General features: G+C 67.8%; 104 protein-coding genes, 1 tRNA gene and 2 pseudogenes. 45 read left to right on the forward strand and 62 right to left on the reverse strand.

Going from position 1 to position 108,935, the window contains the following annotated elements; all coding sequences use genetic code 11:
* Positions 1-836 precede the first annotated feature (836 nt).
* Together AB0L97_RS28985 and AB0L97_RS28990 are read left to right on the forward strand one after the other, a co-directional pair.
* The gene (locus tag AB0L97_RS28985; RefSeq protein ID WP_364435571.1) at positions 837-1,310 is read left to right on the forward strand and encodes a hypothetical protein; all 474 of its coding nucleotides are present in this window, start codon (positions 837-839) and stop codon (positions 1,308-1,310) included.
* Between the two features lie 112 nt (positions 1,311-1,422).
* A complete protein-coding gene (locus tag AB0L97_RS28990) occupies positions 1,423-1,548 on the forward strand; it encodes a hypothetical protein (protein WP_364435574.1) in 126 nt (41 codons plus the stop codon).
* 116 nt (positions 1,549-1,664) lie between these two features.
* Here AB0L97_RS28990 and AB0L97_RS28995 read toward each other — a convergent pair whose 3' ends face one another.
* The gene (locus AB0L97_RS28995) at positions 1,665-2,639 is read right to left on the reverse strand and encodes a WYL domain-containing protein (RefSeq protein ID WP_364435577.1); all 975 of its coding nucleotides are present in this window, start codon (positions 2,637-2,639) and stop codon (positions 1,665-1,667) included.
* A gap of 176 nt (positions 2,640-2,815) precedes the next feature.
* Here AB0L97_RS28995 and AB0L97_RS29000 point away from each other — a divergent pair, with 176 nt between their 5' ends.
* The gene (locus AB0L97_RS29000) at positions 2,816-3,169 is read left to right on the forward strand and encodes a RidA family protein (protein WP_364435821.1); all 354 of its coding nucleotides are present in this window, start codon (positions 2,816-2,818) and stop codon (positions 3,167-3,169) included.
* A 57-nt stretch (positions 3,170-3,226) separates the two neighbouring features.
* Here the strand turns inward: AB0L97_RS29000 and AB0L97_RS29005 are convergent, their stop codons facing one another.
* Positions 3,227-4,219 carry an NAD-dependent epimerase/dehydratase family protein gene (locus AB0L97_RS29005; RefSeq protein ID WP_364435580.1) on the reverse strand — a complete coding sequence of 331 codons (993 nt, stop codon included), beginning with the start codon at positions 4,217-4,219 and terminating at the stop codon, positions 3,227-3,229.
* A gap of 230 nt (positions 4,220-4,449) precedes the next feature.
* Here AB0L97_RS29005 and AB0L97_RS29010 point away from each other — a divergent pair, with 230 nt between their 5' ends.
* Positions 4,450-5,046, forward strand: coding sequence for a helix-turn-helix domain-containing protein (locus tag AB0L97_RS29010; RefSeq protein ID WP_364435583.1), 597 nt, complete (start codon positions 4,450-4,452; stop codon positions 5,044-5,046).
* A gap of 62 nt (positions 5,047-5,108) precedes the next feature.
* Positions 5,109-5,507, forward strand: coding sequence for an NUDIX domain-containing protein (locus tag AB0L97_RS29015; protein ID WP_364435586.1), 399 nt, complete (start codon positions 5,109-5,111; stop codon positions 5,505-5,507).
* 57 nt (positions 5,508-5,564) lie between these two features.
* On the opposite strand, the gene AB0L97_RS29020 is transcribed toward AB0L97_RS29015, so the two are convergent.
* Positions 5,565-6,440, reverse strand: a complete 876-nt coding sequence (locus AB0L97_RS29020) for a hypothetical protein (protein ID WP_355076511.1) — start codon at positions 6,438-6,440, stop codon at positions 5,565-5,567.
* Positions 6,441-6,805: 365 nt separating this feature from the next.
* Between AB0L97_RS29020 and AB0L97_RS29025 the strand changes: the two genes are divergently transcribed.
* A complete protein-coding gene (locus AB0L97_RS29025; protein ID WP_355076512.1) occupies positions 6,806-7,327 on the forward strand; it encodes an OmpA family protein in 522 nt (173 codons plus the stop codon).
* A gap of 42 nt (positions 7,328-7,369) precedes the next feature.
* Here the strand turns inward: AB0L97_RS29025 and AB0L97_RS29030 are convergent, their stop codons facing one another.
* From AB0L97_RS29030 to AB0L97_RS29045, 4 genes are all read right to left on the reverse strand, one after another.
* Positions 7,370-8,638 (reverse strand): cytochrome P450, encoded by a 1,269-nt coding sequence (locus tag AB0L97_RS29030; protein ID WP_364435591.1) that lies wholly within the window; start codon positions 8,636-8,638, stop codon positions 7,370-7,372.
* Between the two features lie 63 nt (positions 8,639-8,701).
* Entirely contained in the window at positions 8,702-10,102 is a 1,401-nt protein-coding gene (locus AB0L97_RS29035; RefSeq protein ID WP_364435594.1) for an FAD-dependent oxidoreductase, read from the reverse strand.
* Positions 10,099-11,322: a cytochrome P450 gene (locus tag AB0L97_RS29040; protein ID WP_364435597.1), complete on the reverse strand. Its 1,224-nt coding sequence runs from the start codon at positions 11,320-11,322 to the stop codon at positions 10,099-10,101. Before AB0L97_RS29040 ends, AB0L97_RS29035 begins: the two co-directional genes overlap by 4 nt.
* On the reverse strand, positions 11,319-12,557 hold the full coding sequence (locus AB0L97_RS29045; protein WP_364435600.1) for a cytochrome P450: 1,239 nt from the start codon (positions 12,555-12,557) through the stop codon (positions 11,319-11,321). The genes AB0L97_RS29040 and AB0L97_RS29045 overlap by 4 nt, the downstream gene beginning before the upstream one ends.
* Before the next feature lie 270 nt (positions 12,558-12,827).
* Here AB0L97_RS29045 and AB0L97_RS29050 point away from each other — a divergent pair, with 270 nt between their 5' ends.
* From AB0L97_RS29050 to AB0L97_RS29075, 6 genes are read left to right on the forward strand one after another with little or no spacing between them, the layout of a single operon-like run.
* A complete protein-coding gene (locus tag AB0L97_RS29050; RefSeq protein WP_364435603.1) occupies positions 12,828-14,486 on the forward strand; it encodes a fatty acyl-AMP ligase in 1,659 nt (552 codons plus the stop codon).
* A 23-nt stretch (positions 14,487-14,509) separates the two neighbouring features.
* A complete protein-coding gene (locus AB0L97_RS29055) occupies positions 14,510-15,298 on the forward strand; it encodes a ferritin-like domain-containing protein (RefSeq protein ID WP_364435606.1) in 789 nt (262 codons plus the stop codon).
* A 4-nt stretch (positions 15,299-15,302) separates the two neighbouring features.
* Complete coding sequence (locus AB0L97_RS29060) at positions 15,303-15,869, forward strand: PaaI family thioesterase (RefSeq protein ID WP_364435613.1); 567 nt, start codon at positions 15,303-15,305, stop codon at positions 15,867-15,869.
* Entirely contained in the window at positions 15,866-16,132 is a 267-nt protein-coding gene (locus tag AB0L97_RS29065; protein ID WP_355076528.1) for an acyl carrier protein, read from the forward strand. The genes AB0L97_RS29060 and AB0L97_RS29065 overlap by 4 nt, the downstream gene beginning before the upstream one ends.
* Positions 16,129-16,977, forward strand: a complete 849-nt coding sequence (locus AB0L97_RS29070; protein WP_364435617.1) for a class I SAM-dependent methyltransferase — start codon at positions 16,129-16,131, stop codon at positions 16,975-16,977. Before AB0L97_RS29065 ends, AB0L97_RS29070 begins: the two co-directional genes overlap by 4 nt.
* A 16-nt stretch (positions 16,978-16,993) precedes the next feature.
* The gene (locus AB0L97_RS29075; RefSeq protein ID WP_364435620.1) at positions 16,994-17,836 is read left to right on the forward strand and encodes an acyl-ACP desaturase; all 843 of its coding nucleotides are present in this window, start codon (positions 16,994-16,996) and stop codon (positions 17,834-17,836) included.
* 61 nt (positions 17,837-17,897) lie between these two features.
* Here the strand turns inward: AB0L97_RS29075 and AB0L97_RS29080 are convergent, their stop codons facing one another.
* Positions 17,898-18,365 carry a PaaI family thioesterase gene (locus AB0L97_RS29080; RefSeq protein WP_364435623.1) on the reverse strand — a complete coding sequence of 156 codons (468 nt, stop codon included), beginning with the start codon at positions 18,363-18,365 and terminating at the stop codon, positions 17,898-17,900.
* Between the two features lie 176 nt (positions 18,366-18,541).
* Here AB0L97_RS29080 and AB0L97_RS29085 point away from each other — a divergent pair, with 176 nt between their 5' ends.
* The gene (locus tag AB0L97_RS29085; RefSeq protein ID WP_364435626.1) at positions 18,542-19,573 is read left to right on the forward strand and encodes a DUF2293 domain-containing protein; all 1,032 of its coding nucleotides are present in this window, start codon (positions 18,542-18,544) and stop codon (positions 19,571-19,573) included.
* Between the two features lie 30 nt (positions 19,574-19,603).
* On the opposite strand, the gene AB0L97_RS29090 is transcribed toward AB0L97_RS29085, so the two are convergent.
* Positions 19,604-20,008, reverse strand: a complete 405-nt coding sequence (locus AB0L97_RS29090) for a hypothetical protein (RefSeq protein WP_355076538.1) — start codon at positions 20,006-20,008, stop codon at positions 19,604-19,606.
* Between the two features lie 483 nt (positions 20,009-20,491).
* Here AB0L97_RS29090 and AB0L97_RS29095 point away from each other — a divergent pair, with 483 nt between their 5' ends.
* From AB0L97_RS29095 to AB0L97_RS29110, 4 genes are all read left to right on the forward strand, one after another.
* A complete protein-coding gene (locus AB0L97_RS29095) occupies positions 20,492-21,652 on the forward strand; it encodes a lipase family protein (protein WP_355076540.1) in 1,161 nt (386 codons plus the stop codon).
* A 135-nt stretch (positions 21,653-21,787) separates the two neighbouring features.
* Positions 21,788-22,114, forward strand: a complete 327-nt coding sequence (locus tag AB0L97_RS29100) for a plasmid stabilization protein (RefSeq protein WP_355076542.1) — start codon at positions 21,788-21,790, stop codon at positions 22,112-22,114.
* Between the two features lie 42 nt (positions 22,115-22,156).
* Positions 22,157-22,399 carry a hypothetical protein gene (locus tag AB0L97_RS29105; RefSeq protein WP_355076543.1) on the forward strand — a complete coding sequence of 81 codons (243 nt, stop codon included), beginning with the start codon at positions 22,157-22,159 and terminating at the stop codon, positions 22,397-22,399.
* Between the two features lie 240 nt (positions 22,400-22,639).
* On the forward strand, positions 22,640-23,701 hold the full coding sequence (locus AB0L97_RS29110) for an NAD-dependent epimerase/dehydratase family protein (RefSeq protein ID WP_355076545.1): 1,062 nt from the start codon (positions 22,640-22,642) through the stop codon (positions 23,699-23,701).
* On the opposite strand, the gene AB0L97_RS29115 is transcribed toward AB0L97_RS29110, so the two are convergent.
* The gene (locus AB0L97_RS29115) at positions 23,702-24,310 is read right to left on the reverse strand and encodes a TetR/AcrR family transcriptional regulator (RefSeq protein ID WP_364435633.1); all 609 of its coding nucleotides are present in this window, start codon (positions 24,308-24,310) and stop codon (positions 23,702-23,704) included. It lies immediately after the preceding gene.
* 64 nt (positions 24,311-24,374) lie between these two features.
* Between AB0L97_RS29115 and AB0L97_RS29120 the strand changes: the two genes are divergently transcribed.
* Entirely contained in the window at positions 24,375-25,244 is an 870-nt protein-coding gene (locus AB0L97_RS29120; protein ID WP_364435636.1) for an alpha/beta hydrolase, read from the forward strand.
* A 10-nt stretch (positions 25,245-25,254) separates the two neighbouring features.
* Here the strand turns inward: AB0L97_RS29120 and AB0L97_RS29125 are convergent, their stop codons facing one another.
* Positions 25,255-26,382 (reverse strand): acyl-CoA dehydrogenase family protein, encoded by a 1,128-nt coding sequence (locus AB0L97_RS29125; protein ID WP_355076551.1) that lies wholly within the window; start codon positions 26,380-26,382, stop codon positions 25,255-25,257.
* A gap of 137 nt (positions 26,383-26,519) precedes the next feature.
* Here AB0L97_RS29125 and AB0L97_RS29130 point away from each other — a divergent pair, with 137 nt between their 5' ends.
* Both AB0L97_RS29130 and AB0L97_RS29135 read left to right on the forward strand, forming a co-directional pair.
* Positions 26,520-26,894 (forward strand): MerR family transcriptional regulator, encoded by a 375-nt coding sequence (locus AB0L97_RS29130; protein WP_355076553.1) that lies wholly within the window; start codon positions 26,520-26,522, stop codon positions 26,892-26,894.
* A complete protein-coding gene (locus AB0L97_RS29135) occupies positions 26,891-27,754 on the forward strand; it encodes a TIGR03619 family F420-dependent LLM class oxidoreductase (RefSeq protein WP_364435640.1) in 864 nt (287 codons plus the stop codon). Before AB0L97_RS29130 ends, AB0L97_RS29135 begins: the two co-directional genes overlap by 4 nt.
* 32 nt (positions 27,755-27,786) lie before the next feature.
* Here the strand turns inward: AB0L97_RS29135 and AB0L97_RS29140 are convergent, their stop codons facing one another.
* Complete coding sequence (locus AB0L97_RS29140) at positions 27,787-28,287, reverse strand: flavin reductase family protein (protein ID WP_355076557.1); 501 nt, start codon at positions 28,285-28,287, stop codon at positions 27,787-27,789.
* A gap of 360 nt (positions 28,288-28,647) precedes the next feature.
* Complete coding sequence (locus AB0L97_RS29145) at positions 28,648-29,976, reverse strand: MFS transporter (RefSeq protein ID WP_364435645.1); 1,329 nt, start codon at positions 29,974-29,976, stop codon at positions 28,648-28,650.
* Positions 29,977-30,036: 60 nt separating this feature from the next.
* Between AB0L97_RS29145 and AB0L97_RS29150 the strand changes: the two genes are divergently transcribed.
* Complete coding sequence (locus AB0L97_RS29150) at positions 30,037-30,984, forward strand: hypothetical protein (RefSeq protein ID WP_364435648.1); 948 nt, start codon at positions 30,037-30,039, stop codon at positions 30,982-30,984.
* 39 nt (positions 30,985-31,023) lie between these two features.
* On the opposite strand, the gene AB0L97_RS29155 is transcribed toward AB0L97_RS29150, so the two are convergent.
* From AB0L97_RS29155 to AB0L97_RS29195, 9 genes are all read right to left on the reverse strand, one after another.
* Positions 31,024-32,250, reverse strand: a complete 1,227-nt coding sequence (locus tag AB0L97_RS29155) for a cytochrome P450 (RefSeq protein ID WP_364435651.1) — start codon at positions 32,248-32,250, stop codon at positions 31,024-31,026.
* 10 nt (positions 32,251-32,260) lie between these two features.
* Complete coding sequence (locus tag AB0L97_RS29160; protein ID WP_364435654.1) at positions 32,261-33,430, reverse strand: cytochrome P450; 1,170 nt, start codon at positions 33,428-33,430, stop codon at positions 32,261-32,263.
* A gap of 296 nt (positions 33,431-33,726) precedes the next feature.
* Positions 33,727-35,019, reverse strand: a complete 1,293-nt coding sequence (locus AB0L97_RS29165) for a cytochrome P450 (RefSeq protein ID WP_364435657.1) — start codon at positions 35,017-35,019, stop codon at positions 33,727-33,729.
* Positions 35,020-35,317: 298 nt separating this feature from the next.
* Positions 35,318-36,547 (reverse strand): cytochrome P450, encoded by a 1,230-nt coding sequence (locus tag AB0L97_RS29170; RefSeq protein WP_364435660.1) that lies wholly within the window; start codon positions 36,545-36,547, stop codon positions 35,318-35,320.
* A 13-nt stretch (positions 36,548-36,560) separates the two neighbouring features.
* Entirely contained in the window at positions 36,561-37,832 is a 1,272-nt protein-coding gene (locus AB0L97_RS29175; protein ID WP_356965394.1) for a cytochrome P450, read from the reverse strand.
* On the reverse strand, positions 37,829-38,434 hold the full coding sequence (locus AB0L97_RS29180) for an ATP/GTP-binding protein (protein WP_355076568.1): 606 nt from the start codon (positions 38,432-38,434) through the stop codon (positions 37,829-37,831). Before AB0L97_RS29180 ends, AB0L97_RS29175 begins: the two co-directional genes overlap by 4 nt.
* Entirely contained in the window at positions 38,409-38,759 is a 351-nt protein-coding gene (locus AB0L97_RS29185) for a DUF742 domain-containing protein (RefSeq protein WP_039805398.1), read from the reverse strand. The genes AB0L97_RS29180 and AB0L97_RS29185 overlap by 26 nt, the downstream gene beginning before the upstream one ends.
* 73 nt (positions 38,760-38,832) lie before the next feature.
* A complete protein-coding gene (locus AB0L97_RS29190) occupies positions 38,833-39,258 on the reverse strand; it encodes a roadblock/LC7 domain-containing protein (protein ID WP_355076570.1) in 426 nt (141 codons plus the stop codon).
* Positions 39,258-40,628, reverse strand: a complete 1,371-nt coding sequence (locus AB0L97_RS29195) for a sensor histidine kinase (protein ID WP_364435667.1) — start codon at positions 40,626-40,628, stop codon at positions 39,258-39,260. Before AB0L97_RS29195 ends, AB0L97_RS29190 begins: the two co-directional genes overlap by 1 nt.
* A 630-nt stretch (positions 40,629-41,258) precedes the next feature.
* Here AB0L97_RS29195 and AB0L97_RS29200 point away from each other — a divergent pair.
* On the forward strand, positions 41,259-41,690 hold the full coding sequence (locus tag AB0L97_RS29200; protein WP_364435670.1) for an SRPBCC family protein: 432 nt from the start codon (positions 41,259-41,261) through the stop codon (positions 41,688-41,690).
* A gap of 9 nt (positions 41,691-41,699) precedes the next feature.
* Here the strand turns inward: AB0L97_RS29200 and AB0L97_RS29205 are convergent, their stop codons facing one another.
* On the reverse strand, positions 41,700-42,416 hold the full coding sequence (locus tag AB0L97_RS29205) for an SDR family NAD(P)-dependent oxidoreductase (RefSeq protein WP_364435674.1): 717 nt from the start codon (positions 42,414-42,416) through the stop codon (positions 41,700-41,702).
* 85 nt (positions 42,417-42,501) lie between these two features.
* Here AB0L97_RS29205 and AB0L97_RS29210 point away from each other — a divergent pair, with 85 nt between their 5' ends.
* The gene (locus AB0L97_RS29210; protein ID WP_364435677.1) at positions 42,502-43,056 is read left to right on the forward strand and encodes a helix-turn-helix domain-containing protein; all 555 of its coding nucleotides are present in this window, start codon (positions 42,502-42,504) and stop codon (positions 43,054-43,056) included.
* A gap of 19 nt (positions 43,057-43,075) precedes the next feature.
* Positions 43,076-43,894 carry an alpha/beta fold hydrolase gene (locus AB0L97_RS29215; RefSeq protein WP_364435680.1) on the forward strand — a complete coding sequence of 273 codons (819 nt, stop codon included), beginning with the start codon at positions 43,076-43,078 and terminating at the stop codon, positions 43,892-43,894.
* Between the two features lie 75 nt (positions 43,895-43,969).
* Here AB0L97_RS29215 and AB0L97_RS29220 read toward each other — a convergent pair whose 3' ends face one another.
* Both AB0L97_RS29220 and dapA read right to left on the reverse strand, forming a co-directional pair.
* On the reverse strand, positions 43,970-45,508 hold the full coding sequence (locus AB0L97_RS29220) for a DHA2 family efflux MFS transporter permease subunit (protein ID WP_355076580.1): 1,539 nt from the start codon (positions 45,506-45,508) through the stop codon (positions 43,970-43,972).
* Positions 45,505-46,440, reverse strand: a complete 936-nt coding sequence (dapA, locus tag AB0L97_RS29225; RefSeq protein WP_364435684.1) for a 4-hydroxy-tetrahydrodipicolinate synthase — start codon at positions 46,438-46,440, stop codon at positions 45,505-45,507. Before dapA ends, AB0L97_RS29220 begins: the two co-directional genes overlap by 4 nt.
* Before the next feature lie 71 nt (positions 46,441-46,511).
* Here dapA and AB0L97_RS29230 point away from each other — a divergent pair, with 71 nt between their 5' ends.
* The gene (locus AB0L97_RS29230; protein WP_364435687.1) at positions 46,512-47,387 is read left to right on the forward strand and encodes a LysR substrate-binding domain-containing protein; all 876 of its coding nucleotides are present in this window, start codon (positions 46,512-46,514) and stop codon (positions 47,385-47,387) included.
* A gap of 5 nt (positions 47,388-47,392) precedes the next feature.
* On the opposite strand, the gene AB0L97_RS29235 is transcribed toward AB0L97_RS29230, so the two are convergent.
* Positions 47,393-48,049, reverse strand: coding sequence for an EthD domain-containing protein (locus AB0L97_RS29235; protein WP_364435690.1), 657 nt, complete (start codon positions 48,047-48,049; stop codon positions 47,393-47,395).
* 113 nt (positions 48,050-48,162) lie between these two features.
* Between AB0L97_RS29235 and AB0L97_RS29240 the strand changes: the two genes are divergently transcribed.
* Entirely contained in the window at positions 48,163-49,638 is a 1,476-nt protein-coding gene (locus tag AB0L97_RS29240; RefSeq protein WP_355076587.1) for an MFS transporter, read from the forward strand.
* Positions 49,639-50,105: 467 nt separating this feature from the next.
* On the opposite strand, the gene AB0L97_RS29245 is transcribed toward AB0L97_RS29240, so the two are convergent.
* A complete protein-coding gene (locus AB0L97_RS29245) occupies positions 50,106-50,264 on the reverse strand; it encodes a hypothetical protein (protein ID WP_355076589.1) in 159 nt (52 codons plus the stop codon).
* 747 nt (positions 50,265-51,011) lie between these two features.
* Here AB0L97_RS29245 and AB0L97_RS29250 point away from each other — a divergent pair.
* The gene (locus AB0L97_RS29250) at positions 51,012-52,088 is read left to right on the forward strand and encodes a hypothetical protein (protein ID WP_364435695.1); all 1,077 of its coding nucleotides are present in this window, start codon (positions 51,012-51,014) and stop codon (positions 52,086-52,088) included.
* A gap of 9 nt (positions 52,089-52,097) precedes the next feature.
* On the opposite strand, the gene AB0L97_RS29255 is transcribed toward AB0L97_RS29250, so the two are convergent.
* From AB0L97_RS29255 to AB0L97_RS29330, 16 genes are all read right to left on the reverse strand, one after another.
* Entirely contained in the window at positions 52,098-52,784 is a 687-nt protein-coding gene (locus AB0L97_RS29255) for a PAS and ANTAR domain-containing protein (protein ID WP_355076592.1), read from the reverse strand.
* A 210-nt stretch (positions 52,785-52,994) separates the two neighbouring features.
* Positions 52,995-53,246: a S1 RNA-binding domain-containing protein gene (locus AB0L97_RS29260; protein ID WP_355076594.1), complete on the reverse strand. Its 252-nt coding sequence runs from the start codon at positions 53,244-53,246 to the stop codon at positions 52,995-52,997.
* A 230-nt stretch (positions 53,247-53,476) separates the two neighbouring features.
* Entirely contained in the window at positions 53,477-55,084 is a 1,608-nt protein-coding gene (locus AB0L97_RS29265; protein ID WP_364435699.1) for a carboxylesterase family protein, read from the reverse strand.
* Between the two features lie 430 nt (positions 55,085-55,514).
* Entirely contained in the window at positions 55,515-59,801 is a 4,287-nt protein-coding gene (locus AB0L97_RS29270; protein ID WP_364435703.1) for an aminotransferase class I/II-fold pyridoxal phosphate-dependent enzyme, read from the reverse strand.
* Positions 59,798-60,064, reverse strand: coding sequence for an acyl carrier protein (locus AB0L97_RS29275; protein WP_356965404.1), 267 nt, complete (start codon positions 60,062-60,064; stop codon positions 59,798-59,800). Before AB0L97_RS29275 ends, AB0L97_RS29270 begins: the two co-directional genes overlap by 4 nt.
* Positions 60,065-60,094: 30 nt before the next feature.
* Positions 60,095-61,738 carry a fatty acyl-AMP ligase gene (locus AB0L97_RS29280; protein WP_364435708.1) on the reverse strand — a complete coding sequence of 548 codons (1,644 nt, stop codon included), beginning with the start codon at positions 61,736-61,738 and terminating at the stop codon, positions 60,095-60,097.
* Between the two features lie 493 nt (positions 61,739-62,231).
* Positions 62,232-62,582 carry a hypothetical protein gene (locus tag AB0L97_RS29285; protein WP_355076603.1) on the reverse strand — a complete coding sequence of 117 codons (351 nt, stop codon included), beginning with the start codon at positions 62,580-62,582 and terminating at the stop codon, positions 62,232-62,234.
* A gap of 89 nt (positions 62,583-62,671) precedes the next feature.
* Positions 62,672-63,079, reverse strand: a complete 408-nt coding sequence (locus AB0L97_RS29290) for an NYN domain-containing protein (protein WP_364435712.1) — start codon at positions 63,077-63,079, stop codon at positions 62,672-62,674.
* Positions 63,080-63,083: 4 nt separating this feature from the next.
* A complete protein-coding gene (locus tag AB0L97_RS29295; protein WP_364435715.1) occupies positions 63,084-64,760 on the reverse strand; it encodes a S8 family serine peptidase in 1,677 nt (558 codons plus the stop codon).
* Positions 64,761-64,980: 220 nt separating this feature from the next.
* Entirely contained in the window at positions 64,981-65,922 is a 942-nt protein-coding gene (locus AB0L97_RS29300; protein WP_355076609.1) for a helix-turn-helix domain-containing protein, read from the reverse strand.
* 9 nt (positions 65,923-65,931) lie between these two features.
* A complete protein-coding gene (locus AB0L97_RS29305; RefSeq protein WP_364435719.1) occupies positions 65,932-67,728 on the reverse strand; it encodes an NAD(P)/FAD-dependent oxidoreductase in 1,797 nt (598 codons plus the stop codon).
* Between the two features lie 27 nt (positions 67,729-67,755).
* Complete coding sequence (locus AB0L97_RS29310) at positions 67,756-68,559, reverse strand: TauD/TfdA family dioxygenase (protein ID WP_364435722.1); 804 nt, start codon at positions 68,557-68,559, stop codon at positions 67,756-67,758.
* 14 nt (positions 68,560-68,573) lie between these two features.
* Positions 68,574-69,602 (reverse strand): isocyanide synthase family protein, encoded by a 1,029-nt coding sequence (locus AB0L97_RS29315; protein ID WP_364435725.1) that lies wholly within the window; start codon positions 69,600-69,602, stop codon positions 68,574-68,576.
* A 382-nt stretch (positions 69,603-69,984) separates the two neighbouring features.
* Entirely contained in the window at positions 69,985-71,130 is a 1,146-nt protein-coding gene (locus AB0L97_RS29320) for an acyltransferase (protein ID WP_356965413.1), read from the reverse strand.
* A 5-nt stretch (positions 71,131-71,135) separates the two neighbouring features.
* Complete coding sequence (locus AB0L97_RS29325) at positions 71,136-72,362, reverse strand: acyl-CoA dehydrogenase family protein (RefSeq protein ID WP_364435729.1); 1,227 nt, start codon at positions 72,360-72,362, stop codon at positions 71,136-71,138.
* On the reverse strand, positions 72,325-73,140 hold the full coding sequence (locus AB0L97_RS29330) for an SDR family oxidoreductase (RefSeq protein ID WP_364435732.1): 816 nt from the start codon (positions 73,138-73,140) through the stop codon (positions 72,325-72,327). The genes AB0L97_RS29325 and AB0L97_RS29330 overlap by 38 nt, the downstream gene beginning before the upstream one ends.
* A 306-nt stretch (positions 73,141-73,446) precedes the next feature.
* Between AB0L97_RS29330 and AB0L97_RS29335 the strand changes: the two genes are divergently transcribed.
* Both AB0L97_RS29335 and AB0L97_RS29340 read left to right on the forward strand, forming a co-directional pair.
* Positions 73,447-74,718 carry a cation:proton antiporter gene (locus AB0L97_RS29335; RefSeq protein WP_355076621.1) on the forward strand — a complete coding sequence of 424 codons (1,272 nt, stop codon included), beginning with the start codon at positions 73,447-73,449 and terminating at the stop codon, positions 74,716-74,718.
* A complete protein-coding gene (locus AB0L97_RS29340; RefSeq protein ID WP_364435737.1) occupies positions 74,715-75,413 on the forward strand; it encodes an HAD-IB family hydrolase in 699 nt (232 codons plus the stop codon). Before AB0L97_RS29335 ends, AB0L97_RS29340 begins: the two co-directional genes overlap by 4 nt.
* Here the strand turns inward: AB0L97_RS29340 and AB0L97_RS29345 are convergent.
* Positions 75,410-76,378, reverse strand: coding sequence for a helix-turn-helix domain-containing protein (locus AB0L97_RS29345; protein WP_364435740.1), 969 nt, complete (start codon positions 76,376-76,378; stop codon positions 75,410-75,412). The genes AB0L97_RS29340 and AB0L97_RS29345 overlap by 4 nt on opposite strands.
* 106 nt (positions 76,379-76,484) lie before the next feature.
* Between AB0L97_RS29345 and AB0L97_RS29350 the strand changes: the two genes are divergently transcribed.
* The gene (locus AB0L97_RS29350; protein WP_355076626.1) at positions 76,485-77,744 is read left to right on the forward strand and encodes a KasA/KasB family beta-ketoacyl-ACP synthase; all 1,260 of its coding nucleotides are present in this window, start codon (positions 76,485-76,487) and stop codon (positions 77,742-77,744) included.
* Between the two features lie 28 nt (positions 77,745-77,772).
* Here the strand turns inward: AB0L97_RS29350 and AB0L97_RS29355 are convergent, their stop codons facing one another.
* The 3 genes from AB0L97_RS29355 to AB0L97_RS29365 form a co-directional block, all read right to left on the reverse strand.
* Positions 77,773-78,174 carry a metalloregulator ArsR/SmtB family transcription factor gene (locus tag AB0L97_RS29355; protein ID WP_364435744.1) on the reverse strand — a complete coding sequence of 134 codons (402 nt, stop codon included), beginning with the start codon at positions 78,172-78,174 and terminating at the stop codon, positions 77,773-77,775.
* Positions 78,174-78,830: an SRPBCC family protein gene (locus AB0L97_RS29360; RefSeq protein ID WP_364435747.1), complete on the reverse strand. Its 657-nt coding sequence runs from the start codon at positions 78,828-78,830 to the stop codon at positions 78,174-78,176. Before AB0L97_RS29360 ends, AB0L97_RS29355 begins: the two co-directional genes overlap by 1 nt.
* Before the next feature lie 101 nt (positions 78,831-78,931).
* Positions 78,932-79,471 (reverse strand): helix-turn-helix domain-containing protein, encoded by a 540-nt coding sequence (locus tag AB0L97_RS29365; RefSeq protein ID WP_364435750.1) that lies wholly within the window; start codon positions 79,469-79,471, stop codon positions 78,932-78,934.
* A 169-nt stretch (positions 79,472-79,640) separates the two neighbouring features.
* Here AB0L97_RS29365 and AB0L97_RS29370 point away from each other — a divergent pair, with 169 nt between their 5' ends.
* Both AB0L97_RS29370 and AB0L97_RS29375 read left to right on the forward strand, forming a co-directional pair.
* Positions 79,641-80,963, forward strand: coding sequence for a lipase family protein (locus AB0L97_RS29370; protein ID WP_364435753.1), 1,323 nt, complete (start codon positions 79,641-79,643; stop codon positions 80,961-80,963).
* Positions 80,964-81,700: 737 nt separating this feature from the next.
* Entirely contained in the window at positions 81,701-82,948 is a 1,248-nt protein-coding gene (locus AB0L97_RS29375; RefSeq protein WP_355076635.1) for an alkane 1-monooxygenase, read from the forward strand.
* Positions 82,949-82,981: 33 nt separating this feature from the next.
* Here the strand turns inward: AB0L97_RS29375 and AB0L97_RS29380 are convergent, their stop codons facing one another.
* From AB0L97_RS29380 to AB0L97_RS29395, 4 genes are all read right to left on the reverse strand, one after another.
* Positions 82,982-83,887, reverse strand: coding sequence for a class I SAM-dependent methyltransferase (locus AB0L97_RS29380; protein ID WP_364435757.1), 906 nt, complete (start codon positions 83,885-83,887; stop codon positions 82,982-82,984).
* A 360-nt stretch (positions 83,888-84,247) separates the two neighbouring features.
* Positions 84,248-85,966 (reverse strand): bifunctional 3-(3-hydroxy-phenyl)propionate/3-hydroxycinnamic acid hydroxylase, encoded by a 1,719-nt coding sequence (locus tag AB0L97_RS29385; protein WP_364435760.1) that lies wholly within the window; start codon positions 85,964-85,966, stop codon positions 84,248-84,250.
* Positions 85,963-86,991 carry a VOC family protein gene (locus tag AB0L97_RS29390; RefSeq protein WP_364435763.1) on the reverse strand — a complete coding sequence of 343 codons (1,029 nt, stop codon included), beginning with the start codon at positions 86,989-86,991 and terminating at the stop codon, positions 85,963-85,965. Before AB0L97_RS29390 ends, AB0L97_RS29385 begins: the two co-directional genes overlap by 4 nt.
* The gene (locus tag AB0L97_RS29395; protein WP_364435824.1) at positions 86,991-87,821 is read right to left on the reverse strand and encodes an alpha/beta fold hydrolase; all 831 of its coding nucleotides are present in this window, start codon (positions 87,819-87,821) and stop codon (positions 86,991-86,993) included. The genes AB0L97_RS29390 and AB0L97_RS29395 overlap by 1 nt, the downstream gene beginning before the upstream one ends.
* 206 nt (positions 87,822-88,027) lie before the next feature.
* On the opposite strand from AB0L97_RS29395, the gene AB0L97_RS29400 reads away from it, so the two are divergent.
* Complete coding sequence (locus AB0L97_RS29400) at positions 88,028-89,059, forward strand: amidohydrolase family protein (protein WP_364435767.1); 1,032 nt, start codon at positions 88,028-88,030, stop codon at positions 89,057-89,059.
* 78 nt (positions 89,060-89,137) lie between these two features.
* On the opposite strand, the gene AB0L97_RS29405 is transcribed toward AB0L97_RS29400, so the two are convergent.
* The 3 genes from AB0L97_RS29405 to AB0L97_RS29415 all read right to left on the reverse strand — a co-directional run bounded on the left by AB0L97_RS29405 (position 89,138) and on the right by AB0L97_RS29415 (position 91,560).
* The gene (locus tag AB0L97_RS29405) at positions 89,138-89,962 is read right to left on the reverse strand and encodes an MBL fold metallo-hydrolase (RefSeq protein WP_364435770.1); all 825 of its coding nucleotides are present in this window, start codon (positions 89,960-89,962) and stop codon (positions 89,138-89,140) included.
* A 159-nt stretch (positions 89,963-90,121) separates the two neighbouring features.
* Positions 90,122-90,910, reverse strand: coding sequence for an oxidoreductase (locus tag AB0L97_RS29410; RefSeq protein ID WP_364435773.1), 789 nt, complete (start codon positions 90,908-90,910; stop codon positions 90,122-90,124).
* Positions 90,911-90,984: 74 nt separating this feature from the next.
* Positions 90,985-91,560 (reverse strand): TetR/AcrR family transcriptional regulator, encoded by a 576-nt coding sequence (locus AB0L97_RS29415; RefSeq protein WP_355076651.1) that lies wholly within the window; start codon positions 91,558-91,560, stop codon positions 90,985-90,987.
* Positions 91,561-91,766: 206 nt separating this feature from the next.
* On the opposite strand from AB0L97_RS29415, the gene AB0L97_RS29420 reads away from it, so the two are divergent.
* The 6 genes from AB0L97_RS29420 (at position 91,767) to AB0L97_RS29445 (ending at position 97,500) form a co-directional block, all read left to right on the forward strand.
* Entirely contained in the window at positions 91,767-93,203 is a 1,437-nt protein-coding gene (locus AB0L97_RS29420) for an MFS transporter (protein WP_364435777.1), read from the forward strand.
* A gap of 117 nt (positions 93,204-93,320) precedes the next feature.
* Positions 93,321-94,058: a GNAT family N-acetyltransferase gene (locus AB0L97_RS29425; RefSeq protein WP_355076654.1), complete on the forward strand. Its 738-nt coding sequence runs from the start codon at positions 93,321-93,323 to the stop codon at positions 94,056-94,058.
* 533 nt (positions 94,059-94,591) lie between these two features.
* A complete protein-coding gene (locus tag AB0L97_RS29430) occupies positions 94,592-95,776 on the forward strand; it encodes a cytochrome P450 (protein WP_364435781.1) in 1,185 nt (394 codons plus the stop codon).
* A gap of 101 nt (positions 95,777-95,877) precedes the next feature.
* Complete coding sequence (locus AB0L97_RS29435; protein ID WP_364435784.1) at positions 95,878-96,498, forward strand: TetR family transcriptional regulator; 621 nt, start codon at positions 95,878-95,880, stop codon at positions 96,496-96,498.
* Positions 96,495-97,298 (forward strand): NAD(P)H-binding protein, encoded by an 804-nt coding sequence (locus tag AB0L97_RS29440; RefSeq protein WP_364435787.1) that lies wholly within the window; start codon positions 96,495-96,497, stop codon positions 97,296-97,298. The genes AB0L97_RS29435 and AB0L97_RS29440 overlap by 4 nt, the downstream gene beginning before the upstream one ends.
* A 128-nt stretch (positions 97,299-97,426) precedes the next feature.
* Positions 97,427-97,500 (forward strand) — tRNA-Pro (locus tag AB0L97_RS29445).
* A gap of 320 nt (positions 97,501-97,820) precedes the next feature.
* Here the strand turns inward: AB0L97_RS29445 and AB0L97_RS29450 are convergent.
* The 4 genes and pseudogenes from AB0L97_RS29450 to AB0L97_RS29465 form a co-directional block, all read right to left on the reverse strand.
* A pseudogene (locus AB0L97_RS29450) lies at positions 97,821-98,015 on the reverse strand (helix-turn-helix transcriptional regulator); the annotation flags it as partial.
* A gap of 218 nt (positions 98,016-98,233) precedes the next feature.
* Positions 98,234-98,887: a 3-oxoacid CoA-transferase subunit B gene (locus tag AB0L97_RS29455; RefSeq protein ID WP_364435790.1), complete on the reverse strand. Its 654-nt coding sequence runs from the start codon at positions 98,885-98,887 to the stop codon at positions 98,234-98,236.
* The gene (locus tag AB0L97_RS29460; protein ID WP_364435793.1) at positions 98,884-99,540 is read right to left on the reverse strand and encodes a 3-oxoacid CoA-transferase subunit A; all 657 of its coding nucleotides are present in this window, start codon (positions 99,538-99,540) and stop codon (positions 98,884-98,886) included. The genes AB0L97_RS29455 and AB0L97_RS29460 overlap by 4 nt, the downstream gene beginning before the upstream one ends.
* A complete protein-coding gene (locus AB0L97_RS29465) occupies positions 99,540-100,730 on the reverse strand; it encodes a thiolase family protein (protein ID WP_364435796.1) in 1,191 nt (396 codons plus the stop codon). Before AB0L97_RS29465 ends, AB0L97_RS29460 begins: the two co-directional genes overlap by 1 nt.
* Positions 100,731-100,812: 82 nt before the next feature.
* Here AB0L97_RS29465 and AB0L97_RS29470 point away from each other — a divergent pair, with 82 nt between their 5' ends.
* Complete coding sequence (locus AB0L97_RS29470; RefSeq protein WP_364435798.1) at positions 100,813-101,757, forward strand: LysR substrate-binding domain-containing protein; 945 nt, start codon at positions 100,813-100,815, stop codon at positions 101,755-101,757.
* 125 nt (positions 101,758-101,882) lie between these two features.
* Here AB0L97_RS29470 and AB0L97_RS29475 read toward each other — a convergent pair whose 3' ends face one another.
* Positions 101,883-102,299, reverse strand: coding sequence for an OB-fold domain-containing protein (locus AB0L97_RS29475; protein WP_364435801.1), 417 nt, complete (start codon positions 102,297-102,299; stop codon positions 101,883-101,885).
* A 620-nt stretch (positions 102,300-102,919) separates the two neighbouring features.
* Positions 102,920-103,108 (reverse strand): annotated as a pseudogene (locus AB0L97_RS29480) (alcohol dehydrogenase); the annotation flags it as partial.
* 924 nt (positions 103,109-104,032) lie between these two features.
* On the opposite strand from AB0L97_RS29480, the gene AB0L97_RS29485 reads away from it, so the two are divergent.
* From AB0L97_RS29485 to AB0L97_RS29500, 4 genes are all read left to right on the forward strand, one after another.
* Complete coding sequence (locus AB0L97_RS29485; RefSeq protein WP_364435804.1) at positions 104,033-104,344, forward strand: hypothetical protein; 312 nt, start codon at positions 104,033-104,035, stop codon at positions 104,342-104,344.
* Between the two features lie 848 nt (positions 104,345-105,192).
* Positions 105,193-106,056 (forward strand): class I SAM-dependent methyltransferase, encoded by an 864-nt coding sequence (locus AB0L97_RS29490; protein WP_364435807.1) that lies wholly within the window; start codon positions 105,193-105,195, stop codon positions 106,054-106,056.
* Between the two features lie 72 nt (positions 106,057-106,128).
* On the forward strand, positions 106,129-106,515 hold the full coding sequence (locus AB0L97_RS29495; protein ID WP_355076674.1) for a hypothetical protein: 387 nt from the start codon (positions 106,129-106,131) through the stop codon (positions 106,513-106,515).
* A gap of 2 nt (positions 106,516-106,517) precedes the next feature.
* Complete coding sequence (locus AB0L97_RS29500) at positions 106,518-106,853, forward strand: helix-turn-helix domain-containing protein (RefSeq protein ID WP_355076676.1); 336 nt, start codon at positions 106,518-106,520, stop codon at positions 106,851-106,853.
* Between the two features lie 9 nt (positions 106,854-106,862).
* On the opposite strand, the gene AB0L97_RS29505 is transcribed toward AB0L97_RS29500, so the two are convergent.
* Together AB0L97_RS29505 and AB0L97_RS29510 are read right to left on the reverse strand one after the other, a co-directional pair.
* The gene (locus AB0L97_RS29505) at positions 106,863-107,372 is read right to left on the reverse strand and encodes an SRPBCC family protein (RefSeq protein ID WP_364435812.1); all 510 of its coding nucleotides are present in this window, start codon (positions 107,370-107,372) and stop codon (positions 106,863-106,865) included.
* Positions 107,369-108,154, reverse strand: a complete 786-nt coding sequence (locus tag AB0L97_RS29510) for an SDR family oxidoreductase (protein WP_364435815.1) — start codon at positions 108,152-108,154, stop codon at positions 107,369-107,371. Before AB0L97_RS29510 ends, AB0L97_RS29505 begins: the two co-directional genes overlap by 4 nt.
* Positions 108,155-108,232: 78 nt before the next feature.
* Here AB0L97_RS29510 and AB0L97_RS29515 point away from each other — a divergent pair, with 78 nt between their 5' ends.
* Positions 108,233-108,808, forward strand: coding sequence for a TetR/AcrR family transcriptional regulator (locus AB0L97_RS29515; RefSeq protein ID WP_364435818.1), 576 nt, complete (start codon positions 108,233-108,235; stop codon positions 108,806-108,808).
* Positions 108,809-108,935: the final 127 nt, after the last annotated feature.

The raw sequence follows: 108,935 nt of genomic DNA on the forward strand, positions 1-108,935 counted from the left end.
TGGGATAAGCCCTCTCATTCATCTACTTGGACGTGGCCGTTCCAGACGCCGTTCCATTATGGGATATACATCACATGCCATCGGCCGTGGCGTCGCCAGAAGAGGGTGTCGCGGCCAGCAACGGTCGTAGCCGGTGGGTCCACACTGGGCTGGTTCGGCGTCGATATCGACCTCGATCGCACCGAAGAGGTCAATGTTGTCCGAGTGGGCCGGTGAGATATGGGCAGGCTATTGATTTGCGCGATTTTACCGGCCCTCGTATTCAACTGCGCCCCAAGTGATGTGATCTCATCCAGATCGGTCTTCAGCGGCTCGACCCATCGGGATTTTCTCCATTGCCAGCACCGAATCCCCGCTACAGCAGGCGCGAACGCATCACTCCGGAGGCGGCGGGGTTGCGGCCCGGCCTGCCCCATCGACGGGTGCCGGGGTTGCGGCGCGAGGAGTTGGCGTGGGCGGCGGGGGGGGACATGTCGGTTACACACTCCTCAAATGCCCGCATATGGGGAGGGAGACGACGATGTGACCTCTCCCTACAGCAGCCCCTAACGGCATTGACAGCGCTTGAGATTTCGCCCGACGTGGACTGGGGCGCTACGGGGTTGACACACCCGTTCGCACGGGCCCATGCCGGTGATGACGCATCCGCGTTCGCAGCGTGATGCGCCCCAGGTGCGGCGGATGGACTTCGGCAGGCAGGTCGCACACTCGCCGATAGAAATCGAGTTCTGTGAACCGACCACCACGGAATAGCGGCTTGACCTCAGCGAATGTCGCACTGACACCCGCGCCGGATCTCGAAGGCATCACGGGAAGACCTCGCCGGTTGGGGACTGATGTTGCAACGTGTCTCCACAGCGGCGATACGTGACAACCGGCCTGGCGAGGCAGAAGACGCGCTCGCGTTCGCCCGCGTAGCCGGGATGGCGATCCGTCACGGTGAACACGACTCCAAAGACGGCCTGCTGCACGCATTCGGCCCGGTCACCGTGCAGATGTTGGCGGCAGAGAACGCGATGGTCGTCGACAAACCGCAAGTGGCGCTGGCGATCGGTGCGCAACTGGCGGGGACGAAGTACCCCCTGCCGTGGCCGTGGCAGCGTCATCGGCTCGACATTGCAGCAGCACACGCGGCTATGCGGCAGTACCCGGAAGCGCTCGCGGTGCTTCAGCAGATCCGGCGGGAGCTGCCGGAATGGCTTGTGAAACAACGGTTTGCGCGTGACATCCTCGCAGGAATGATCGAGAAGCGGAGGACGCTGACGGCAGAGGTCCGCGAACTGGCGGACTTCGTGCAGGTCCCATACTGAAGCGGTTGGTGAGTCCCGGGTACATCGAGACCCTGATGTACCACGACAGCGTCAGCCCCGACGCGCCGCCGCCGCGCTCGCCGAAGTGGCGAGCGGCGGTTGGGCATCGCCGATGACCAAGGAAGAGGACGCCGACGACTTCGACGTCTCCCGCCCGACGGCCAACCGGCACTTGGCTTTCAGCTACGGCCCGCACATCTGTCCCGGCGCGCCCAGCTGTGCGACTCCGCACCCGTAGGGCCGGATCACGCCGAAGGACGCCGGTCTGCCGACAGTGGGCCTGCGGCGGTCGCCCGGCCTGCGGGGAGCGGAGGTCGCGATACTCACCGGGGTGACGTCAGCAGGCGACGACTCTCAGGATGACTCCCCGTAATAGGTGGCGATCGCGGCGGCGCGGTAGCGAAGGGAAGTGCGCAACGACTGCGGGGCCAGTGCTTCCACGTCTGTGGTGAGCTGCCACAGCGCCCATTCGGCGTGTCGCGAGTCTTGGAAGATCAGCTCCAGCCGCAGCCAGCCGTCGGTGTCGGTTTCCTCGGTGCGGACGGCCAGCGCGGTGCTCACGAGTTCCTCTCGCCGGGCTGGGTTCACCCGTACCAGCACGGCGATTCGGTCGCCGCCGGTCCGGAACCGCGTGCTGCGTTCCTGCCACGCCCGGTCCAGATCGACCCAGCCCGGTCGCTGTGCCGGTTCGGAGAGTTCCTTCGCAGCCAGCACCCGCGACAGCCGGTAGGTGCGGTCCGCGCCGGATCTCGTGGCCAGCAGGTAACCCTGGTCGCGAACGATGACCAGGCCGATCGGGTCCACCGTGCGCCACTTCGGGGTTTGGTCCACGGCCGCGTAGTGGATGCGCAGCTTGTGTCCGGCGAACACCGCGCGCCGGATCTCCGCCGATATGGTGTCGGGCACTTCCTCAGCGATCAGCCGACGCGACAGCAGATCGGTCTGCGGGTCGACGAGCAATCGCTCGGCCACGTCAGCCGCGGTGTCCCGATAGCTTTCGGGTAGCGCGTCGATCACCTTGAGCATCGCCGAAGCAAGCGCCGAGCCGAGGCCGAATGCCTGCGCGCCGCGCCGTGATCCGGCGATCAGCAGGGCAAGCGCCTCGTCGTGGTTCAGCCCGGTGAGCTCGGTCCGAAACCCGGGTAACAAAGCGTAACCGCCGTGTCGGCCGCGTTCGGCGTAGACCGGGACACCGGCCGCGGACAGCGCCTCGATGTCGCGCAACACGGTGCGGGTGGACACCTCCAGCTCGTCGGCCAGCTCGGTCGCAGTCAGCCGACCGCGCTGGCGCAGCAGTAGCACCAGCGAGACCAACCGGTCGGCGCGCATACGAAAACTCTAACGAATACACGACACAGGATGTCGTGATTCGCTGGGAGGCTCAGCACCACGGCGTCATGGACAGCGGCTACCGGGCCGACAGGACGTACGTACTTCGAAATCGAATGGGAGCTGATGTGGTAGTCGAACGAACGGCAGTCAACCCGGTGACGTGGTCGGTGGAGATGGGATTCAACCAGGGCGAGCTCGTCTGCGGCCACACCCGGACCCTGTACTGCTCCGGGCAGACCGCGATGAGCGGCGACGGCAAGCCCCAGCATGACGGTGACATGGCGGGGCAGTTGGCGCTGAGCCTGGACAACCTGGAGGTCGTGCTGGGCGAGGCCGACATGTCTCTCGCGAACCTCGTCCGGCTCAACGTCTACACCACCGACGTCGATCTGCTTTTCCAGCACTACGGTGTACTGGCGTCGAGATTGGGTGCTTCCGGGGTGGCACCGGCCACCACGATGCTCGGGGTCACACGGCTGGCGATACCGGGCCAGTTGGTCGAGCTCGAGGGAACCGCCGTCGCGTGATGCCGCCTCCGGCGTGCACTTGACCGCCGGGAACTGGTCCGACCGGCCCGTGCCGCATCAGGTGTGGGAATCGGTTTCGCGGCGCACGGATTCGATGATGGCGTCCCGGATGGGCCGCCAGCGCAGGTCGAGATCGGCCAGCGTGCGGGAGTCGTCGGTCGGCGTGGCGGTGGTCAGCAACCACGCCGCCTCGTAGCTGAGGCCCGCGCTGATCGGGAGGAATCGGGCGGCGGCGTCGGTGAGCCGTCCGATTCCCAGCAGGGCGGCCTTCGGCACCGGGATCCGGCGGATCCGTTGCCCGGCAGCGCTTTCCAAAATATCGACGATCTCGTCGAAGGCCACCAGGTGACCGCCGCACAGATAACGCCTCGGTCCGAGACCGGGGCGCATGACGGCGGCGTGCACGGCGGCTACGTCCCGGACGTCGATCATCTGCATCCCGCCCCGGATTCGCGGAGCGACGCGGGCTCGCAGGATGGCGCCCCAACCGTCGGAGGTGATCCCGGCCTGCGCCCCGAGACCGGGGCCGACGACGCTGGACGGATAGGTGATCACCACCGGAGCGCCGGTGACCTGCAACGCCCGCGCGATCCGATCGGCGGCCGACTTGGTACGGCCGTAGGCGCTGCGACCCGGCGCGGTGGGGCTGTCCGGCGTGATGACCGGATCGGGGCTGGGAAACAGTGCGCTGTAGCTGGCCACGTGCACGATCGGGTCCAGCCCGAGCGCCGTCGCTCGGGCGAGCACCATCGCAGTGGCGTCCGCGTTGACTTCCCACATCAACTGCTCGCGCCGGTTGTCGGTGCCGACCACGCCTGCCGCGTGCAGAACGGCGTCGCATCCGACGAGCAACTTCTCCACGGTCTGCGGGTCCCTGATGTCACCGGGCAGCACGGAGAGCATGTCCGGCCTGGCGTCGAACATGCCGACCACCGCGGCGAGGGACTCACTCGGATGGACCAGCAGAACGACCTGATGCCCGTCCCGCAATAGTGCGGAAACGGTGTGCGCACCGAGATAGCCGGTGCCGCCGGTGACCGCGATTCGCATACCGGCTACCCCTCGTCACTTCCGGTCGTACACGCGCTCGCCGCTCGGGCCGCCGAGCCGGTATCAGCCGGTATGTCTTTCGGTCCGCCCATCTCATTCCTTCGTCACCACGGGTTCCGCCGTCCGGTCCACCGCCGCCGCGCCCACGGCGCACGCGACAATGGCCGCACATCGGAAGCATCGGTACAAATTCGATGCCAGCGGCATCGTAATGGAGGTCAGGGAGCGGCATGGGCGAAACGGCGCAGGACCCGCAGTCGGCGACCCGGAGCGCGGGCCGGCCCCGGGACGAGTCGGTCGAGCAGCGCGTGCTGGCGACCGTGCGGGAGATGCTGGTCGAGGTGGGTTGGGACGAGTTGAGCGTGCGGGCGGTGGCGGCACGCGCGGGGGTCGGCCGGGCGTCCATCGGTCGCCGCTGGCAATCGAAGGCCGAACTGGTGCTGCACGCCGTCCTCGGTGAGACGCCGGATCTGGGCCCGTTCGAGGGAACCGATCGGAAGGGATGGATCGAGTGGGTGCTGCGCGGCAGCCGGGAACTGTTCGCGCGGGACGATGTTCGCGCGGCCGTGCCCGGCCTGCTGACCGCGCTCGATCGCGATCGGCAATTGCGCGACCGGCTGTGGGCCGGATTCAGCACCCCCGCGGCCGCGCTGTTCGCCGCGGGCGACACCGAATCGCGTGCGCGATCCGAACTGGATGCCAGGGCCGTCATCGCGCTGGCGGCCGGTGCGGCGCTGTTCCTGGAGTTCGTCGCCGACGGTGACGACACCGCGCTGATCCACCGGCGCATCGGCGAGCTCCTGCACCGCGCCGTGCTCGAGCACTGAGCGGCCCGAACCGCCGGAAATCCGGTTGACGTCGCGTTCGGTCCGCTCAGTACAGTGGGCCGGTGATTCGCACCGCCGCGCTGGCCCATGTCCGGGATCGCCGCCTGCTGCAGGCTCGCTCGGCCGGCAAGGACGTCTTCTACATGGCCGGCGGCAAGATCGACCCGGGCGAGACGCCCGAGGCGGCATTGCACCGCGAGGTGCGCGAAGAACTCGGCGTCGGCGTCGTCGCCTACGACGAACTCGGCGTGTTCCGGGCCGAGGCGTACGGGCACTCCCCTGGCACCCAGCTGCACATGACGTGTTTCACCGCGGAACTCGACGGGGAGCCGCGACCCACCAGCGAGATCGCCGAGCTGCGCTACTTCACCGTGCGCGAGTACGCCGCCATGGACCACGTCGCGCCCGGCTCGATGCTGGTCTTCCGCAGGCTGCACGAACTCGGCGAGGTCGACTGGTAGTTCACCGAGAAGGCCTGATACACAGAGGTTTTCGAGAAGAGCGAGCTCCCTGCCGCGTCACGCGCCGTTCTGCTGCGGACCGCGCAGAAAACGACCGACAGCGGTCTCGTCCAGAGCGAGCGCCTTGACGACCGCCGCCGCGCCCACGATCACCATCGACAGGACGAAAAGCCAACTGACCGTGGTGAAGGCCAGGCCGAGCGGACCGAAGTGCGCTTCGGCGTTCGCCGTGGTTCGCGGCAGCACCACCCGCCCCACCGCGTGCATCGCGGTCAGACCGGCCGCAGTGAGCACTCCGGACACCCACAACGGCCGCCCGGTCAGCGCTCCCTTCGTGAGCAGGAAAGGCGCGACCGTCCAGACGCAAGCCCAGACGACCAGCTCACCCGCCAGGGCGAGCGGTCCACCCGCGTACCGGATTCGCGTGAGCTCCCTGGTCTGCCCCACCAGCGCCACCGCGATCGCGACGGCGAGCAGCGCGGCGAGCCAGCGCCACGCATCGCGGGGGCCAAGGGTCGGCACCTTCCATACCGCCGCGTAGACGCGAGCGAGCGCGCGCGCGAACGAGGTCCCGCCGAGCACGACCATGAGCAGTCCGACCACGCCGAACGCCGCCAGCGTCGGATCGTCCGAACTAGCGCCGGTTTCGGCGCCCAGCGAGCCGGAATCGAACCCGAACTGGTCGTTGATCGTCTCCGCCGCCGCATGCCACCCGCTGAAGACGGACGCGGCGATGATCACCGGCAGCACCGAGGTGAAGATCTGCGCGGCGAGCACCATCGACCGATCGACGATCTGGACCTCCGCCAAGCCATCGATCATCCGGCGCACGGTGCGGCCCTGGGGCGTTCCGCGCAGCCATCCGGTCGCTGCCCGGCTCCGTGCCAGCGAGACTTCCCGGGCCAATGCCACGGACAACTTCACCGACCGCACCGCGGTTCACTTCCTCTGCTCATCCGGCCGCGAAGGGCCGATTCGCGCGACTGGTCTGCTTCGTCTCGACGTCCGGCCCCTCCCGAACCGGTCGTCGCCCGGCCGGGAGAACTCCCGCATTTCGCCGAATCGACGCTACGCCGCGCTCATGGCGACTCGCGCACATTCCGGCAACAATTGCGCCGCTCGTGACCGGGAAATGCGGCGACCCGCGAAACGGCACTCCGTGGCCGCGTGCCTGTGCAAGGATCGAGTGCACCGACAGCATTGGACAGACGTATGCGTGCGGGCCTGTTCCCGGGCAATTCCACGCATCGCACCGAATGGCGCATACGGGATTTCTCCACCGAAACAGGAGTAGGCAGATGATTTCCAAGAAAAGCGTCAGTGGAATCGCCGCTGTGGCCGTCGCGCTGCTCGTGACCGCGGCGTGCGGGTCCGACGACGGCTCGAATTCTTCGGCGACGACGACCGAGCAGACCCACCCCCTGCGCAGCAGCCTGGCCGCGACCGCGTCCTCGGCAGTGCGTTCGGGCCTGAACACCGCGCAGCAGGTGATCCAGGACGCGATCAACGCGGCGCTGGCCGCCGCGCCGATCACCTTCGACAGCGGCAGCTCCGACCTCAGCGGGACGGACGTCGCCACCATCAAAGTGGTGGCGGTCCCGTTGAAAGGCAACGACGCCAAGGTGGAGATCACGACCTACGCCGAGGACGAGAACCCCGCCACCGCCAAATCCGTCGCCAAGGCCAGGGGCGACAACATCGCGGCAGAACTCGAGTCCGCGGGCGTCGAGAAGTCGCGCATCACCGTGAAACCCCAGGGCAACCCGACCGACCAGAACATCAAGGTCGACGAAGCGAAGATCGAGGTGGTCGGCAGCTGACCGTGTTGCCATCGGGCCGGGTCCGGCCCGATGGCGCCGGACTCACACGGCGGTGAAACGAGTCGGCAGCGCCGCCAACCCGCGGATCACGACATTCGGCTTGTACGGCGGCGTGTCCGACAGCACCTCGATGTCGCGAACCTTCCGCAACAGCACCTCCAGCAGCACTTCCATCTCCAGCAGCGCCAGCGGGGCGCCGAGGCAGTAGTGGATGCCCAGGCTGAAGCCGAGATGCTTTTTGGCCGGGTTCATCGGGTCCGCGTACCGGGCGACGTCGATGCGATCGGCGTCGGCGTAGGCCGCGTCGTCGCGATTGGCCGAATTGATCAGCACCACCACGCCTTCGCCCGGCTCGAAGTCGTGCCCGGCCAGCGTGATCGGGCGGGTCGCGGCACGCGTGGTGATCTGGACCGACGGTTCCAGGCGCAAGAGTTCGTCGGGCGCCGAGGCGACCAGTTCCGGTCGCTTGCGCAGCGTATCGATCGCCTCTGGGTTGCGCATCAGCTGCAACGAACCGGCGCCGATCAGGTTGGCCGTGGTCTCGTGCCCGGCCACGAACGTGGTGATGCAGGTGGCGAGCAGCTCCTGTTCGGTGAGCACGTCCCCGCGATCCTCCACCTGGGACAGCGCGCTGAGCAGGTCGTCCTTCGGGTCGCGGCGGCGCTGGTTCAGCAACTCGCGGAAGTAGCCCATGAATCCGCGCGAGGCCGCGCTGCGCGCCTTCAGCGCCTCCTCCGGCAGCGTGTGATCGTGGTCGAAGCCACGCGCCAAATCCTGCGACCACTGGTGGACCTGGTCGTAGGCCTCCGGCGGCACCCCGATCAGCTCGCACGCGATGATCAGCGGCAGCGGGTAGGCGATCATCTCGACGAGGTCGAATTCGCCTGCCTCCATGGCCTTGTCGACCAGTTGCTCGGTGAGTTCCTGGATTCGCGGACGCAGCCTGGTCACCATGCGCGGGGTGAAGCCCTTGGTCACGAGGTTGCGCAGCCGGGTGTGGTCCGGCGGCTCCATCCACAGGAACGAGGTGGGCAACTCCTCGGGCGCGTCCTCCGGCGACACCGTCGGATGCATCATCGCCGCCTCCTCCGCGTGGCTCCACGCGGTGGTCGACAGGACGGCGGCGCAGTCCTCGTAGCGGGTGAGCACGTAGTGGCCCAAGGGAGTCTGGTGCAGGCGGCCCGCCTCGCGCAGCACCCGGGCCGGGCGGTAGGGATCCGGTCTGCCTTCGGGGCCGAAGAGCTGGATCAGGGCGGTCTGGACGGCGGAATCCTGTTCCGCGACAGCCGTACCAGCGGTTGACGAGTCCATGTCGAGTGGTTCCTCCTGTGCGGAGCACCGACGCCGGTCGATGCTGCCGGTAGTCGAAATGGGTCAGCGATCGGAAGGGATGGACGGCCGCGTGTCCGGCGACGGACCCGATGCGCGAAGGGGTCCGGGACCGGTGGGACGGATGTTCGGTGCGGCCGCGCGGGTGCCGCCGCGCAGCAGTACTCGTCCCGCCATCGCGGGGTGCAGCAGTGCCGTCGGCGGTTCGACCAGGTTCGCCACTCGCAGAAAGGTCCTGGACACATGCGGGTCGACGTGGGCTGCGCGATGCACGCGGGCCACATAGGCGTTGGTGAGCCGCGTGCGCACCGTGCGCGGCCCCACCACCCCCGGATACGCCAGATCCGCGCCGGCCGATAGTTGCCAGGCGACGTCGAGCGCCTTGTCCGCCGCCGCGTAGAACCTCGCGGGGAGATCGGGCGTGGGTCCGCCGGAGCGCAGGCACGCGCGCAGTGCCGCGGCCTGCTGGGCGGCGACCGCCATGCCCTGGGCGTAGAGCGGGTTGAAGCTGCACAGCGCGTCGCCGAGCAGTAGGAAGCCATGGGGCACCGCGGCACGGCGCCGGTAGGCCCTGCGCACCGGAGCGCGGAAGCGGTGCGGCACCGCGTCGCCGACCGGTTCGGAGCGGGTGATCATATCGAGGATGTCCGGCGCGGCGAGGGAGGCGGCGAACCGGGTGAAGCCGTCGGGGTCGGTGGGCGGGTGGTCACCGAGTATCCCGGCCAGCGTGACGTGCCAGCGGTCGTCTTCCACCCGCACCGCGCCGCCGCCGCGGCCGTTGGCCCCGGTCGAGATGATCACCGAGGCGTGCCCGTCGAGCTGGCCTTCGAGGCGGCGGTAGAACCGCGAGGAGTAGCCCAGATCCACCTCCAGCCGCTGCTCTGCGGGCGGCTCGGCGCCGAGCGCGGTGAGCCACACCGGCGCTCGCGTGCCGCGTCCGGTCGCGTCGACCACGAGGTCGATGGCATGCGTCTCGACGCCGGAATCACCCGACACCGACACGGCGCGCACGCCGTGCCGGTCACCGATCAGGCCGCGCGCGGTTCCCGCCACGAGCCGCACCTGAGAAAGCCGCGATATCCGTTCCCGCAATAGCGATTCCAGCAGAGGCCGGGTCGCGATCAGCGAGGTGAGCCCGGTGGCGGCCGGCGCGGCCCGCAGGCCGCCCACGTACCACCTGGTCGCGACCAGGGCCTCGGCGCGGGTCGCGCCGCGCGCGGTCATCTCGTCGGTGAATCCGGGCAGCAGTTCCTCGATGACGGTGCGGCCGCCATCCAGCAGGCCGTGCAGGTGCCGTGCCTGCGGAACGCCTTTGCGCATGCCCTCGACGTCGAAGCCGTCGCGCTCGAACACCGTGACCCGCGCGAAGTGGTCGGCCAGCACCCGCGCCGCCAGCAGCCCGGCGACGCCCGCGCCGAGCACGACCGCGTGCCGTGCCCCGTTCACAACGTCACCGGCAGCGACACGATGCCGCGGTGGATCAAGCTCGGCCGGTACTCGATCTCGTCGGTCGCGGGCGCCAGTTTCGGAGCCCGCGCGAGCAGCGCGCCGACCGCGGCTTCGGCCTCGATCCGCGCCAGCGGCGCGCCCACGCAGTAGTGGATGCCGAGGCTGAAGCCGAGATGCTTGCGCGCGGGATGGTTTCCGGCGTAGCGGGTGACATCGAAGCGGTCGGCGTCCGGATAGACCCGGTCGTCCCGGCTGGCCGACGCCGTGAGCACCACGACTCCGTCGCCCCTGCGGAACCGGTGTCCGCCGACCACGGTGTCGGCCAGCGCTACGCGAATGGTGAACTGGGTGGGCGCGTCGTAGCGGAGCATCTCGTCCAGCGCGGGCGCGATGAGGTCGGGCTGGTCGCGCAGCAGGGCGAGCTGGTCCGGGCTGCGCAGCAGCGCGAGCATGCCGTTGCCGATGAGGTTGATCGAGGTCTCCATCCCCGCCACCAGCGTGAGCAGGGCAATGCCGATCACCTCCGGCTCGGTGAGCTGGTCGCTGTCCGCGCTCGCGGCGACCAGCGCGCTCAGCAGGTCCGGCGTCGGATTCTCCTTCTTGCGCTGGACCAGCCGGGCGAAGTAGCCCATGCACTCCACTGCCGCGGCGGTGCGGGCCGCCACATCCTGCGGCCCGAGCAGCGAATCGGGGTCGCTGCCGCGCGCGATGGCCAGCTGCCACTCCCGGAACTTCGCGGCGTCGGCCGGGTCGGCGCCGAGCAACCGGACCGGCACCATCGCCACCGCCAGCGGCACCGCCAGGCCGTCGAGGACGTCGAGTTCGCCGCGGACGAGCGCCGCGTCCACGATCTCCCGCACGACCTGCCCGGCGACCGGGGCCATCTCGGCCATCAGCCGCGGGGTGAACGCCTTCGCGACGAGCTTGCGGTAGCGGCCGTGCTCGGGCGGATCCATCCGGACGAAGGAACCGGGAATCGCCGCCGTGGTGTCCCGGAACGGACTGATGCCCGCCGCGTAGCCGTGCCCCCAGTCCGCGCCGGTCAGAATCGCGGCGCACTCCTCGTAACGGGTGACCAGCGTGACCGGCACATCGCCGAACGCGAACGGGAAGAGCGCCGCCGCGTCCCGCACCCGCCGGTAGGCCGGATACGGGTCGGCGCGCTCGCTCGGATCGAAGGCGTCGAAGGTGACTTCGGCGGGCGTAACGGCGTTCATCGGGCCTCCATCCGGACACGCAGTTGCGACATGCCGCGCACGACCACGTTCGGCCGGTACAGCGGTTCCTCGAGCAGGGACATGGACGCGACCCGGTCGGCGATCGCCCGTAGCACCACGCTCATCTCCAGCCGCGCCAGCGGCGCGCCGAGGCAGTAGTGCAGGCCGAGCCCGAAGGACAAGTGCCGCTCGGCCTTTCGACCGCGCGCATACCGCGCGATGTCGAACTCGTCGGCCCGCGGGAACGCCGCCGGATCGCGGTTGGCCGACGCCAGCAGCACGATCACCGCATCGCCCGGCGCGAAAGTCCTTCCCGAGACGGTGATCTCGTCGTGCGCGGTGCGTGTGGTCAGATGCACCGGGGCGTCGTAGCGCAACACCTCGTCCACCGCGGGCTCGGACAGCTCGGGGAAGCCGCGCAACCGCTCGAACTGCTCCGGATTGCGGATGAGCGCCAGCACGCCGTTGCCGATCAGGTTGACCGTGGTCTCGTGCCCGGCGACGACGAGGATCAGCAGCGTGCCGAGCAATTCGGTGCGCGTCAGGCGCGCGCCCGCGTCGTCGGCCTGCACCAGCGCGGTGATCAAGTCGGCGCGCGGAGTGCGGCGGCGCTGCTCGACCAGGTCGCCGAAGAATTCGAGAAAGGCGTGCACGGCGGCGGTGCGCGCGTCCAGCTCCGGTTTCGACAGCAGCACGTCGGGGTCGAGGCCGCGCGCGATGCCCGCCGAGATCTCCCGCACGTGCTCGTGCGCCTCGGGCGGCACGCCGAGCAGTTCGCACACCATGGTCAGCGGCAGCGGATAGGCCAGCGCCTCGAGCAGGTCGACGTCGCGCTCGGCGAGCATCTTCGCCATCAGGTCCTCGACCAAACGCTCCGCGCGCTCGCGCATACCGCTGACGGTGCGCGCGGTGAACGCCTTGCTCACCAGTCCGCGCAGGCGGGTGTGCTCCGGCGGTTCCATCCAGAGGAACGAGCCGGGCAGTTCGACCTCGCTGTCACCGTGCAGCAGTTCCGGTTCCTCGGCGTGGCTCCAGCGCGGGTCCTGCATGATCGCCTGCGCCTCGTGGTGGCGGGTCACCAGGTGGGTGTCGTGCGGGCCCGGCACGAACGGGGCCGCCGCGCGCAGCACGTCGTAACTGCCGTACGGGTTGTGCCGCATGTGCGCGGCGACGCTCTCGACGACCGCCAGCTGAACCGGGGTCGATTCCTCGACCGCGGATTGGTCGGAATTCACCGGCGACTCCTGGGTAGAAATGGACGCGGCACGGAAAAGGCCATAGCATCCGCCGGATCGCTGCGGACAATTCCGGGACGCGGGAGAGAATTTCTCGTCCATCGTGGTGCGCGGCACCGGCGCGGTGTGGCGGCGATTACCCATTCCTATCGAGCCATAGCCGAAATACTTTATCGCGCAGTGCGATCGGATGATCGGCCTTGTTTATCGCCGACGTCAATTCACAACGAGTTCAATGCGCCGTCACAATTCGCTGTTTCCGTGGCGGACATGAATTCCGCGGATTCGGCCGGGACCCTGCACGGTCGCCTCGCCGAGATCGCCGCCGCCCATCCCGCGGTGGCCGCCACGTTCTGGTCGCTGCCGGAAACGGTGGACTACGCCGAGCTGCACCGGCGGTCGCTGGTCGCGGCGGCGGCGCTGCTGCGGCGCGAGGTGCGGCGCGGCGAACCGGTGGGCATCCTTAGTCCGAATGCTCCCGAGTTCCTCACCTGCCTGTTCGGTGTGACGGCGGCGGGCGGCGCCGCGACTCCCCTTCCGCTGCCCGCAGGCGCCCGCGCGGCGAGCGGCTACCCGCAGAAGCTCGCCGCCATCGTCGCGGCGGCGGGCATGCGCACAATTTTGGTGTCGCATCGCTTCGCCGACTTGGCGACACTGCTCGGCGACCCGCTGGATGTCGAATTGATCGACACCGCAGCGCTTCTCGCGGATGACACTGCGACGGCCGACGCCCTTCCCGAGCTGTCGAGCGACGATCCGGCCGTCATCCAGTTCACCTCCGGCAGCACCGCGACACCCAAAGGCGTTCGCCTGACCCACCACAACGTCCTCAGCGGCCTGGCATCGATCCGCACCGGCATCGATCTGAGCCTGGACGATCAGGGCGGGTTCTGGCTTCCGCTGTTCCACGACATGGGTCTGTTCGGCACGCTCTCGGCGATTCTGCGCGGCATCCCCGCCCACGTGTGGTCCCCGCTGTCGTTCGTCAAGGACCCGGCCCGCTGGCTCGCCGACTTCGCCGCCAGCGGAACCACCATCACCGCGATGCCCAATTTCGGCTACGAGGCGCTGCTGGCCGCCGTGCCCGCCGAGCGGGTGCGCGACTACGACTTGAGCCGCTGGCGGATCGCGTTCAACGGATCGGAACCGATCTCCCGAGATGTCGTCGTCGCGTTCTGCGAACGCTTCGCCCCCGCCGGATTCCGACCGGCGACGATGTTCGGCGTCTACGGCATGGCCGAAGCGACCCTCGCGGTCACCTTCCCGCCGCTGGGCCGCGCGCCCGTCTTCGAGTGGGTGGATCGCGCCGCACTGTCGGATGACGCGATCGCACAGCGTGTTCCACCGGACGCCTCGGGTGCTCGGCCGGTGGCCGGAGTGGGCTCGCCGGTACCGCGTATGCGGGTGCGGGTGGTCGACCCCGACCGGGACCGTGACCTGCCCGACGGCAAGGTGGGCGAGATCCTCATCCAGGGCGACGCGGTCACCGGCGGATATCTCACCGCCGACCCCGCGCGCGTGTCCGGTCTGTTCGCCGACGGCTGGCTGCGCACCGGCGACCTCGGCTACCTGAGGGACGGCGAGCTTTTCGTCACCGGCCGGTGCAAGGACATGATCACGGTGCGCGGCGTGAACTACTACGCCCAGGACGTCGAGGCGGCGGTACGCGACCTCGACGGCGTGTACAAGGGCCGGTGCACGGCGGCGATCGACCCGCACGGCGCGGACGTGATCGCGCTGATCGCCGAATCCGAGCGCACCGGAGCCGACGCCGACGCGCTGACCGAGGCGATCCGCGCCCGGGTCTCCGCCGAACTCGGCCTGGCCGCGGTCCAGGTCCACCTGGTCGCGCCGCGCAGCATTCCCCGTACCAGCAGCGGCAAGCTCCAGCGGCTCGCCGCCCGCGATCTCATCACCCACCGCAGGTAATCCCGACCGAACCGGAGCCTTTCGTGCACAGCTATGACGTCTTCCGCCACTACGAGCGCCTGCATTGGAAGCTGGCCGACCTCGATCTCGACGCCGTCGACGCGACCCTGGTCCGTCCCGAGTACATCACCCTGGCCAAGAGCGCGACGATGGGCGAGTCCAACGTCATCGCCGCGGTGCACGGATTCCTGAACGAGTTCGTCGACGACTACGACTTCTCCACGTTCGCGGTGGTGTGGGGCTACCAGGAAGTGCAGCACCACTACGCGTTCCGCTCCTGGCTGAACGCGCTCGGCGAGCGCGTGGACGACAAGGCCGTCGACTTGATGCGCGAGCCGTACGCGCCGGGCACCACTCCGTCGGCGACCCTGGCCACCAACATCATCTCCGAGCTCACCGTCAACCACATCTACCGGGCGGTGGCGAACTGGGTGGAGGAGCCCGTGCTGAAGGGGTTGCTGCTCAACGCCAGTCGCGATGAGGCGGGCCACGCGCGCGAGTTCATCCACTACGCCACCGAGCGGCTGCGGCGGCGGCCCGAGGAGCTGCCGTCGGTGCTGGAGACCCTCTACGTGTACAGCTCCGAAGCCAAGATCAAGCACCCGGTCAGCACGTTCAAGGCCGGGATCAGCGAACTCGGCGACCACGAGACCATCGACACCGGCTTCGACCTGTTCCTCGAGCAGGTCGCCGCCGAGGGCGAGCTGGATGTCCTGCACGACAAGGTCCGGCGCACCTTCGCAAGCATGACCGGACTCGACCTGTCCAGCAACGCCAAGGTTCGCCGGGCCCTGGCCGACGCGATCGCCTAGCGCCATGGACCGCGACAGCGCTTTCGACGACACCGGCCACGGCGGAGTGGACACCGTCCGGGTGCCCTGGTCGGTGATCCCGGACTACCGCTGCTTCGGCTGCTCGCCGCACAACACGACCGGCCTTCGCCTGCGGTTCACCCCGCATCCGGACGGGTTGCAGGCCCGGTTCCGGCTCGGGCGCGAGTTCGAGTCCTACCCGGGCGTCGTGCACGGCGGGTTGATCGGCGTGATCTGCGACGAGGTGATGGGCAATCTCATCGTCCTGGCGCGCCACCACCCGGCGTTCACCGTCACCCAGCGCACCCGGTTCCTCACCCCGCTGCTCGTCGGACGCGAATACCACTGCGTCGCAACGCTGCCCGGCGACGAAGCAGACCGCCCGATCCGGGCGTCCGCGGAGATCCGCGACGCCGACGGCCTCGTGTGCGCCGGCTCCACCGCGGCCTACCAGCCGTTCGCGCTCGACGACGTGCGCCATCAGCTCACCCTCGGCGACGACGAGGTCGCCGCGCTCTCCCACGCCCTGTCCACCGGCACCGCCCTCGCCCCGAACGGAGTCGAGTCATGACCACCACCCACACCGCCGACGACATCCTGCGCACGGTCACCGGCATCGCCACCGCCGAGACCGGCATCCCCGAGACCGAGCTGCGCCCCGACCTGGACCTGCGCGGCATTGCCGGCGTCGACTCGGTGCGCGTGCTGCGCATGGTCGCCAAGATCGAGCGCACCTACGACATCGAACTCGAGGACCAGGACGTGTTCGGCCTGTCCTCGTTGAACGACGTCGTCACCGTGGTCGGCAAGGCGCTGCGCGAGGCGGCGGCGTGACCGTCACCGACCAGCCGGTCACCGCCGACACCAACCAGCACTACGACCTCGACCCCGACATCTTCGGCCAATTCCTCGACCCGCTGCGCAAATACAGCTCGGCGCTCTACGAATCCGAGTCCGACACCCTCGAGCAGGCGCAGCGGCGCAAACTGCGGTTCGTGGCCGACCGGCTCGGGCTGACCGGCGGCGAACGCCTCCTCGATGTGGGCTGCGGCTGGGGCTCGCTGATCCTGTTCATGGCGGCGGAATTCGGCTGCGAGACAACGGGTGTCAGCCCGGCGCCACGCCAGCACGAGTACATCGCCGAGCAGGCCCGCGCCCGCGGTCTCGCGGATCGGGTGCACACCCGGGTCGGCCACTTCGAGCGGATGGAACTGCCGCCGCGCGGTTTCGACGCCGTGACGCTGCTCGGCTCGATCGTGCACATGCCCGATCTCGGCGCGGTCTTCCGCCGAGGCCGCGGGGTGCTGCGGCGCGGCGGCACGCTGTACGTGTCGGAGAGCTGCTTCCGCAACGCGTCCGCGCGCACGGCGTTCGACGCCAAGGCCGGAACCGAGTTCGTGCGCGCGGACATCTTCGGGTGGGGCGATCTGCGTCCGCTCTCCGACCTGGTCACCGCCGCCGAGGACGCGGGTTTGTCCGTCATCGCGGTGGACGACCTCACCGAGCACTACCGCCGCACCATCGACGACTGGATCGCGAACGTCGACGCCGCAGCCGAACGCATCGACGCGCACGGGCCCGGCTTGGCCGCGAAGCTGCGGCACTACCTGGAGATCGCGAACGCCGGATGGGGTTACACCACCAAGCATTACGCGCTGACCTGCCGTAACGCCCGCTGAGCCGCAGGAGCGACAGATGAACATCGAATCGGCGCTGATTCCCGTCGACGAAGTGGTCGCGGCCGTCGACGGTTTCCTCGCGGCCTCGCCCGCCACGCGCGCCTGGGACGTGGAGACCGCCTTCGACTGGTTCCGCGCCGACGCGGGCCGCCTCACCGAAGGCCAGCGGTCCGCGGTCCAGTTCGTCACCCTCATCGAGGACCATCTGCCCGGCTACTTCGACGTCTACCACCGCTATTTCCCGGTGGACGACACCGTCGACCGGGACGCGTTCGTGCACAACCGCGAGCTCTACCACTTCACGGTCCGCTGGGCGCTGGAGGAGGACACCCACGCACGCGCGCTGAGCCGCTATCAGGTGGCGTCCGGGATGGCCGAGCGCGGCGCCCTGCGCGCCGAGCTGGCGATCGAGGGGCAGAAACCGTTCGACCTGCCCTACCGGCATCCGGTGCAGTTCTTCGCCTACGCGCTGGTGCAGGAGAAGGCGACCCAGATGTACTACCAGCACCTGCGCGAGGTGGTGAACGATCCGGTGCTCGGGGCGGTGCTGGCGCGGCTGTCGCGCGACGAGGCGCGGCATTTCAGTTTCATGGCCGACGTGGTCGGCCGCTACCTGCGGGTGCACGGCGACGCCGCCGTGGAGCCGATCCGGGAGGTGATCGCCACCTTCCGCATGCCCTTGGCCGACACCATGCGCGGCTACTGGCGGTGGGCGCTGAAGATCGCCGACGTGGCCTCCTACGACCACACCGAGGCCTACGAGCACCTGGTGAAGGTGATCGACCGCGCGGTGGACGCCCGCAGCGACCGCCTCGACGAATTGGTGCGCTTCATCGACGAATGCCGATCACTGGCCTGAGTTTCGACACCGGACGGCCCGGCTCCCGATCGTGTTCCGGGAGCCGGGCCGTCCGCTGTGCTCAGTGTTCGGGCGGCAAGACCAGGATCGTGGTCGAACCGTGCGCGATCAGCTTGCCGTTCGCGTCGGTGATCCGGCCCTCCGCCGTCGCGGTGCGCCGCCCGACGTGCACGGCGTTGGCCTCGCAGGTCAGCCGGGAACCGTCCAGCGTCACCGACCGGATGAAGTTCACCTTCAACTCCAATGTCGTGTAGGCCACGCCGTCACCGAGTTCGGTGAAGACGGCGCTGCCCATCGCCGTGTCCATCAACGTGGCCAGCACACCGCCGTGCACGGTGAACATCGCGTTGATCGTGGCCGGGTTCGGGTCGAGGTAGTACCGGGTGTAGCCGTCGCCCGCGGTTTCCAGTCGAATGCCCAGAGATGCGCCGACGCCTAGGTTTTCGCGAAGTCCCCGCTCGAAAACCGTGGTCAGTTCGGTGACACGGGACGCGACGGTTCCGTTGGCGTGAGTGTCGATGCTGGTCATGGCTCTTCCTCCCTGCGAACGTTGCCCCGCTATTCGACCAGTGCCCGATGAACGCCACCCGACGGCATCCGCTTGCATACCGACATTCGATCGGGTGATAGGACACTTTTTCGCAGCGAATCCGCCGCATCGGCACCGTCCTGCGCCCATCGCGGCGTGCGCTAGGGTTCGAACTCGTGTCCAAGCTGCGGCGACGGGTGGTCGAGGCTGCGGAAGCGGCGCTGGCCCAACGCAAATACGTGTCGGCGGTCGATGTGTTCGCCGTTCTGGGGTGGGTGCGGTCCGGCCAGGTCGATCGCTGGCGACAGGGGCAGGCGCCGTCGCTGGAGCAGGTCACGGCGGTGGACGGGCGACGAATGCTCGAAGCGGCGGATCTGCTGGGCGAGTGGGCCCGCGAGCACGGGCTGAACGCGAGCACAGCGGCGTATCTGTCGAGCGGCCGCGACCGCGAGGCGTTGCGGTTCGTCGACGACGGCGACGACACGGTGTTCCGGGTGCACTGGCTCTCGGCGGAACTCAGCCCGGCGCGGCGCGAGCAGGTCGTCCAGCGCCAGAACCGGGCCCCGGATCTGACGGTGGTCGAGGCCGCCGAACCTTGGACGTGCGCGGAATGCGCCGAGAGCGGCTCGTATCTGATCACCTCCGCGGCCGGGCCGCTGTGCCTCACCTGTTCGGACCTGGATCATCTGGAGTTCCTGCCGGCCGGGAACGCGGCGTTGAGCCGGCGCGCCAAGAAGGAGAGCACCCTCGCCGCCGTGGTCGTCCGCTTCAACCGGCGGCGCAAACGCTACGAACGGCTGGGCATCCTCGTCGAGGAAGCCGCCCTCACCCGCGCCGAACAGCAATGCCTGGCCGACGAAGAGGCCCGTTCCCGCCGCCGCGACCGCGACCGTGTGCGCCGCGCCGCCGAGGACGTCGAATACCGCGCCCGAATGTCCGACGAGATCCGGCGGCTGTTCCCCCGCTGCCCCGCCGACCGCGCCACCGAGATCGCCGAACACGCCGCCGCCCGCGGCAGCGGCCGCGTAGGCCGCACCGCCGCCGCCAAACTCCTGTCCGCCGAAGCGCTCACCCTCGCCGTGATAGCTTCCATCCGCCACCGCGACACCGACTACGACCATCTCCTCATGACAGGTATCCCCCGCTCGGAGGCCAGGGCTCGTATCCGACCCACCGTCGACCGCGTCCTCGAAAGCTGGCGCGGTTGAGGCGGCGCTAGGTGGCATCGCGTGGTCAGGTCATTTTTCGGCCCCGTCTCCCGCAGGCACCGGCGAACGACGGGCATGCTCGGCCACCCAGACGCCGACGCCGATCGCTCCGGCGACCGGCCACGAGACCAGTCCGGTGACCGCCGCCGCCCCGAGCCCGCCGAAATAGAGCAACGACTCCCGGTCCGGTACTCGATTGAGCACCGCCGTGGTCGCCGAGGAAACACCGGTCGCCACGCTGCGCGGCCCGGGCGGCAGCGGAACTCGCGCCATCCGCATCCCGAGCGTCGGAACCGGGACACGCACCCCGCCGCGCTCTGCGGTCGCGGTGTCGGAGCCGGTCGGCGCTTCGGTCTCGGTGGGCGGCGCGGAACGTGCCTTCTCCGGTGATTCGGAACCGGACTCGCGGACCTTCTCGGTTGCTGTCTTGGCCATGACCGCTCCTTCCTGCGCCCTGCACCTCGTCGCTGTGTATGTGATCCAGCCAAGCCGTGCTCGCCCCGCATCGCAACCCCTCGTCGGGATGCGTTCGGTCGCGAAGTGACAAACGAACGGACACCGCCGGACGTTCGCGGCCATGGCCGACGGCGGATCGGATGCCCAGCGCGGATGTGCGGTCTCCGCTTCGGACCCTGGGATTCCCCCAGTAGTGGCTGTTCAGTTGCTATGCATCACGATACCCACAATGAAGCGCCCCAAAATCGCCAGTTATCTTCGAGGCCAGTGGATTTTTCGCGCATTCACGAACTCACCACTTCAGGTTGCTGATAGTTTGCCGACGATGCACTCTTATGCCCGCCACTGTTCGGCGAATGCGGCGAACTACCCCTGGAGGTCAAGGTCGTGACTCGTCCGTTTCTTCGTTTGCTCGGCAGTAAACGCATCGGTTCCGCCCGTGCCATCGGCGCGTGCTGCGGAATGGCAGTCACTCTTCTGCTCGGGACGGCGGCAACCGCGGACCCGCTCTATCCGCAGCCCGATCCGGACCCGTTCTACGCCGCGCCCGCCGATCTGGCGGCGCACCGTCCCGGTGACATACTCGACGCGCGCGTCTTGCCACCGCTTCCGCTGTTCCCCGGCGCCACCGTCCGGTTGGTCGAGTTCCGGTCCACGAATTCGCGGGGCGCGCCGATCTCGGCGACGACAACGATCCTCACCCCCCTCGGCCAGCGGCCCGGCATGCCGCTGCTGTCGTACCAGCACTTCATCAACTCGCTCGGCACGCACTGCGCGGTGTCGCACCTGCTCTACCACAACGATCCGAACCTGTCGCTGACGACGCCGATGTTGAACGTCATGCTGGCGCAGGGCTGGACGGTAGCGCTGCCGGACCATCTCGGTCCGCAGTTCGCGCTCGGCGCCGGGCGTTTGGGCGGCCAGATCACGTTGGACGGTATCCGCGCGGCCAAACAGCTACCCGAACTCGGCTTGCAGAGCAGTCCGACCGCGCTGGCCGGTTACTCCGGCGGCGGTCTCGCCACGGCATGGGCGGCCGAGCTGCAACCGACCTACGCGCCCGACCTGCGGCTCGCGGGCGCGGCCATCGGCGGTGCCCCGATGAACCTGGTGACGATGGCCAAAGCGTTGGGTTTCGAACCGCATCCGGCGTTCGGCCTGGCCATGGCGACGGCGATCGGCCTGGAACGGGAGTACCCGGACCGTGTGCCGACCAGCCAATCACTCAACGAGCGCGGTCTGGCGCTTCGCGACCAGATGGCCAACAGCTGCACCAACGACATCCTCGCCGCGGGCGTGAACGGCAGCGCGCGCGACTATGTGACCTCCACGTCGGTCTTCGACACTCCGGCCGCATGGTCGGTGGTCGAGGAGAACAGTGTGGAGCTCTACCCGAGCGCCCCGGAAATCCCCATTTTCGAATGGCATTCACCTAGCGATGGGCTGATTCCGATCGATGCCATCGACAACACCAATCGCCATTGGTGCTCGGCCGGGGTGCCCGTGCAGACACTGCGCGTGGCCGACGTGGAGCATCTGACCGCAGCGGTCCTCGGCGCCCCCTCGGTGCTGCCGTGGCTCCAAGGCCGGGTTCGCGGCGAGCCCGCGCCCAGCACCTGCTGACGTCAGCTCACCACCTCCCGGAGTAGCGGTCGCGCTCTCGGAAGCTTCGGATGGCCGGGCCCGGCGGACGATTCGGACCCGATCCGGATTGCGCGGAGATTCCCGGGGTAGACCGCAGATACAGGAGGTGATGACATGCCGAAGGCTTGGACCGACAAGCAGGAACGCCAGTACGAGCACATCGCGGACTCGGCGAAATCCCGGGGCGCGAGCACCGGGCGCGCGAAGGAGATCGCAGCTCGCACGGTCAACAAGAACCGTGCCCAGTCCGGACAATCCAAGACCGCGAGCAAGACGTCGACCGACGACAAGTCCCCGCAGCAGCGCGGTGGTCAGCGTTCGCACAGCGGCGCCCAAGGGCCGACCCGTGACCAGCTGTACAACGAGGCCAAGAAGCGCAATGTCGAAGGTCGCTCGAAGATGACGAAGAAGGAGCTGGCGCACGCGCTCGGACGGGACTGACGCGACGCGCGGCTCGGCGACGAAGAAGCGAAAGGAGTGGAGATGACCAAGCAGCAGGAAACGGGCACCATCACCGGCACCAGGGACAAGGACTACAACCTGATCTGGTTCGTCGAGGCGTCCCTCGAGAACGCACTGCGTCTGGACACGTTCATCCAGGACGCGGAACGCGCCGGAGACACCGAGCTGGTGGAGTTCTTCCGCAAGGCGCAGGCCGACAGCCGCAAGGGCGGCCGGATGGGTAAGGAACTGCTTGCCAACCGTCTCGCCCAATCGAATATGTGACGTTTAGCAGACGAGCGGCGGACGGGAGCCCGAGTGGGTTCCCGTCCGCCGCTGGTTCGCAGGTCGTCCGGATGCGCACCGGCCCGTCGTGACGCGGTCCTGGCCGCGCCTTCGGGCTACCGCACCCGGCGGTCGCCGGGCCCGGCCGGGAAGAATCCGATTCACCGGTCTACCGCGGTGTCGTCGCCGACATCCTGGGTAAGTCGCTCTCGAACCTCGTCACCGAGCCAAGGAGCAGATATGCGCGTCGTCGTGGTCGGTGCCACCGGAAACGTCGGAACGAGCGTGCTGGAGACACTGTCGGCCGAAGCGGGAGTCAGTTCGATCGTGGGGATCGCGCGGCGCGTGCCGGGCATCCCTCGCCCGGGTGTGGAGTGGGTGCGCGCGGATGTGCGAACCGACGACCTGGAGTCCCATTTCCACGGAGCCGACGTGGTCGTGCATCTGGCATGGCTGTTCCAGCCCACCCATCAGCCCATGGTCACGTGGCGCGCCAATGTCGGCGGCACGGAACGCGTGCTGCGCGCCGTCGCCGCGGCGCAGGTCCCCGCGTTGGTCTACGCCTCCTCCGTCGGCGCCTACTCCCCGTGCCAGAGCGACGAGCCGGTGCCGGAGAGCTGGCCGACCGACGGCTGGCCACCCGCCGCTTACATGCGGGAGAAGGCTTACGTCGAAAGGCTGCTCGATCGGTTCGAGGCCGAGAATCCGGATCGCCGCGTGGTTCGCATGCGTCCGGCGTTCATCTTCCGCAGGCACACCGCCAGTCAGCAACGGCGTCTGTTCGCCGGTCCGCTGTTGCCGAACCGCCTGATGCGGCCGGGCCTCCCGCCGATCCTGCCGATTCCGCGCGGACTGCGGTTCCAGGCGGTGCACAGCGCCGACGTCGGACGCGCGTACGCGCTCGCGATCGCGACCGATGCCCGTGGCCCGTTCAACCTGGCCGCGGAGCCGGTGATCGATCGCTCCTGGCTGGCCGCGGTCTTCGATGCCCGGGTGGTGTCCGTTCCGCCCTCGGTGATCCGCGCCGCACTCGCGATGGGCTGGCACGCGCGGACACTGCCCGCTACGCCGGACCTGTTGGACGGGGTGATGCACCTGCCGATCATGGACACCGGCCGCGCGCGGGCGGAGCTGGGCTGGACTCCTCGGTTCACCGCCGTCGACGCACTCCGGCACCTGATCTCCGGGTTGCGGGCGGGCGCGGGGGAAGACACCCCGCCGCTGGCCAGCGACGCGGGCGGGCCATGGCGCTGGAAGGAGTTCACCTCGGGAGTCGGTGGCCGCGAAATCGGCGTCGGCTAGTCACTCGGCCGAGTGCGCGGCGCGCTGACCGCGCGCCCCGGTCAGTACCTGTTCGATACGGGCACTCGTGGACCGGCCGGCCGCGTGCAATGGTTCCGTCGAGCGCAGCGTGCGGCTGAGGACGAAAGCGCCCTCGAGGCTCGTGAGAACGGCGAGGATGAGATCGCGAGCGTCCGCCGTGGACAGGCCGCGGCGGACGAAGTAGTCGGTGCCCTCGTCGATCCAGGAGGCGATGACTTCGGCGGCGACGTCGCGCAGCGCGGGTTCGCTGTCGGCGATCTCACCCGCGACGGTGCCGACCGGGCACATGTTGATCCAGCCGGTCTGCTCGATCTGTTCGGCGGCCGCCGCGAAGGCGGCGGGTATCGCTTCGCGCAAGTCGTCGTGTGCGTCGAGCAGCAGCGGGAGCAACTGGATGTACGCGGCCCCGGACGTGCGCAGCGCCGCGGCGGCGATCTGCGGTTTGCCCTCGGGAAAGTGGTGATAGAGCGACCCCATCGGAGCCTGAGCGGCGACGGTGAGTTGCTTGACGCTGGTACCCGCATAGCCCTGCGTGCGCATCAACTCGGCCATGGCGGTGACGAGGCGCTCCCGGGTGCTGGTTGACATTTTCTCGGTCACCCTTCCAGACTAGAGCAAACACTCTAGAGTGATCGCTCGAATGGAGTCGGACATGCCTGTGATCGAACTGCCCGCGGGACGGGTGCACTACGTCGAGCGCGGCGAGGGACCTCCGGTCGTCCTGCTGCACGGCCTCCTGATGAACCACACGGTCTGGGACCAGGTGATCGACGCCCTCCCCGAAGGCTTCCGGTACCTGTTGCCGGACCTGCCGCTCGGCGCCCATCCCCTGCCGCTGCGCCCCGGCGTCGACCTGAGTTTGCGCGGCCTGAACCACCTGATCGCCGACTTCCTCGCCGCACTCGACCTGCGCGAGGTCACGCTCGTACACAGCGATTGGGGCGGTGCGCTGTTCCTCACCGCCTACGGGTTGGACGAACGCGTCGGCAGGCTGATCGTGCTGCCGTGCGAGGCGTTCGACAACTTCCCGCCCGGCCTGCCGGGCAAGATGGCCACCGTCGCCACTCACCTCCCGGGCGGCATCTCGCTGGCGCTGCGGCAGTTGCGCGTTCGGTGGCTGCGCCGCTCGCCGTTGCTGTTCGGCTGGATGGCGCGGCGCCCATTGCCCGATGCGCTGGTGCGCGGCTGGACCGAGCCGGGGCTGCGCGACGCACGGATCCGGCGGGACCTGCTCGCCTACACCAAGTCGGCGTTCCCGAAACGAGAATTGATCGCCCATACCGAAGCGCTGCGCGACTTCCGTGGAGACGCCCTGATCCTGTGGTCTTCGGCGGGCAAGGTGATGCCGCGCGAGCACGGCCCCCGGCTCGCGGAACTCATTCCCGCGGCCCGGCTGGTCGAAATCGATGACGCGTACGTACTGTCCATGCTCGACCAGCCCGCCGCCGTAGCCGAGGCGATGTCGGCGTTCCTGCTCGACAACCACACCGCACCGGGGCGCGACAAGCGCTCGCCGCGCTAGCGCCCGCGAGTCACGCTTCGTCCGGCACGCCGAGGACACCCCGCCCGATCACCCCGGCGATCACCTCCGTCGAATACGCCATGAGCTGGCCGGCCTGGGCATCGCGCAGATGACGTTGGATCGGCGACCGCTTCAGATACCCCGAGCCGCCGCCGACCCGAACGCCGAGCTGCGCCACGTCGACCGCCACCTTGTTCGCGAGGTACTTGGCTCGGGACAGGTTGTCGAAGAACAGCGCGATCCCATGGTCGGCCTGCCACAATGCCTGTTCGTAGAGCGCGTGCGCGGCGGCGAGCCGGGTTTGCGCGTCCGCGACCTCGTACTGCACCCACTGCTGGTGCGCCAAGGGCTTGCCGAGAATTTCCCTGGTGCGCGCGTGTTCCACCAGCGCGTCCAGCGCGGCATCGGCGATGCCGAGCGAAATCGCGGGAAGCCCGGCCGGGATCACCGCGAAATCTCCCGGACGCGGCGCGCGGCCGCGGTACTCGGCACGCAGCACAGTGTCGTCGAACGCGAGCAGCTGGCTGCGGGTGGCGCGCAGGCCGAGAGTGTCCCAGATCGGGACGATCGATACCGTTTCGTCGGGGACCACGCCGAAGAAAGCGGGTTCCCCCGCCACGAGCGCGTTGACCAGCAGATAATCGGCGATCTCGCTGCCGGAGACGAACCGCTTCGCCCCGCTCAGCAACCACCCGCCCGCGGTCGGCTCGGCGACGTGCTGCGGCTGGAGGAAGCGGTTTCCGCTCGCCGGTTCGGACAACGCGTTCGCGAAGCGCTTACCCGCCCGCAGCTCGTCGGCGAAGAACGATCCCGAACTCTCGCCGGTGAATTCCGCGAGGGCGACGCCCGCCCCCGCGTGCATGGTCCAGATCGTCGCGGTGGACGGATCGGCTCGAGCCAGGATTCTGACGAGACGACCGAGGCCAAGGTAGCTCAGGCCCGCGCCACCGGACGATTCGGGCAGCACCGCGTCATCCGCGCCGGCCTCGTGCAACGCGTCCAGATGCTCGACGGCGAGCTCGGCGCGCTCGTCGTAGTCGGCCGCCACGGCCGCGAATCCGGTCGCCAAGTCGGCGACCCGGTCGAGCAATTCCCGCTCGCCGTCGCGGACCGGAACGATGAAATGCGCATTCGTCACGAAATGCTCTCTGGTCGAGGGGAATCGGCGAGCGAAGCTCGCCGGCTGATCTCCCCCGAGGGTACGCAGCCCGCGCCGACTTGCCTTGACGTCGACGAGAAGGTTTAGCGTGGCGGTAGCGGAGACAAGGAGGACGGATGCGCATCGGCGAACTGGCGGAGCGGGCGGGCACCAGCACGCGCGCCTTGCGTTACTACGAGGAGCACGGTTTGGTGCGGCCGCACCGCGCCGCCAACGGTTACCGCTCGTACGACGACGCGGAGGTGCTGATCGTGGCGCAGATCCGCGAACTGCTGGGCGCGGGCTTCGATCTCGACGACATCCGTCCGTTCGTCGCCTGCCTGCGGGCGGGCAACGGCTCCGGAGACGTCTGCCCGGACTCGGTGTCCACCTTGCGGCGCAAGCTGTCCGAGGTCGATTCGTACCTGGCGCGGCTGGAGCGAGTACGGGGTCAGCTGCACGAGCGGCTCGCGGCGGCCTGCGAGTTCGACCGGATCGAGGAGCCGCGGTGAGGTTCGCGGTCAGCTACAGCACTCCCTTCTTCGGCGTCGACCCGGACCGGTTGATCGCCTACGCCCAGCACGCCGAGCGCTGCGGATTCGAAGCGATCTACCTGCCCGAGCACGTCGCGCTGTACCCGGGCGCCGCGGTCGGACCGATGGAGATCACGCCCTCGGTGCCGTTCGCCGACCCCCTCGACGCGCTGAGCTTCGTGGCCGCAGCGACCGAGCGGATCCTGCTCGGCACCGCGGTGCTGTTATTGCCCTACCACCATCCGGTGGTGCTGGCCAAACGCCTCGCGACGATCGACGTGCTGTCCAAGGGACGGATGCGCCTGCTCACCGTGGGGGTGGGAACCCTGCCCGGGGAGGCACAGGCCGTCGGCGTCGATTTCGCCTCCCGAGGCCGCCGCGCCGACGAGGCCATCGATGTGCTGCGATTGCTGTGGTCCGGCGGCGCGGACGGGGTGAGCTTCGAAGGCGAGTTCTTCCGGTTCGAGAACCTGTGCAGTTATCCGAAACCCCTCGGCGGCGACCTGCCGATCCATGTCGGTGGATCGAGCCGCGCCGCGGCGCGGCGCGCCGGTTCCCGCGGCGACGGTTACTTCCCGGGCGGGGTGCTCGGGCCCACCGAACGCGCCGCCCAGCTGGAGATCGCCCATACCGCGGCCGCTGCGGCGGGCCGGGATCCCGGCGCGTTCGAGTACACGCGCTGGGGATCTATCGACATGCCGGTCGAGCGGGTCGAGGGACTGGCCGAACAGGGTGTCACGCGCATCGTGGTGAGCGCGAGCACAGGGGACCCTGAGCAAGCCAGAGACGAGTTGTCCGCCTTCGCCGAACGATTCGAACTTGCGAACGCACTGAAATAGCTTTCGCGCCCGGGCGGCGGTCCCGAACCAACTCAGACGGTATGGCCCGCAACCAGATCCGCTACCGAGTGGTAATGCAGCGTCTCCGCGGTGGGCCGCAGCACGGCGCCGTCCTCGGGTTCCAGCAGCATCCCGACGTGATCACCGAGGTCGTAGCGGTCGCGGATACGAGCGACGAACCAGCTGGGCACCGTGCTGAGCACCGGGATGCCGCCCGGACCCGGGCGCCAGTCGCAGTGCACGAACTTGTCGATGTCGTCGCCGGTCTCACCGCCGAAAAGCCGTGCGAGGGAAACTTGTTCGCTGCCGAGCAAATGCACCGCGAGCCGGTCGGCGTGCTGCGCGACCCGATAGGTGTAGTTCTTCTTGGACAGGCCGATCAGGAACCGGCGCGGCTCGATGCTGACCTGCGTCGCGAAGCCGACGAGACAACCGGCGCGCCGGCCGTCCGCCTGCACGGTGACCAGCAGCACGGGATAGTCCGCCGCCGCGACCACCGCGTCGAACACTGCGGTCCGGTCTTCGGTAGCCATCGGTCCTCCCAGCGTGATGCGGCGTCTTCCCCGGATGCCCGCGCGACCGTCGCGCAAACATGCCGGAACGAGCAGCGCTCACCCTACAACCGCGGCGGCAAGTCGTCTGAGACGCCGACGTCGGCAAGGGTGAGACGCCCGTACGACGGCCCGGTAGATCAGCCCTTTCCGATCTACATTGCCGTGGATGATAGTCCACCACAACGACTTCCGGGCCGACACTGAAAACGCATGGTGGCGGTCGCCACATTGCGAGCGCATCTCTGCATACGGCCTGGCCCTCACCTCGGCGGCCGCGGTTCGGCGGCACGGATCGTGCCATGGACTCGGCGGCGAGCGAGGCCATGGGCAGGCCGAGGATCACAGATCCGCGTTCCGGTCGACGGCAGCGTCGCCGGTTCGCCGCCGCAGCGTCATGACGCCCGCCGCGGCGGCGATCATGCACAATCCCACCACCCAGAGCCCGGCGCGCTGGCTGCCGGTCACGTCCTTCAGCCCACCGGTGACGTACGGCGCGACGAAACCGCTGACGTTGCCGACCGAGTTGATCAACGCGATGCCGCCCGCCGCCGCCGCGCCGGACAGGAAGGTGCCGGGCAGGGCCCAGAACGTCGGCAGCGCCGCGAGCACGCCCACCGCGCACACCGTGACCGCGATCATCGCGGCGAACGGATCGCCGAGATACAGCGCCACCGGGATGGCGAGACCGCCCAGCAGCGCGGGCAGGGCGACGTGCCGAGCCCGCTCACCGGTCCGGTCGCCGTGCCTGCCCCACCACACCATCACCACGGCCCCGACGAGGTAGGGCACCGCATTGATCAGTCCGCGCTGCACCACCGAATAGTGCGTTCCGTATTGCTGCTGGAAGCCGTCGATGATCGTCGGCAGGAAGAATCCCAGCGCATACAGGCCGTAGACGATGCCGCCGTAGACGAAGGCGAGGCCGAGCACCCGCGGATGGGTCAGCGCACGACGCACCGTCCAGTGCTCCGCGCGCCGCAACGTGGCCTGCTCCGCGGCGAGTTCGCGAATCAGCCATTCACGTTCGGCGGAGGCCAGCCAGCCCGCCTGCTCGGGACGGTCGGTCAGATAGAACCAGGTCGCCACCGCCAGCGCGACGGCGGGCAACCCCTCGACCAAGAACATGAAACGCCAACCGCTGAGCCCGAAGACGCCGTCGCCGTATCGAATGATCAAGCTGGACACCGTCGCGCCCAACGCGGTGGACATGGGCACCGCGGTCATGAACAACGCGACGATCCGCGCCCGTTGCGCCTGCGGGTACCAATAGGTCAGATAGAGCAGGATGCCGGGAAAGAAGCCCGCCTCCACCACACCCAGCAGGAACCGCAGGAGATACAGCACGGTGGCGTCGGGTACGAAGGCCATCGCCGTGGCCACCAGCCCCCAGGTGGCCATGATCCGGGCGATCCAGCGCCGGGCGCCGAACCGGTGCAGCGCCAGGTTGCTCGGCACCTCCAGCAGCAGGTATCCGACGAAGAAGATGCCGGAGGCGAATCCGAACGCGGTCTCGGTGAGCCCGAGCTCGGTCTTCATGCCGCTCGGCCCGGCGAACCCGATGTTCACCCGGTCCAGATAGTTGACGAAGTACAGCAGCCCGAGAAAGGGCAGCAGGCGAATCGTGACCTTGCGCAGCGTCGTGTCTGCCGCCTCGGCGGTGGAAACCATCTGCGCACTCTCGGCTCCGGACGGCCGCGTCGTCAAGGGCGGCGCAGTAAAATCCGTCCCATGGCGGTTACCTGGCCGGACGAGGTGGACGACGTTCTCGGCGGCGATCTGACCTGCGCCGCAGCGTATGTGACGCCCGCGGGCGGCGCGGTGGTGTCGGCGGTGTCGCCGATCGGGCTGCGCGACCGGGCCGCGGGCACGGTGGGGTTCACGACTTCACTCGGGTTCGGACGCAAGCTGGAGCGAATGAAGCGGGAACCCAAAGTGGCGCTGGCATATCACGCGCGCGAGCACGGCATCGGAAGCCGGGAAAACTCGCGATTCGTGCTGGTGCAGGGCACCGCGGCGTTCGACCCGACGCCCGACCAGGAGGCGCTGGACCGCCTCGGCGCCCAGGCCACGCCCTACCTGGGCGCACCGCGGCGCGGTGTGTTCTGGGACCGGTGGCTGCGCGCCTACTACGCCGATCGAGTGGTCGTGACCGTGACCGTCGACCGCATCGTCGTATGGCCGGACCTCGACGCGGCGGGCACGCCCGAGATCCTCGGTGCCGCAGCGCCTTCTGTCGAACCAGCGACACAGCAGCCTCCGGCGAAGGGGACGGGCCCCCGGGTGGACGTCGCCCGGACCGCGGCCCAGGCGACGAAGCTGCCGCACCGGCTGCTCGGCTACCGGCAGGCCGACGGCTACCCGGCGGTCGTCCCGGTGCAGGTGACGGGGTCGAGCGCCGACGGTGTGCGGTTGACCGTCCCGGCGGGCCTGCCGCAAGGCGGACGCCGCGCCGGGCTGCTGGCCCACGAGTATCGGTCCCAGTTGATCGGCTTGGAATCGCGGCAGAACACCGGCTGGCTCGAGGTTTCCGGCACCGAGGCGGTGTACGCGCCGCACACCGCGTCCGGGTTCAAAGCGCCGCCGAACAAGACTATTTTGTTGCTGGGCAACGGTTTTCTCGCCCGGCGCGGACTCGCGAAGGCACGCAAGTCCGGCCTGGTCGAAGCATTGCGCTGAACCGCGCCCCCGGCAGCGACCGGAGGCGCGGGCCAGCCCCTAGTCCGCCGCCAGGTACACCGGCAGCCTGGCGTGCCCGTTGGAGATGAAACTGGACACGCTCCCGAGTTCGGCGGGATCGGCCGCCAGGCGCAGGTTCGGGAAGCGCTGGAAGAGCGCGGGCAGGGCGACCTCGGCTTCCAGCCGCGCCAGGGGTGCGCCCAAGCAGTGATGGGCCCCGTAGCCGAATGCCAGATGTTCCTTGCTCGCTCGCCGCACGTCGAACTCGCTCGCGGTGGGGCCGTGCAGTTTCGGATCGCGATTGGCCCCGGCGTAGGAGGCGAGAATCGGTTCGCCCTTGGCGATGCGCAGGCCGTCGATCTCGATGTCGTCGGCGGCGAAGCGCAGCGGCAGGTGCGCCACCGGCGCCTCGTACCGCAGCGCCTCCTCGATCAGATCGGACCAGGCCGCACGCCCCTCGGTCACCTCGGCACGCTGGTCCGGGTGGGTCAGCAGCGCGAAGACGGCCTGATCGAGCAGGTTGACCGTGGTCTCGTGCCCCGCGCTGATGACAAGCAACAACGTGTCGATCAACTCCTGCTCGGTCAGCTGCGAGCCGTCCTCCTCGTCCCGGTGCGAGATCAGCAGGCTGGTCATGTCGTCACCGGGTGTCTCCCGCCGATAGGCGACGAGCTCACCCAGGATCCGGTACATCTCCATGTAGTTCGCCTGGGACTCCTCGGGCCCGAGCGACGTATCGAAGATGCCGTCGACGCATGTGCGCAGACCGGCGTTCAGGTATTCCGGAACGCCCATCAGCGCGCTGATGACCTGGATCGGCAGCGGGTAGGCGAAACCTTCCCTGAGATCGACCGCTTCGCCCGCCGGCGTCGCGGCGAGCGCGCCGAGCAGGTCCGTCGTGATCTGCTCGACCATCGGGCGCATCGCTTGGGTGCGGCGGTGCGTGAAGGCGGGCGCGACGAGTTTGCGCAGCCTGCGGTGGTCGGCACCGTACGCGGTGAACATGTTGTTCACCGCGACCCACGGCAACAACGGCCAGTCCTGGGGTATCTCGCCGTTGATCAACGCGGGCCAGTGCTGCTTGCCGTCCTTCGACACCCGGGGATCGGCCAGCAACCGCTTGAGCACGTCGGCGTCGGTGACCGACCACGCTCGCACGCCGCCCGGCAATTCGACCGGGGTCACCGGCCCGCGCGCACGAATACGGGCGGACTCACCCTGAATGTCGGCACCCAGCGGGTCGAGGACCAGGGGTTGTGTGTCCATCGATGACTCCTTAGAAGACGGTCAGTGGAGGGGATTTCGGAAAGACGACCGGCAGGGACACCAGCGCACGGTGGAACGGTCCCGGCCGCCAGCTCAACTGACCGGGCTGCAGGCCCAACCGCATCTCGGGCAAGGCGTCGAGGATCTGATCGATCGCGTCCTGCACCACCAGGTACGCGGCCGACCGGGCGGGACAGGCGTGCGGGCCCACGCTCCACGCCAGATGGGCACGGCTGTCGGTTCGCTGCCCGACGCCGATCGCCGGGTCGTTGTTGCATCCGGCCATGCTGATCAGCACCGGCTGGTGCGCGGGTAGCCAGACATCATCGATGAGGATCGGCTGGCGCGGGAAGCTGACGCAGTAGTTCGCCATCGGCGGGTCGTTGAACAGCACCTCGTCGAGGGCGTCGCGCGTCGAGAGGCTGCCGCCGAGAAAGTCTCCCGCGAAACGTTCGTCGGTGAGCATCAGCAGCAGGGTATTGACGATGAGGTTCTGCATCGGCTCGATGCCCGCGCCGTAGAGCGTGACCAGCTGGTGGATCATCTCGACGTCGTCCAGCCCGGCCTCATGCTGCAACAGCCTGGACGTGATGTCGTCGCCGGAGTCCTTGCGCTTCATCTGCACGAGTTCGAACAGCGCGTCGGTGAGCATCGCGTTGCCCTTGTCCGCGTTGACGCCTTCGAAGATGGCGGCCATACCGGTCGCGACCTGCTGGCCGATGTCCGCCGGACAGCCGAGCATGGCATTGAGCACCGCGAAGCTGAGCGGGAACGCGTATTGGCTGATGAGATCCGCCGCGCCGTCCTCACAGAAGGCGTTGATCAGCGGGATGGCGATCTGCTCGACGGTTCCGTGCAGCGCGTGCAGGTCCACCCCGGCGATGCTGGCGACGTTCGCCTGGCGGTAGCGCAGATGCTCGAGGCCCGCACTGCGCAGCGCGTTCGGCCGCCACTCCAGCATCGGCAGGACCGGGCACTCGCCCGGAATGTCCTTCTGCCAGATCCGCGGATCGGCCGGGAAATGGTCGGGATCGTTGAGGATGCGCAGCGCGGTGTGGTAGCCGATCACAAGGGTGGCGGGCACGCCCGGCGACAGCTCGATCGGGACGAGCGAACCGAACTGGCGGCGCATTTCGCGGTATGCGTTGTGCGGATCTTCCGCGTATTCCTGCGAATACAACGGGTAACGAGGGCCGCTGGTGTCGATCGGCGATCCGTGCGAGACGGGGCACCCATTCGCGGAAGTGGACGGCGGGAAGTGTGGCGTGGTCAAAGACGAAACTCCAGAGGAACGAACATGCGACGAACGCGATCGACCGGGCGCGTGCGCGCCGCGACGGCGAAGGTCGGCGTGATGCGTGGGGATCGGTGACAGGCCGGCGCACACCCTCATCAGCTGTGTGCACGACGACCTCTGAGCGGCAACCTCCTTCTGGACGGGAACGCGGCGACGGCGGCTTGCCGGACGGAGCACGGCTACTGCGCCGCGCTCCCCTCCGGCTGCGGGACATAGACGGGCAGGGGCGGTGATTCCGGGAAGAGGACCGGCAGGGCGGTCAGCGATCGATGGAACGGACCCGGTCGCCAGGTCAGCTGCTCGGCAGGAACACCCAACCGCATCTCGGGCAGCGCGTCGAGCAGCTGATCGATGGCGTCCTGGGCGATGAGATAGGCCACCGACCGGGCCGGACAGGTGTGCGGCCCGACGCTCCAGGCGAGATGAGCGCGATTGTCGGTGTAGGCGCCCGTGTTGATCGCGGGGTCGTTGTTGCATCCGGCCATGCTGATGACCACCGGCTGGTGCGCGGGTAGCCAGACGCCGTCGATCAGCATCGGCTGTCGCGGGAAGGTGACGCAGTAGTTCGACAGCGGCGGGTCGGTGAACAACACCTCGTCCAGCGCGTCCCTGGTCGACAGGCTGCCGCCGAGGATGCCGCCCGCGAAACGCTGGTCGGTGAGCATCAGGCGCAGGGTGTTGACGATCAGATTCTGCTGCGGCTCGATCCCCGCGCCGTACAGCATCAGCACCTGCTGGACCATCTCCTCGTCGTCGAAATCGACAGGGTGCCGCAGTATCCGGGAAACGATGTCGTCGCCTGGATGGGCTCGCTTGAGCGCCACCAGGTCCGACATCGCCTCGTTGAACATCGCATTGCCCTGCTCGGCGTCCACGCCCTCGAACATGGCGGCCAGTCCCATCGCCGCCCGCTGCCCGATTTCCGGCGGGCAGCCGAGCATCGCGTTGATCACCGCGAACGCGAGCGGGAACGCGTATTGCGAGATCAGATCGGCGGAGCCGTCGCCGCAGAATGTGTTGATCAGTGGGACGGCGATCTGCTCCACCGTGTTGTGCAGCGCGAACTGGTCGATCTCATCGATGCCCGCCACCGTGGCCTGCCGGTACCGGGCGTGCTCCAGGCCGGAGTTGCGGATCGCGGCCGGACGCCACTCGAGCAGCGGCAGGACCGGACAGTCACTGGGCACGGTGTGCTGCCAGGTCCGCGAATCGGCGGGAAAGTGGTCGGGATCGTTCAGGATGCGCACCGCGGTGTGATATCCGATCACCAGCGTCGCGGGCACGCCGGGCGACAGTTCCACCGGCACCAGCGAACCGTATCTCGCGCGCGCTTCTCGATAGACACGGTGTGGATCCGCCGCGAAATCGTCCGAGTACAGAGCGACCCGGGGTCCGTCGGAGCCGACCGGTGAACCGTGCGGGACCGGGCAGCCGGTGGAGAAGGACGATGTCGAGGACTGTGGGTGGGTCAAAACGTGACTCCAAAGTCGGAACGTTCGACGAGCAGGGTGGGCACACGACAAGCGCCCCGGAGCCCGGGAAGCGAATTGCCATGCGAGCGTTGCGAATTCGACACTACGTCGAATTCCGCTGCAGCAGAGCATATCTCGTCTGCCGAAACGGTGCGATCGTGCGTGTTCCCAAGTGCGTACGCCGACGGTGGAACACCTCCGCCCGCGTATCCCCGAGGGACACGCGGGCTGTCGAGTCCCGGCGCGGGACAGCTGAGCGCCCATGCCGGGTGTGATCGAGATGTTCTTCCCGGCCGACCTACTCCGTCGCCTCCAAGAACACCGGCAGTTCGGAATGACCGTTGGAGATGAAGCTGAGCACGGTGCCCAGCTCGGACGGATCGACCGCGAGGCGCATGTCCGGGAAGCGGCGGAAGATGGCCGGAAGGGCGATCTCGGCTTCCATCCGGGCCAGCGGCGCGCCCAGGCAATGATGCGCCCCGTAACCGAAGGCCACATGATCCTTGACCGAGCGCCGCAGGTCGAACTGGTCGGCGTTCGGACCGTGCACCTTCGGATCGCGGTTGGCCGCCACGTAGGAGGCCAGGATCGCCTCCCCCTTGGGAATACGGACGTCGGCGATATCGATGTCCTCGACGGCGTAGCGCAGCGGCAGGTGCGCGACCGGCGCCTCGTAGCGCAGCGACTCCTCCACCACATCCGACCAAGGGATCCGCCCCGCCACCACGTCGGCGCGCTGGTCCGCACGGGTGAGCAACGCGAAGATGGCCTGATCCAGCAGGTTCACCGTCGTCTCGTGCCCGGCGTTGATGACCAGCATCAGGGTGTCGACGAGTTCCTTCTCGGTCAGCTGTGAGCCGTCCTCCTCGTCCCGGCTGGCGATCAGGACGCTCGTGATGTCGTCGCCGGGCGCCTCCCGCCGGTACGCCACCAGTTCGCTGACGAGCCGGTACATCTCCAGGTAGTTGGCCTGGGCCTCCTCCGGACCGAACGAGGTGTCGAAGAATCCGTCGACACATTTCCGCACGCCTGGGCCCAGATGCTCGGGCACACCCATCAGCTCGGTGATGACCTGGATCGGCACCGGATACGCGTAACCCTCACGCAGATCCACGGCCGTGCCGCGCGGGGTCGCGGCCAACTCGTCGAGCAACTCGGCGGTGATCGCTTCGATGCGCGGTCGAAGCGCCACCGTACGACGGTGCGTGAACGCGGGGGCGACCAACTTGCGCAGCCGCCGATGCTCGGCGCCGTAGGCGGTGAACATGTTGTCGACCGCCACCCACGGGTGCAGCGGCCACTCCTCGGTGATCTCGCCGTTCATGAACGCGGCCCAGTGCTGCCTGGGGTCCTTCGAGACGCGCGGGTCGGCCAGAAGACTCTTGAGCACGACGGCATCGGTGATCGACCACGCCGGCACCCCGCCGGGCAGTTCCACCAGGGCCACCGGCCCACGCTCGCGCAGCCGCGCCGCTTCGCCTTGGATATCGGAACCGGTCAGATCCAAGACTATCGGCTCTTGCGACATCGGACGCTTCTCCTTACACCATGTTCAACGGAGGGGACTTGGGGAAGACGACCGGCAGGGCCGCCAACGCCCGGTGGAATGGGCCGGGCCGCCAGACCACTTCGTCCGCGGGCACGGCCAGCTGCATTTCGGGGAGTGCGTCGAGCAGCTGGTCGATGGCTTCTTGCACGACCACGGACGCGACGGACTTCGCGGGGCAGGCGTGCGGGCCGACCGCCCACGCCAGATGCGAGCGATTACCGGTGCGGTCGCCGCCGCGGATCGCCGGATCGTTGTTGCACCCCGCCAGGCTGATCAGCACCGGCTGGTGCGCGGGCAACCAGACGTTGTCGATCAGGATGGGCTGGCGCGGATAGGTGATACAGAAGTTCGCCATGGGGGGGTCGTTGAACAACACCTCGTCCAGCGCGTCACGCGTCGACAGCGCGCCGCCGAGCATGTCGCCACCGAAACGGTCGTCGGTGAGCATCAGCAGCAGGGTGTTGGTGATCAGGTTCTGCTGCGGCTCGATCCCGGCGCCGTAGAGGCTGATCAGGTTCGACAGCATCTCCTCGTCGTTCAGGCGGGCCGGGTGATGCGCCAACCGGGACGTGACGTCGTCGCCCGGCTCCGCGCGGCGCTGGTGGATCAGCTCCATCAGCGCCTCGGAGAGCATCTGCATGCCCTTGGCCGCCTCGACGGTGTCGAAGAGCATCGCCATGCCGGTGGCGACCCGCTGCCCCAGTTCCGTCGAACAGCCGACGATCCGGTTGAGCACTTCGAAGACGAGCGGGAACGCGTACTGGGTCACCAGATCGGCGGACCCCGCCTGGCAGAAGGTATTGATCAGCGGAATCGCGATGCGCTCTACCATCGAGTGCACCTCGTGCAGGTCGATGGCGTCGATGCTCGCGACGTAGGCACCCCGGTAGCGGGCATGCGCCGCGCCGCTGTTGCGCAGCGCGTTCGGGTACCACTCCATCATCGGACGGATGGGCGAGTCCTCGGGGATGTTCTTCTGCCAGATGCGCGGATCGGCGGGGAAGTGCTCGGGATCGTTGAGGATCCGCACGGCTTCCTGATAGCCGATCACCAGCGTGGCGGGCACCCCTGGCGACAGTTCGATCGGGACCAACGAACCGTGGCGCCTGCGCATTTCCCGGTAGATCCCGTGGGGGTCAGCCGCGAATCCCTCAGCATAGAGCGGAATTCTGGGACCGTCGGTGTCGATCGGCGATCCGTGTGCGACCGGGCAGGCGCCGCTGGATAGGTGCCCGGGGTGGGTCGAGGACTGGGACGTGGTCAAATGCGAGACTCCAAACGGTGGAACAAGAATTCGACTAGCGTGATCAGCGAACGCAGGCACGTGCCTCGGTCCCGGGCGTCCAGTGACGTCAGGGGAGTCCCGGGTTCCAGGTCGAGGGCATCGCGCACCTCGTCGAGCGGGTAGGGCCGGGCGCCTTCGAACTGGTTGACGGCGACCGAATACGGGACGCCGCGCTCCTCCAGCACCGAGAGGACCTCGTCGGACTTCTCGATGCGGCGGGTGTCCACCAGCACGAGCGCGCCGAGCGCACCGCGGGCCAGCTCCTCCCACAAGGGGACGAAACGCTGCTGACCCGGAGTGCCGAACAGGTAGAGCGCCAGTTTCGGACTGAGCGTGATGCGGCCGAAGTCCATCGCGACCGTGGTCTGCGACTTGCCGGGCAGCCCCGCCATGTCGTCGACGCCGACACTGGCTTCGGTGATGGTCTCCTCGGTGCGCAGCGGTTTGATCTCCGAGACGCTGCTCACGAACGTGGTCTTGCCGACACCGAAGTTGCCGGCCACCAGCAGTTTCACCGAGCGGGTCACGGTCTCCGGCACGTAATCGACGGTGCGATCAGACGGCGAGAGCACGGAGCCCATTGAGTACCTCCTCCAGCAGAGCGATCTCCGGCAGGGACTCGGCCGGGGTGGGGGTGACCAGGTGCCCGCCGTCCATGAGATCGGACGCGACGATCTTCACGACGGACGGCGGAAGGTCGAGGTACGCAGCGATCTCCGCGATCGACAGCGCACCCCGACGGCTGCACAGGGCCATGACCCGGCGCGCATCGGGCGACGCGCCGGGGAGTGGATCTTTGGCGGTCAGGACCAAAGTAACCAGGTCCAGCTCGCGAGTGGGGCGCGTACGCCCTCCGGTGCGCACATAAGCCCGGACCAGGTCCGGATCGCGCCGCGGCTTGCTCATGACGGCACCTCGCTCTCGCTCGGCTCCGTGCTGCCCAGCGGCGCAGTACCTCTGACTCGCTCGCTGCGCTCGATCATGGCATTTCGCTGCCGTCAACGCGCCTGCGCGGCTGGCTGCCGAGCTCGCGTCCGACCCGGCCTGCCAGCTCGTTCATCCGGTGGGCGACGAGGCCCACGTCGATGTCGTTGGTGGTCGCGACGCCGAGTAGCGCGCCCTCGCCTGCCGCGGTGATGAGGATCATCCCCTGGTCGTACTCGGTGATGTTCTGCCGCACGCCGTTCGTGGCGTCACCGCAGAATTCGCCGAGCGCCTTACCGAGCGAACGCAGGCCGGAGGCCGCGGCGGCGAAGCGTTCCGCCTCGTCGCGGGCGATCCCCGTGGAGTGCGCGATCCGCAGGCCGTCGTCGGACAGCAACACCGAGAACCGCACACCCGTGATGCTGAGATCTTCGAGTAGCCAGCCCAGTTTGTTGCTGCTGTCGGTCACGGGTGTGGCCATCAGGATGTCATCCCTTCCGTGTCATCAGATGCGGCGGCGCGGCCGCTCTTGGAGCCGGTATGCCAAGCTGCGGCGACCTCGGGGCGAGCGAGGCCGGGTTCGGTGCGCGGCCCGACCGGGGCGAGTGCGACCGTCCTGCGTCGCCGCTTGGGTAGCCCGCCGCTGGTGATCTCGCTCACCGACAGCGACGGCTCGTTCTCGCCGGGCTGTTCGCTCGGCGCGTCCTGCGCGGGAACCGTGACCGGCTCCGGTTTTGCCTCGGTCACGGGCGCGACCTCCTGGACGTTCTGCGGGGTGACCAGCAGCGACTCCGGGATGTAGACCATCGCGCGCATGCCGCCGTAGACGTTCGGGCCGTCGATGTAGACGGTGAAGCCGTAACGGCGGGCCAGCGCGGCGATGCCCGGGAAGCCGACCTTCGGCGACGGACCGAGCTGGTGGATGTCGACGGGCCGCTCGTGCGCGAGCACCTGGCGGGCCTCCTCCATCTGCTCGGCGTTCATCCGCACGCCCGCGTCATCGATGATGACGGTGACGCCGTGGTGACCCTCCTGGAAGTTGACGTCCACGTAGGAAGTCGGCGGCGAGTACCGCAACGCGTTGTCCAGCAAGGTCGCCAGTGTGTGCACGAGCGGTTCCACCGCGCGGCTGATCACGACACGGTCGAGCTGGTTGGGCCGCACCCGCAGGTATTCCCGGACACGGCCGATGGCGCCGCCGACCACGTCGGTCAGCGTCTGCGCGGGCCAGCGGCGGCCGGGCAGACCACCGCAGACGATCACGTAGGACTGCGCCTGGCGGATCATCTGCTGCACCGTGTGGTCGATGCGGGTGAGGGTTTCGTACACCTGATCGTCGCGATGCTCACGCAGCGCGGCGCTCACCACCTGGCTGACGTCAGCGCCGAGGCTGACCACGGAAGTGCCGAACGAGCGGACCGCGGCGCTGGTCGCCTGGCGCGATGCGGAGGCGACCTCGTTGCGCGCGGCCTCCTCGGCCGCCTTGATCGCCTGCTGTCCTTCGTTGTTGGTCAGCTCCCTGGTCTCCGAGCGCATCAGGCTCAGATCGTCGGCATACCGCTCGGAGATCCACCGCAGGATCTGCGCGAGCCGCGAATTCTCCATGCCCGCCTGGACTTCGACCGGGGGCACCTGGGACTCGAACCGGCGGATCGACTCGGCCACCGCGGGTAGCGTAGTGGCGGCGAACCGCTCGAGCGTGTCCTCCGTCGCGCGCTGTTCCCTGGCCAGAGCCTCGAGCTTGGCCCGCTGAGCCCTGGCATACTGTACTGCGTACAACGCCCCCGCTACGGCGATCACCAAAGCGACGGCGAGGATCCATGAAAGCACCACGGCGATATCTTGATTCATCAGTTCTTTCGTCGTTGACTGGTCTCGAGGAATCGGCCCACTGCCATCCTGCTTCGCTCGCCTTCCCTCGCCTGCCGACCATGAACGGACCGGTCGGTGGGGTCCGCGTCGGAGTACCGGAAATCCCGCGACGGCACCGGCGCTCACCGAGAGCGCCTACCGCACAGTGCCCGCAGGACAGGCGATTACATGTCAATCGCCGACCGCCCGGATCGTGTCCGAACGGTAACCAGAACCCGACCATTCGCACATTAGCAGCATTCCAACGAACTCTCTGCCGATCCCACAGACACTTTCCGGATTCCCGGAACTGGGACGATAGGTGCCGCGGATCGCGACATAGCTGCGCAATAATGTTGGGCTGCCGTGCAACCCGTGGACCATTTGTCCTGCGTATGGGCCCGCGCGTCGGACCAGCACCGGAAGCGCGGGTGGCGGCGCGGATGCCGCGAACGCCCACGGCGGCCGAGCCGAACAGGCGGAATGGCCGTTCGCTGACGCATCAACGAATGTATTGGCGGGTGCTCGAATTCGATTCCGCGAAGTAGCGTCCACCGCTGTGCGGGGAGTCCGCCCGGACCGGCCGTGCCTCGCACCGACCGGACCGCCGGAGCCGGATACCATGCGCCCATGGCAAAGCTGAAGGTCTCGGTCGACGTTCCGATCTCGCCCGAGGAGGCCTGGACGCACACCTCCAACCTCGCCGAACTCGACAAATGGCTGACCATGCACGAAGCGTGGCGCGGCGAGGTTCCCGCCGAATTGACCGTCGGCACCCAACTGGTCGGCATCGCCTCGGTCAAGGGCCTGCGCAACCGGGTCACCTGGACCGTGCGGGCCGCCGAGCCGCCGCGCCGCCTGCAACTGACCGGCGCGGGCAAAGGCGGCACCAAACTGGGGTTGCAGCTGCTCGTCGCCCCGAAGGGCTCCGGTTCGGAGGTCACCGTCGACATCGAACTCGGCGGCGCGCCGCTGTTCGGCCCCATCGGATCCGGTGTGGCCCGCGCCGCCAAGGGCGATATCGAACGTTCCCTGGACCGCTTCATCGCCCTGTACGGCTGACCTCCGCCGTCATACGCCGATGGCGTCGAAGATCGTTTCGGCGCGGTCGCGGGTGCGATACATGCCCCACGCGGTATCGGCCAAGTCGTCCGGATCGAGAGTGTGGCCGTCCGCGCTGCCGAAGCGCGCCGGGTCGGCGGTGACCATCGCGTGGATGTCCCCGCGCTCGACGAGTCCGCCGATGGTCAGCGTGCCCGCATAGAGACCGCGCTCGGCCAATGCCGCGTTCAAGGTGAGCGCGTAGTTGCGCAGTGCCGCCGCGGCGAGGGCGAGGTGGCCGAGCATGGGCATGGGGCGGACGCTGGAGAGCCCGCCGGCGAAAAGTAATGCGCCTTTCCCGCGATCGAGCATGCCCGGCAACACGTCGCTCACCACGTCGACCGCGGGCCACACCCACTCGAACGCCGATCGCGCCGTGGCCGCGTCGATGTCGGTGATCGGCACGGGCTGCTGCGTGGAACCGGGTCCGTAATAGACCATTCCGATCGGTCCCTCCTTATGGATGTCGCCGAGTACCACGCCGAGCCGCGACCGGTCGGTGACGTCCGCGACGTGAGCGGTGGCGTGTACACCAAGCTCCGCCAGGTCCGCGAGGTACCCGGCGTGCCGTGCATCGCTGCGCGAGATCAGCGCGACGCGGAACCCTTCCCGTCCGAAGCGCCGGGCCATCGATATCCCGAGGCCGGGGCCGACACCGACGATCACTGCTGTTCCCTGATCCGCCATGCGTTCTCCTTAATTTGAGGCCCCCCTCGATTTATCACCGTAGCACAGAATCTGAGGTGGGCCTCAGGTTCTGTAGGATGATCGCGTGACCAAACCGCTGCGCCGGGACGCCGCTCGCAATCGCGACAATCTGCTGCGGGCAGCGGCCGAAGTGCTCACCGAGCAGGGCCTCGACGGCTCGCTGGAGGAGATCGCGCGGCGCGCCCGCGTCAGTATCGGGACGCTGTACAACCACTTCCCCACCCGCGACACCCTGATCGATGCCCTTCTGCCGCCCCGGCTGGCGGCGGTGGACGAGATCGCCGCCCGTGCGGCGGCCGAACCGGACGCGTGGACGGCGTTCACCGGATTCGTGGAAGACCTGCTCAACAGGCTCACCGCCGATCGCGGACTGCTCGAGGCGTTCACCGGGGATCATCCTGCGGCGGCTCAACTGGCGGAGGCCTGTCATCGCGGGATGTCGCACCTGTCGGCGGTGCTCGCGCGCGTCCGGGATGCCGGCGCGCTGCGCGCCGACGCGACCGACGAGGATGTCGTCAACTTGGTGTGGGCGCTGTCGCTGCTCGGCGAGACCACCGGCTCGCCGTCGTGGCGGCGCGGCCTGGAGATCGTCTTCGACGGGCTTCGCGGCGATCGCTGAACGAAAGGATTTCGTAGAGGTGCCCTACGCAACGGCGGCCGACGGAGTTCGCCTCGCCTATCAAGTGGCGGGCACGGGCAGCGCGCTGGTCCTGCTCGCCGGTCAGGCCAACACCCACCACTGGTGGGACGGCATCCGCGCGGACTTCGAGACCGGGCACCGCACCATCACACTCGACTGGCGCGGCACCGGCGACAGCGACAAGCCCGACGAGGTGTACAGCACGCGGGGATTCGCCGACGACGTGGTCGCGGTACTCGACGACCTGGGCGTGCGGCAGGCCGCCGTCTACGGCACGTCCATGGGCGGGCGGGTGGCCCAGTGGCTGGCCGCGCGCCATCCGGACCGGGTGCACTCCCTGGTGCTCGGTTGCACTTCCCCCGGCGGCAAGCACGCATTCGAACGCGGTCCCGAGGTCAGGAGGTCGCTCGCGCAGCGTGACCCGGCCGCCGCGCGACAGGCTCTACTGGAACTGATGTACACCCCGGCCTGGCTGGCGAGCACGTCCGGCCCGTACAACACGCTCGGCGACCCGGCCATGCCGGTTTACGCGAAGCGCAGGCATCTGTACGCGAGCAACAAGCACGATGCGTGGGATGTTTTGCCGGACATACGGGTTCCCACCCTCGTGGTGCACGGCACCGAGGACCGCTTCAATCCCGCCGCGAACGCTCCCCTGCTGGTCGAGCGCATCCCCGACGCGCGACTACATCTGATCGAGGGCGCACGGCACGCGTATTTCGACGAATTCCGCTCGGTGGCGAGCCCGGCCGTCCTGGCGTTCCTCCGCGAGGCGCGGCGGCGGCCCACCGCAGGCCTTGCCCACGGCAAGAAATAGGGGCCGCGGCGGCATCCGCCCGGCCCCTACGGCGGTAGGTCCCGGGATCGGCAGGCGATCCCGGGACGAGTACCGCTAGGCGTGCACCACTGTCGCCGCGTCGGCCCCCTGCGGGTTCTTCGGCTTGGTCCGCGGCAGGAAGGACGCCGGGATCAAGGTGAGCACGATCAGCACCAGCGCCACCACATAGGTGTGGCTGAACGCTTCCGCGGCCTGCTGCAGACCGGTTTCGACGGCGCCCGGCGGAAGCTGGCTCGCCAAGCTGGGATCGAAGTTGGCCGCGATCGCCGGGCGCGCCAGCGGCTGGTTGTTCAGCAGGTTGGTCAGCACCACCGACATCGTCGCCGTGCCGATGGAGCCCGCGGTCTGGTTGACGATGTTCATCAGCGTCGACCCGCGCGCCACCTGCTGGTGGGTGAGGGTCTGGATCGCCGCGGTCATGATCGGCATCATGGTGCAGCCCATGCCGAGGCCCATCACGAACAGCGCGCCGATCATGGGGAGATACGAGCTGTCCGCGTCGAGCTGGACGAAGTAGGCCGTCCCGATCGAGATCAGCGTGATGCCGACCAGCACGATCTTGCCCGGGCCGATCTTGTCCACGAAACGGCCCGCGATCGGCATGCTGAGCATCGCGCCGATGCCCTGCGGCGCGATCAGCAGACCGGCTTGCAGCGCCGACTCACCGCGCACCTGTTGCAAATAGGTCGGCAGCAGCAGACCCGCTCCGAAGAACGCGATGGCGAACAGCACCATCGTGAGCACCGCGAAGGTGAGCGCGCGGTTGCGGAACAGGTGCAGATCGATCAGCGGGTGCTCGGTGCGCAGCGCGTGGAACACGAACGCGACCATCAGCACCGCGCCGATGGCGGCCGGGATCAGCACCCGCGCCGCGAGCACCGTCCCCTGCTCCGGGATGGAGGAGACGCCGAACAGGAACAGCGCAAGGCCGGGCGAGGCCAGCAGCATGCCGATGAAGTCGAACGACTCGGACGGCTCCGGCTTGTCGCTGGGCAGCACGATGAACGCCAGCGTCAAGGCGATCACGCCGATCGGCAGGTTGATCAGGAAGATCCAGTGCCAGCTGAAGTTCTCGATCAGCCAGCCACCCAGGATCGGGCCGCCGATCGGGCCGAGCAGCATCGGCACACCGAGCACCGCCATCACCCGGCCGACCCGCTGCGGACCGGCCGCATGGGTCATGATCGTCATGCCGAGCGGCATCAGCATGCCGCCGCCGAGGCCCTGGATCACGCGGAACGCGATCAGCGATTCGATGTTCCACGCCGTGCTGCACAGCAGTGAGCCGAGCACGAAGAAGGTCAGCGCCATGATGTACAGCCGCTTGGTGCCGAAGCGGTCGGCCGCCCATCCGGTCAGCGGGATCACGGTGGCCAGCGCCAGCGTGTACCCGGTCATCGTCCACGCCGCGATGGCGTAGCTCGTGTCGAACTCGCGCTGGAAGGTCGGGATCGCGACGCTGACGACGGTGATGTCGAGAATCGACATGATCGCGCCGAGCACCACGACGCCGGCGACCTTGAAGACGGCCGCGTCGAGTTTGTCGGTGGCCGGGTCGGGCCCAGCCGCCTGGGTATCCGGAGGTTGTGTCACCGCTTAAGCGTGGCACCTTCACGGCCGCAATACCAGTCATTACGGGTTCCCGTTGCCGGAAATTCCGCCAGTGCGACCAAGGCGGCCCGAGTCGCCGCCTCGCTCGCGGGCAGCAGAGGCAACCGTACCGCAGGGCTCGGTATGCGGCCTTGCGCCGCGAGCACCGCTTTGATCACCGCGGGGTTGGGTTCGGCGAACAACGCGGCCGACAATACCGCGAGCCGGTGACCGAGCGTCCGCGCCACATCGACCGGACCGGAGCGCCACGCGGCGACCATCGCCGCGAACGACGAAGTGTGCACGGCGGCCGAGGCCGCGATCGCGCCGGACGCGCCGAGGGCCAGCAGCGGCGCGGCGAACAGGTCGTCGCCGGCCAGTACGGCGAAGTCGGCGGGCCGGGCGGCCATCAGCGTGACGGTGGCGTCGTCGACGGCGCCGACGGCATGCTTCAGGCCGATGACGTTGGGCAGGTCGGCCAGCGCGAGGAGTGTCGCGGTTCCCAGGGAAAGTCCGGTCCGGTAGGGGATGTGGTAGATGATCAGCGGCGCGGGAGAGGCCGCCGCGAGTTCGCGGAAATGCGCGAGCACGCCCGCCTCGGAAGGGCGCGTGTAATACGGGACCACGGTGAGCGCCGCGGTGGTGCGCGGATCCAGACCGGCGAGGGCTTCGACGGAGGCCGCCGTCGAGTTCGATCCGGCGCCGACGATCAACGGCGCGTCGCGTTCCCGGCACACGCGCGCGCAGACGGCGATCACTTCCGCGCGCTCGGCGGCGGTCAGAGTCGCGGGCTCCCCGGTGGTGCCGAGCGCGACCAGGCCGGTCGCGCCGTCGTCGAGGACTTGGCGGGCGAGCCGCTCCAGCGCGTCCGCGGCGAGTGCGCCGTCGGCCGTGAACGGGGTGACCAGAGGAACGAAAAGACCTGCGAGCGTCATGACGATCAGCCTCGCCGCTGGAATTCATCAGATCCAGTTCACGTTTCTGTCGCAGACCATAAGCTGAACTTATGATCGACGTCCGCAAACTCCGCCTACTGCGGGAACTGTCGCACCGCGAGACCATCGCGGCGGTCGCGGAGGCCCTCGCTTACACCCCTTCGGCGGTCTCCCAGCAACTCGCCGCACTGGAACGGGAAGCGGGCGTGCCACTGTTGACGCGGACGGGCAGGCGAGTGACGCTGACCCCGGCGGCCGTGGCGCTCGTCGGGCACACCGAGCGGATTCTCGCGGTGCTCGAGCAGGCCACCGCCGAACTGGCCACGATCCGCACCGAACTCACCGGAACCTTGCGCATCGGCGCGTTTCCGACCGCGGTGCGGACCATCCTTTCCCCCGCGCTCGTCGCGCTGAGCAGCGCGCATCCCCGGCTGGAATTGCGTGTGACCGAATTGGACCCGGCGCTGGCGCCCGACGCGCTGCGCGCCGAGACGCTGGACGTCGCGCTGATCCAGGAGTACGACTACGCTCCGGTCCCCGCCGATCCCGCGTTGCACAGCGAGCCGTTGTTCGAGGAGATCGTCCATCTCGCCGCGCGCACCGCCGAACCGCTCGCCGATCATCGCGAAAGCGCTTGGATCGCAAGCACTCCCGGCACAATGTGCCACACCATGACGATGCGTGCCTGCGAGGCGGCGGGCTTCACGCCCAGGATCCGGCATCACGCCGACGACTTCGGCACGGTCCTCGCGCTCGTGGCCGCGGGTCAGGGTGTCGCGCTGGTCCCGGAATTCGGTACGCGGGATTGCCCGCCGGGCGTCATCCTCGGCGCGCTGCCGATGCGACGGCGCACGCACCTCGCCTACCGGCGCGGCACGGGCGACCATCCCGCCGTGCGCGCCGCACGCGTCGCGCTGCGCGAATCGGCGGGACGCTCCGGCCGCTGAACCGCTCAGCGCAGCCGATATCGGCTGGTGGGCACGACATCCAAGTTCCGGTCACCGCCGAAGGTCGCGACGCTGGCCATCAGCCGATCGATGCGGCGCGCCAGCTCCGCTCCGTCACCGCCGCTGCCGTAGAAGGCGTGCGGATCGGTGAGCGCCGCGAGCGGGAACAGCTCCTCCACGATCCCGGCGATGTCCGGCGCACCGGCCGTCGCGGGCCCGGTCACGACGTTCTGCACGTAGCCGAAGGTCGCCTGGGTCTCGATGGCGACGGCGGTGTGCTTGTTGCGCCAGCGATCCAGCCACTCGGCATGCGACAGGTCGTCCGGTTTACGCAAGAAGGCGAAGTTCGACAGGCCCGGCGCACGCTCGAGCACCGCGGTGACCGGCGGGGGAATCGGCGTCACCTCCTCGACATGCCAGCCTTCCACCCGCTCGGCCACGGTGCTCAGCACCCGCGCGGCCGCCTCCGCCTGCGGCGCGTCCGCCCACCAGACGCTGACGACGGCTCGCACCGGTTCGTCGAATGACGTGATGCGCAGCATCGCCGTCTCGACCGCCGCGTCGGAGATGTTCGCCTGCACCGCGGCGGCCCCGGTCAGGAGCGGCGCGAAGTCCGCCGCGAGCAGGTCACCGACGCCCCACAGCGCAAAGATGGTCTTCATCGACAGGCCACTTTCTAGAACACGTTTCACTCGTGTTCGAGCCTAACCCACCCGCGCGGTTGGCCGCTCGGGCTCGGGGTATCCGACCCTCAGGCTTGCGAAGGTGGTGATCCGTGCGAACCATATCGACCGACATACCGGCCAGGCTGGATCGCCTGCCCTGGTCTCGGTGGCATTGGATGATCGTGATCGGGCTCGGGTCCGTCTGGATCCTCGACGGGCTCGAAGTGACCGTCGTCGGCAGCGTGGCCGCGCGGCTTTCGGAACCGGGCAGCGGCCTGACCATCACGGCCGCACAGGTTTCCGGCGTCGCGGCGGCGATGTACGTTGCGGGCGCGGGCTCGGGCGCTCTCTTCTTCGGTTGGCTGACCGACAGGTTCGGCCGCAAGAAGCTGTTCCTGATCACGCTCGCGATCTACCTCTTCGCGACCGCCATGACGGCCTTGTCGTTCTCGATGTGGTGGTTCGTCTTGTTCCGCTTCCTCACCGGCTTCGGCATCGGCGGCGAATACGCGGCGATCAACTCCGCGATCGACGAGCTGATCCCCAAGCAGTACCGCGGACGCATCGACATCGTCATCAACGGCACCTATTGGCTCGGCGCGGTCGGCGGCGCGTTGCTGTCCATCGTCGCATTGAACACGAATCTGTTCCCGCCGAATGTGGGCTGGCGCTTGACCTTCGCGCTCGGCGCCGTGTTCGGCCTGATCATCCTGCTGGTGCGCAGACATGTGCCGGAAAGTCCGCGCTGGCAGTTCATCCACGGTCACGAAGACGACGCGGAACGCTCGGTCACCGCGATCGAGGCGCGCGTCCGGGACGACACGGGCGCCTCGCTCGCCGACGTCTCCGATCACCGGATCCGGATTCGGCAGCGGCGCAGCATCTCCTTCCGGGAGATCGCGGCTGTGATGGTGCGGCACTATCCGCGGCGCAGCGTGCTCGGGTTGTCGCTGTTCATCGGTCAGGCGTTCCTCTACAACGCCGTCACGTTCAACTACGCGCTCATCCTGTCCAGATCGTTCGGCATTCCGGACGACCGGGTCGGCTATTACTTCGCGGTCCTCTGCTTCGGCAACTTCCTCGGTCCGTTGCTGCTGGGCAAGTTCTTCGACACGATCGGGCGCAAGCCCATGATCGCGGGCAGCTACCTCGGCTCGGCCGTGCTGCTGCTTGGCACGGCATGGCTTTTCGCGGCGGGCCACCTGAACGCGACCACCCTCACCGCCTGCTGGACCGCGGTGCTGTTCGTCGCGTCGTGCGGCGCCAGCGCGGCGTATCTGACCGTCAGCGAGATCTTCCCGATGGAGACCCGCGCCATGGCCATCGCCTTCTTCTACGCGATCGGTACCGTCGCGGGCGGCGTCGCGGGACCGTTGGTGTTCGCCGGGCTGACCGCGAACGGCGAGCCGGGGAAGACGGCCCTGGCGTTCACCATCGGCGCGCTCGCCATGTTCGCGGCCGGTCTGGTGGAACTGGCGTATGGGGTGCGTGCGGAAGGGCGGTCGCTGGAGGATTTGGCCGAGCCGCTCAGCGCGACGCCCGAGCGGGCGCGCGTCGAGGCCGGCCAGCCGCCGCCGAGCGGATAGGACGACACCGTGGATCGTCGCTCGCGATGGCCCCGCCGCAAACCCATTGCGGCACTTCGCCGCAAACGCCACCGGCGCGGCGGCGGAAACGGCGTGACGACCACACAGAAGGCAGGTCGGACCTGCCCCGGAATTCGCGGGGCGGTCATGGATGGGACGAGTCGCTACATCCTCGCAAGTCGAGCCGAACTCGGAGCGAGTCCTCGATTTCGAACTCCGCGAAATGTGAATGCCATGTAAACGCGCGCGGTTTTCGGTGAACTCGCTCCCGGCCCACTGTTCACGCCACGAACGACATTCCTCATCGCCCTGTGCGCGCGGCGCTTTCGGCTATGTCGCGGAAAACACTTGCACACATTCGGGCGGAAGTCATAGAACAACTCACTGCCCGCAATTGCGCGCCGAGGGCCGGCCCGCGGCGGCCGGCCTTCTGCGCGTCGCGGCGAAACCGACGAGCCCGCGGCTCGTCAGTTGTGCCGCGGGTCGGCGGCCGAGGCGTGTGGCCGGGTGATCCGGCGATGCGCCATGACTTCGGCCCACCAACTGCTCAGCGGGCTCGGGTCGGGCCATACGATCCGATCTCGTTCTTCGTCGTCCGCGACGGGCGCTTCGGGTTTCTCGATCACGATGACGTTCCTCTGCGCTGGTGCACGTAGCCGTACACATACTTGCGGAGAGCCCTCGTGTCCGTGCGCGCCGGTAGTTTCGCGACAGAGCGCGTCGAATCGGCTGAACGTCGAGCAGCGCGGGTTCCTCGCCCCTTTTATCGGATGACCGCGCTGTCGATCCGATACACCCCACATTTACCACAGCCAACGTGAAACAAACCGCTCTTTTCGGTTTACGATCTGGACACCAAGCGGTCGCTTGTTTACATTTTTCGGCGCTGAACAGTGGAAATAGCGGGTTCGACCGGGTTTCTTACACGAAACCGAAAAAGCACCGGGTGGTGAAACACACGCGGCCAACTCGTCGCCTTCATCCACGGCAGTCGCGCTGACAGTGATCGGCCTCGGCCGCGCGTACGCGACTCCGGAACGCGGCGCGGTAGCGGCGGCGGTTGCTCCGGTCGGAGCCGCGGAGCTTTCCCCGCATCGTCACACCCGACCGCGAAGCCGGAAGCTTCGTAAATTCCTCGGCTACAACTCGTGTGGCAGCGCGCTCCCACACGAAGGCGCCGCGCCCGAGCACCTGCGTTCGCTGATTCGGCTCGACACGCCCGGGTACCCGCCGACTGTGGTGCACCGAACCGAAGCCGTCGGCACACACGACGAAGTCACCTGGCGCCGAGCGGCACGGACCGAGTGGTCGCCGGTGGTTTCCGACGACCACCGGCACGGACCTTCGCGGCCAGGGATGCCCAGGTGATACCGATGGCCGACCTCCGCCGCATCATCCATAAGCACGGGCCCTTCGCATCGGTCTGCTTCGACAGTTCCCACGACACCGAGGACGCGGCGCGCGACACCGAGTTGCACTGGCGTTCGATCGACGCCGAACTGGACCGCAGCGGAGCCCGGCCGCGCATCCGCAGGCTGCTCGCCCAGGCGATCGAACTGCACCCGCCTGCGCGGGGGCGATGCGGCAGGCTGCTCATCGCCGACGAGACCGAGGTGCTCGCCGACGAACGTCTACCGAGCCCGCCCGACATCGAGACCGTCCGCGTGTCGCCCCTGCCCTACCTGCTGCCGCTGATCGAGGCGCAGGCGGAGAAAGTACCGCATGTCGTCGCCCTCGTGGGCCGAGTGGGCTCGGAGTTGTACGGACTCGACGGCCACGGCAGCGAAACGAGGCACACCCTCCGCAGCGCCGGCCATCCGGCGCTCGAGCCTCGGCGCGACGACTGGTCGCACCGCACGATCCGGCAGCGAATCGAGGACACGGCGCGACGCGCCGTCCGCGAGTTCGCGGGCGAGCTGGACCGGCTCGCCGATACCGTGCGCGCGGAGGTCGTCGTGCTCGCCGGGGAAGCCTTGGCACGTGCGGAACTTCGGGCGGTGTTCGATGCGAAGGGCAGGGATGTCATCGACGCCGAAACCGGCACGCTGACACCGGGTTCGGACCCCGAGGCGCTCGACGCCGAGGTCCGCGAGATTCTGCACCGGGTGGCGGCGCAGCGGCGCCGCCGGGTCCTCGAGCGCTTCGCCGCCGAGATCGAGCGCCCGGACGGCTTGGCGGTGGCCGGACTGGCCGCGACCACCAGCGCGCTGCGCGCCGCCACCGTGGAGCGGCTACTGCTCGATCGCGGGGTGCTTGGTGACCGATTGGTGCTGGCCGGGTCGGCCCCGAACCCCCTGATCGGCCCGGCCACGAACGGCTCGGCCGGTGAGATGCGCCGCGCCGACGAGGCGCTGCCGGTGGCCGCTCTGGCGATCGGGGCCGAGATCGTCCTGGTCGACGCCGTGGCAGCCCTGCACGACGGGGTCGGCGCCGTGCTGCGCGACCACTAGGACCGCTCCCTACGACTTCGGGATGCGCTCGTGCAAGGTGAGCAGCATGTGGTCGAAGGCGGTCTGCACCCCGGGCGGCGCCGGGGGCAGCCGGTCGATTTCGGCGATGAGCTGGGCGGCGAGGTCGCGCAGCTTGACGTTGGTCTCCTGCGAGCGCCACTGCAAGACGTGAAATGCCTGGTCGGCGTTGATCCGGTAGACCCGCATCAGCACGCCTTTGGCCTGCTCGATCAGCGCGCGCGCTTCGACGAGTCGCGGCAGCGTGTCGTCGAGCAGATCCTGGCGGTCCTCGGCGATGGTGGCCGTCAGGTCGACGTAGTAGCCCGCGGTGCCGACCACGGTGCCGTTCTTGTCGGTCATGGTGTCGCCCAGCACGAGCACATGGTGCGGCACACCCGCGGTGTCGATGATGCGATGACGGCTGCAGAACGGCTCGGCGTTGCGCACCGACTTCTCGATCGCCTCCGCGACGTGATCCCGGTCCTCGGGGTGCTTGTGCGCGAGCAGCAACTCGGTCGTCGGCGTCACCGCGTCGGGTCCGTAGCCGTGCATCGCGGCGACCTCGTCCGACCACTCCCAGTGCTGGTCGGCGAACCAGAACCGGAAGCTTCCCGTGGCTTGCGGGATCCCCGCACCGACTACCCTGGCTACGGTGCCTTCGGCCGTGTCCACGGTTGAGTCGCCCGATTCGTTCATCGCGTAAGTATGCTCCTACCTGCAGCGTCTCACCTGATCCCGGCGATCGAAGCGGACTTCGACCGCACACCGCACGCGGTGACAACATCATCTTATTCCCGGCGGCAGGGCCGGCCGGACGATTCGCCGCGAGCCCGTCACCATGGCCGGGATAGTCTTGGGGTCGTGCCGGGGCAGGTGGAGTCTGCCCCGGCACGCCCGTGCCGAGCCTTATTCAGCGTGCGCCAGAGCGACCCGCTGCCTCTCGGTATCGATATCGAGGATGCGCACCGTCAGAGTGGCACCGACCTGCGGTTCGGTGGACCACTCGGTGCGGTGCAGCAATCCGTGAATTCCTGGAGCGACCTCCAGGAACGCGCCGAACGGCGCGATCTGCACGACAGTGGCCTCCAGCACTCCGCCCCGAGCGTGTGCGGCGACGAAGTCCGGCCATCCGCGCTGCGGTGATTCCGAATGGGACATGTGTTTCACCTCCTTCCGGCGTCCCTGTAGTGACATGGGATTCGCGAAGAAGGCGGCGGGCCCCTGGCCCGCCTGATGATCACAGCGCGGCCGGGTAACCGTTCTGTGTGCGGCGTGTCGCCGACCCGGCAGTCATGGCGACGACCATAACCCAGCGCGAAGCGGCACGGCAAGATCAAGAGCCGGAGAGCAACGAAAAGCACAGTCCATCACGGACTTCGGGCGATGGATCAGCGGTCGATTTCCGCCCAGAACGCGCAGTCGTGCCTGGCGGCGAAATCGTCCGTCATCACGCTGCCGGTCGCCCGCATGAGCAGAGCGGATCCATCGGGGCCGTTTCCCGTCGACGCCGGCCAGGGCTGCCATTCGGGGGAACCCGGCGCGTTCGGGTCACCGGTGTGGGCGAAGGTGGTCCACCATCGCTGCATCTGCGCGGCGAAAGCGGCGGACGCGCCGGTCCAAGGAATCGGCACGCCCATGAATCTGGTCAACAGATAGTAGAGCTCGGCGGAGTGAAAGGCGCCGGGCAGAACCGGATTGGCGGCACCGAGCGGCGCCTGATCGAATTCGTACTGCCACAGTGGATGTCCGGCATCGCGCGCCGTTCGGCTGGTGGACATGGTGGGACAGGCGAGCTCGCTGTCGGTGATCACCGCGACCTGGGCTGCTACCGGTGACGGGAATCGGTCCAGCGGATATCGGGCCAGGACGCGGTCCGCGTCGGCGCCGAAGGACCGGCGCACGAAACGCTCGTAGCTCGCCGCGTCCGGGATGTGGCCGCGGGCATAGTCGGTTTCGGCGACGATCAACGCACCTTCCGCGGTGGTGGTCCCGATGAGGATCGGCGCTTTCCTCGGATCCCCCACCAGGCCCTCGTCGAGTGTCCGAGTGATGACGACGCCGTCGATGGCGGGAAACCAAATGGGATTCTCCCCCTCGGATCGGGCGATCGGCGAGTCCAGGAGTCTCGATACGGGCAGTGCGCGCAGGCAGGCCAGCCGGGTCGCGGCGTCGCCGCATCCCACGCTGTCCGCATAGCGCTGCGAGCGCGCGAAAGCGTCGGCACGATCGCTCGGTGCCAGGGGCGCTTGGGCACAGGGACCGCTCTGGATGATCGCCTTGGCGAACAGGGCGTCGGAGCCGGGTGCGGCGAAGTGGGTGCAGACACTGACGGCGCCGGCCGACTCCCCGAAGATCGTGATGTTGTCCGGATCGCCGCCGAAGACGTGGGCGTTGTCGCGCAACCAGCGCAACGCGGCTTGCTGATCCTGGATGGCGACCGTACCGGTGGCGCCGCCGGATTCGGCCGCGAGCTCGGGCAGTGCCAGAAAGCCGAACGGTCCGAGGCGGTAGTTGGGGATGGCCACGACGACGTCGCCATCCGCGGCCATCCGGGTGGGACCGTCGTATTCGGTGTTGGAGCCGTCGAGATAGCCGCCACCATGGAAGAACACCATGATCGGCCGCGCGCGGTCGCGGTCGCCGTCCGGCGCGTAGACATCGATGGTCAGGCAATCTTCGCCGGTAGGCGCGAGCGACGGTATGCCGGGCAGGTATCCCGTCTGCGGACACTGCGGCCCGTGGTCGCGCGCAGGGCGCACGCCGGGCCACGGCGACACGGGGCGCGGCGGCGCGAACCGCGCTTCGCCCCCGGTGGGCGCGGCGAACGGGATGCCGAAGTATTCGGTGATCCCGTCGACGGCGCGGCCGGAGATCGCGCCGCCGGTCACCACCACATCCAGCGGCGGCGACGCGACCACGGGCGCCGGAGCACCCGCGAACCACGTACCGGCGGCGACCGTCAGAGCGGTCGCGGTTCGCACGATCGAGCGAATCATGGCTGTGCCCTACCTCCGATGCGAGCGCTACGGTCGGCGGCGAGGCAGGCGGCCTCGTCCACCGCGGTAGCCGGCATCGATCGGCTCGGCGTGCACCCTCGGATCAGGAGTCGACCGGACGCACGCGGCGGGAACCGAATCGCCGCTCGAACCCTTCACCTGGCAGTCACACGTGTACGGCGCCCGTGAACCCTCCTGGCCGACTGCGTCGACGGCGTTCGAACAACACCCGACAGCGGACGCCGTGCCCGGCCCTCATCGTCCATCCAACCCGCGGAAAGTCGCCGTTACCGATTGAGCTGCGGCAATGGCACCCGGCTGATGCTACAGCGGTCCGGTGCGCGTCACGGTACAGACGCAGCCGTTCCGGTCGCCGCGGACCGGTGGCCACCGTCGGTACGCGTCCGACCGGCGACAGCCGAGTCGCGCGTCAGCTGTCGGCGAGCAACGCGAGTTCCTCGGCAAGAATCTCGAGCGTGTCGCGGATCTGGTCTTCGGTATGGCAGGCGGTGACGAAGAACCGCAGGCGCGCCAGATTCTCCGGCACCGCCGGGTACAGGATCGGGTTGACGTTGACGCCGCGGCGCAGCAGCGCGTTCGACAGTTTCAGCGTCTTCAGCGAGTCGCCGACGATGCACGGGACGATCGGTGTGTCATGGCTGTCGCCGGTGTCGATGCCCGCCTCCCGGGCCAGTCCCAGGAACAGCCGGGAATTGTGGCGTAGGCGTTCCAGCGGTTCGCCGTCGGACCGCATCTGCCGGATCGCCGCGGCCGAGGCGGCGGCGTTCATCGGCGTCATGCCGACGCTGTAGACGAACCCCGGAGTCGTGTATTTCAGGAATCGGATCAGCTCCGCGCTGCCCGCGACGTACCCGCCGCATCCGGCGAGCGCCTTCGACATCGTTCCCGACCACAATTCGACATCGTCGCGGGCGACGCCGAAGTGTTCGCCGATGCCCCCACCGCCCGCGCCGAGCACACCGATGCTGTGCGCCTCATCGATCATCAACAGCGCCTTGTGCTTCTTCTTGACCGCGATGATCGCGGGCAGGTCCGGAATGTCGCCGTCCTGGCTGTAGACGCCTTCGATCAGGATCAGCACCCGCCGGTACCGGCCGCGGATCTCGGTCAGCAGTTCGTCGAGGGCGGCGTGGTCGTTGTGCGGGAACGGGCGGCGGGTCGCGCCCGACAGCTTGCAGCCCTGCACGATGCTGTCGTGCGCGAGGCTGTCGTGGATCACCAGGTCCTCCAGGCCGACCAGGTGCCCGATGATCGTGACGTTCGTGGAGTGGCCGCCGACCAACGCGATAGCGTCCTCGGTGCCGAGTAGGCCCGCGATTTCGGCCTCGAGTTCGCGGTGCACCGGTTTCTCGCCGGAGAGGATCCGGCTGGCCGAGCACGAACTGCCGTAGCGCGCCACGGCTTCCTGCACGGCGGCGACGACCGCCGGATGACCGGACAACCCCAGATAGTTGTAGCTGGAGAAGTTGAGCACCGACGTGCCGTCTACGACGGAGGTGTCCCGCGTGATGCCGTCGTTGATCAGGAAGTATGGGTTGGACAGACCGAGTGCTTCGACGCCGGAGAACCGGTCGGCGATCGCCTTGACCTCCCCGAATTCCGAGATCCGGTACTCCGGCTCGATGACCGTGTGCCGGGGTTCGGTCGGCTCGGCGGCCATGGCTTGCGCGCTCTGCGGCGGAATGGTCGCACCCGCCGAGGTCGTGACATGGGTGACGACGTCACCGAGCGTCGTCGTTGGCGTGAACCGAGCGGGGTCGATGGTCGCCGCGGGTAGTTTGCGAACCAGCGCGGCGATCAGGTCGGTCACCATGAGGGAGTCGAATCCCAGGTCGGCGCCGAGGGTTTGGGCATCGCGGAGCCGATCGGCCGGGAATCCGCTGACCCTCGCGCATTCCGCGCGAACGACGGCCGCGACCGCTTCCGGTGCGGGCGGCGGCTTCGCGGTGGTCGTCGGCACCGGGATCTGCTGGCGCACCGTCGGCTCCGTCAGGGACGCGGCGCCCGCCCGCTGCTCTCCGGGCGCGCCGACGAGACTCGCCAGGACGGCGTTCTGTTCCCGGAAGAGTGCGATCAACTGGTCCATGGAGGTTTCCTCGGCTTGCGTGGATCGGGAAGGCGTGGTGGATGGGTCGACCCAGAATCGCTGGTCGGTGGCGAACTCGTAGCCGGGCAGCCTCCGGCGCACGCGCTGCGCGGGTTCGTAGAGCCGGTCCCAGTCGGGGTCGAGTCCGTCGCGGTACAGCGCGGCGACGACGTCTGCGAATTCGCCGCCGGTCGCGCCGGGGCCGGGGCTCGGCGTCAGGCAGCGCGGCGCCAGATCCGGACGGATCCGGCCCACCAGCGCGGCGAGGACGCGGCGCGGCCCGATCTCGATCACATGGCTCGGATCGGTGCCGAGCGCGGCCTCGACCGCCTCGCCGAAGCGCACTGTGGCGCGAACGTGTTCGGTCCAGTAAGTGGCGTCCATCGTCTCGTTCGCGTCGAGCAGGCGACCGCGCACTGTCGAATAGAGCGGCAGAACCGGTGTCCGATAGGCGCATTCGCGGGCGACCGCCTCGAACCGCTCCACCATGGGTTCCATCAGCGGGCTATGGAAGGCGTGCGATACGGTGAGCGGCCTGGTTGCGACCCCACGCGCCGCGAGCGCCTCCCGCATGCGGACGATCGCCGGGGCGGCGCCGGACAACACGATCTCCCCCGGACCGTTGACGGCTGCGATCGCGACGTCCGTTCGGCCGGAGAGCATTCCGGCGACTTCCGCCGGGTCCGCTCGCACGGCGAGCATCGCGCCGCCCTCCGGGAGCTGCCGCATCAGCTCGCCTCGTGCGACGACGAGACGGCAGGCGTCGTCCAGGTCGAACACGCCCGCCACTGCCGCCGCCGCGAACTCGCCGATGCTGTGTCCGATCACCCAGGCCGGACGGACGCCGGTGCGGGCGAGCGACTCGGCCAAGGCGTACTCCATCGCGAAGATCGCCGGTTGCGCCAGTTCGGTGCGGTCGATCTCGGTGTGCTCGTCGAGCATCAGCTCGCGCACCGACCGGCCGAGATGGGCCGCCATGACCTGGTCGACCTGCTCCAGCGCGTGCCGGAACAGCGGGACGGCCGCGTCCAACACGCGTGCCATGCCCGCGAATTGCGAACCTTGGCCGGTGCACATCCAGCCGACGCCGACCGGCCGCACCACCCCGGTCTCCGCACCGTCGCGCAGCCGGGCGATCGCGGCGTCGCGATCGCCCGCGGCGACAGCGAGCCTGGCGCGACCGGAGGACTTGATTCGGTTGCTGGTCCAGCAGACTTGCGCGAACTGGTCCTGTGGCATGGCCGCCAAGGCATCGGCAAGGCGATAGGCATTGCGCCGCAAGCCTTCCGCGTCGGTCGCCGACAGGGTGAGCACTCCGCCACCGGGCGTCCCTGACGTTCCGGTGAGGGGCGGGCTGCCCAGCACGACATGGGCGTTCGTGCCGCCGAGGCCGAAACTGCTGACTCCGCCGTAGCCGGGACCGTCCAGCGGCATCGCGTCGGTGAGCAGACGCAGACCCTGCTGACTCATCCGCAGCCGCGGATTCTCCTGATCTGCGAACCGCGACGGCGGAACGACACCGTGCCGCAGGCTGAGGGCCACCTTGATCAGGCCCGCGACGCCCGCCGCGCCCTCGGTGTGACCGAGATTGCCCTTGATCGAACCGATTCCGCACGGCCGCGACCGGTTGCGCCCGTGCAGTTGCCCCAGCGCCTTGACCTCGATCATGTCGCCGAGCACCGTTCCGGTGCCGTGCGCCTCGAGGAAATCCACCTGCTCGGGCCGTACCCCGGCACGCTCGCACGCCTCCCCGATCACCTGCTGCTGCGCCCACCGGTTCGGCGCCGTGATGCCGTTGCTCCGCCCGTCGGAATTGACCGCGCTGCCCTTGATCACCGCGTAGATCGGCAGGCCGGCCGCCTGCGCGTCGGCGAGCCGCCGGAGCACGAGCACCGCGACGCCCTCGCCGCGCACGATCCCGTCGGCGCTGCCGCTGAAGGGCTTGCACCGAGCATCAGGAGCGGAGAGACCGGCCTGGGTGTAGAAGACGCCGACGGCGGGGGTGAGCACGAGGTTGACGCCACCGGCGACGGCCTGGTCGCACTCGCCGGAAGCCAGCGCGCCGCAGGCGAGGTGGATCGCGACCAGCGACGACGAGCAGGCCGTGTCGACCGCGACACTCGGTCCTCTCAGGTCGAACTGGTAGGACAGCCGGTTGGCGGTCATGAAGTAGCCGTTGCCGGAGCCGTGCTGCGGCGTGATCGCGGCGTAGTCGCTCATCTGCAGGTTGGCCCATTCGTTGGCCATCACGCCGACGAACACCCCGGTCCGCGAACCGGCCTCGCCGCGCGGGTCGAGTGTGGCGTCTTCGAAGGCCCGCCACGTGGCTTGCAGCAGCAATCGCTGTTGCGGGTCCATCGCCTCGGCTTCGCGCGGGGGGATGCCGAAGAACTCGGCGTCGAACGCGTCCGCGTCGTCGAGGAAGCCGCCGCCGCGAGTGTTGATGGTGCCGGGCGCACCGGCCGGGTCGTGGAAGTCGGCGGCGGTCCAGCGGCTCGCCGGGACCTCGGAGATCGCGTCACGTCCGTCGATCAGCAGCCGCCACAGCGCGGCCGGATCGGGTGCTTGGGGGAATCGGCAGTCGATGCCGACGATGGCGATGTCGGTCATGCGGCGAGGGTGAATTCGGCGGCGAGGTAGGCGGCGATATCGGCGATGGTCGGGTACTCGAAGACCAGGATCGGGTCGACCTCGCGCGACCATCGGTCCTCGATCTCACCGCACAGGTTCACCGCCGAGACGGAGTCCAGGCCGAGCTCGGCGAGCGGGACGGACGGATCCACCTCGTGCGGTGCGCGCTCGGTGTAATCCGCGACGCGCTCCACGAGCCAATCCTCGATCGTCTTCGGGCGAACAGTGATGGCGCTGAACATGTTTCAGGCTCCTCGGCGGGTTTCGATCGATCAGACGGTCATGGATCGGCTCAGCGCCGGTTCGAGATCCTCGTGCAGCACATTCGCGACGCGGCCCTGGAGAAACGCCTTCCGCATCGAGCTGCGCCGGACCTTCCCACTGGTAGTGCGGTGCACCGACCTGGGCGCGACGAGAACGACATTCGGCGCGGGCACGTCGAACCTGCGAGCGATCGCCGACTTGATCGTCGAGGTGAGTTGGGCGAGGGTGGTGTCGCCTTGCAGCGCCGTCTTGACACCCTGGAGCACGACAAGCCTCTCCCGGCCGCTCGCATCGACGGATATGGCGACGCCTGCACTGCCCGCGAACGCCGGATGCAACTCGCCGATCATCCCCTCGATGTCCTGGGGATAGACGTTGCGTCCGTTGACGATCAACAGATCCTTCAGGCGGCCCGCGACGAACAACTCGTTGTCACTCAGCAGACCGAGATCACCGGTGCGCAGAAACGGTCCCTCGGTGCCGAGGTAAGCCTCGAAGGTTTCGCGGGTCTCCTCTGGGCGGTTCCAGTAACCGACGGCGACACTGCCGCCGCGAATCCAGATTTCGCCGACGGTGTTCTCCGGCAGCTGTTGCCGCCGGTGCGGGTCGACGATCCGGATATCGAGACCACGGGCCGCGTGTCCGCAGCCGACGAGCCGAGTTTCGTGGCCGATGTCGAGGAAGACCGGCGCCGAAGGGGCGGTTCGGCCGCTGGCGAGCAGCGTCACCTCGGCCAGGCCGTAGGCCGGCCGGAATGTCGTCGGCCGCCAACCCACGGACGCGAACCGTTCGAGCACCGCCGTCATGGTCCGCTCACGGATCGGTTCGGCGCCGCTGAGCGCGATCTCGAGCGTGCTGAGATCGAGATCGGCCAACTGCTCGTCGGTCACCCGGCGCGCGATCAGGTCGTAGGCGAAATCGGGTGCGGCGGTGAAGGTCCCGCGATACTTGTCGATGGCGCGCAGCCAGCGCACCGGGCGCTTGAGGAACGTCGTCGGCGCCATGAACACCAGGTTCGCGCCGGCGTATACCGCCCCCAGCAGCAGCCCGATCAGACCCATGTCGTGAAAGTGCGGAAGCCAACCGACGCCGGTGCCGGCATCGTTCATCCCGCCCGCGGCGATGGCGGCCTCGTTGTGCATGAGATTGCCGTGGGTCACGACAACGCCTTTGGGTGTGCCGGTTGAGCCGGACGTATATTGCAGGAAGGCGATCGTGGCGGCGTCGATGGCGGGCATCCGCCACGCTTCGGGCTCACCGAGCGGACCGTCGGCCGCGACTACGGTCACGGGCGCAGCCGCTTCGACCAGCGGCTGGAAGTGCGCGGTCGTGAGTACCAATCGGGCGCCGGAATCCGCGATCACACTTGCCAGTCGTCGCGTGCTGTTCGCATCGTGCGGCACGGGCGCGGGAACTGCCACGACCCCGGCGTACAGGCACCCGAGAAACGCCCGCAAGAAGGCCATACCGTCGAGATAGAGCAGCACGACCGGCTCGACCGACTCCGGACGGCCCGCGAGCCAAGCCGCGAACGCTCTGGCGTCACGGTCGAGTTCACGGTAGGTGCGGATCTCCTCGCTGAGCTCGAGCCCGGCCTCACGAAGATAGGTGTATGACCTGGCATCCCCATATTCGGCAACCTGTTGCCTCATGTGGTGAACGAAAGTCGGCTGCATCTCGTGGTTCCTTCGTAGCGATCGGCATCGGGAGTTCGGCTACTACTGTGCGCTGGCCATAACCGCAGAACCAGGGACCGCAGGGAGCGCCCGGCAAACCCACAGGGTGGCATCGTGACACCCCTGGGGTGGTGGTATTCCCGCGCCGCCGTGTAGATAGCTGCCGATCTGCTGACCGCACATATCCGTGACCGGCCGAGGACCGTCGCAACACTAGTTGCGTAGCGCAAGCAACTTATCTCGTCTGGAGCGGCCGTGGCAGTCTCGTCCGATACGGCTCATGGGCGGGCCCGCCTGATCCGGGCGACGGATGATGGCCGCGATCTGCTGCGCCGAGGCTCGCACCGAGGCGGGACACGCGAGTGCCGCACAGCAGGACGCCAAACAACCGGCTCTGCTGGACTGAGTGCCGGATACGGGTAGAGCCCCGAAGCCTTCGGGGCTCTACGCGTCTGTCACCAGTGCCAACTCAGCAGGGCGGACGCTCGGCGGAGCGCAGATCGACGGTCGTCGCAGAGGTCAGGGCGACGGCCAGGCAGCGCAACTCCCCTGGTATCAGTATCGATCGGATCGCGCCCTGGAAACACTCGAGCATCGCGCCGTCGGACCACCGCACGTCGTAGCGGTACCAGCACCGACCCGCGCCGCCGGCGCGCTGGACGTCCCGCTCGACCCGCACGGCCAGTTCGGCGAGCGCCGCGCGAACCTGACCGGGCGCGCCGGTGCTGGCGATCTTCCACCACGGCCGATTGAAGTAACCTGGCTCGGAGATCTCGACCAGGTAGAGCAACGGCATCCCCACGACGTCGGAGGCGGTCATACCGCTCAGACTGCCGCAAAACGGACTGGACAGATGGGTGAAACGCCGGGCGTCATCAATGCGAGACCTACCGCCCGGCGCTGACCGCGTCAGGAGCCGACGCGGTCGAGCAACCAGCGTGGACCGACCGCATCCGCGCCGTGAACCGCCACGCGGTCACGCAGTCCCCGGTCCGCCGTCACCACGGTGATCGGACGGCGGTCGTCCTGCGCACGAGCCGCGGCCACCACACCGACGATCGCGTCGTCGCCCGAACCGTCCGCCCGCACCACCCGCACGCCGCCGACCTCCGGGTCCGCCGCATCGACCGCGGTCTTCGCCGCTCCCTCGAGCACCACGATCACCTCGGTGCGTTCCGCCAGACGTTCCGGCAGTCCGGCAATCCGCTCGAGCAGTCGCCGAGCGGCACCCGGGCGGTCGCGCCACCATCCGTCGGGTCGTGAACCGATGACATTCGCGGCGTCCACCACGATCAACCGAACGCCCTCCGCCGTCACCCCCTCAGTCTCCTCCCACGGTGAGCACCGCATCGGCGGCGGATTCGGCTCCCTCCGGCCGCGCCGCTCGCACCGCGGCGAGGGCGTTGATCCTGCCGTACCCGTACTTGTCGCTGTGGCCGTCGGACCCGTAGCCGCCACCCTGCGGATCGATCTTGTCGCAGGCGCCTTTCAGCAGGTTCTTCACCTCCACCCAGGACAGCCCGGGATTCACCGACAGCATCAGGGCGACTGTCCCGGCTGCTCCCGGGCAAGCGCTGGACGTACCACCGAAGTCGTTGGTGTAGTCGCCCGCCGCGTCGCCCGACGCCGTCGTGCCGGGGTTGTAGCCGTCGGCACCGTGCCGGTCCACCGTCCAGATTCCGGGCGTGAGCGGGGCGGGATGCCCGAACGGGCGGTGCCCGATGTCGCTGCTGGGGAACGCACACCACACCGCTTTGCCGAAATCGCTGTACACGCTGCGCTTACCGGTGTCGTTGCAGGCCGCGACGGCGATGACCTTCGCGAAACCGGCATAGCCGTCGTTGTCGACGGACTCGTTGCCGTTGCCCGCCGCGAACAGCACCACACAGCCCTTGCCGCCGCGTCCGCTGGTGACGGCGTGCTCGATTGCCAGCCTGGTGCTCGCGGGCAGCGCCACGACCCGGTTGTGCGCCGGATCGCCGGGCTGGAACCATGCGCCGTCGGCCGGGCCCCAGCTGCACGAGATGACGTCCGCGCCGTGGTCGGCGGCCCACTGAAAGGCGTCCGCCTCGGCCTGCGAACCGAGCCCGGAGGCGAGCCGGATCGGCATCAGCCGGGCTTCCGGCGCTACTCCGGATGCTCCGGCCGTGCCGTTGGCGCAGGCCACGCCCGCGCACGCGGTGCCGTGATTGTCACCGTTGTCGGGGCCGGTTCCGAAACTGTCCTTCGGGCGCGGATCGCCGGTCTTCGCCGTGACGTCCCGTGGCGCGATGATCTTGGCGGCACCGGCGAATTCGGGATGGTCGATGTCGATGCCGTCATCGACGATCGCGATCGTCACCCCGGCCCCTCGGGTGATCGCGTGGGCGGCTTCCACTCCGGCATGCGCGTCGATCGTGACACCGCCGATGGTGGTCTTCTTCAGATGCCACTGCTGGGGAAAGATGGTCTTCTTGGCGCGGCTGCGGATCAGTTCGGGATGGCAGTACTCGACGTCGTCGCGATTCAGCAGCGCGGCGGCGATGTCGAACACCTGTTGGCCGGTGCCCTCCGTTGCCGCCGTGAAGTACGCATTGTTCGCGTACGAAACCTCTTGCTTCACAGTAAGATTCGCAGCTTCGAGCACAGCGAGACAATGCTCCCGATCGACGCGGTCGACGAACTTCACGAAGATGTTCTCCGTATAGAGCACCGGTTCCCCGGTGCCAGGATCCACCAGGACGTGCCCGGCGAACCGCACCTCCGGCGCGGCGTCGAGCACCGGCTTGCGCTGCTCCACCGATCTCGATCCCGCGGGCAGCCGGTAGACCTCCACTCCCGCCTCCGGGTAGGCCTGCACCAGTGTCGCGTCGTCGAGTTCGGCGCCGAGCGGGGTCCGCACCGACCCTGATTGCCGCCGGATCCCGCGACCGCTGTGCGTGCGCACCACGATCAGATCGGGACTCTGCGCCAGCTCGAAACCAGGATCGTCCTTCGTACCGAAATTCGCCGTGGGCACCATGATCTCCTTCGCCGTGGGGACCGAAGCACCAACTATGAACCAAAACTGCGGCCACCGCGGAAACACGGAGTAGAGCGACACTCTCGTGTCGGCGGCTCCCGCCTCGGCAGACCCATGGAATCCGCAGACGTCGCGCCCGGGACTTCTCGCCGTGGATCCGGACCGGTACGCGAATCCACGGCGAGACGACGGGTCACGCGGACAGCCGCGCGACGGGTCAGCGGAAGGCCCGCCGGTACTCCTGCGGCGTCACCCCCACGGTCTTGCGAAAGACCTTCCGGAATGCGGCCACCGAAGGAAATCCCGTTCGAACGGTGATGCACTCCATCGTCAGAATGGTCGTCTCGAGCAACACCTGCGCCCTGCGCACCCGGGCGGTCTGGAGCCACTCGTTCGGCGTCATCCGGACCTGCTCGTGGAAGCGCCGGATCAGCGTGCGCTTGCTGACTCCGGCTCGTTCCGCGAGATCCAGCACGGTGATCTGCTCACTGAGCATCATCTCCGCCCACTCCAGTGTGGGATTGATGGACTTGCTGTCCGCCTCCGAGCGCGGACGTTCCACGATGAATTGCGCTTGTCCCCCGTCGCGGGTCAGCGGCATCACCGACAACCTGGCGGTATCCGCCGCCACCGCGGTCCCGTAATCCGTGCGCACCATATGGAGGCACAGATCCAACCCGGCCGCGGCGCCGGCCGAAGTCAGGATGCTCCCGTTGTCCACGTAGAGCACCGTAGGATCCACTCGAACGCGCGGATAGCTCCTCGACAATTCGGTAGCGGCCATCCAATGCGTCGTCGCGCGCTTTCCGTCGAGCAACCCCACCGAGGCGAGGGTGAACGCGCCCAAGCAGATCGATGCCACCCTCGCACCGCGCTCATGGGCGCGCACCAACGCCTTTCGCAACCGATCCGGTATCTGCGACCGATAACTCATCGCTCCCGGCACGACGATGGTTTCGGCCTCGTCCTCGAGATAGTCGATTCCCCCGAGACATGAGATGTCGAAGAACTTCGACGGAACGTCCGACTGCACCCCGCAGACCTGAACCTCGTACGCCGCGGTGCCGTCTTCCTGCATGGCCCGTCCGAAGATTTCGAGCGGAACCGAGAGATCGAACGGAATCACGTCGTCGACGGCCAGAACAGCCAATGACCTCATGTCCTCGACCTAGTCGACCCGCTGCTGCGAGTCCGGTCCCGTCACCACCAACCCGGCGCGGATCAAGCGCTTCAGGGCTCGCCCTTGCAGCACCGTCAACTGTGGCGCCAGCTCCGACCACCGGGCGGGACCACGGTTCAGCGTCTCCCACAGTTGCTCGCCACCGTCGCGCTCCAGGCACCGCACCTCGATGTCCGGGTCGGCCGCGGAGTAGATCCGATGGCAGGCAACGGCGTCGGCGAGCGGCGACGGCGCCGCGTCGCTGTTGGCGATGGGGTCCCGCCAGTAGGCGGCCAGTCCGTCGCGAACCACCTGCGGAATCTCGAACGGCGGCGACATCCCCTTGAAGCCGGGGATGTCCGCCGCCACGCCGGTGCGAATGCGTGCGTCCGGAGACAGCGCCACGATGTCGTCCTGCGCCAGTTCGACCGCGTCGGCCGCGGTGAAGGCCCGCAGGTACGGTCCTTCGTTGGCGAGGTCGCGCGGATCTCGGGTGCCCTTGGTCATGATGTTCAGCAGGTCGGGCACCAGCGCGGTGTTCAGCAACGCCTGGAAGGTTCCCTCCGTCGCGTTGTCGGCTTCGACTCGCCTGCCTTCCGCGCTCCAGTAGGGGCTGTCCGGATGCGAGCGAGAGATCTCGTGGTACCACTGGTCGATACTCAGCGCCCAGGTCTCCGCCATCCCGCGCCACTCGACGTCGTAGTCCCGCCACAGATCTCGCTTGGACTGCTCGTCCAACTCCTGGTCGAACGTCTTGCGCAGCACCAAGGCGGCCGCCCACGCTTGCGTGACGGCGAAGGACATGCCGGAGGAGAAGAGCGGATCGACGAAGTACGACGCGTCCCCGACCGCCATCCAGCGATCCTCGTACGAGCCGAAGCATTCGCTGACCCTGGAATAGTTGGTGGCCGTCAGCATCTCGTCACGGATCGGCTCCGCGTTCGCCACCAGATCCTGGAGCACCGGAATCGACTTGATCGTCTTCAGGAAAATGTCCGGATCACGCAGATCCACCCGCGCGATCGACTCCGGATTGGTCACGACGCCGATCGACCACACCGTCTCCCGCACGCCGTCGACCAGCCGGGGCGTCGGGATGTACCACACCCATCCGTGCTCGAACGCCACCGCGTAGATCGGGGACAGATCGTCCGCGCGGAACACGTTCCAGTCCCCCGCCGCCCGCTGGGCGGGCACGCAATTGCGGTAGTGCGACCACACGGCTACGTTGCGGTAGTCCGAGAGCCACTGCTTGTCGCGCTGCGACCCGCGGGCGGCCACTTGATTCGCCCGGCCGGAAGCGTCGACGAAATAGCGTGCCGTGACCTCGGTTCCGTCCTCCAGCACGACCGTGGCCCGGTCCGCGTCGGCGAGGAACCGCATCACCCGCACGCCCTGGAAGACGTGCGCGCCGCAGGACTCGGCGTGCTCGAGCAGCACGGTGTCGAATTCGGCGCGGTTGATGTGCACCGACCAGCGGTACACACCGTCGACCAGATAGTCCGAGTGCTCGAAGAAGCCGACGAACGGCCGCTCGGTGTCCCACTGGTAGATTCCGCCGAACTTCTGGATCCAGCACTCGCTCGCCAGCACCTTCTCGAGCGCGCCGCTGGCTTGCAGAACGGGGACCAGCGGGTGCGCACCCGATTCGCCGATGTGCTCGCGCGGGAACACCTCGCGGTCGAACACCGCCACACGCAGATCGGTGTCGCGGCAGAGCATCGCGGCGAGCGTGGACCCGGCGGGCCCACCACCCATGATGACGACGTCGTAGTCGTCCGCTGGTCCGGAGATTGAATTAGCCATTGATATTCCTCCCTGATGGCCGATTTCTCAGATGATCTGGATGCGCTGGAGGTGCCGCGAGACCGACCCGGTGAACGAGTTCCGGCCGTGCAGCAGAGCGTGGTTCTCGGCCACGACGATGTCGCCGGTCCGCCACTCGTGGGCGTAGCAGTAGCGGGCGTCGTGCAGCCGCTCGCGCAGGTCCTCCATGACGCGCACGCCGTCCTCGGCCGAGATGCCGTCGACGGTCAAGAACAGCGGATTGGCGTAGCGCGCGGGATCCAGGGGCTCGGCGTATCTGATCGTCGTCTCGCCGGTGGCCGGATGGGTGCCGAGCAAGGGCCATTCGGCCAGGCCGCCGTAGTGCGCGAGTTTGTCGGTGCGGTACGTGATCGAGGTACGGGCCCACAGTTCTTTCAGGTCTTCCGGGGCGTCCCGATAGGTTTGGACGCTGTCGCAGAACACGGTCTCGCCGCCCGCGCCCTCGCCGCGCAGACATTGGAAGAGGAAGAATCGAGGCACCTGCTCGGCGAACGCGCCGTCCCAGTGGAACGGGACATCGCCTTTGTCGAACAGATAGTTGTCGGGAGTGTCCCGGACCACCAGATCCAGGATCGACCCGAAGTTCCATTGCAGGATCTCTCCCGCTGTCCGGCAATAGTTTTCGAGTTCCTGCTTGCCGAGCAGGCCGAATCCGCGGAGTACGACCACTTTCGCATCCAGCGCCAGCGCGAGCAGTTCCTCGACCGGCACATCGGCGAGGGTTCGTCCTTCCGAACCGGACTCCACCAGGCGGCCGAACGGCCGCAGCGGCTCCCCCTCGAGCAGTACCTCGTTCAAGCTTTTCGTCATGTGTCTCCTCAGGTTCACTGTGTTTCGATCTCTGGTGTCCGTCCGAGGACGAAATGACTGGGGCGACTGTTGCGCCACACCAGACGAGCACCAAGCTCCTCGGCGTGCATCCGCTTGACCAGCGAGTAGTTCGTTCCGTCGTCGAGCACCACGCCGTGCCACGGAGTCAGCCAGCTGTCCTGGGTCCGCAGCAGATGGAAGCCGATCTTCTCGGAGTGATTCGTCTGCGGATGGATCGACAGCCGCACCGCGTCGGGGAAGATCTCTCCCATCAGACGGCTCCACGCCTGACTGCGCTGCACCACCGCGTAAGCGGTCTCCTTCGATCGGTTGCGCCGCTTCGTGGCCGACAGGTCGGGCAACAGCACGGCGTTGTCCTCGACCATGAACCGGTGTATTCCGTTGAACATGCGCCGGGCCGCGGGTTCCGTCCGGATCGCCTCGCGCAGCGCGTCGATGCCGTCGGAGTACTCGGCGAGCAGGCGGCGCCTGCGTTCGTCCCAGGACATCTCCGGCATGGCGTCGCGCAGGCCGTACAGGCCGACGGAGCCGCCGCCGGTCGAGCGGATGACGCGGCGGAGTTCGTCACCGTAGTCGTCCACGTGAACGTCCGGGATGCCAAGCGTGTCACTGAACACGTGGCCGTCGGAGCAGATGGTGACGATGGCGCCCGGCCGGTAGACGGCCGAGATCTGGTCACAGAATCCCTGCAGGGACTCGATCGCCAGAGTTTCCGCCATGTCGGGCAGCCGCCCCAGCGTCTTGCGGCGGTTGCGCGACTTCGCCGGGAACGCGGGGATGATGAAATGGACCGGCACGCCGGCCTCGATGTATCGGATCACTTTGCTCAGGTGCGGCGCGAAGCAGTCCGCACAGGGAGCCACATCGCACAGCGACTTCTCCTCGGCACTGCGCCGACGGGCGAAGACCATGCGAAGGATCCGGGTGGCAACCGACTCGACGTCGTCGTCGGGTCTCGGGTGGGCTTGTGGTCGCTCGAGCTCCTGGAGTCGCTCGGAGCCGTTGTCGACAGTCGTACTCATCACTACCTTCCGGACACACAAAAAGAGCGCACGCAACCGGACGGCACAGAAAAATTCCCGCGATCAGCGCGGAGCGAGCCGTCGGCATCTGCTTGCGATCAGAACGTCGTGCTGGGATACGGATTCAGTGCCGAAATTCATTCGATACCCGAGAACCGCGAGCCCCGATGCTCACAGCCGGATCCGAATCACCTACCCCAATTGATCCAGCACCCCCCATGTTTTAAACGGTTCTGTGGTTTATAACACCAGGATAGCGCTGCCCGGACAGGGCGGCAACCATATTGTTTTCCACCGCAGGGAAGGCAATTCGGCGGTGCATGGCATCGCCACGCACCGCCGAACAGGTAATTCGATTGTTGCCGACAGTAAACCGAAGCGCCTAACTCGCCACCTTTTCCGCGACAACCGCGACGCGTTTCGGCCGGGCGAAGCGGCGCATCGCGGGAGATTCCACAAAGGTGAACAAAGACCATGCGGCGAGAATATTCAGGAAGAACAACGCGACGATCAGCGATACCGCGACCGGCGCGCTGAAGGTGGCGGCGTCCATCGTGCGGCGGACGTAGAACAGCGTCACGCCTTGACAGATGTAGAAGGCGAAGGAGATCTCACCGAGCCGCACCATGAGCCTGCTGGACAGGAACCGCGAGGCGCCGTCGAGGTCGGACTGGGCGGCGGACCCGATCAACAGCGCGAGGGGCACCGCGGTCGCCAGGACGAAGCCGACGTAGAACGGCGTGTACATCGCCACCACGTATCCCGCGACCACCGCTGCGAGAGACGCCCAGAGCGGCACCCGTATCCAGCGCCCCTCTTGCACTATCCGTGCCACGAACACGCCGAGGAAGAATTCGAACAGCCGCGACGGCGGAAAGAGATAGCCGAACCAGAGCTGCAATACGGGTATGGGTGTGAGCTCCGACTTCTCGGAACTCGGTATGACGAATGCGGTCAGCAGCACGATCACACAGATGCCGGCCACCATGGCGGCGGCGCAGTACCACAGGTATTTCGACTCGATGCGCAGTACGACCGGTATCAAGAACGGGAACAGAACATAGAAAAGGAGCTCACAGGACAATGTCCAGGACGGCGTGTTGACCCCCGCGTTGATGTAATTCTGCGGGAACCAGGCATGGATCAGGAATAAATTCGGCAGCCATGCCTTCCACGGCGTGATAGCCGCCGCGAACAACACCATCGAGGCCACCCACAGCGTCAAGTGATTGGGAAATATCTTGACCACTCGCCGCCGAATGAACTGCAATTTGCTCGATCCCGGTTTCCACGACCAGGTCAGCACGAAGCCGCTCAAGACGAAGAAGAACGACACCCCGAGAAAACCCGCCTTGCCGACCACCCATGCCGCGTCGTAGGCGATATCCGGGTCGGCGAACAGATTGACCGGTTTGTAAGGCGGTATCGGCGAGGCGGGCAGCATCACATGGAAGACGAACACCGAGAACGCCGCGAAGAACCGCAGTCCGGTCAGGGACGGCAGCCGCTTGCGATTATCGACTTCCATCGCGATCAGCCCAGACCCACGACGAAGGGGAATTCCGGCCTGCCGCCCAGCACGAAGGCGCCGGTGGACTGGATCACCTGGTCGTGCGCGATGATGTGCCGCGCCATCGTGTTCGTGTCACGCAGCCAGATGTCCAGCGGATTCGGCCGGTAGATCGAATCGGTGCCGACGAGTTCGCACAGCCGGGTGAGGATGCGCTGCGCGGCGCGGAACGCGTTGGTCCTTGCCAAGGCGGTCGCGATCCGGAGATCGGTCGGCAAGTCCGCGAAACGCCTGTGGTCCAACGCGTTCCACAGCTCCTCCACCGTGTTGACGACAGCGCCGCGCGCGACGATGTACTCCATCTCGCACTCACCGAGCAGGTACTGGGCGCGGTAGTTGTCCGCCCACTTCTGACCGGTCGCGTTCACCGTCTTCCCCTCCGCCAGGCCGCGGACGTAGTCGAGGGCCGCACGGGCCGTGCCGAGCGGGACACCCGGCATGATGCGGGCCAGCGCCTCCGGTTCGGACAGCTTCCCGCGACAGCTCTTCCGTTCACTGAACGCGAAGGAATGGTGCTCCGGGACGAAGAGACCCTCGACCGCGTAATCGTTGCTGCCGCTGCCGCGCAAGCCCGTGGTGTCCCAGGTGTCGAACACGGCGACCTGATCGCGGGGCATGAAGAAGAGCCGGACGACCGGCGCGCCCTCCGCGGTCTCTTCCATGCGACCGCCCGATGTCACGAAAGCGCCGCCGATGACCAGGTCCGCGTGCGTGATGGCGCTGCCGAACTTCCAACGCCCCGTCAAGCGATAACCGTTCGCCACCCGCTCGGCGCGGCCGGCCGGGAAGATCAGTCCCGCGGTGATCAGATCCTGGGTCGGCATCAGCTCCGCGACGGCCCGCTCGTCGAGATAGCCGGCGTAGATGCCGGTCGCGGCGCCGATCATGGCGCACCAGCCGGTGGCGGTGTCGCCGTAGGACAGCGCCTCGACGACCTCGAATTGCTCCAGCGACGTCAGGCCGGGGCCACCGATCTCCGCACTGAAACACATGCGGTACACACCGATCTCACGCAGCCGCTCGACGATGTCGGAGGGAAGCCTGCGCTCCGCATCGATCTCACTGCGACGTGCCGCCAGATCGGGAACCAGCGAACGCACCGCGGTCAGCAGGGATGTCGCCGAAATTGTTGCTGCAGTCATTGCGGAACTCCTAAGCCAGAGAAGTTGCGTGCGGTCCCGGCCGCTCACGCTGGAGCAGTTCGATCGCCGAAGTGGTCTGCTCGGGACCGAGGGCCGAGTAACCGCCGTCCACGGTCCATTCGGCTCCGGTGACGAAGCTCGCCTTGGACGAGGCGAGAAACGCCGCGACTTCGCCGATCTCGCGTGCGTCTCCCGCCCTGCCCAGCATGTGGAACCGGGAGGCCACCGCATCGGTGCGGGCTCGGTCCCCTTCGGTGATCTCGTTCATCACGCGAGACCAGGTCCAGCCCGGCGAGACACTGTTCACCCGGATCCCGTCGCCCGCGTATTCCAATGCGAGACTGCGGGTCAGCTGCAACAACCCCGCCTTGCTGACCGGGTATCGAACGCGCCCGGCCTGAGCTACTCGCCCGCTGGGCGAGGTGAAGTTGACGATGGACCCCGCCGTGTCCCGCAGTCGGTTTCGGGCCTCTTCGCACAACATCGCCGTACCGACGACATTGGTGTTCAGCACCTCGAGCCACTCGGCCCGCGCATCTGCGCCAGGCCCGTCGTCACCGTAGACGCAGGCGATGTTGACCAGCGCGTCGATGCGTCCGTGCGCGTCGGCCGCGTCCGCGACGAACGACCTGACCGACGAATCGCTGCGCAGGTCGACGGGTACGAAGAGAGCGCGCTCGCCGATCTCGGCGGCCGCCTTCTCTCCCCCGTCCGTATCCAGGTCACCCAGTACGACATTCGCCGAATAGTCGGCGAAGACGCGAGCGACTTCGGTGCCGATGATGGTTGCCGCACCGGTTACGAGTACTGTCTTACCTTCGAACAACGTCGACTCCCCTCGGCTGCGCCCTCCGACCGGCGCAAGCCATGGATCGAAGTATTCCGAACGGAAAGAGCGACCAGCCAGTACCTTTCGCGACAGACATGCACACCTTTGCGCCAGCCCGCGCCGACACCCTCGCGAATGTGTCGTAGATCACTCTCGACGCTCGCTCGTCGGGCCGGTGCGATATCGTCTGAGCGCAGGCAGTCCATGTTTCGGGGGATTCACACTGCGGTCGACGCGTCACGGAATACCCCGTGCGAGAATCGGATCCGCTCCTCCCCTCGATGTCGGAACGGAGTCGAGGCGTTGCCGAGCGACCAAATGATCTTCTTGTTGTTGGATCTCGTACTGATCGTGGCCGCGGCGCGTGTGCTGGGTTGGCTGGCCGAGCGATTGGGCCAGCCTCCGGTGATCGGCGAGATCGTGGCAGGCGTACTCGCGGGCCCGACGTTGCTCGGGGCGCACTTGTCCGAGACCGTCTTCCCGCACGATATTCGCTCGTATCTCACGGCATTCGCGAACGTCGGCGTGATGATCTTCATGTTCTCGGCGGGCCTCGAGATGGATCTGCGGTCCGTCGCGGGACGGCGACGATCGGTCACCGCGGTCGCGCTGTCGGCCTACCTCACACCGTTCGCGCTCGGCTCCGCCGTCGCGGTGTGGGCGCTGGCCCGGCACGACGGCGGCAACCGGCTGAACTTCGCGCTCTTCATCGGCTGCGCCTTGGCCGTCACGGCGTTTCCGGTGCTGGCCCGCATCCTGCACGACCGCAAGCTGCTCGGCACCCGGCTGGGCCAGACGGCAATGACCTGCGCGGCATTGGACGACGTCCTCGCCTGGTGCGTCCTGGCGGTGGTCATCGGCATCGCCCGGCCCGGCCTCGGTCACCACTGGCGGTTGCTGTTGTTCGTTCCGCTGGTCGTGGTGTTGTGGTGGGCGGTGCGCCCCGCCCTGGACCGCATCGCGGGCGCCGGATCCGAGAAGAACCCGTCCAACATGGTCTTCGTCGGCGTCTCCGGCGCCCTTCTGCTGGGAGCGACCACCGAATGGATCGGGTTGCACCTGATCTTCGGCGCGTTCCTGTTCGGGGTCGTCTTCCCCCGGCGGCTGCGCGCGGCCGTCGACAGCGGCGCGCAACTGCTGAGCAGCATCTTCCTGCCCGCGTTCTTCGTGGTGGCCGGCCTCCAGGTCGACCTGGGCGGTCTGGATCGCACCAGTATCGCCGAGTTCGCGGCGATCATGTTCGCCGCGCTCGCGGGGAAACTCGGCGGTACCTACTCGGCGGCTCGGTTCGGCCGGACCGGCCGGACGGAATCCGCCGCGCTGGCCGCGCTCATGAACACCCGGGGGTTGACGGAACTGGTGATCCTGAATGTCGGGCTCACGATCGGCGTCATCGACCAGCGGCTGTACTCGCTGCTGGTCATGATGGCGTTGATCACCACGGCGATGACGGCGCCGCTGCTGAAACTCTTCGGTGTCCCGCACACCCTGCGCGACGACGGTGCGCCCCAGGGCACGGGGAAAACCGAGCGACGCGCGGAATCCGCTGTTCAGACGGAGGCCGCGGCCTCGTGAACCAACCGCACGCGGCTCCCGATCCCGCCGGCGCGCCTGCGGTCGACGACCGCCACGTCCCAGCGGCTTTCGTCGACGTCGACGAAACGTTGGTCCGTGATGTCACCTTCCTGTCCTTGTTCGTCTTCGACGCGCGACGCCGTGCTCGAGGCGAGGAAGCCGACGCCGTGCTCGAGGAGTTCCGCGCGCTGCGCGCGGCGGGGATGAGCCGCGGCGAATCCCATCGGTGGTTCTATCGGCACTGGGCCGGCCGCCAAGTCGCCGAGGTGTCGCGCACCGGCCGTGACTGGTTCGCGTCCCGTGCCGCGGATTCGGCGTTCTTCAATGTCGCGGTGCGGCGCCGGTTGGACGAGTTGCGCCGCGCCGGGACTCGCATCGTCCTGGTGTCCGGCTCGTTCGTCCCCGCACTCCACCCGATCGCCGAAGCCGTCGGCGCCACGTCGGTCTTGTGCACGACGCTGGAGACCGCGGGCGGCAGATACACCGGTGAGGTGCCCGCGACGATGGTCGGCGCCGACAAGTCCGCGGCGCTGCTGCGTTACGCCGAGCGAACGGCCGTGGACCTGTCGTCGTGCACGGCGTTCGGCGATCACCACTCCGATATCGCGATGTTCGACCTGGTCGGCCACCCGGTCGTCGTCGGCGACACCGACCGGCGGCTGCACGGCTATCCCGCGGAACGGCTGCCCGGCTAGCTTCCCTGCTGCCTTTCGTTGCCGATCGTGAACATGTGCCGATACTGCCCCGGGCTGACACCGAGATGGCGCTTGAACAGAGCCCTGGTGTTCGCCGGGTTCCCGAGGCCGACGCGGTAGCCGATCTGGTCGATCGGGAGTTCGGTCGTCTCGAGCAGTTCCCGCGCCTGGTTCAGGCGCGCGCTGGTGATCCAAACGTGCGTGGAGGTTCCGGTCTCTTGCCGGAATCGCCGTATGAAGCTGCGGCGTGAGAGATTCGAACGCTTGGCGAGATCCTCGAGCGAGTGCCTGCGGTCGAGGTTCGCCAGAATCCACGCCCGTGTCTCGGCGAGCGCGCCTGAGGAGGTCTGCTTGGCGAACTGCCGGGTGTACTGGGCTTGGCCGCCCTCGCGCACCGGGGGCGCCACCAGATCGCGAGCCCGTTCGTTGGCGGCCGCAGCGCCGATGTCTTTGCGCACCACGTGCAGGCAGAGATCGATACCGCTGGTCACTCCGGCGGAGGTCAGCACATCGCCGTCGTCCACGAACAGCCGATCCGCGTGCACCTCGACGTCGGGGTATTCGCTCTGGAGCAACGGAGCGGCCCGCCAATGCGTCGTGGCGGGCCGGTGCGACAGCAACCCCGCGGCGGCCAGCGCGAAAGCACCGGTACAGATCGACAGCATTCGCGCGCCGCGGCCGTGGGCCGCGCGAAGCGCTCGCAGCACCGGTTCCGGCGGCGGCGTCGCGAAGGACGCGTACCCGGGCACCACCACCGTCTCCGCGTCACGCAGCGCCTCCAGCCCGGCCACCGTCACACACGACAGCCCCGGAACCGAGGTCGCCGCCGTCCGCGAGACCGCGCACACCTCGAGCCGGTAGTTCGGGTCGGATCCGAACACGTCGATCGGGATCGCGGCGTCCAGAAGCACTACTTCGTCGGGAATGACCACCGTGACCCGACGCTCTCCCCCATCCGGTTGCATGGCCCGATCGTAGCGGTGAACGGCACTCGGGCTACTACCCCGGTCTTCCGGCGCGCACATAGCCTCGCTCGAGTATGCGAGCCGACAAGCCGAAAGAAGGGGTTTGATGTCCGATTTGACGGACTTCTCGACCAGCAACGGAGGGTTCCGGAGCGTCGTCGTGACCGCTGTCGAGATGTCGACCGCCGTCGGCACCGGCACCGATGCGACATGGAAGGGACTGCTCGCCGGAGAGACCGGAATCGCCAAGGTGCAGGACCCCGACTTCGAGCGTTTCCAGGTGCCCGTCGACATCGGCGGCCAGTTCAAGCTCGATCCGACCGAAGAGCTCAGCCGCGTCCAGAAGCGCCGCATGTCCTACGTCCAGCAGGTCGCTTATGTCATGGGCAAACGGATCTGGGACACCGCGGGCCGCCCGGAGGTCGATCCCGATCGACTCGGCGTTTGCATCGGCACCGGTCTCGGTGGCGCCGACACGATCATCGAGTCCAACGACCTGATGCGGGAATCGGGCTACCGCAAGGTGTCCCCTTTCGCGGTGCCCATGGCCATGCCGAACGGCGCCGCCGCGGTGGTCGGGCTGGAGCTCGGTGCGCGAGCCAGCGTGATCACACCCGTCTCGGCGTGCGCTTCGGGATGCGAGGCGCTGGTCCACGCGTGGCGCTCGATCATCCTGGGGGAAGCCGACATGATCGTGGCGGGCGGTGTGGAAGGCCGCATCAACCCGCTGGCGGTGGCCGGATTCGCGATGATGCGGGCATTGAGCACCCGGATCGACGAGCCCGAGCGCGCGTCGCGCCCGTTCGACCGTGACCGCGACGGTTTCGTCTTCGGCGAAGCCGCCGCGCTGTTCGTGCTGGAGTCCGAAGACCACGCGCGGGCGCGAGGCGCGAAGCCCCTGGCTCGCCTGATGGGGGCGGGCCTGACCGCGGACGGCTACCACATGGTGCTCCCGCATCCGGAGGGCGCCGGAAACATTCGTGCGATGCGCCGCGCGCTGGAAACGGCAGGCGTGAGCGGCAAAGACATCGACCACGTCAACGCCCATGCGACGGCCACCTCGTTCGGCGACCTGGCGGAGGCCAAGGGGATCCGGGCGGCCGTGGGCGACCACCCCTCGGTCTACGCCCCCAAATCCGCGCTGGGGCACTCCGTAGGCGCGGTGGGCGCGGTCGAAGCCGCCTTGACCGTGCTCAGCGTGCGCGACGGTGTGGTGCCGCCCACCCTGAACCTCGACAACCAGGATCCCGAGATCGATCTCGACATCGTGCACGGCAGCGCGCGCACCCAGAACATCGAGTACGCGCTGAACAACTCGTACGGATTCGGCGGCCACAACGCGGCCGTGGTGTTCGGCCGCTGCTGACCGCGGCGACGCCCGGTGCGCCCGCCACTCATGCGTGGCGAGTTCGCCTGCCGGAATCCTCGCCGCCGGTTCGACCGGCCCCGCGGCGCGTGCGTTTTCCACGGGCGATCTCCGTCGCGAGCGCGTCGAGCGGTTGAGCGAAATGGCGCATCGGGTCCGCCAGCCCGGTCAGCCAAGCCCGCGCGGCCTCGACACCGGCGGGGTCGAGGGCGTACAGCCGTCGTGTGCCCTCGGCGCGGACGTGTACCAGCCCGGCGTCGCGGAGCACCTTGAGGTGCTGGGAGACGCCGGGCTGGGAGATCCGCGTGCGCTGCTGCACGGCGGCGACCAGCGCGCCCGCGGGCTGCTCTTCGGCCGCCACCATTTCGAGAAGAAACCGGCGGACGGGGTCTCCGAGCGCCTCGAAGATCTTCGCCGGCGATCGATCCATCAGGACTCGGCGCCGTCCTCCGGGACGACCGTATAGAAGTCGATCGTCCGCCGCGCCGCCGAGTTCGCGGCGTCTGGATCGTCACCGTCACTTACGGCCGCCTGCGCCCAGCCGAGAGCCGCCGTCCGGACGAACGTCAGGCCCTCGGGTGTGGTCGGGAAGGCCAGCCCCTCGGCCGGGTCCACCGGATCTCCGCTCGACAAGTGCAGCCCGAGACCCATGAGGGCGAGATCCCAGCCGACGCCCACCGCACCCGGCCCGTATTGCGCCCAGAACTCGGGGGCGACCGGCGCCTCGTGCAGCAACTCCAATTCGGTGCCGTCCGCGGTCGGCGTGAGAACGACGGTGAGCCAGGAGATCTGCGGTCCCATCTCCCAGGTCACGGCGAACCGCTCCGGCGCGTCGCACTGTTCGACGACGCCGTTGGCGTTGCCTTCGAGCTGATAGCGCCCGCCGACCCGCAGATCACCGCTGATCGGCAGGAACCAGCGCGGAATCCGCTCGGCATCGGTGAGCGCGTCCCAGAGATCCGCTCGATCGGTCGGGTAGTTCCGACGGGCGACTGCTATTCGGGTGGGTACGCCGTCGCGGGATCCGGTGCGGACCTCACGGGTCACGAGCCCGGCGATGGCGGCGGGATCGGTGAGCAACGCCATGACAACCTCCTTGATAAGTTTTGACTTATATTAGCGGCGCGCGGCGTGACCGCAAGACCGGTGCGGCGCCACCCCGAGGGACCGGACGCGCGCCGCCCCGATCAGTCGCCTGGAGACAACCCCGCGATCGCGCGCAGCGCGGAGATCATTCCCGCGACCGGGATGCCGGGATCGATCGACCGGAACAGACCCAGCCCCACGCCGAGGGCCAGCACGGCGACGGCGGCTTCGGCCCGGGGCATCGGGGTGTCGAGATCGTCCGTCGCGCGCAAGGCGGCGCCGACCATGCCCACGATGTTGTCGAGCCGGGTCGCCAACTCGGCGCGCAGGTGCTCGTCACGCCGAGCGTGCACGCTGAACTCCAGTTCGAGATGCGTCCAGTCGGGCTCGCCGACCACCCGTTCGGCCCATTCCGTCATCCGGAGCAGTCGCTGCGCGGCCGTCGGCGCGGCGATGATCTCGGCGACCTCCGCCGCCCGCTCAGCGTGAATTTCGTCGAGCACCGCCAGACACAACTCGTCTTTGGTGCGGAAGTTCGAATACACCGCCCCTTTGGTGAAACCGGCGGCTTTCGCGACCTTGTCCAGAGTCGTGGCCTGAAAACCGTCCTCCAGAAAAAGCCGCTCGGCGGTCGCGATCAAAACAGCGCGCGTCCGCGCCTGGCTCTGCGCCCGGGTCGGCCGGGAACGCCCCGCCCCCGCGAGCCGCCGACACTCATCGCTATTCCCGGACAATTTCGACCCCTTACAGATACTCTCAGTATCCGATTCTAGATGCCAGGGGTATCCCAATCGCAGGAAGGATCGCATCGTGAGGAGCCGAATACTCAGATTGGCCACAGCTTTGACGGGAACCCTCCTCGTGGTCGGGGGTGGGGCCGTCGCCGCCCCACACGCATGGACGGAACCTGCGGCGGAAACCGTCGCCGGCGACGATTTCTACATCCCGCCTGCGGCACCGGCGGGCGCACCGGGCTCCATCATCCGCACCGAAGGGTCGCGGCTGGCGATCTCGGTCCCCGGCGTCCCAGGGCAGGTCCCCGCGACGTCGACGCGCATCATGTACACCAGCAGCGATACCCACGGTGCCCGCACAGCGGTGACGGGAACATATCTGGAACCGTCCCAGCCGTGGACCGGTCCGGGCGAACGACCGCTGATCTCCTACGCGGTCGGCACCAAGGGGCAAGGCGATCAGTGCGCGCCGTCGAAATTGCTGGCGCAATTCGTCCAATACCAGCCCCCGTTCGACGTAATCGTCGAATACGACGTACTGGCGATCTACACGCTGCTGGCCCGCGGCATGTCGGTGATGGTGACCGACTACCACGGTCTGGGCACACCGGATGTGCACGACTACCTCAACCGCAAATCTCAGGCCTACGCGGTCCTCGACGCCGCGCGCGCGGCGCTGCAATTGCCGGGCACCAGCTTGAATCCCGGATCGCCGGTCATTCTGTACGGATACTCCCAGGGCGGCATGGCCTCCGCGGGCGCGGCCGAACTGCAGCCGGGCTACGCCCCCGATCTGAACGTGCGGGGCGCCTACGTCGGCGGGCCGGTGGTAGATGACGAGTACTTCATCGCCTTCAACGACGGACGAGCCCCGCTCGGACCCGCCTTCGCGTGGATCCTCAACGGCATCGCCGCCAATTACCCCGAGACCCGGCCGGTGCTCGACGCCGAACTCAACGACACCGGTAAGGCGATCATGCGCGAGTCGATGGACAAGTGCGCCGTGCCGCTGGGACTGGCCCAGCAGTTCCCGAATACCTCACAGTGGACCACCAGCGGGCAACCACTGACGGCGGTGATCGATCAGTCGCCGGTGTTGAAGGCGGCGTTCAACGACCAGCGGGTCGGCACGATGACCCCGGGAGTGCCCGTCCTCATCGCCTCGAACCAGGCCGACGAAGGCGCGCCGTACGTGCCCGTGCGCGAACTGGCCGCCGGATGGTGCGGCGGTGGCGCACCCGTCCAGTTGAATGCGAATGCCGAGTTACCCAGCGTCATCACCGGGTTGCGGGTTACCCACGTACTGGCGTTCTTCCCGTCGCTGGGTGCCTCGCAGGACTGGATGACCGAACGGCTCGCGGGCCAGCCCGCGCCGACCAACTGCGGAGCGCTGCCCTGATTTGCGAAAGCACGACCAACTCGGATACCGTCAGTATCTGAATCGGAGATTCGGCGCGCCGCGCCGCGCACAGAGGTTCTGCTCGTAGTGCCGCGAACTTTGTGCACCATGGTCGGCCGCGGTTCGGTTTTCACGACCGAGCCGCGGCCGACTGCCTGCCCGGAGGAGCACAGGCGTCCGTGCGGCAGGCGGAGCCGCACCCCACGGTCTCCCGATGCCTCGGAGCCGGTGCATCGATTTGCAGAAAATTTGCTGTTGATCTTCGCTAGCTGGGTCGAAATCGGGACGAAAGGTGCGGATGTCGGAGTTGGCTCACCCCCGCCGACCTGAGCCACTCAGGTGTGCGCAACGGTGACACTCGGACATCTGGCACGAATCGACCCGCGTCGGATCCGGCAACTTCGACCGTCCGAAGGCCGGCTGTCGAACCTCGGCTGTCGAAATCCGCAGCGCTTCCAGACAGTCGACGTCACAGCGGCGAACAAGCGCACCGTTGCCGATCCCGTCCACGCCACACCGAGCCGAACAGGCGACACACGCGAGACGGGTCCCGAAAACCTCCCCACCGATCGGGCGTCGGACCGTTTGCGCATGATGAGGATTGCCCGCTCAGGCAGCGCTTTCCACGGTTCACCACCACCTGGCGAACTTCCAGTTATCCTGGATTGGCGCGCATGGTTCAGGTGTTGTCCGCAGTCGGAACTGTCGGTTGAGTGTCGTCCTCACGGATCGGCGAGATGACTATGACGATCTTCGAGCACACGCGAGCCCGCGACCCCAAGCGGTACCTCTGGATTCTCGGCTTGATCGCCCCGGGTTGCGCACTGCTGCCTTCCACGTTGGTGGCACACACCGGACTGGAACTGTTCTGGTGGATCGGCCCGATCATCGTGCTGGTGGTGATCCCGTTGCTGGACTGGTTCATCGGCGACGACGGAAGCAACCCGCGCGACGAAGACTACGAAGCGCTGTCCAACGATCGTTATTACCGGTGGTGCACCTTTCTGTTCCTGCCGATGCAATTCATCGGCCTGCTCATCGCCGGCTATATGTGGGCCAGCCATGAGCTGAGCCTCGCCGACAAGCTCGGCTTGGCGGTCACTCTCGGCTTCGTCTCGGGCATCGGTATCAACGCCGCCCACGAACTCGGCCACCGCGCCGAACATCTCGAACGGTGGCTGGCCAAGATCGCGCTCGCGCAGTCCGGGTACGGACATTTCTTCGTCGAGCACAACCGCGGCCACCACGTCCGCGTCGCCACACCCGAGGACCCGGCCAGCGCCCGCTTCGGCGAATCGCTGTGGCAGTTCCTGCCGCGCACCATGATGGGCGGGTTCCGGTCGGCACTGGCGCTGGAACGCACGCGCCTGGCCCGTAACGGCAAACGTTGGTTCAGTCCCGGTAACCATTTGTTGCAGGCCTGGGCGATGAGCGCGGTGCTGTTCGGCGGCCTGATCGTGACCTTCGGCCCCGTTGTCACGCCGTACCTCGCCATTCAGGCGCTCATCGGCGCGGGCCTGCTGGAAACCGTCAACTATGTCGAACACTACGGACTGCTGCGTACCCGCCGACCCGACGGGCGTTACGCTCGCTGCTCGCCGCGCGACAGCTGGAACAGCGACCGCCTGGTCACCAACATCTTCCTGTTCCACCTCCAGCGCCACAGCGACCACCACGCCAACCCCGGCCGCCGCTATCAGACCCTGCGCAGCTGCGACGTGGCGCCGCAACTGCCCGCCGGCTACGCCACCATGGTCGTGCTCGCCGCGATCCCCCCGTTGTGGCGTGCGGTCATGGACCCCCGTGTCCTCGCCCACTACAACGGCGACATGACGCTCATCAACCTCAAGCTCCGCAGACGCAGGCTACCGCTGCCCATCCGGTACCCGCGCGATGACGTGCGATGGGCCGCGGACCCCGGCACGCACGGCATGAGCCCGTCGACCGGCGACGACGACCTGTTCCCCACGGAGGCGAATCGCTGATGCGGCCGCCGCCCGGCAGGCGAGGGTACGGATTCAGTGCGGCGGGCGCCGAGCGTCGGGTTTGAGACAGGTGAACTGCATGACGTCGGTATGCCCGCGGCGGAAGTAATCGGCGGAACCGGTCAGATACCGCATATAGGCGTTATAGGTGTCCCGCCCGGCGAGCTCGACAGCCCGGTCCCGGTTTTCGTGGAGGGCGTCGGCCCAGCAGTCCAGTGTCGTCGTGTAGTGCGGTCCCAGTGCCTGGATGTCGGCGACGGTGAATCCGGCGTCCTCGGCGTATTCGGTGACCCCTTTGGGATGATGACCGGTCGGCAGCGGAAGCTCGCCGCCGGGGAAGATGGTCTCGCGCAGAAATCGCAAGAACGCGAAGTCGTCGCTGGTGATCTGGGTACCGTGTGCCCGCAGATGTTCGCGGCTGTAGCTGACCACGGTCTGCAACAGCAGCACCCCGTCGGAGGGCATGATCCGGTAGGCGAAATCGAAGAACTCTCCGTAGCGGTCCACCGGCAGGTGTTCCAGCGCTCCGATGCAGACGATCCGGTCGGCGCGCCGGTCGAAGTCCTCCCAGCCCTGCACGCGCACCCCACCGTACGGACGGCCCCGGATCAGCCGGTCGACGAGCATGTCCCGCACGTATCGGTACTGGTTACGGCTGCGGGTCAGCCCGATCGTGTTCACCCCGTAGGTGTCCATGGCGCGCAGCATGGTGGAGCCCCAGCCACAACCGACGTCCAGCAGGGCCATTCCCGGCTGCAGATCGCACTTGGCCAAGGCCAGGTCGATCTTCGCCGTCTGGGCTTTTTCCAGGGTGTCGTCAGGGTGGGACCAGAAAGCACAGCTGTAGGTGCGGGTCGGGTCGAGGAAGAGCCCGAAGAACTCGTCCGGCAACTCCTCGCGGGAGAGCACCTCGTGGTAAAGGGGGGCGTGAACACTCATGATGGCGGATCTTTCGCACGAACCGGCACTGCTGTTCAGCGGAAGCCGCCGGGCGGCTTCCTGCCGGGTACGGACCACGATGTGAACGCACCGACCACGCGCTGCCGACGGGGACGACCACGCTGTTTCGCCGTGGCCGGCCTCGGCCGACACATCTTCACGCTACCTCGCTCCACGAGAGCACGTCCTAGAACGGTCCATCTCGGCAAACTCGAGGCCAATCGCGACTCGCCCGACTCCCTGAGGCCGGATCGGGCGGCAAGGCAGCGCGCGGGCCTCGGACCGGCAGCCGATGCGGATGCCGGTGCGTCCGGGCCGCTGCCACCCCGGCCGCAGCTGTGAACATGCCGCGCGAGGTTGTCAGGCCTGCTCGTACTGCGCGCGGAGGTCGTGCTGTTCCACTCGCGACATCGGAAAGATGCCCAGTTGCCGTGCGAGTTCGGTGACCAATGACGCGCCGTGCCCGGCCGCGGCGGCGCCGAAGACGAATCGGTCGGGGCGCAGCACGAGGACGCCGCCGGGGCGCAGTCCGGCCTTGCCGAACCAGCGGGTCAGAGTGCCGGTGTGGTCTTCGATGTCGGTGACGTCGTCGCGGCCGTCGCCCGGTTTGCCCTGCGGGCGTCCACCGAGCGGATACACGGTGACGAAGGCGGCGTCGAGACCACGCAGGAATGCCAATTGCTCCGGCCCGAAGGCCCGGCGCGGATCGGTGCCGTAACCCAGGACCGCGAATCCGATGCCCAACGCCTCGTCCAAGCGCCGGTGACGTCCGTTGTAGTCGCGGATGTCCGGTTGCGGGGCAAGGGTTCCCTCGATACCACGCAGCACGCGCCGGGGCAGACCGAGGTAGGCGCCGCGACGGAAGCGCGGCCGCGGTTTCATTTTCGCGCCGCGGATCCAGCCGCCGAGCCCCGGCACCCGCAGCGCGGTGGTGAGCCCGATGTCCCTGGCCGCCGCGAGCAGCTTGTTGTCGAGCGAGACGATCTGCTTGTTCAATACCGACAGATCGATCATCGCCTTCGCGTGCGGCCTCCGCTCGGACTCGTAGCTGTCCAGGATGTCCAGCGCCGCACCGTGTTCGATGATCGCGGTCAGCTTCCAGGACAGGTTGTCCGCATCGCGCACTCCGGAATTCATGCCTTGACCGATGAACTGCGGGGTCATGTGCGCGGCGTCGCCCGCGACGAGGATCCGCCCGTCGCGCCAGCGATCGGCGACAACCGCGTTGAAGGTGTAGACGAGTTTGCGCAGCACCTCCACTTCGTCCGGGTCGACGAAGCGTGCGATGTAGCGGCGTACGGTCTCCGGGTCCTCCATCTCCTCGTTGGTCTGGGATTCCGACAGCATGAACTCGAACCGGTGATGCCGGTCCGGCTGCGGGCAGGACACGATCGGCAGTTCCGGGTCGCACACGAAGTTGAAATACGGCAGATGCCGGAACGCATCGACACCGTCACGGGCTCTCAGATCGACGACCAGCCACCGTTCCGGAAAACTGGTGCCGGACATCTCGATACCGAGCTTGGTGCGCACCACGCTCCGGCCGCCGTCGCAGCCGACCAGGAACTTCGCCCGCACCCGTTCGGCCGTGCGCGGATCGGTGTCCGCCGGGCGCTTGCCGTAGCCCGTACCCCGGCATTCGGCGTGCTCGACGTGCACGCCGTCGGCATCCTGGTCGAAGTCGACCGCCTCGCGACCGCGCCGCACCGTGACGTGCGGATAGCGGTCGAGTGCCCGTTCGAGCGTGTTCTCCAGATACGGCTGGTACAGGAAGTTGACCACGGGCCAGCCCAGCGGCCGGTCGGTCTGATGGAACTGCGCCAGCACCGAGCCGTCCCCGCGCACCCACTGCACGGTCGAATCGACGTTCATGTCCGCCGCCAATTCGTCCGCGGCCCCGGCGGTCTGGAAGACCCGCATGCCTTCGTCATCGGTGTACACCGCGCGGGCCATCCCGTAGTACTCCGGCTCCCGCTCCAGCACCAGCACTCGCACCCCTCGCCGTCCCAGCAGGTTGGCCAGGGTCAAACCGGTCGGGCCGAGGCCGACCACCACCACATCGACATCGAAGTCGCTCATCGCGACAGTCCTCCCGTCAGTTCGGCGACAGTGGGTTCCGGAGTCCTGATGGTCCGCAGGGCTTGCCGGAACTGGGCGAACTTGTCCAGCACCGTCTCCCCCACCGTGGTGTGGCCCCAGATGCTGATGCCCTGATAGGTGCTCGGTTCCCAGGTCGATTCCAGTTCCGGGCCGATCACCACCGGATTCCAGCCGACCTCCAGCTCGAAACCGGACGGCGTCACGCAATAGAACGACAATTCGCGATCGTTGGTGTGCTGGCCGACCGACCACGCCATCCGGAAACCCAGATCGGTGACCCGGCCGAACGCGGCCAGCATGTCCTCCAGGCTCGCGGACTGGATATTGATGTGCTGCACCCGAGTTCGCAGCGGATCGATCTTCATCCCGCGCAGGTTCGCGATCGCGATCGAATGGTGACGCTCGTTCACTCGCAAGAACCGGATCTTCATCGTCAAGCCGGAGAAGTTTTCGTCGATGTAGTCCGTCAACCGCGCGTCGATCACCGTGTCGTAGTAGCCGCGCATCGACTCCGGTTCACGGGAGACGATCGCCACGTGGCCCATCCCCGCCTCGCCGGTGACCCAGCCGGAACTGAGCATCCGCAAGGGTTCCGGACTGGTCACCGGCGTTGTGAAGATTTCGGTGGCGATGCCCTTGGGGCCGGGGAAGCGCCACAGGCGCTGCACGCCGCGCGCGGCCGCCTGCTCGGCGGTGCCTTCCTCGATCGGCACGCCGCGGTCGCTCACCCGGGCAAGGATGCGGTCGAAGGTCTCGTGGTCGTCCACCTGCCAGCCCAGCGCGGTGACGTCCTCGGCCGTGCCGTGCCGGATGAGGAAGCGGCAGGCGTGGTCGTCCAGACGGAAGCGCAACATGTCGGTGTCCAGTTCGTCGACGTGCATCCCGATGGCCAACCCGCCGAACCGGCGCCAGTCGGCCAGCCGCCGCGAATGCACGACGACATAGCCCAGATGCACCGCGCCGAACACCGACCCACCGGTTGCCCGGCCCGTGCGCTCGCTCATCACGCCGCTCCCAGGAACGCGACGGCCAGCGCGTTGAACAGCTCCGCGCGCTCCCACTGCACCCAGTGGCCGGTCTCCGCCGCCAGGTACAGATCACAGTTGGGCATCCGCTCGGCGAGCATGCGCCCACCGTCGGGCCGGTTCACCTTGTCCTCGGCGCCCCAGATCACCAGCGTCGGATTGCGCACGCCCGGCAACCGGGCGTCGCGGGTGAAATCCATGCGCCACAGCGTTCGCAATGCCGACGGTCCCGAGGGACGCCGCAAGGGCGGATCGGCGAGCACGTCGGGATCGAGACTGGCCCGATAACGGTCGTCGATGATCTCCTCGGTGACACCGCCGGCATCGTGAACCAGATACTCGCGGATGAACTCGGCCAGCTTGGCCCGGCTCGGGCCGTCACCGCCGTAATAGGACAGCAGCGACTGCAAGCCTTTGGTCGGCAACGCGCGCGTGGTGCCCACCCCACCGGGGCCCATGAGGATCAGTTTCCGCACCTTCTCGGGTCGGTCCATGGCCAACCGCAACGCCGCCGCTCCCCCGTAGGAGTTGCCGATCAGGTGTGCCGAGTCGATATCGAGGGCGTCGAGCAACCCACCGACCGCCGCGGCCAAGTCGCCGAACGGATCGGACTGGTCGATGCGCTTGGTCGAGCGCCCGTAGCCGGGCATGTCCGGAACGATCACCCGGAAACGCCGGGCCAGCGCCTCGATGTTGCGGGAGTAGTTCGACCTGCCGCTGGCTCCAGGTCCGCCCCCGTGCAAGAGCACCACGGCGGCGCCCGCGCCGGCTTCGCTGTAGAAGATGTCTCGATTGCCGACCCGGATCATCCGCCCGGTCTCGGCGGCACTGTCGGTTGTCACCACTACCTCCCAGATCGTTGATCTGATGCAATCATCAGTTATGTAGAAATAGTCTGTCAAGCAACAATGATGAAATCATCAGAATTGCTTGCGCAACGACCCGAGGGTGCGCCAGAGTGAGGGTCCGGACCTCTTCGAGCCCGGTGCGCCCGGAGAAAGGACTGCTAAACCCCATGAATCGCATCGACGTGCATCAGCACCTGATCCCGCCGGACTATGCCGAAGCGCTTCGGGTGCACGGTGTGACCGCCCCGGGCGGGCGTGCACTGCCCGAGTGGAGTCCCGAGGCGGCGCGTGCGTCGATGACGCGGGCCGGGATCGCTTCGGCGGTGCTGTCGGTGTCGACGCCCGGCACCACGTTCCTGGCCGACCCGGCACAGGCGGCCGCACTCGCCCGCTCGGTCAACGACTACACCGCCGCGCTGGCGCAGGCCGAACCCGACCGGTTCGGGTTCTTCGCAACCCTCGCCATGCCCGACGTCACCGCTGCCGCCGACGAGGCTCGACGCGCCCTCGACGACCTGCACGCCGACGGCGTCGTGCTGCTCGGCAACGCGGCGGGGACCTATCTGGGCGAGGACGGGCAGGACGACCTCTTCCGGGTGCTGGACCGGCGATCGGCCGTCGCGTTCGTCCACCCCGCGGACCTGCCCGCGCCCGCCGTGCCGGGCGTCGCGCCATTCGCCGCGGATTTCCTGCTCGACACCACCCGCGCGGCGTACCTGCTCGTACGCAATGGCATTCGGCGGCGGTATCCCAACGTCCGCTTCGTCCTCGCCCACGCAGGCGGGTTCGTCCCCTACGCCGCACACCGCATGGCACTGGCCATCTTCAACGACACCGGGCGCAGCCCGCTGGACATCCTGGACGACTTCGCCGGGTTCTATTTCGATACCGCGTTGTCGGCGAGCGCGGCGGCACTGCCGTCCCTGCTCGCGTTCGCCGAACCCGGGCACGTGCTCTACGGCAGCGACTGGCCCTTCGCGCCCGAACCCGCGGTCCACTATTTCAACGCCGGGCTCGACACTTTTCCCGGATGTGACGACAGCACGCGGCGAAACATCCAGCGCGACAATGCCATCGCGCTCTTCCCCCGCTTCGGTGCGACCGCACCGGCGCCGGAGCCACCGCTGCTCGCCAGGGCACGGACGAGCCTTCGGCGCAAACTCTTCCGCAGCGTGGCGCGGGCGATCGCCCGGCGCTGAACCCGGCCTTCGGCGCCGGCCGTCGCACCGATCCTTCGGTGTCGGATCATAGGCGCGTACCGCTCCGGGCGTCGGGTGTCAACCGCGAAGTCGTTCGAACTCCGTCGCACAGTGGGCGGAGAAGACCGTCACCGCGTCGCCGTTGTCGTGGACGAGTTCCCGTAGCCGCTGCTGATTCTCGATGCGGGACTGTCGCCGAGTGTCCACGTACCACTGGAAGATTCGCGTGCCCAACGGCATCGACGGCTTCGCACGCATCTGCCCGTGATAGGTGTATGCGTCACCGGCGTGCAACAGCCAGCCGTTTCCGGTGTCGACCGCGACGCCGACATGACCGCGCGTGTGTCCGGCCAGCGGAACCATGAGGATTTCCGGCGGCAGCCCCCGCAGTTCACGCACCGCCTGGAACCCGAACCAGCGCTCCGCGTCGCTGTCGGTTTCGTCGTACACCGACCACTCGGGTCCGTGCTCGAATTGCACCGGCCGATACCGCAACTTCTCGCGCCTGCCGAAGGGGCCCGCGACGGCATCGAGTTCCGCCCGGTGCACATGCACGGTGGCCTGCGGGAAATCGGCGAGGCCACCGGCGTGATCGAGATCGAGGTGCGTGACGATGACGTCGCGGACATCGTCGCGGGAGAAGCCCAGCGCCTCGACCTGCCGTGCGATCGGCTGGTCCAGAACCGGATTCGATTGCCGGATGAGTTGACGCCCCACCCAGACATCCGGCCGCGACAGCGCCTGCTCGCCGTAACCCGTGTCGACCAGGACCAATCCAGCGGAGTGCTCGATCAACAAACAGTGGCAAGCTCCGGCGGCCGTACGCCGAAACCCCGGCCGGCCGTCGAACAAACGGCCTCCGAAGGGACGGGTTCCCCCGGCATCCAAATGATGGACACGCACCAGTCCGCTCCTATCCGCGCCGTCCGACCAGCCACGCTACATGCTGACGCTTCCGGACGCGACAGATACCGGCGAAGCTCGTGATACCAAGTGCGCGAACGTATTCGACGCGGAAGACCATGCGACGGGAGCACGAGAGCACTCCCGCCGCGGACCTCGTCAGGCGATCTTCAAGGTGCCTCCGTCGATGACGTAGTCCGCACCGACGATATTCGCGGCTTTCGGTGACGCGAGGAAGGCGACGAGAGCGGCGACCTCCTCCGGCTCGCTGATCCGGCCGGAGGCGATGCCGAACTGCTCGGGCACGGCCGCGAGCAGTTCCTCCTGCGAAAGCCCCTGCGCGGCAGCGAACTTAGCGCCGACACCGTCGGGTCCACGCCACAGCGGCGTGCCGACCACGCCGGGAGAGACGGTGTTGACCCGCACTCCGCGCGGCCCGAACTCCTCGCTGAGCCGCTTGGTGAGCGCGGTCAACGCGGCCTTGGCCTCGCTGTAACCGACCGGGCCCGCGGCGGGCAGATGCTTGTTGATCGATGAGATGGTGACGATCGAGCCGCGCCGTTCCAGCAGGCTCGGCAGGGCCGCACGGGTGACCCAGATCGCGCTGAACAGATTCAGGTCGAACAGCTCGCGCCACTGCGCATCATCGACCTCGAGGAATCCGCCCAACTCCAGGCGCGCGGCGTTCACCGCGCCGACGTTGTTGATCACGATATCGACGCCGCCCAGTTCTTCGAGGGCGGCATCGATCAACCGAGTCGCCCCCTCGGAAGTGGAGAGGTCGACGGGAACGGCCGCGACACTGGCCTTTTCGAGCTCGGGGGTGATGGTGCGCGCGGCGCCGACCACCCGGACACCTTCGGCGGTCAACGCCTCCGCCACCGCAAGGCCGATGCCGCGACCGGCGCCGGTGACGACGGCGGTCTTGCCGGACAGTTCGAGATCCATGAGGGAACCTTTCTTTCTTGAACTACAGGTCAACAATGTGGGCAGCAAGCGGGCCGACGGTCGGGCATCGGAATTCAGAGGCTGGTCAAAGCGGTATCGATGACGCGATGCAACGTGGGCGCATCGTAGGTCTTGGCCATCACTCGCAGGCCGACGATGGTGTTCATCAAGAATTCGGCCGCCGCCCGAGGGTCGGCCCCGGCGCGCACGTCACCGTCGCGCCGCCCCTGATCGATGCGAGCCTCCAACGCTCCGATCACACGGTCCTGCATGGCGCGGACCGCGCGGGTGATCTCCGGGTCGTGTCCGCCCAGTTCCATGGCGGTGTTCACCGCCAAGCAGCCGCGCCGAACCGGCTGGGCCAGGTCGGAATCCACCAGACCGCACAGGAACGTGGCCAGACAGTCGCGAGTGGAACCCGGGCGGGACAGGATCTCGGCGGCCAGCTCGGCACCGAGCCGGTCGTAGCGATCCAAAGCCTGGTCGAACAACGCGCGTTTGCTACCGAAAGCGTGGTAGAGACTCCCCTTGCCGACCCCGGTGGCCTCGGCCAGCTGCGCGGGCGAGGTGTTGGCGTACCCATGGGTCCAGAACGCCTCCATGGCCCGCTCCACCACCGTGTCCGGATCGAAGTTGCGCGGCCTGCCCATGACCTGAACCGTAATAGTTTTCGACCGACAGGTCAAGAAAGCGTGTGATTCGGCGCCTCTCCGGCCCGCCTGCCGGGCATCGGCCATGAGATCGGGGCGATCCTAAAGCTTCCGATCGATTCGTCGCGGCTCGATACTTCCGGCATGCATGCGACGACCACCGGCGGCCGGATCAGGCCGCACGGTGGTGCGGGACAGGTGCCGAGTTGAGGCACTCACCGCAATCCTCGGTCACCCGCCCACCGGTCATCCGCGATCGGGCTGCCGCTCTCTGGTGCTGCCTGGGGGCGGGCTTCGCGACGCTGCTCGACTCCGCGGCGGTCGCTTTCACGGCGCCGGACGTGCGGTCGACGCTCGGTCTGGCGAACTCGGACGTGCAGTGGTACCTGGCGTCGTACTCGCTGACCTTCGGCCTCGGGCTCGCCCCCGCCGGGCGGCTCGGCGACGCGTACGGCCGCCGCAACCTGTTCGTCGCCGGACTCGGGCTGTTCCTCGTGGGCGCCGTCGTCTCCGCGTTCGCCCCCGGCGCGTGGCCGCTGATCGCGGGCCGGTTGGTGCAGGGCTTCGGCGCGGGGGTGATCAGCGCGCAGGTGCTCGGCGTCATCCAGGACGTCTTCACCGGAGCCGCCCGCCTGCGCGCTCTCGCTGCGTACACCACCGCGGGCGCGCTGGCCGCGATCGCCGGGCCGGTCCTCGCCGGAACGGCACTCTGGATGCTGCCGCCGGATCTGGGCTGGCGCGCCGTACTGGTGCTGCCCGTGCCGTTCACGCTCGCGACGGTCGCGCTCGGCCTCCGCGGGCTCCCTCGCGACGTCCGTGGGCGCCGCTCGACCGATCTGGACCTCCCAGGGATCGCGGCGCTCGGACTGCTCGTCGTCATCGTCACGATCCCCGTCATCGATCCGGGTCTCCCCGCCCCAGCGGTCGCCGCCATCGTCGTCGCGAGCGGACTTCTCGTCATCGGACTGGCCCTCTGGGAGCGCGCATACGCCCGCCGCGGCCGTCTGCCGCTGTTCGCGCCGCCGTTGATGCGTTCCCGGGGCTACGTCACGGGAAATGTGGTGGCGCTGCTGTGGTTCGGATCGATGCTCGCGTTCACCACGGTGAAGACGGTGTACTTCCTCCAGGTCCACAAGATCCCCGCACTGGTGGTCGCGCTGGCACTGATTCCCTCCGCGCTGGCCCGGATCTTCGCGGCGCGTTGGGGGCAACGGCTTTTCGCGGTGCACGGGTCCGTGGTCGTAGCCTACGGGCTCGTCGTCCAAACCGCCTGCATGGCGGCGACCGCCGCCACGACACTGTTCCTCGTGCTGGCCGCGATCCAAGTCGCCTGCGGTCTCACCAGCGGCGTGGTGGAGCCGCCGCTGCGGGCGGTGACGCTGGCGTTCTCCCCCTCGTCGTTGCACGGGGTGGCCGCGTCCTTCCTGCAGTTGACGCAGCGGCTGTCGGCCACATTCTGCATCGCCCTGACCACCGGCGTACTACTGGCATTCGGTGGAACCGCGTCGTCGGCGTCACTGGGCTGGGCGGTGCTGCTGTGCTTCGCGGCCTCGGCCCTGGCGACAGTGGCGGCGTTCGCGCCCGACTTCCGCACCGGCGCGAATACGCCGCAGACGTCGATGGTTTCGACACACGCGCGATGACCCGCCCGCGCCTCCACGCGGTCGATGCATCGGAATCGCGGTGAGCGCAACCCGTGTCGGGTGATCGTGCGCCTCGCTAACGTTCTCTCGTCGGACGCTGTTGTGGAGGAGTGCGCGGTGACCACTGATTCGATTGTCGACGTCGATACCTCGCTACACCCGCTCGACGACCCGGTGCGGGCGTCGCTGCGTGGCGAACACCGCCGGTTCGCCGGCTGGGTGGGCCGGATCGGCCGCTACGACCCGGAGGTCGCCAGGTTCGTCGGCCACCCGCCGGTGCTGGACGAACGAGACTGGGCCGATCTGGCCACACTTCTCGGGCCGGGCGGCAGCACCGCGTTGCGCGGCTACGGCCACGTGCCGCCCGACGGCTGGACGGTCCTGAACCACATGGACTCGGTGCAGATGGACGGCACCGCCCTGCGCGTCGCCCACGACCCGGAACTGGAACGGCTCACCGCGGCGGCCGTGCCCGAGATCCTCGAGCTGATCGCTCGCACCCAACCCGGCCCATTCGCTCCACGGACCATCGAGATGGGCACCTATCTGGGGCTGCGGGTCGACGGCAGACTCGTGGCGATGGCCGGAGAGCGCATGCACCCGCCGGGCTGGACCGAGATCAGCGCCGTGTGCACCGACGGCGGATTCCGTGGCCGCGGCTTCGCTACGCGCCTGGTCCGCGCGGTCGGCGCGGGCATCCGCGCGCGGGGTGAGACACCGTTTCTGCACGCTTCCGCCGGCAATACGTCGGCGATCCATTTGTACGAGACGCTGGGATTCACGCTGCGCAAACGTTCGAAATTGACTGTCGTGCAGGCCCCTGCGCAGTCGTCGCCCACGAGTGTCATGGTTTGACGCACCACGTCGGGGGGTGATCAGTTCACGCTTTGTTAGAGATGCGTTTACAAATATTCATGCCCGGGCAGAACGTCGCGGAGGCGAATGTCTCGCGGGGCATGACTGTCTCGAATTGCTCGCGCTGCGAAGGACGACAGACCTCGGTATGCTCCCCCCGTTAGTCGAATTACGCTGCGGTCGAACAGTTTTGGCGGACCGGTCGGTATGACGGCCGGGTTCGGCCGTGGCACCGAATGCCGGCGGCGTAAGCAGGGGAGTTCAGAAGTGTCGAGGTGGCACCGGGTACACGGATCACCAGGATTCACGATCCGATCGGCAGGCCTGCGACTATTTTCACCCACTGCGTGTCGTCGTTCTCTCGCACACGCTTTCCTTCGGTAGCCGACCCGGCTATTCCGCGCAGGGCCGGATTCGCGTACGCCAGAGAAGTCGCGCGGATCCCGCTCTCGATCGTGCATTTCCTTCCAGGAGCCTGTCTTGACTGATCCCTCGTCTCTTGCGCTGCCCTTCGATCGCCACGGTGCGCGAGGATGAAGCTGTATTCGAACGAGTTCGCGGCCGACCCGCACGCCGCATACCGGCGGATGCGCAGCGATCACGGCCCGCTCGTCCCGGTCGAAGTAGCGCCGGAGGTGCCCGCGACATTGATCATCGATTACCGCACGGCATTGGACGTGCTCACCGACGCCGTGCATTTCTCGGCCGATCCCAGCGAATGGGAACAGAACGTGCCGGAAGGATGTCCGGTGCCGTGGGCGATGCGCTGGCGGCCGGACGCGTCGCGAACGGCGGGAGAGGAGCATGCTCGCTACCGGAACGCCGTCACCGGCAGCCTCGATCGCATCGACCTGCACACGCTGCGCGACACCGTGGAACGCACCGCGCTGTCGCTGATCAACGGTTTCTGCGCGGCCGGTTCGGCGGATCTGCTCAGCGAGTACGCGATCCCGCTCACCGTCAGGGTGCTGGAAGAGGTATTGGGATTCCCGCCGGAGGTCCGGCAGAACGCCTACACGGCGATGATGAGCCTGCGCGACGCCGCCGACGCGGCCTCGGCGGAGGCGAGCCATCGAACGCTCGCCGCGGCGATGCTCGAGGTGATCTCGGCCAAACGCGCGGCGCCCGCGGCGGATGTGGCGTCCTGGCTGGTACAGCATCCGGCTCGGTTGAGCGAAACCGAACTCGTGCAGCAGATGGCCTCGTTGTACACCACGGGCGCCGAACCGACGTGGAACCTCATCGCGGTCACCGTGCTGTTGCTGGTGACCGATGAACGATTCGGCGGCGAACTGCTCGGCGGAGCGCTGTCCACCCGGGACGCCATCGACGAGGTGCTGTTCACCGATCCTCCCACTGCGAATTCCTGCGTGCGATACCCGAACCAGCCGCAGATCGTCGGGAATGTGTGGCTGCCCCAGCACCAACCGGTGTTGATCGGTTTGGCGGCGTGCAACAACGATCCCGCGGCGGTGGCGGGCGAGCGCCAGGGCAACCGGTCGCACCTGGCCTGGGGCGCCGGGCCACACACCTGTCCTGCCCAGTCGGTCGCCATGGTCATCGTCCAGGAAGCGCTCGACCAACTGCTGGACGCCCTTCCGGAGATCCGGCTGTCGGTCCCCGCCGACGAACTGGAGTGGCTGCCGAGCTCCTTCCACCGCGCACCGGCGGCCGTTCCGGTGACCTTTCCGGCGTCTCCGCCCCTGGCGTTCGTTTGACAGCGATGGGGCGGGTCGCGGTGCGAGGCAACGCACCTCGACTATCCACCGAGCGTCTAAAACAATTAGCCAGTTGTAAAATACTGGCCTAATCTGGGTATGTGGCGACACACCGCACACCTGATCCCGCTCACCGCGTCCGCGACGCCGAACGCACCAAACGCTGCCTGCTCGAGGCGGCTTTGGAGGAGTTCGCCGCCAAGGGCTACGCCGGTGCCCGGGTGGGTGACATCGCCCAGCGGGCCGGTGTCAACAAGCAGTTGATCACCTACTACTTCGGCGGCAAGGAAGGTCTCTACCGGGCGCTCCAGCAGAACTGGCTGGAGCGTGAGGCCGCCTTCAGCGATCCGGCGCTGCCGTTGGCGGAGGTGGTCACGAACTATCTCCGCGATGGTCTGCGCGACCCCCGCGGCATCCGCTTGCTCATGTGGCGGGGATTGTCCGATGCCGCGCCGACCGGTACGCACCCGATCTCCGAGACCGACATCGCCGAGACCAGGCGCCGGCAAGAGCGCGGCGAGGTCGCCGCCGACCTCGACCCGGCCGCGTTCCAGCTCGCGGTGATAGGGATGGTCATCGCCCCACTGCTGCTGCCGGTCCAGGTTCGCGAACTGTTCGGCGTGGAGGCCCGGACCGCCGAATTCGAGCAGCGCTACGGCGAACAGTTGCGCCGCATTCTCGCCCATCTCACCGATTCCCGTTCCGAAGGAGATATTTCATGACCTACCTCGTCACCGGCGTTCGCGGCATCGTCGGCCGGACCGTCGTCGACCAGCTGCGCGCGGCCGGAAAACCGGTGCGCGCGGCCAGCTCTCGTCCCGCCGAGACCACCGTGCCGGACGATGTCGAACTCGTCGGACTCGACCTGACCGACCCGGAATCGGTCACCGCCGCGCTCGCGGGCGTGGACAAGGTCTTCTGCTACGCCGCCGCGGAAGGCATCGGCAACTTCATCGACGCCGCCGAGGCCGCTGGTGTCGCCCACGTCGTGCTGCTGTCGTCCATCGCGGCGGAGAACGACCAGAACCCCATCGGCGCAAGGCATCTCGCGGTCGAGAACCCGCTGCGAGCATCCGGCCTGCCGCTGACCGTCCTGCGGCCGGGAGCCTTCGCCGCCAACGCCCGCACCTGGTTTCCCACCATCAGGGCCGAGCGCGTCGTCCGCGTCCCCTTCCCCGACCTGCACCTGACCCCCATCCACGAGGCCGATATCGCCGACGCGGCCATCGCGGCGCTCGACGACTCCTCCCACGCGGGCAAGACCTACCCGCTCACCGGCCCCGAATCCCTGTCGCACCACCAGCAGGTCGCCGCCATCGCCGCCGCCCTGGGCGAGCCGGTCCGACTGATCGAACTGACCTATGAGGAAGCAGCCGACGTCTACTACCGCCCCGTCCTCGACATGTGGGCGAAGGCCGGCTCGGAACCGAGCCCGGTCGGCCCCACTTCCGAGTCGGTCACCGGCATACCCGCCCGCACCTTCGCCCAATGGGCCGTAGACCACGTGGACGACTACCGCTGACCGCCCACTCCTCCCCGACCGGCGATCCACCCCGGCCAGCCCAACCCTTCAACCCCCTCTGACCAGCCGATTAGCACCCCTCCAGCCTCGTGCGGTAATCTCTTCGAGCGCCCGCACAGCGGACGCAACGGGCTGTGGCGCAGTTTGGTAGCGCACTTGACTGGGGGTCAAGTGGTCGCAGGTTCAAATCCTGTCAGCCCGACACAGGAAACCCCTTCCGAACAGCGTCGGAAGGGGTTTTCTCGTTCATCGGCATGGGGCCGGATTCGACCCGAGCCAGTCAAAATCTCATACTTTCGCCCTCGTCGCCGCGGGCCCAGCGTTCCAGGACGTCCCGATGGACCGGCACCGGCATGCGCCTGCACGACGTGTTCGCCGTGGCGGACCGCGATCGCGGCAATCCTAGAATCAATCAACGGATTTCAGGCGCGGAACACCAGCGCTCAACACATCCCTAGCGTGGGGCGTGTCCGAGTATCGACCTTGCTTTAGGTACAGCACACCGACAACTGGTCGAGGCGCTCACTGATTTTGTCGATCGGTGCCTTCTGCGATCCACGCCGCGATCTGAGCGCGGGAGGTGAATCCGAGCTTGGTGAGGATGTGCTCGACGTGGCCCTGGGCGGTGCGTTGAGAGATCACCAGTTCGGCGGCGATCTGTTTGTTGGTGCCGCCTTGGGCGATAAGCTCTGCGACCTGGCGTTCACGTCTGGTCAGTGCCACGCCTGGCCCTGACGCGGACCACCATCCGCTAAACCATGCATTCGGACTTGACCTCTTTCCCGGTGCTGAACGGTCCACCGGAAGCTGGTGCCTGGTGAACGCTGATGCGACCGTTCGTTCCAGGACCGCGCGCGTGGTCGGCCGGCGATCGGTGACACGCTGTCTTGCGGCGGTCACAACTCGGGAAGCCGGAAGACCGGACGTGACTCCGGTCAGGCCGTTACTCGTCGGCCTCGCAGGGGCACGTCCAAGCGGCGCGCCAGCTCCTCGAGTGTGATGCCGAAGGTGTCGCGCACGACGACTGCGTCGGGTTCGATGTCGAAGACCGCGAGGTCGGTGTAGACCCGGGATACGCAGCCGACTCCGGTGAGGGGGTAGGTGCAGGTCGGGACGAGTTTGGGGGTGCCGTCTTTGGTGAACAGCGTCATCATCACGAAGATCTGCTTGGCTCCGATGGCCAGGTCCATCGCGCCGCCGACCGCGGGGATGGCGTCGGGTGCGCCGGTGTGCCAGTTCGCCAGGTCACCGGTCGCGGAGACCTGGAAGGCGCCGAGCACGCACACATCCAAATGCCCGCCGCGCATCATGGCGAAGGAGTCGGCGTGGTGGAAGTAGGCGCTTCCGGGGAGCTCGGTGACGGGGATCTTGCCCGCGTTGGTGAGGTCGGGATCGATGTCGTCACCCACCGCTGCGGGGCCCATGTTCAGCATGCCGTTCTCGGTGTGCAGCACCACGCCGGAACCGGCGGGCAGGTGGTCGGCGACGGTGGTGGGCTGGCCGATGCCGAGGTTGACATACGCGCCGGGCGGGATGTCCTCGGCGATCAGGGCCGCGATCTGATCCTTGCTGAGCGGGCCGGTGTTCATACCGCGACCACCTTGTCGACGTAGATGCTGGGGGTGACGACCGCTTCGGGATCGAGCGCGCCGGTTTCGGCGATCTCTTGGACTTGGACGATGGTCGTGGTGGCGGCGGTCGCCATGACCGGGCCGAAGTTGCGGGCGGTCTTGCGGTAGACCAGGTTGCCCATTCGGTCGGCCCGATAGGCGCCGATGAGGGCGACGTCCCCGCTCAGGGGATACTCCAGAACGTAAGCGCGGCCGTCGATCTCGCGGGTCTCCTTACCTGCGGCGAGTTGGGTGCCGACGCCGGTGGGGCAGAAGAACGCGCCGATCCCCGCACCCGCCGCCCGGATGCGTTCGGCGAGGGTACCCTGCGGCACGACCTCGAGCTCGATCTGTCCAGCCCGGTAGAGGCGGTCGAAGACCCACGAGTCGGACTGACGGGGGAATGAGCAGATCACCTTGCGCACCCGTTTGGCGGCCAGCAGCGCGGCGAGGCCGGTGTCGCCGTTGCCCGCGTTGTTCGACACCACCGTCAGATCGGTCGCGCCCTGCTCGATGAGCGCTTCGATGAGCTGCACGGGCATGCCCGCCATACCGAAACCGCCGATCAGCACAGTACTGCCGTCGGCGATTCCGGCGACCGCCGCCGCGGTCGTCGCACAGACCTCCACCATCACCACACCTCCCGCATGTTCTCGAGCACGACCGCCAATCCCTGACCGACACCGATGCAGATCGCGGCCACACCCCACCGCTGCCCGGATTCGATGAGACGGTGCGCCAAGGTGCCCACGATCCGCGCGCCCGAAGCACCCAGCGGATGCCCGATCGCGATGGCCCCGCCCTTGGCATTGACGATCTCGGGGTCGGCCAGCCCTTGCGTGAGCCAGGCATCCACGCAAGCCAGCGACTGCACCGCGAAAGCCTCGTTGAGTTCCACCGCGGACACATCGGCCCAGCCGATCCCCGCGCGAGCCAGCGCCCGGTTCGCCGCCTCCACCGGCGCAAAGCCGAAATCCTGCGGATCCAGCGCATACGTCCCCCGGCCCGCGACCCGCGCCAGCGGATCGATACCCAACTCGGCTGAGTCGCTCGCGAGCAGGACCGCGGCCGCGCCGTCGTTCAACGGCGAAGCGTTCCCGGCGGTGATCGACCCGCCATCCCGGAACGCCGGTTTCAATCCGGCCAGCTTCTCGGCAGTGGAGCCGGGACGGATGCCCTCGTCGCGGGCCAGGCCACCGACCGCGATCACGAGGTCGTCGTAGAAACCCGCATCCCACGCCGCGTCCGCCAAAAGGTGTGAGCGGGAAGCGAACTCGTCCTGGCGGGCACGGGAAATCCCGAAAAACTGCGCGAGCTGTTCGTTGCACTCACCCAGCGACACCGTCCACTCCGCAGGCATCCTGTCGTTGACCAGCCGCCAGCCCAGCGTGGTAGAGACCACGGTGACGTTCCCGGCAGGAAAGGCCCGCGAAGGCTTCGGCAGCACCCACGGCGCCCGCGTCATCGACTCCACACCCCCGGCCACCACCACCTCCGCGTCACCGGCCTCGATGATCCGCGAGGCGCTCATCACCGCATCCAAAGATGAGCCACACAGCCGGTTCACCGTGGTCGCCGGCACCCCGGTCGGCAGCCCGGCCAGCAGCACCGCCATCCGGCCGACGTTGCGATTGTCCTCCCCGGCCTGATTCGCACACCCCCAGATCACATCCCCCACCGCATCAGGAGACAGGTGCGGTGCTTTGGCGAGCACACCGGACAGGGCCGCGGCGGCCAAATCATCGGGGCGCTGATCGGCCAGCGCACCCCCGAAACGCCCGAACGGCGTACGCGCCGCGGCATAGACGAAGGAATCGGTCACGCCTCGACGGTAAACACCTCGATTGATGCAGTCCAATACTCATTTAACGCGCATTGATAAGTAGCGGCGATAGGATTGCTGTGTGGACTTCGACCTGCGGACCCTGCGCTACTTCCTCGCCCTCGCCGACGAGCGTCATTTCGGCCGGGCCGCAGCTCGCGTCCACATCGCCCAACCCGCCCTGTCCCAGCAGATCAAACAACTCGAAACCCAACTCGGGATTCAGCTGTTCGACCGCTCGACCCGCCGCGTCGAGATCACCCCCGCTGGCGAACGCTTCACCGAACACGCCCGGCGGATCGAGGCGGCATGCGCACGCGCCACCGACGACATGGCGGCATTCGCCCGCGGCAGCGCAGGCCGCGTCTCGGTCGGCTTCATCGGCACCGCCACCTACGACGTCCTCCCCCGCCTGACCCGGATGGTCCGCACCGAACTCCCCGACATCGACCTGCGAGTGCGCGGCGAACTGCTGTCCCCGCAACTGCTCGACGGCCTGGCCACCGGCGAATACGACCTGGCACTGGTCCGACCCCAACCGAGCTCCGAACCGGGACCAGCCCGAGGACTCCACCACCTCCTCGCACGGAGCCCCGACGCGCCGAACATCGTGCTCGAAACACTGCGCACCGAACACCTTCTCGCCGTCCTCCCCGTCAACCACCCACTCGCCCACACCGATCCGGTCGATCTCGCCGCCCTGGACGGCGAAACATTCATCACCCACCCCTCCGGCGACCGATCCACCATGCACCACCTGGTGCTCGACGCATGCGCCCGCGCCGGATTCCGACCTCCCGTCCTGGAAGTCAGCGAAACCGCCACCCTCGCCGTCTCCGTAGCCGCCGGCCTCGGCGTCGCCCTCGCCCCCGAACCCGTCCGCAGCCTAGGACTGGACGGCGTCACCTACCGACCACTCCGGCAGCCGGAAACGGTCGATCTCATGCTGGCCCGACGGGAATCGGAAAACTCGCCCGGCGTGGCAACTGTCGCGGCGCTGGTCCGAGCCGCAGCGCACGCTATCTAGCAGGCCCACCCGCTACGGCACTGGTTGGACACCGACGTACCCGTGGCAAAGTGGCCTCGGTAGACAGATTGATCTGGTGAGCGGTGCATCGATCAGTCTCGATCGGATAGGCGCGTCGCGGGCCACTACGCCGAATTTCGGGGATCGGCGCTGACCGCGAAGACTGGGAACCGGTCCTCCCATGGATGGGGCTGGAATCGAACGCGCACGGACCGGCCCGGCGACGAGGGGATCTCCCCTTCCAGGGAGGTGTAGACCCAAGGGCCCTCGTCGAGCGCCACGATCGCGATCGTCAGCGGCACCAACCTACCTGGCCGATCGGTCGAGGCTCGGTCGACAACCCGCCACGACACGACCGAGCCCGCACCTGAGGACGGCACACGCTCGAGCTCGCCGGATCCACAGGACGAACACCCGGACGTGATCGGCGCGAGCAGCTTGGCGCACCGCACGCAACGGTGAATCATCAACACGTCATCCGCGCACAGCCCGCTGTCGTCGCCGAGGCACTTCGCAGTTTTCTCCAGGTCAGGCGGGTACATACGGGCCTCCACGAGAGGGTGCTGACAGGTTCCGCTCCAGCCTGCGATGGAAAGACGCGCCCGGCGACGGTCGAATGACCCGCGGTATACCTATTTCCCGCCTCAACCGACCGGCGCGGCGGAAAACCCCCTGTCAGCCACAGGGCCTGGACAGGCCACACTGCATTCACGCTCCGCACCAGCCCGCGGCATCTCTGACAACCTCGCTCGCTGTTCGGCACCTGATTCCAGCGCCACAACCTCAGTGCTCGCGCAACTTGCGGGTACCCGCCGACGAATCGGCACACACCCGACATCTGCTGCCAAGGCCACGGACACGTCGCAGGTACTGCAAGCCGGTAGGACTGCCGGACGTTCCCGGTTCGATAGTGATCTCAGCCGTTGTAGGAACAACTCCGGGCGTGGCCGGTCACCCCTTGACCTATTCGAGGAGGCGGCGTCCGGGTGATCTCCGATCGCGGCGCACCGCAACTCGCGATGGTGCGGTGTTCTTCACCGTCCGATCGACCTTCTGCACACCCGTGTGCACGGTCGCCCATCTGGGTCCGTGACGCGACACGGACCGCAGAGGGCTTCTTCCGTCCCCGGCCCGCGGCCGGGCACGGAAGGCCGCCGACAGCTCAAGGCTCCACGGTCACCTTGATGGCCGCGCCGTTCTTGACGATCGAGAAGGCGTCCAGCACGTTTTCGAGGGGGATGCGATGGGTGATGAGGTCTTTCACCGGCACTTGTCCTGAGGAGATGTATTCGAGTGCGCGCTTGTTGTGTTCGGGTGCGGACCCGTTGGCTCCGTGGATGTGCAGTTGGCGCCGCGAGTGCGGCGCGTTCCGCCTCCCCAAAAAATACAGCGGTGGCTGAATCCCGCACTGCGACAACATCGCACGGCAATAGACCATGCCGACGTAGCACCGACTCGTTGCAGAGCCCTCAGCCCTCGCCGCCGGCCCACGCCACCACACTCAGGTGGCGAATTCATATCCGCTCCGTCGAGCCGGAAGTCGGACACAGAGGGTCAGGTAACCGTCAATAGATATCGCATGTGACATGCATCACATGCAGTCAGCAAATTCGCTGGTTGGGCGACGAAGCCATGGCAGACCTGCGGCTTTTGATAGAAAAGTCCCTACTTGCCCTGTGCATAGTTAACCGTCTGTGCTTAAATTGTGACCAAGCCGACATCAAACGTTGGCCACCCGACACCGCGGTCAGCCCCGTGATGACGGGATGGTAGCCGCGCGAATGCGTGACGCCGGAGAGTTGAGCATCCGACAACAGAAGACCGCTCCATCGGCGAGCCTCAGCGGCTCTCTCCAAGGGTCCGTGCAGCCCTACGCGCTGTCGGAATCCGATCCTTCCGTACAAGAGATCGATGCACAATGTCTGACTGCCGACATCTAACCCAGCGCTGCGGCGCGAATCGCGAACGCATCGGCGTCGCCCTCGGCGCCACGGGCATGGTAGCCGTGGCCGCACCTACCGCACATGCAGCCGACCGAGCATGTAGCTGTGTCAATACGCACAGCGAGGGGCATCGGCACATTCGAGTACCGATAGATCGAAATCTGATGCGGTGCATCAATTAATCAAGGTGAGCCAGGAGCCGTGACACGTCACAAACCAGTCACCGCCCACAGCAACGCTCGCGATATACAGATCCGACTTGTGGTATCCGAGCGCACCATCCAGAAGCGCAGGTTCAGAAACAACGACAACCGTCACCTAAGGAGCTGACAGTGCACAAGAAGGCCGAACAGGCACTCCATCAGGATTTCCACCGCTGGACCGCGCTGGTCGACCGGGCCGCACACGCGGAAAACGAAGTCGAGCGCGAGAACCCCGCCTTGGCTGCGGCAGAGCTGCAAGAGAAGTGGACCCGCACGGCCCCCGAAGGCTGGCGAACACTGCACAGCCAATGGTGCGACAGAATCGACCCGACGCGACCAGCCGATGCTGGAATACGCTCCGCCTCAGGTCAGATCGCCGACGCGAACTGCGCATGCGCATTGTCGAGGCCGCTCCGAACTCGAGCAATCTCGCACCGATGACCCCTCAGGCAGGCTCGTCAGCGAGTCGCCGTGCCACGCACGTCACGCGACAGTTCGCCGTACATGGCATGGCCGACGCGCGATAGCGTCGCCGGATCCTGAGCGCGTCGATCCAGCTCGCCTGGACGTCACCGATTCGCATGGTTGTTCGCAGCTACGTGGACATGGACACAGTGCTCGTAACCGACGACTGATCGGCTCGGTCTCGATAGCGCTACACAACCGGTTCCGATCCTCTTCGCGCATTTACTGGCGGGAGAACAATGGACGAGAACATCCATACAACAACGAACAGATTCTGCTCACGATGCAGAAGAGCGCTGCTATCGGCAGCGGATCAGCGTCGACGCCTGCACACATACTGTCTCGAGTCAGAGGCGCATCCTCTTGCTCGAATGACCCCAGCCGACTGGAGGGCGGTGGCCGGTTGGCTCGATCCGTACCGATCCCAGCTAATGGGAAATATGGGGTCGGAGTAGTCCAGCCGATAGCCGATAGCCGATAGCCGATAGCCGATAGCCGATAGCCGATAGCCGATAGCCGATAGCCGACGGTAGCGTTCTGGACCGTGTATCCGACGGCTCCTGACCCTCGGTAGGGATATGCGCGGATCGAGGTGGTGCGCGCGGCGGGTTCGGCAGTGCGGATCGAGGCTGCTACCGGTGAGGATCCGGTGGCGTGTTCCGGCTGCGGGGTGCTCCGGGCGGGTTCACAGCCGTTACCGGCGGCGGTTGTCGGACATCGCGATAACCAGTCGCGAGGTGATCATCGGGTTGCGGGTGCGCAGATCGGAGTGAGCGTGAGTAATTCATAGAGCGTGCGCCACACTCGTGACTAGGTTGTCGAACATGGATAACGACGGACCCAGCCGTACAGCGCTCATCACCGCGTACGCCCGCGCCTATCACCAGATCGCTGACCGACCACAAATCTTCACCGACCCCCTGGCGGCACGTCTACTCGGCGTCACCGCAGAGGACCTGGCCGAAAAGAGGACACCCACAACCGATCACCTCGGTGACGGGGTCAGCGATCGGCCCCGCCGACTGTTCTTCGCCGCCCGCGCGCGCTTCGCCGAGGACGCCGTGGCCGCGGCCATCGCCGCTGGTGTGCGGCAGGTCGTGATCCTCGGCGCCGGTCTGGACACTTTCGCCTACCGCAATCCGCGCCCGGACTTGCGTGTCTTCGAGGTCGACCACCCCGCCACCCAAGCGTGGAAACGCGAACGCCTTACTACCGCCGGAATCGACCGCCCCGAGACGTTGACCTTCGTGCCGGTCGATTTCGAAACCCAGACGCTGGCAGCGGCGTTGGAATCCACCGGATTCGAACGGACGGACCCGGCCGTCTTCGTGTGGCTCGGCGTCGTCTTCTATCTGACTCCCGACGCCGCCCACGCCACTCTCGAATACATCGCCGGTCAGGCCCAGCCGGTCGAGGTGGTCTTCGACTACCTGCAGCCCGCGGACACCGATGTGGACCGTGCGCACCAGCAGGCCCGCGCCGATCGGCTGGCCGGCCTCGGTGAACCCGTGTTCAGCTACTTCACGCCCGACGACCTCGCCGCACAGCTGCGCGCCCTCGGCTTCACCGACCTCGAAGACCACTCCGCCCCCGACCTCATCGCCGGCTACCTCGACGGATCCGAAAATTTCGAGGGCGAACCGCCCCCCGCACTGCGCGCGATCCGCATACTGCGCGCGAGCCGCTGAGTTCGTCTGCCGCGGTTGCGGCCGCCGGACCAGCGCCTACCACACTGTCGCTCATGCCTCTAAAATAGAGGCATGAGCGACAGTGTGGTTCTCTCCTTCTGGCAAGCCGACCGCTCGCAGGACCTCGCACAGCATCTTGCGGACGACGCGATCTTCACCAGCCCGGTCGCCGACTATCACGGGCGCGAGGACGCCACACACGTGCTGGGACTGATCTCGACAGTGCTCGGTGGTATCACCGAGACGAACCAGTGGAGAGCCGAACGGGACGGGGTTTTCGCGTTCACCGCACAGGTCGAGGATCACCACTTGCAGGGCATGCTGCGCGAGGAACGCGACGCCTCCGATCGGATCACACACGTCACGTTGTTCCTGCGTCCGTTGGGAACCCTGCGCATCGCGATCGCGGAAATGGCACGGCGGCTGCAGGATTCACCTCTGCCCAGCCAGGCCGGATAGCCATGCCCACCGACGCGCCACGACCCGGACATCCCGTCCGCGGCTCCTCGACCGGCCGTCCGATCATGGCCCTGTTCGACCTGATCGGGCGGCGGTGGACCCTGCGAGTGATCTGGGAACTCGACAGAGCCGCACACCCACCGACCTTCCGCGAACTGCGTACGGCATGCGGCGAAATCTCCTCGAGCGTGCTGACCCGTCGGCTCCATGAACTCACGGCGGCCGGCATCGTCGACCACGTGAACGGCTACTCGCTGACACCGATCGGACAACGACTCATCCACAGCTTGCAACCGATCACCGCATGGGCCCAAGACTGGGACCGCCAACTTCACTAGCCGCCATGGTCAAACCATCCCGCGAGTACTATGTGTGCGAGCGAATCCGGCGAGTCCGGCGGCGAACGAGTCGAACATCGGCTCGAAAAGGCGTCGCATCACCAGTGATTCGACCGGGCGCAGCGCCGGCGCCGGGTCGAGGTGTACCTGCCAGACCATGCGGCAGCGGTCGGGGCCGAGCGGCTCGAAGGTGATGTCTTCGATCATTCGGCGCGCCAGCGGGATCGACATGGCATCGGCGGAGAACGTGAAACGGGCGGCGGGCTCCCAGGCCAGGAATCGTTCGCGCACCGTGATCCAGCGCAAGTGAATGTCGCGGATCGTTCCCACGTCATGCGCAGCATTTCCGTACCAGGTGGTGGCCCGGTACCCGTCGGCCCACTCCCCTTGGCCTTCCCCGGTGGCGAGAATGTCGAAGGTTCGCTGCGCCGATGCGTCCACGATACGTTCGCTGAGTAGGTGGCGGCGCATCGAAGAGATATCGCGCAGGCTGCTGGGACGCAGGGCGTACATGGTCATTTCGCGGCGACCAATCCACGGGTCAGGCGAATCGTGGTGCGGCGCGGCAGGTACCGCGGCAGACGCGTGGACACCGCGTTCGTCAGCCCGGATACCACGCTCGGCCGGGGCGTGCGACGGTCCAGTTCACGCAGAGCCGTCGCCACCACCTGCTCCGATGTCTGCCGTCGTCCGACACTGGCGGCTTCGCCCGCGACCTCGAAGAACTCGGTATCGGTGGCGCCCGGGCACACGGCGAGCGCGGTGACGCCACTACCTTCCAGCTCGCCCCACAACGCTTCGGTGAACGAGAGCACGAACGCCTTCGTCGCGCCGTAGACGGCCATGAACGGGATCGGTTGGAACGCCGCGGTGGAGGCGATGTTGATCACCGCTCCGCGGCCGCGCCGGATCATGTCCGGCAGTGCCGCCCGGGTCAGTTCCGCGACGGCGGTGATGTTGACCGCGATCTCCTCGCGCACGCGCGCGCGGTCGTGGTCGGCGAGCGGGCCGTGGGTCGCGAAACCGGCGTTGTTGACCAGCACGTCGATCGGGTTCTCGTCCGCGCTCAGCAGGGCGGCGAGGCGCTCGACATCCGCGGGGATCGAAAGGTCCGCGGTGACGACCCGAGCCCGGATACCGAAGGTGTGTTCGAGGTCTGTCGCCAGCTCGCGCAGCCGATGCTCGCGCCTGGCGACCAGGATCAGGTCACACCGTCTTTCCGCCAAGGCCGTGGCGAATGCCGCGCCGATTCCGCTACTCGCACCGGTCACGACCGCCGTCGCGCCATCCCAGTTCTTCATGTCTCCTCCTGAAGGTGAACAGGTGTTCAGCTAGCTATACTTAACATCTGTTCAGTGATCTATGTCAAGGGAGCCTCGATGACCGATACACGCCAACGACGAGCGCGCGGAGAGGGCGAGCGGCTGCGCGCGGAGTTGGTTGCCGCCGCGATCGAGCTGCTGCTGGAACCGCAGTCGTTGCCGACGCCGTCACTGCGGGCCATCGCCCGGGCCTGCGGTGTCGCGCCCAGCGCGGTCTACATGCACTTCCCGTCTCAAGATGCGCTGAACTATGCCGTGACCGAGGAATTGTTCGGCCGGCTGCGGCATGCGCTCGACGCCGCGGACATGCCCGACGGCACCCGCGTCGACCGGCTTCGTTCGCTGATCGATGCCTATCTAACGTGGGCCGAGAATCATCCCGGCGCCTACCAGTTGCTGTTCGAACGACCCGATCCCTCGATCGAGCCCGGTACCGGGCCGGGACTGGATCTGCTGGATCGTCTGGCCGACCTGTTACCGGCCGCCGAGAAGTCCCCGGACCTCGCGCTGCGCGCGTGGTGCGCCCTGCACGGCGTGGTCTCGCTACGGATCCACAAACCAACGGCCCCTTGGACTTCGGAACCACGTGCCGACGCATGGGCAGTCGTCGCGGCCCTCGCCGGCCTACCGTGACCACCGGTGGCATCCACCCTGCGGCGCCCTGACTAGCTGTGATGTCCGGGGAGGTTGGTCAGTCGGGTGACCGGTGGGCGACCGCCGATGGCGGAGTGGGCTCGGTGGTGATTGTAGAAGTGGAGCC

The organism is Nocardia sp. NPDC051911, assembly GCF_040681035.1.
GTDB classification, from domain to species: Bacteria; Actinomycetota; Actinomycetes; order Mycobacteriales; family Mycobacteriaceae; genus Nocardia; species Nocardia sichangensis.

Excerpts from the sequence above, each read along its gene's own strand:
- AB0L97_RS29180 (WP_355076568.1), bottom strand. The coding sequence starts at position 38,434 with ATGGGCTCCGTGCTCTCGCCGTCTGATCGCACCGTCGATTACGTGCCG.
- AB0L97_RS29415 (WP_355076651.1), bottom strand. The coding sequence starts at position 91,560 with ATGGGCAGGCCGCGCAACTTCGATCCGGACACGGTGGTGGAGCGGGCC.
- AB0L97_RS29185 (WP_039805398.1), bottom strand. The coding sequence starts at position 38,759 with ATGAGCAAGCCGCGGCGCGATCCGGACCTGGTCCGGGCTTATGTGCGC.
- AB0L97_RS29130 (WP_355076553.1), top strand. The coding sequence starts at position 26,520 with ATGCGCATCGGCGAACTGGCGGAGCGGGCGGGCACCAGCACGCGCGCC.
- AB0L97_RS29430 (WP_364435781.1), top strand. The coding sequence starts at position 94,592 with ATGAAGCTGTATTCGAACGAGTTCGCGGCCGACCCGCACGCCGCATAC.
- AB0L97_RS29100 (WP_355076542.1), top strand. The coding sequence starts at position 21,788 with ATGCCGAAGGCTTGGACCGACAAGCAGGAACGCCAGTACGAGCACATC.
- AB0L97_RS29120 (WP_364435636.1), top strand. The coding sequence starts at position 24,375 with ATGCCTGTGATCGAACTGCCCGCGGGACGGGTGCACTACGTCGAGCGC.
- AB0L97_RS29400 (WP_364435767.1), top strand. The coding sequence starts at position 88,028 with ATGAATCGCATCGACGTGCATCAGCACCTGATCCCGCCGGACTATGCC.
- AB0L97_RS29275 (WP_356965404.1), bottom strand. The coding sequence starts at position 60,064 with ATGTTCAGCGCCATCACTGTTCGCCCGAAGACGATCGAGGATTGGCTC.
- AB0L97_RS29260 (WP_355076594.1), bottom strand. The coding sequence starts at position 53,246 with ATGTCCCATTCGGAATCACCGCAGCGCGGATGGCCGGACTTCGTCGCC.
- AB0L97_RS28990 (WP_364435574.1), top strand. The coding sequence starts at position 1,423 with ATGACCAAGGAAGAGGACGCCGACGACTTCGACGTCTCCCGCCCGACG.
- AB0L97_RS29255 (WP_355076592.1), bottom strand. The coding sequence starts at position 52,784 with ATGAACGAATCGGGCGACTCAACCGTGGACACGGCCGAAGGCACCGTA.
- AB0L97_RS29200 (WP_364435670.1), top strand. The coding sequence starts at position 41,259 with ATGGCAAAGCTGAAGGTCTCGGTCGACGTTCCGATCTCGCCCGAGGAG.
- AB0L97_RS29515 (WP_364435818.1), top strand. The coding sequence starts at position 108,233 with ATGACCGATACACGCCAACGACGAGCGCGCGGAGAGGGCGAGCGGCTG.
- AB0L97_RS29230 (WP_364435687.1), top strand. The coding sequence starts at position 46,512 with ATGATCGACGTCCGCAAACTCCGCCTACTGCGGGAACTGTCGCACCGC.
- AB0L97_RS29320 (WP_356965413.1), bottom strand. The coding sequence starts at position 71,130 with ATGGAAGTCGATAATCGCAAGCGGCTGCCGTCCCTGACCGGACTGCGG.
- AB0L97_RS29375 (WP_355076635.1), top strand. The coding sequence starts at position 81,701 with ATGACTATGACGATCTTCGAGCACACGCGAGCCCGCGACCCCAAGCGG.
- AB0L97_RS29040 (WP_364435597.1), bottom strand. The coding sequence starts at position 11,322 with ATGAACGCCGTTACGCCCGCCGAAGTCACCTTCGACGCCTTCGATCCG.
- AB0L97_RS29280 (WP_364435708.1), bottom strand. The coding sequence starts at position 61,738 with ATGAGGCAACAGGTTGCCGAATATGGGGATGCCAGGTCATACACCTAT.
- AB0L97_RS29475 (WP_364435801.1), bottom strand. The coding sequence starts at position 102,299 with ATGTACCCGCCTGACCTGGAGAAAACTGCGAAGTGCCTCGGCGACGAC.
- AB0L97_RS29410 (WP_364435773.1), bottom strand. The coding sequence starts at position 90,910 with ATGGATCTCGAACTGTCCGGCAAGACCGCCGTCGTCACCGGCGCCGGT.
- AB0L97_RS29090 (WP_355076538.1), bottom strand. The coding sequence starts at position 20,008 with ATGGCCAAGACAGCAACCGAGAAGGTCCGCGAGTCCGGTTCCGAATCA.
- AB0L97_RS29170 (WP_364435660.1), bottom strand. The coding sequence starts at position 36,547 with ATGTCGCAAGAGCCGATAGTCTTGGATCTGACCGGTTCCGATATCCAA.
- AB0L97_RS29105 (WP_355076543.1), top strand. The coding sequence starts at position 22,157 with ATGACCAAGCAGCAGGAAACGGGCACCATCACCGGCACCAGGGACAAG.
- AB0L97_RS29385 (WP_364435760.1), bottom strand. The coding sequence starts at position 85,966 with ATGAGCGACTTCGATGTCGATGTGGTGGTGGTCGGCCTCGGCCCGACC.
- AB0L97_RS29355 (WP_364435744.1), bottom strand. The coding sequence starts at position 78,174 with ATGGATCGATCGCCGGCGAAGATCTTCGAGGCGCTCGGAGACCCCGTC.
- AB0L97_RS29350 (WP_355076626.1), top strand. The coding sequence starts at position 76,485 with ATGTCCGATTTGACGGACTTCTCGACCAGCAACGGAGGGTTCCGGAGC.
- AB0L97_RS29095 (WP_355076540.1), top strand. The coding sequence starts at position 20,492 with ATGGCAGTCACTCTTCTGCTCGGGACGGCGGCAACCGCGGACCCGCTC.
- AB0L97_RS29345 (WP_364435740.1), bottom strand. The coding sequence starts at position 76,378 with ATGCAACCGGATGGGGGAGAGCGTCGGGTCACGGTGGTCATTCCCGAC.
- AB0L97_RS29075 (WP_364435620.1), top strand. The coding sequence starts at position 16,994 with ATGAACATCGAATCGGCGCTGATTCCCGTCGACGAAGTGGTCGCGGCC.
- AB0L97_RS29195 (WP_364435667.1), bottom strand. The coding sequence starts at position 40,628 with ATGAATCAAGATATCGCCGTGGTGCTTTCATGGATCCTCGCCGTCGCT.
- AB0L97_RS29025 (WP_355076512.1), top strand. The coding sequence starts at position 6,806 with ATGATTTCCAAGAAAAGCGTCAGTGGAATCGCCGCTGTGGCCGTCGCG.
- AB0L97_RS29315 (WP_364435725.1), bottom strand. The coding sequence starts at position 69,602 with ATGAGTACGACTGTCGACAACGGCTCCGAGCGACTCCAGGAGCTCGAG.
- AB0L97_RS29250 (WP_364435695.1), top strand. The coding sequence starts at position 51,012 with ATGGCCGACCTCCGCCGCATCATCCATAAGCACGGGCCCTTCGCATCG.
- AB0L97_RS29460 (WP_364435793.1), bottom strand. The coding sequence starts at position 99,540 with ATGGTGGAGGTCTGTGCGACGACCGCGGCGGCGGTCGCCGGAATCGCC.
- AB0L97_RS29310 (WP_364435722.1), bottom strand. The coding sequence starts at position 68,559 with ATGACGAAAAGCTTGAACGAGGTACTGCTCGAGGGGGAGCCGCTGCGG.
- AB0L97_RS29360 (WP_364435747.1), bottom strand. The coding sequence starts at position 78,830 with ATGGCGTTGCTCACCGATCCCGCCGCCATCGCCGGGCTCGTGACCCGT.
- AB0L97_RS29500 (WP_355076676.1), top strand. The coding sequence starts at position 106,518 with ATGCCCACCGACGCGCCACGACCCGGACATCCCGTCCGCGGCTCCTCG.
- AB0L97_RS29510 (WP_364435815.1), bottom strand. The coding sequence starts at position 108,154 with ATGAAGAACTGGGATGGCGCGACGGCGGTCGTGACCGGTGCGAGTAGC.
- AB0L97_RS29300 (WP_355076609.1), bottom strand. The coding sequence starts at position 65,922 with ATGAGGTCATTGGCTGTTCTGGCCGTCGACGACGTGATTCCGTTCGAT.
- AB0L97_RS29115 (WP_364435633.1), bottom strand. The coding sequence starts at position 24,310 with ATGTCAACCAGCACCCGGGAGCGCCTCGTCACCGCCATGGCCGAGTTG.
- AB0L97_RS29305 (WP_364435719.1), bottom strand. The coding sequence starts at position 67,728 with ATGGCTAATTCAATCTCCGGACCAGCGGACGACTACGACGTCGTCATC.
- AB0L97_RS29145 (WP_364435645.1), bottom strand. The coding sequence starts at position 29,976 with ATGGTTTCCACCGCCGAGGCGGCAGACACGACGCTGCGCAAGGTCACG.
- AB0L97_RS29030 (WP_364435591.1), bottom strand. The coding sequence starts at position 8,638 with ATGGACTCGTCAACCGCTGGTACGGCTGTCGCGGAACAGGATTCCGCC.
- AB0L97_RS29265 (WP_364435699.1), bottom strand. The coding sequence starts at position 55,084 with ATGATTCGCTCGATCGTGCGAACCGCGACCGCTCTGACGGTCGCCGCC.
- AB0L97_RS29505 (WP_364435812.1), bottom strand. The coding sequence starts at position 107,372 with ATGACCATGTACGCCCTGCGTCCCAGCAGCCTGCGCGATATCTCTTCG.
- AB0L97_RS29110 (WP_355076545.1), top strand. The coding sequence starts at position 22,640 with ATGCGCGTCGTCGTGGTCGGTGCCACCGGAAACGTCGGAACGAGCGTG.
- AB0L97_RS29495 (WP_355076674.1), top strand. The coding sequence starts at position 106,129 with ATGAGCGACAGTGTGGTTCTCTCCTTCTGGCAAGCCGACCGCTCGCAG.
- AB0L97_RS29065 (WP_355076528.1), top strand. The coding sequence starts at position 15,866 with ATGACCACCACCCACACCGCCGACGACATCCTGCGCACGGTCACCGGC.
- dapA (WP_364435684.1), bottom strand. The coding sequence starts at position 46,440 with ATGACGCTCGCAGGTCTTTTCGTTCCTCTGGTCACCCCGTTCACGGCC.
- AB0L97_RS29140 (WP_355076557.1), bottom strand. The coding sequence starts at position 28,287 with ATGGCTACCGAAGACCGGACCGCAGTGTTCGACGCGGTGGTCGCGGCG.
- AB0L97_RS29270 (WP_364435703.1), bottom strand. The coding sequence starts at position 59,801 with ATGACCGACATCGCCATCGTCGGCATCGACTGCCGATTCCCCCAAGCA.
- AB0L97_RS29000 (WP_364435821.1), top strand. The coding sequence starts at position 2,816 with ATGGGATTCAACCAGGGCGAGCTCGTCTGCGGCCACACCCGGACCCTG.
- AB0L97_RS29060 (WP_364435613.1), top strand. The coding sequence starts at position 15,303 with ATGGACCGCGACAGCGCTTTCGACGACACCGGCCACGGCGGAGTGGAC.
- AB0L97_RS29455 (WP_364435790.1), bottom strand. The coding sequence starts at position 98,887 with ATGAACACCGGCCCGCTCAGCAAGGATCAGATCGCGGCCCTGATCGCC.
- AB0L97_RS29235 (WP_364435690.1), bottom strand. The coding sequence starts at position 48,049 with ATGAAGACCATCTTTGCGCTGTGGGGCGTCGGTGACCTGCTCGCGGCG.
- AB0L97_RS29440 (WP_364435787.1), top strand. The coding sequence starts at position 96,495 with ATGACCTACCTCGTCACCGGCGTTCGCGGCATCGTCGGCCGGACCGTC.
- AB0L97_RS29380 (WP_364435757.1), bottom strand. The coding sequence starts at position 83,887 with ATGAGTGTTCACGCCCCCCTTTACCACGAGGTGCTCTCCCGCGAGGAG.
- AB0L97_RS29395 (WP_364435824.1), bottom strand. The coding sequence starts at position 87,821 with ATGATCCGGGTCGGCAATCGAGACATCTTCTACAGCGAAGCCGGCGCG.
- AB0L97_RS29005 (WP_364435580.1), bottom strand. The coding sequence starts at position 4,219 with ATGCGAATCGCGGTCACCGGCGGCACCGGCTATCTCGGTGCGCACACC.
- AB0L97_RS28985 (WP_364435571.1), top strand. The coding sequence starts at position 837 with ATGTTGCAACGTGTCTCCACAGCGGCGATACGTGACAACCGGCCTGGC.
- AB0L97_RS29285 (WP_355076603.1), bottom strand. The coding sequence starts at position 62,582 with ATGACCGCCTCCGACGTCGTGGGGATGCCGTTGCTCTACCTGGTCGAG.
- AB0L97_RS29390 (WP_364435763.1), bottom strand. The coding sequence starts at position 86,991 with ATGAGCGAGCGCACGGGCCGGGCAACCGGTGGGTCGGTGTTCGGCGCG.
- AB0L97_RS29080 (WP_364435623.1), bottom strand. The coding sequence starts at position 18,365 with ATGACCAGCATCGACACTCACGCCAACGGAACCGTCGCGTCCCGTGTC.
- AB0L97_RS29010 (WP_364435583.1), top strand. The coding sequence starts at position 4,450 with ATGGGCGAAACGGCGCAGGACCCGCAGTCGGCGACCCGGAGCGCGGGC.
- AB0L97_RS29155 (WP_364435651.1), bottom strand. The coding sequence starts at position 32,250 with ATGGACACACAACCCCTGGTCCTCGACCCGCTGGGTGCCGACATTCAG.
- AB0L97_RS29490 (WP_364435807.1), top strand. The coding sequence starts at position 105,193 with ATGGATAACGACGGACCCAGCCGTACAGCGCTCATCACCGCGTACGCC.
- AB0L97_RS29190 (WP_355076570.1), bottom strand. The coding sequence starts at position 39,258 with ATGGCCACACCCGTGACCGACAGCAGCAACAAACTGGGCTGGCTACTC.
- AB0L97_RS29150 (WP_364435648.1), top strand. The coding sequence starts at position 30,037 with ATGGCGGTTACCTGGCCGGACGAGGTGGACGACGTTCTCGGCGGCGAT.
- AB0L97_RS28995 (WP_364435577.1), bottom strand. The coding sequence starts at position 2,639 with ATGCGCGCCGACCGGTTGGTCTCGCTGGTGCTACTGCTGCGCCAGCGC.
- AB0L97_RS29050 (WP_364435603.1), top strand. The coding sequence starts at position 12,828 with ATGAATTCCGCGGATTCGGCCGGGACCCTGCACGGTCGCCTCGCCGAG.
- AB0L97_RS29205 (WP_364435674.1), bottom strand. The coding sequence starts at position 42,416 with ATGGCGGATCAGGGAACAGCAGTGATCGTCGGTGTCGGCCCCGGCCTC.